This is a genomic window from Paenibacillus xylanexedens, from assembly GCF_007676705.1.
GTDB lineage: Bacteria > Bacillota > Bacilli > Paenibacillales > Paenibacillaceae > Paenibacillus > Paenibacillus xylanexedens_C.
The window spans coordinates 980,414-1,095,756 of sequence record NZ_VEBF01000002.1; the positions used below are offsets into that span (position 1 = coordinate 980,414).

The 115,343-nt window shown below is 45.1% G+C and carries 119 protein-coding genes, 1 tRNA gene and 2 pseudogenes (2 of these 122 running past the window's edge); 33 read left to right on the top strand and 89 right to left on the bottom strand.

The window, feature by feature from the left end; all coding sequences use genetic code 11:
* The 13 genes from rlmN to FS628_RS14305 form a co-directional block, all read right to left on the bottom strand.
* Positions 1-465 carry the 5' portion of a 23S rRNA (adenine(2503)-C(2))-methyltransferase RlmN gene (gene rlmN / locus FS628_RS14245; RefSeq protein WP_062836114.1) on the bottom strand. Its footprint begins 576 nt before the window's first position, so 465 of the gene's 1,041 nt are visible here — the first part of the coding sequence; the start codon lies at positions 463-465; its stop codon lies off the left edge, out of view.
* Between the two features lie 253 nt (positions 466-718).
* A complete protein-coding gene (gene rsmB / locus FS628_RS14250; protein WP_145322832.1) occupies positions 719-2,176 on the bottom strand; it encodes a 16S rRNA (cytosine(967)-C(5))-methyltransferase RsmB in 1,458 nt (485 codons plus the stop codon).
* The gene (fmt, locus tag FS628_RS14255) at positions 2,173-3,126 is read right to left on the bottom strand and encodes a methionyl-tRNA formyltransferase (RefSeq protein WP_145322834.1); all 954 of its coding nucleotides are present in this window, start codon (positions 3,124-3,126) and stop codon (positions 2,173-2,175) included. Before fmt ends, rsmB begins: the two co-directional genes overlap by 4 nt.
* A 12-nt stretch (positions 3,127-3,138) precedes the next feature.
* Positions 3,139-3,627 (bottom strand): peptide deformylase, encoded by a 489-nt coding sequence (gene def / locus FS628_RS14260; RefSeq protein ID WP_145322836.1) that lies wholly within the window; start codon positions 3,625-3,627, stop codon positions 3,139-3,141.
* Between the two features lie 116 nt (positions 3,628-3,743).
* Positions 3,744-6,293 (bottom strand): primosomal protein N', encoded by a 2,550-nt coding sequence (gene priA, locus FS628_RS14265; RefSeq protein ID WP_145322838.1) that lies wholly within the window; start codon positions 6,291-6,293, stop codon positions 3,744-3,746.
* A 3-nt stretch (positions 6,294-6,296) separates the two neighbouring features.
* Complete coding sequence (gene coaBC / locus FS628_RS14270; protein WP_145322840.1) at positions 6,297-7,532, bottom strand: bifunctional phosphopantothenoylcysteine decarboxylase/phosphopantothenate--cysteine ligase CoaBC; 1,236 nt, start codon at positions 7,530-7,532, stop codon at positions 6,297-6,299.
* A gap of 138 nt (positions 7,533-7,670) precedes the next feature.
* On the bottom strand, positions 7,671-7,883 hold the full coding sequence (gene rpoZ / locus FS628_RS14275; RefSeq protein ID WP_036614619.1) for a DNA-directed RNA polymerase subunit omega: 213 nt from the start codon (positions 7,881-7,883) through the stop codon (positions 7,671-7,673).
* Between the two features lie 157 nt (positions 7,884-8,040).
* Positions 8,041-8,613 carry a guanylate kinase gene (gene gmk, locus FS628_RS14280; RefSeq protein WP_017687445.1) on the bottom strand — a complete coding sequence of 191 codons (573 nt, stop codon included), beginning with the start codon at positions 8,611-8,613 and terminating at the stop codon, positions 8,041-8,043.
* Positions 8,614-8,626: 13 nt separating this feature from the next.
* Positions 8,627-8,887, bottom strand: coding sequence for an extracellular matrix/biofilm regulator RemA (remA, locus tag FS628_RS14285; RefSeq protein ID WP_006209218.1), 261 nt, complete (start codon positions 8,885-8,887; stop codon positions 8,627-8,629).
* 51 nt (positions 8,888-8,938) lie between these two features.
* On the bottom strand, positions 8,939-9,838 hold the full coding sequence (locus FS628_RS14290) for a YicC/YloC family endoribonuclease (RefSeq protein ID WP_145322842.1): 900 nt from the start codon (positions 9,836-9,838) through the stop codon (positions 8,939-8,941).
* Positions 9,839-9,857: 19 nt separating this feature from the next.
* Positions 9,858-11,747 (bottom strand): bifunctional homocysteine S-methyltransferase/methylenetetrahydrofolate reductase, encoded by a 1,890-nt coding sequence (locus FS628_RS14295; protein WP_145322843.1) that lies wholly within the window; start codon positions 11,745-11,747, stop codon positions 9,858-9,860.
* Between the two features lie 138 nt (positions 11,748-11,885).
* Positions 11,886-12,719: a diaminopimelate epimerase gene (gene dapF / locus FS628_RS14300; RefSeq protein WP_145322844.1), complete on the bottom strand. Its 834-nt coding sequence runs from the start codon at positions 12,717-12,719 to the stop codon at positions 11,886-11,888.
* A gap of 183 nt (positions 12,720-12,902) precedes the next feature.
* Positions 12,903-15,758, bottom strand: a complete 2,856-nt coding sequence (locus FS628_RS14305) for a cation-translocating P-type ATPase (RefSeq protein WP_145322846.1) — start codon at positions 15,756-15,758, stop codon at positions 12,903-12,905.
* 356 nt (positions 15,759-16,114) lie between these two features.
* Here FS628_RS14305 and FS628_RS14310 point away from each other — a divergent pair, with 356 nt between their 5' ends.
* Both FS628_RS14310 and FS628_RS14315 read left to right on the top strand, forming a co-directional pair.
* Positions 16,115-17,887, top strand: coding sequence for an Rqc2 family fibronectin-binding protein (locus FS628_RS14310; protein ID WP_145322848.1), 1,773 nt, complete (start codon positions 16,115-16,117; stop codon positions 17,885-17,887).
* A gap of 207 nt (positions 17,888-18,094) precedes the next feature.
* Positions 18,095-18,541 (top strand): GNAT family N-acetyltransferase, encoded by a 447-nt coding sequence (locus tag FS628_RS14315; protein ID WP_145322850.1) that lies wholly within the window; start codon positions 18,095-18,097, stop codon positions 18,539-18,541.
* A 143-nt stretch (positions 18,542-18,684) separates the two neighbouring features.
* Here the strand turns inward: FS628_RS14315 and FS628_RS14320 are convergent, their stop codons facing one another.
* From FS628_RS14320 to FS628_RS14355, 8 genes are all read right to left on the bottom strand, one after another.
* On the bottom strand, positions 18,685-19,548 hold the full coding sequence (locus tag FS628_RS14320) for a PHP domain-containing protein (protein WP_145322852.1): 864 nt from the start codon (positions 19,546-19,548) through the stop codon (positions 18,685-18,687).
* Between the two features lie 69 nt (positions 19,549-19,617).
* Positions 19,618-20,541: a selenium metabolism-associated LysR family transcriptional regulator gene (locus FS628_RS14325; protein ID WP_145322854.1), complete on the bottom strand. Its 924-nt coding sequence runs from the start codon at positions 20,539-20,541 to the stop codon at positions 19,618-19,620.
* A gap of 131 nt (positions 20,542-20,672) precedes the next feature.
* Positions 20,673-21,110: a hypothetical protein gene (locus FS628_RS14330; RefSeq protein ID WP_145322856.1), complete on the bottom strand. Its 438-nt coding sequence runs from the start codon at positions 21,108-21,110 to the stop codon at positions 20,673-20,675.
* 165 nt (positions 21,111-21,275) lie between these two features.
* On the bottom strand, positions 21,276-21,539 hold the full coding sequence (locus FS628_RS14335) for a YlbG family protein (protein ID WP_095290540.1): 264 nt from the start codon (positions 21,537-21,539) through the stop codon (positions 21,276-21,278).
* Positions 21,540-21,673: 134 nt separating this feature from the next.
* Positions 21,674-22,111, bottom strand: coding sequence for a YlbF family regulator (locus tag FS628_RS14340; RefSeq protein WP_145322858.1), 438 nt, complete (start codon positions 22,109-22,111; stop codon positions 21,674-21,676).
* 151 nt (positions 22,112-22,262) lie between these two features.
* Positions 22,263-23,981 (bottom strand): helicase-associated domain-containing protein, encoded by a 1,719-nt coding sequence (locus tag FS628_RS14345; RefSeq protein ID WP_145322859.1) that lies wholly within the window; start codon positions 23,979-23,981, stop codon positions 22,263-22,265.
* A gap of 36 nt (positions 23,982-24,017) precedes the next feature.
* Positions 24,018-25,712 carry a DNA repair helicase XPB gene (locus FS628_RS14350; protein ID WP_145322861.1) on the bottom strand — a complete coding sequence of 565 codons (1,695 nt, stop codon included), beginning with the start codon at positions 25,710-25,712 and terminating at the stop codon, positions 24,018-24,020.
* A 128-nt stretch (positions 25,713-25,840) separates the two neighbouring features.
* Complete coding sequence (locus FS628_RS14355) at positions 25,841-27,010, bottom strand: M20 family metallopeptidase (protein ID WP_145322863.1); 1,170 nt, start codon at positions 27,008-27,010, stop codon at positions 25,841-25,843.
* 210 nt (positions 27,011-27,220) lie between these two features.
* On the opposite strand from FS628_RS14355, the gene FS628_RS14360 reads away from it, so the two are divergent.
* The gene (locus FS628_RS14360; protein WP_145322865.1) at positions 27,221-27,568 is read left to right on the top strand and encodes a YugN family protein; all 348 of its coding nucleotides are present in this window, start codon (positions 27,221-27,223) and stop codon (positions 27,566-27,568) included.
* Between the two features lie 13 nt (positions 27,569-27,581).
* The gene (gene ftsW / locus FS628_RS14365; RefSeq protein WP_145322867.1) at positions 27,582-28,871 is read left to right on the top strand and encodes a putative lipid II flippase FtsW; all 1,290 of its coding nucleotides are present in this window, start codon (positions 27,582-27,584) and stop codon (positions 28,869-28,871) included.
* A 174-nt stretch (positions 28,872-29,045) separates the two neighbouring features.
* On the opposite strand, the gene FS628_RS14370 is transcribed toward ftsW, so the two are convergent.
* The gene (locus tag FS628_RS14370; RefSeq protein WP_017687428.1) at positions 29,046-29,408 is read right to left on the bottom strand and encodes an Asp23/Gls24 family envelope stress response protein; all 363 of its coding nucleotides are present in this window, start codon (positions 29,406-29,408) and stop codon (positions 29,046-29,048) included.
* 182 nt (positions 29,409-29,590) lie between these two features.
* On the opposite strand from FS628_RS14370, the gene cax reads away from it, so the two are divergent.
* A complete protein-coding gene (gene cax, locus FS628_RS14375) occupies positions 29,591-30,661 on the top strand; it encodes a calcium/proton exchanger (protein WP_074095776.1) in 1,071 nt (356 codons plus the stop codon).
* A gap of 195 nt (positions 30,662-30,856) precedes the next feature.
* Here cax and FS628_RS14380 read toward each other — a convergent pair whose 3' ends face one another.
* From FS628_RS14380 to FS628_RS14400, 5 genes are all read right to left on the bottom strand, one after another.
* Positions 30,857-31,150 (bottom strand): YlaN family protein, encoded by a 294-nt coding sequence (locus tag FS628_RS14380; protein ID WP_017687426.1) that lies wholly within the window; start codon positions 31,148-31,150, stop codon positions 30,857-30,859.
* A gap of 224 nt (positions 31,151-31,374) precedes the next feature.
* A complete protein-coding gene (locus tag FS628_RS14385; protein ID WP_145322869.1) occupies positions 31,375-31,620 on the bottom strand; it encodes an HPr family phosphocarrier protein in 246 nt (81 codons plus the stop codon).
* Between the two features lie 95 nt (positions 31,621-31,715).
* The gene (locus FS628_RS14390; RefSeq protein WP_076328038.1) at positions 31,716-32,831 is read right to left on the bottom strand and encodes an aminopeptidase; all 1,116 of its coding nucleotides are present in this window, start codon (positions 32,829-32,831) and stop codon (positions 31,716-31,718) included.
* Between the two features lie 110 nt (positions 32,832-32,941).
* Complete coding sequence (locus FS628_RS14395; RefSeq protein ID WP_145322871.1) at positions 32,942-33,838, bottom strand: hypothetical protein; 897 nt, start codon at positions 33,836-33,838, stop codon at positions 32,942-32,944.
* A 102-nt stretch (positions 33,839-33,940) separates the two neighbouring features.
* Complete coding sequence (locus tag FS628_RS14400) at positions 33,941-35,932, bottom strand: sensor domain-containing diguanylate cyclase (protein WP_145322873.1); 1,992 nt, start codon at positions 35,930-35,932, stop codon at positions 33,941-33,943.
* 465 nt (positions 35,933-36,397) lie between these two features.
* Here FS628_RS14400 and rpsD point away from each other — a divergent pair, with 465 nt between their 5' ends.
* From rpsD to FS628_RS14415, 3 genes are all read left to right on the top strand, one after another.
* Positions 36,398-36,997, top strand: coding sequence for a 30S ribosomal protein S4 (gene rpsD / locus FS628_RS14405; RefSeq protein ID WP_062835377.1), 600 nt, complete (start codon positions 36,398-36,400; stop codon positions 36,995-36,997).
* A gap of 187 nt (positions 36,998-37,184) precedes the next feature.
* A complete protein-coding gene (locus FS628_RS14410; RefSeq protein ID WP_145322875.1) occupies positions 37,185-39,290 on the top strand; it encodes a methyl-accepting chemotaxis protein in 2,106 nt (701 codons plus the stop codon).
* Between the two features lie 230 nt (positions 39,291-39,520).
* Entirely contained in the window at positions 39,521-42,619 is a 3,099-nt protein-coding gene (locus FS628_RS14415) for a transglycosylase domain-containing protein (protein ID WP_145322877.1), read from the top strand.
* Positions 42,620-42,862: 243 nt separating this feature from the next.
* On the opposite strand, the gene acsA is transcribed toward FS628_RS14415, so the two are convergent.
* Positions 42,863-44,587, bottom strand: coding sequence for an acetate--CoA ligase (acsA, locus tag FS628_RS14420; protein WP_145322879.1), 1,725 nt, complete (start codon positions 44,585-44,587; stop codon positions 42,863-42,865).
* Positions 44,588-45,081: 494 nt separating this feature from the next.
* Between acsA and FS628_RS14425 the strand changes: the two genes are divergently transcribed.
* Positions 45,082-45,714, top strand: coding sequence for a GNAT family N-acetyltransferase (locus tag FS628_RS14425; protein WP_145322881.1), 633 nt, complete (start codon positions 45,082-45,084; stop codon positions 45,712-45,714).
* Positions 45,715-45,847: 133 nt separating this feature from the next.
* Here the strand turns inward: FS628_RS14425 and FS628_RS14430 are convergent, their stop codons facing one another.
* The 4 genes from FS628_RS14430 to FS628_RS14445 form a co-directional block, all read right to left on the bottom strand.
* On the bottom strand, positions 45,848-46,543 hold the full coding sequence (locus tag FS628_RS14430; protein ID WP_145322883.1) for a 5'-methylthioadenosine/adenosylhomocysteine nucleosidase: 696 nt from the start codon (positions 46,541-46,543) through the stop codon (positions 45,848-45,850).
* Between the two features lie 121 nt (positions 46,544-46,664).
* Positions 46,665-47,678, bottom strand: a complete 1,014-nt coding sequence (gene ccpA / locus FS628_RS14435) for a catabolite control protein A (RefSeq protein ID WP_062835383.1) — start codon at positions 47,676-47,678, stop codon at positions 46,665-46,667.
* Positions 47,679-47,770: 92 nt separating this feature from the next.
* On the bottom strand, positions 47,771-48,118 hold the full coding sequence (ytxJ, locus tag FS628_RS14440) for a bacillithiol system redox-active protein YtxJ (protein ID WP_145322885.1): 348 nt from the start codon (positions 48,116-48,118) through the stop codon (positions 47,771-47,773).
* Between the two features lie 122 nt (positions 48,119-48,240).
* Positions 48,241-48,654: a hypothetical protein gene (locus FS628_RS14445; RefSeq protein WP_145322887.1), complete on the bottom strand. Its 414-nt coding sequence runs from the start codon at positions 48,652-48,654 to the stop codon at positions 48,241-48,243.
* Between the two features lie 276 nt (positions 48,655-48,930).
* Here FS628_RS14445 and FS628_RS14450 point away from each other — a divergent pair, with 276 nt between their 5' ends.
* Complete coding sequence (locus FS628_RS14450; RefSeq protein ID WP_145322888.1) at positions 48,931-49,455, top strand: type 1 glutamine amidotransferase domain-containing protein; 525 nt, start codon at positions 48,931-48,933, stop codon at positions 49,453-49,455.
* A gap of 124 nt (positions 49,456-49,579) precedes the next feature.
* On the opposite strand, the gene ptsP is transcribed toward FS628_RS14450, so the two are convergent.
* From ptsP to aroA, 4 genes are all read right to left on the bottom strand, one after another.
* Positions 49,580-51,340, bottom strand: coding sequence for a phosphoenolpyruvate--protein phosphotransferase (gene ptsP, locus FS628_RS14455; protein ID WP_145322890.1), 1,761 nt, complete (start codon positions 51,338-51,340; stop codon positions 49,580-49,582).
* Entirely contained in the window at positions 51,337-53,217 is a 1,881-nt protein-coding gene (locus tag FS628_RS14460; RefSeq protein ID WP_145322892.1) for a glucose PTS transporter subunit IIA, read from the bottom strand. The genes ptsP and FS628_RS14460 overlap by 4 nt, the downstream gene beginning before the upstream one ends.
* A gap of 196 nt (positions 53,218-53,413) precedes the next feature.
* Positions 53,414-53,848 (bottom strand): CoA-binding protein, encoded by a 435-nt coding sequence (locus tag FS628_RS14465; RefSeq protein ID WP_145322894.1) that lies wholly within the window; start codon positions 53,846-53,848, stop codon positions 53,414-53,416.
* Between the two features lie 60 nt (positions 53,849-53,908).
* The gene (gene aroA, locus FS628_RS14470) at positions 53,909-55,204 is read right to left on the bottom strand and encodes a 3-phosphoshikimate 1-carboxyvinyltransferase (protein ID WP_145322896.1); all 1,296 of its coding nucleotides are present in this window, start codon (positions 55,202-55,204) and stop codon (positions 53,909-53,911) included.
* A 106-nt stretch (positions 55,205-55,310) separates the two neighbouring features.
* Between aroA and FS628_RS14475 the strand changes: the two genes are divergently transcribed.
* Positions 55,311-55,616, top strand: a complete 306-nt coding sequence (locus FS628_RS14475) for a rhodanese-like domain-containing protein (protein WP_145322898.1) — start codon at positions 55,311-55,313, stop codon at positions 55,614-55,616.
* Between the two features lie 128 nt (positions 55,617-55,744).
* Here the strand turns inward: FS628_RS14475 and FS628_RS14480 are convergent, their stop codons facing one another.
* From FS628_RS14480 to FS628_RS14490, 4 genes are all read right to left on the bottom strand, one after another.
* The gene (locus tag FS628_RS14480) at positions 55,745-56,254 is read right to left on the bottom strand and encodes a shikimate kinase (RefSeq protein WP_260871033.1); all 510 of its coding nucleotides are present in this window, start codon (positions 56,252-56,254) and stop codon (positions 55,745-55,747) included.
* A 93-nt stretch (positions 56,255-56,347) separates the two neighbouring features.
* A complete protein-coding gene (locus FS628_RS31385; protein WP_186327822.1) occupies positions 56,348-56,518 on the bottom strand; it encodes a hypothetical protein in 171 nt (56 codons plus the stop codon).
* Between the two features lie 61 nt (positions 56,519-56,579).
* Positions 56,580-57,989 carry an NADP-dependent phosphogluconate dehydrogenase gene (gene gndA, locus FS628_RS14485; protein WP_145322900.1) on the bottom strand — a complete coding sequence of 470 codons (1,410 nt, stop codon included), beginning with the start codon at positions 57,987-57,989 and terminating at the stop codon, positions 56,580-56,582.
* Between the two features lie 173 nt (positions 57,990-58,162).
* Positions 58,163-58,762, bottom strand: coding sequence for a hypothetical protein (locus tag FS628_RS14490; RefSeq protein WP_145322902.1), 600 nt, complete (start codon positions 58,760-58,762; stop codon positions 58,163-58,165).
* Positions 58,763-58,979: 217 nt separating this feature from the next.
* Between FS628_RS14490 and FS628_RS14495 the strand changes: the two genes are divergently transcribed.
* Complete coding sequence (locus FS628_RS14495) at positions 58,980-59,606, top strand: YktB family protein (protein WP_145322904.1); 627 nt, start codon at positions 58,980-58,982, stop codon at positions 59,604-59,606.
* A gap of 123 nt (positions 59,607-59,729) precedes the next feature.
* On the opposite strand, the gene FS628_RS14500 is transcribed toward FS628_RS14495, so the two are convergent.
* A complete protein-coding gene (locus FS628_RS14500) occupies positions 59,730-61,022 on the bottom strand; it encodes an MFS transporter (RefSeq protein ID WP_145322906.1) in 1,293 nt (430 codons plus the stop codon).
* A 176-nt stretch (positions 61,023-61,198) separates the two neighbouring features.
* Between FS628_RS14500 and FS628_RS14505 the strand changes: the two genes are divergently transcribed.
* Complete coding sequence (locus tag FS628_RS14505; RefSeq protein ID WP_047844430.1) at positions 61,199-62,674, top strand: aminotransferase class I/II-fold pyridoxal phosphate-dependent enzyme; 1,476 nt, start codon at positions 61,199-61,201, stop codon at positions 62,672-62,674.
* A gap of 198 nt (positions 62,675-62,872) precedes the next feature.
* Here FS628_RS14505 and FS628_RS14510 read toward each other — a convergent pair whose 3' ends face one another.
* Both FS628_RS14510 and FS628_RS14515 read right to left on the bottom strand, forming a co-directional pair.
* Entirely contained in the window at positions 62,873-63,190 is a 318-nt protein-coding gene (locus tag FS628_RS14510; protein ID WP_036614722.1) for a DUF1292 domain-containing protein, read from the bottom strand.
* A 98-nt stretch (positions 63,191-63,288) separates the two neighbouring features.
* Entirely contained in the window at positions 63,289-63,843 is a 555-nt protein-coding gene (locus tag FS628_RS14515) for a copper amine oxidase (RefSeq protein WP_145322909.1), read from the bottom strand.
* A gap of 191 nt (positions 63,844-64,034) precedes the next feature.
* Here FS628_RS14515 and FS628_RS33020 point away from each other — a divergent pair, with 191 nt between their 5' ends.
* Entirely contained in the window at positions 64,035-64,334 is a 300-nt protein-coding gene (locus tag FS628_RS33020) for a hypothetical protein (RefSeq protein ID WP_222125235.1), read from the top strand.
* Here the strand turns inward: FS628_RS33020 and FS628_RS14525 are convergent.
* The 8 genes from FS628_RS14525 to FS628_RS32645 all read right to left on the bottom strand — a co-directional run bounded on the left by FS628_RS14525 (position 64,318) and on the right by FS628_RS32645 (position 70,205).
* A complete protein-coding gene (locus FS628_RS14525) occupies positions 64,318-64,497 on the bottom strand; it encodes a hypothetical protein (RefSeq protein WP_145322913.1) in 180 nt (59 codons plus the stop codon). The genes FS628_RS33020 and FS628_RS14525 overlap by 17 nt on opposite strands.
* 145 nt (positions 64,498-64,642) lie before the next feature.
* A complete protein-coding gene (locus tag FS628_RS14530) occupies positions 64,643-65,062 on the bottom strand; it encodes an organic hydroperoxide resistance protein (RefSeq protein WP_145322915.1) in 420 nt (139 codons plus the stop codon).
* 205 nt (positions 65,063-65,267) lie between these two features.
* Positions 65,268-65,672: a GNAT family N-acetyltransferase gene (locus tag FS628_RS14535; protein ID WP_145322917.1), complete on the bottom strand. Its 405-nt coding sequence runs from the start codon at positions 65,670-65,672 to the stop codon at positions 65,268-65,270.
* Between the two features lie 31 nt (positions 65,673-65,703).
* Positions 65,704-66,390, bottom strand: coding sequence for a hypothetical protein (locus tag FS628_RS14540; RefSeq protein ID WP_145322919.1), 687 nt, complete (start codon positions 66,388-66,390; stop codon positions 65,704-65,706).
* A gap of 2 nt (positions 66,391-66,392) precedes the next feature.
* Positions 66,393-67,391, bottom strand: coding sequence for a hypothetical protein (locus FS628_RS14545; protein ID WP_145322921.1), 999 nt, complete (start codon positions 67,389-67,391; stop codon positions 66,393-66,395).
* Between the two features lies 1 nt (position 67,392).
* The gene (locus tag FS628_RS14550; protein ID WP_145322923.1) at positions 67,393-67,650 is read right to left on the bottom strand and encodes a hypothetical protein; all 258 of its coding nucleotides are present in this window, start codon (positions 67,648-67,650) and stop codon (positions 67,393-67,395) included.
* Positions 67,651-67,990: 340 nt separating this feature from the next.
* Positions 67,991-69,847, bottom strand: coding sequence for a M1 family metallopeptidase (locus tag FS628_RS14555; RefSeq protein ID WP_260871034.1), 1,857 nt, complete (start codon positions 69,845-69,847; stop codon positions 67,991-67,993).
* The gene (locus tag FS628_RS32645) at positions 69,768-70,205 is read right to left on the bottom strand and encodes a hypothetical protein (RefSeq protein WP_260871035.1); all 438 of its coding nucleotides are present in this window, start codon (positions 70,203-70,205) and stop codon (positions 69,768-69,770) included. The genes FS628_RS14555 and FS628_RS32645 overlap by 80 nt, the downstream gene beginning before the upstream one ends.
* A gap of 936 nt (positions 70,206-71,141) precedes the next feature.
* On the opposite strand from FS628_RS32645, the gene FS628_RS14560 reads away from it, so the two are divergent.
* From FS628_RS14560 to FS628_RS14570, 3 genes and pseudogenes are all read left to right on the top strand, one after another.
* Entirely contained in the window at positions 71,142-71,996 is an 855-nt protein-coding gene (locus FS628_RS14560; protein WP_145322925.1) for a hypothetical protein, read from the top strand.
* 85 nt (positions 71,997-72,081) lie between these two features.
* A complete protein-coding gene (locus tag FS628_RS14565; RefSeq protein WP_145322927.1) occupies positions 72,082-72,684 on the top strand; it encodes a hypothetical protein in 603 nt (200 codons plus the stop codon).
* 431 nt (positions 72,685-73,115) lie between these two features.
* Positions 73,116-74,577 (top strand): annotated as a pseudogene (locus FS628_RS14570) (IS1182 family transposase).
* A gap of 161 nt (positions 74,578-74,738) precedes the next feature.
* Here the strand turns inward: FS628_RS14570 and FS628_RS14575 are convergent.
* The 3 genes from FS628_RS14575 to FS628_RS14585 form a co-directional block, all read right to left on the bottom strand.
* Positions 74,739-75,494 carry a recombinase zinc beta ribbon domain-containing protein gene (locus tag FS628_RS14575; protein WP_145322929.1) on the bottom strand — a complete coding sequence of 252 codons (756 nt, stop codon included), beginning with the start codon at positions 75,492-75,494 and terminating at the stop codon, positions 74,739-74,741.
* Positions 75,427-76,146, bottom strand: a complete 720-nt coding sequence (locus FS628_RS14580; protein WP_145322930.1) for a recombinase family protein — start codon at positions 76,144-76,146, stop codon at positions 75,427-75,429. Before FS628_RS14580 ends, FS628_RS14575 begins: the two co-directional genes overlap by 68 nt.
* Positions 76,147-76,375: 229 nt before the next feature.
* Positions 76,376-76,447, bottom strand: a tRNA-Val gene (locus FS628_RS14585).
* Positions 76,448-76,652: 205 nt separating this feature from the next.
* Between FS628_RS14585 and FS628_RS14590 the strand changes: the two genes are divergently transcribed.
* From FS628_RS14590 to FS628_RS14600, 3 genes are all read left to right on the top strand, one after another.
* A complete protein-coding gene (locus FS628_RS14590) occupies positions 76,653-76,904 on the top strand; it encodes a hypothetical protein (protein WP_145322932.1) in 252 nt (83 codons plus the stop codon).
* Positions 76,905-77,145: 241 nt separating this feature from the next.
* Positions 77,146-77,589, top strand: coding sequence for a GNAT family N-acetyltransferase (locus FS628_RS14595; RefSeq protein WP_145324160.1), 444 nt, complete (start codon positions 77,146-77,148; stop codon positions 77,587-77,589).
* A 112-nt stretch (positions 77,590-77,701) separates the two neighbouring features.
* Positions 77,702-77,938 (top strand): DUF3892 domain-containing protein, encoded by a 237-nt coding sequence (locus FS628_RS14600; RefSeq protein WP_076211448.1) that lies wholly within the window; start codon positions 77,702-77,704, stop codon positions 77,936-77,938.
* A 248-nt stretch (positions 77,939-78,186) separates the two neighbouring features.
* Here the strand turns inward: FS628_RS14600 and FS628_RS14605 are convergent, their stop codons facing one another.
* The 4 genes from FS628_RS14605 to FS628_RS14620 all read right to left on the bottom strand — a co-directional run bounded on the left by FS628_RS14605 (position 78,187) and on the right by FS628_RS14620 (position 79,555).
* Entirely contained in the window at positions 78,187-78,468 is a 282-nt protein-coding gene (locus tag FS628_RS14605; protein WP_145322934.1) for a hypothetical protein, read from the bottom strand.
* Positions 78,452-78,673 (bottom strand): hypothetical protein, encoded by a 222-nt coding sequence (locus tag FS628_RS14610; RefSeq protein ID WP_145322936.1) that lies wholly within the window; start codon positions 78,671-78,673, stop codon positions 78,452-78,454. Before FS628_RS14610 ends, FS628_RS14605 begins: the two co-directional genes overlap by 17 nt.
* 196 nt (positions 78,674-78,869) lie before the next feature.
* Positions 78,870-79,190 (bottom strand): DUF3889 domain-containing protein, encoded by a 321-nt coding sequence (locus FS628_RS14615; RefSeq protein WP_145322938.1) that lies wholly within the window; start codon positions 79,188-79,190, stop codon positions 78,870-78,872.
* Between the two features lie 56 nt (positions 79,191-79,246).
* Positions 79,247-79,555, bottom strand: a complete 309-nt coding sequence (locus FS628_RS14620) for a hypothetical protein (protein ID WP_145322940.1) — start codon at positions 79,553-79,555, stop codon at positions 79,247-79,249.
* A 259-nt stretch (positions 79,556-79,814) separates the two neighbouring features.
* Between FS628_RS14620 and FS628_RS14625 the strand changes: the two genes are divergently transcribed.
* A complete protein-coding gene (locus FS628_RS14625; protein WP_145322942.1) occupies positions 79,815-80,717 on the top strand; it encodes a manganese catalase family protein in 903 nt (300 codons plus the stop codon).
* Positions 80,718-80,941: 224 nt separating this feature from the next.
* Here the strand turns inward: FS628_RS14625 and FS628_RS14630 are convergent, their stop codons facing one another.
* The 10 genes from FS628_RS14630 to FS628_RS14675 all read right to left on the bottom strand — a co-directional run bounded on the left by FS628_RS14630 (position 80,942) and on the right by FS628_RS14675 (position 89,242).
* A complete protein-coding gene (locus tag FS628_RS14630) occupies positions 80,942-81,235 on the bottom strand; it encodes a DUF6809 family protein (RefSeq protein ID WP_047843715.1) in 294 nt (97 codons plus the stop codon).
* Positions 81,236-81,374: 139 nt separating this feature from the next.
* The gene (locus FS628_RS14635; RefSeq protein ID WP_017687382.1) at positions 81,375-81,554 is read right to left on the bottom strand and encodes a ribbon-helix-helix domain-containing protein; all 180 of its coding nucleotides are present in this window, start codon (positions 81,552-81,554) and stop codon (positions 81,375-81,377) included.
* Positions 81,555-81,854: 300 nt separating this feature from the next.
* Complete coding sequence (locus FS628_RS14640) at positions 81,855-82,973, bottom strand: DUF3626 domain-containing protein (protein WP_145322944.1); 1,119 nt, start codon at positions 82,971-82,973, stop codon at positions 81,855-81,857.
* A gap of 143 nt (positions 82,974-83,116) precedes the next feature.
* Positions 83,117-83,344 carry a hypothetical protein gene (locus FS628_RS14645; RefSeq protein WP_222125236.1) on the bottom strand — a complete coding sequence of 76 codons (228 nt, stop codon included), beginning with the start codon at positions 83,342-83,344 and terminating at the stop codon, positions 83,117-83,119.
* A gap of 14 nt (positions 83,345-83,358) precedes the next feature.
* Complete coding sequence (locus FS628_RS14650; protein ID WP_145322948.1) at positions 83,359-83,703, bottom strand: DUF3221 domain-containing protein; 345 nt, start codon at positions 83,701-83,703, stop codon at positions 83,359-83,361.
* 125 nt (positions 83,704-83,828) lie between these two features.
* Positions 83,829-84,158 (bottom strand): hypothetical protein, encoded by a 330-nt coding sequence (locus FS628_RS14655; RefSeq protein ID WP_145322950.1) that lies wholly within the window; start codon positions 84,156-84,158, stop codon positions 83,829-83,831.
* A 234-nt stretch (positions 84,159-84,392) separates the two neighbouring features.
* Positions 84,393-86,108, bottom strand: a complete 1,716-nt coding sequence (locus FS628_RS14660; protein ID WP_145322952.1) for an ABC transporter ATP-binding protein — start codon at positions 86,106-86,108, stop codon at positions 84,393-84,395.
* Between the two features lie 44 nt (positions 86,109-86,152).
* Positions 86,153-87,184: a FecCD family ABC transporter permease gene (locus FS628_RS14665; protein ID WP_145322954.1), complete on the bottom strand. Its 1,032-nt coding sequence runs from the start codon at positions 87,182-87,184 to the stop codon at positions 86,153-86,155.
* A gap of 2 nt (positions 87,185-87,186) precedes the next feature.
* Positions 87,187-88,242 carry a FecCD family ABC transporter permease gene (locus FS628_RS14670; protein WP_145322955.1) on the bottom strand — a complete coding sequence of 352 codons (1,056 nt, stop codon included), beginning with the start codon at positions 88,240-88,242 and terminating at the stop codon, positions 87,187-87,189.
* Between the two features lie 262 nt (positions 88,243-88,504).
* Positions 88,505-89,242 carry a glycerophosphodiester phosphodiesterase gene (locus FS628_RS14675; RefSeq protein WP_145322957.1) on the bottom strand — a complete coding sequence of 246 codons (738 nt, stop codon included), beginning with the start codon at positions 89,240-89,242 and terminating at the stop codon, positions 88,505-88,507.
* 231 nt (positions 89,243-89,473) lie between these two features.
* Here FS628_RS14675 and FS628_RS14680 point away from each other — a divergent pair, with 231 nt between their 5' ends.
* Positions 89,474-89,740: a hypothetical protein gene (locus FS628_RS14680; RefSeq protein WP_145322959.1), complete on the top strand. Its 267-nt coding sequence runs from the start codon at positions 89,474-89,476 to the stop codon at positions 89,738-89,740.
* 221 nt (positions 89,741-89,961) lie between these two features.
* On the opposite strand, the gene FS628_RS32000 is transcribed toward FS628_RS14680, so the two are convergent.
* The 5 genes from FS628_RS32000 to FS628_RS14700 all read right to left on the bottom strand — a co-directional run bounded on the left by FS628_RS32000 (position 89,962) and on the right by FS628_RS14700 (position 93,747).
* Complete coding sequence (locus tag FS628_RS32000; protein ID WP_222125237.1) at positions 89,962-90,090, bottom strand: sporulation protein YjcZ; 129 nt, start codon at positions 90,088-90,090, stop codon at positions 89,962-89,964.
* A gap of 120 nt (positions 90,091-90,210) precedes the next feature.
* Positions 90,211-90,795, bottom strand: a complete 585-nt coding sequence (locus tag FS628_RS14685) for a TIGR00730 family Rossman fold protein (protein ID WP_145322961.1) — start codon at positions 90,793-90,795, stop codon at positions 90,211-90,213.
* A gap of 464 nt (positions 90,796-91,259) precedes the next feature.
* On the bottom strand, positions 91,260-91,679 hold the full coding sequence (locus FS628_RS14690) for a hypothetical protein (protein ID WP_145322963.1): 420 nt from the start codon (positions 91,677-91,679) through the stop codon (positions 91,260-91,262).
* A 19-nt stretch (positions 91,680-91,698) separates the two neighbouring features.
* Positions 91,699-92,367, bottom strand: a complete 669-nt coding sequence (gene ung / locus FS628_RS14695; protein ID WP_145322965.1) for a uracil-DNA glycosylase — start codon at positions 92,365-92,367, stop codon at positions 91,699-91,701.
* Positions 92,368-92,526: 159 nt separating this feature from the next.
* Positions 92,527-93,747 carry a MalY/PatB family protein gene (locus tag FS628_RS14700; protein WP_145322967.1) on the bottom strand — a complete coding sequence of 407 codons (1,221 nt, stop codon included), beginning with the start codon at positions 93,745-93,747 and terminating at the stop codon, positions 92,527-92,529.
* Positions 93,748-93,997: 250 nt separating this feature from the next.
* Between FS628_RS14700 and FS628_RS14705 the strand changes: the two genes are divergently transcribed.
* Positions 93,998-94,705 carry a helix-turn-helix domain-containing protein gene (locus tag FS628_RS14705; RefSeq protein ID WP_145322969.1) on the top strand — a complete coding sequence of 236 codons (708 nt, stop codon included), beginning with the start codon at positions 93,998-94,000 and terminating at the stop codon, positions 94,703-94,705.
* Positions 94,706-94,859: 154 nt separating this feature from the next.
* Here FS628_RS14705 and FS628_RS14710 read toward each other — a convergent pair whose 3' ends face one another.
* The 3 genes from FS628_RS14710 to FS628_RS14715 form a co-directional block, all read right to left on the bottom strand.
* Positions 94,860-97,781, bottom strand: a complete 2,922-nt coding sequence (locus FS628_RS14710; RefSeq protein WP_145322971.1) for an insulinase family protein — start codon at positions 97,779-97,781, stop codon at positions 94,860-94,862.
* Positions 97,782-98,360: 579 nt separating this feature from the next.
* Positions 98,361-98,513, bottom strand: a complete 153-nt coding sequence (locus tag FS628_RS32005) for a hypothetical protein (RefSeq protein ID WP_177185759.1) — start codon at positions 98,511-98,513, stop codon at positions 98,361-98,363.
* A gap of 658 nt (positions 98,514-99,171) precedes the next feature.
* On the bottom strand, positions 99,172-99,507 hold the full coding sequence (locus FS628_RS14715; protein WP_145322973.1) for a YolD-like family protein: 336 nt from the start codon (positions 99,505-99,507) through the stop codon (positions 99,172-99,174).
* A gap of 617 nt (positions 99,508-100,124) precedes the next feature.
* Here FS628_RS14715 and FS628_RS14725 point away from each other — a divergent pair.
* From FS628_RS14725 to FS628_RS32010, 8 genes are all read left to right on the top strand, one after another.
* Positions 100,125-100,880, top strand: coding sequence for a class I SAM-dependent methyltransferase (locus tag FS628_RS14725; RefSeq protein ID WP_145322975.1), 756 nt, complete (start codon positions 100,125-100,127; stop codon positions 100,878-100,880).
* 123 nt (positions 100,881-101,003) lie between these two features.
* Entirely contained in the window at positions 101,004-101,480 is a 477-nt protein-coding gene (locus FS628_RS14730) for an NUDIX hydrolase (RefSeq protein WP_145322977.1), read from the top strand.
* A 17-nt stretch (positions 101,481-101,497) separates the two neighbouring features.
* On the top strand, positions 101,498-102,118 hold the full coding sequence (locus tag FS628_RS14735; RefSeq protein WP_313958609.1) for an NUDIX hydrolase: 621 nt from the start codon (positions 101,498-101,500) through the stop codon (positions 102,116-102,118).
* Between the two features lie 457 nt (positions 102,119-102,575).
* Positions 102,576-103,433 (top strand): ATP-dependent DNA ligase, encoded by an 858-nt coding sequence (locus FS628_RS14740; protein WP_145322979.1) that lies wholly within the window; start codon positions 102,576-102,578, stop codon positions 103,431-103,433.
* Positions 103,434-103,469: 36 nt separating this feature from the next.
* Positions 103,470-104,138 (top strand): SOS response-associated peptidase, encoded by a 669-nt coding sequence (locus FS628_RS14745; protein WP_145322981.1) that lies wholly within the window; start codon positions 103,470-103,472, stop codon positions 104,136-104,138.
* 155 nt (positions 104,139-104,293) lie between these two features.
* Positions 104,294-104,497 carry a hypothetical protein gene (locus FS628_RS14750; protein WP_145322983.1) on the top strand — a complete coding sequence of 68 codons (204 nt, stop codon included), beginning with the start codon at positions 104,294-104,296 and terminating at the stop codon, positions 104,495-104,497.
* A 305-nt stretch (positions 104,498-104,802) separates the two neighbouring features.
* A complete protein-coding gene (locus FS628_RS14755; RefSeq protein ID WP_260871036.1) occupies positions 104,803-105,381 on the top strand; it encodes an Ltp family lipoprotein in 579 nt (192 codons plus the stop codon).
* Between the two features lie 26 nt (positions 105,382-105,407).
* Positions 105,408-105,602, top strand: coding sequence for a hypothetical protein (locus FS628_RS32010; protein ID WP_222125238.1), 195 nt, complete (start codon positions 105,408-105,410; stop codon positions 105,600-105,602).
* Positions 105,603-105,657: 55 nt separating this feature from the next.
* Here FS628_RS32010 and FS628_RS14765 read toward each other — a convergent pair whose 3' ends face one another.
* From FS628_RS14765 to FS628_RS14795, 7 genes are all read right to left on the bottom strand, one after another.
* The gene (locus FS628_RS14765; protein ID WP_145322985.1) at positions 105,658-105,882 is read right to left on the bottom strand and encodes a hypothetical protein; all 225 of its coding nucleotides are present in this window, start codon (positions 105,880-105,882) and stop codon (positions 105,658-105,660) included.
* A 63-nt stretch (positions 105,883-105,945) separates the two neighbouring features.
* Positions 105,946-106,260, bottom strand: a complete 315-nt coding sequence (locus tag FS628_RS14770; protein WP_145322988.1) for a hypothetical protein — start codon at positions 106,258-106,260, stop codon at positions 105,946-105,948.
* Entirely contained in the window at positions 106,251-106,931 is a 681-nt protein-coding gene (locus FS628_RS14775) for a hypothetical protein (RefSeq protein ID WP_145322990.1), read from the bottom strand. Before FS628_RS14775 ends, FS628_RS14770 begins: the two co-directional genes overlap by 10 nt.
* Entirely contained in the window at positions 106,928-107,356 is a 429-nt protein-coding gene (locus tag FS628_RS14780) for a DUF6941 family protein (protein ID WP_145322992.1), read from the bottom strand. Before FS628_RS14780 ends, FS628_RS14775 begins: the two co-directional genes overlap by 4 nt.
* A gap of 411 nt (positions 107,357-107,767) precedes the next feature.
* Complete coding sequence (locus tag FS628_RS14785) at positions 107,768-108,643, bottom strand: peptidoglycan recognition protein family protein (protein ID WP_145322994.1); 876 nt, start codon at positions 108,641-108,643, stop codon at positions 107,768-107,770.
* Entirely contained in the window at positions 108,640-109,101 is a 462-nt protein-coding gene (locus FS628_RS14790; protein WP_145322996.1) for a phage holin family protein, read from the bottom strand. Before FS628_RS14790 ends, FS628_RS14785 begins: the two co-directional genes overlap by 4 nt.
* 39 nt (positions 109,102-109,140) lie before the next feature.
* Complete coding sequence (locus FS628_RS14795; RefSeq protein ID WP_260871093.1) at positions 109,141-109,335, bottom strand: hypothetical protein; 195 nt, start codon at positions 109,333-109,335, stop codon at positions 109,141-109,143.
* 234 nt (positions 109,336-109,569) lie between these two features.
* Here FS628_RS14795 and tnpA point away from each other — a divergent pair, with 234 nt between their 5' ends.
* Both tnpA and FS628_RS33470 read left to right on the top strand, forming a co-directional pair.
* Positions 109,570-109,752, top strand: a complete 183-nt coding sequence (tnpA, locus tag FS628_RS33465) for an IS66 family insertion sequence element accessory protein TnpA (RefSeq protein ID WP_440131279.1) — start codon at positions 109,570-109,572, stop codon at positions 109,750-109,752.
* A 74-nt stretch (positions 109,753-109,826) separates the two neighbouring features.
* Positions 109,827-110,174, top strand: a pseudogene (locus FS628_RS33470) (IS66 family transposase); the annotation flags it as partial.
* Between the two features lie 146 nt (positions 110,175-110,320).
* Here the strand turns inward: FS628_RS33470 and FS628_RS14805 are convergent.
* The 6 genes from FS628_RS14805 to FS628_RS14825 all read right to left on the bottom strand — a co-directional run.
* Positions 110,321-110,866: a hypothetical protein gene (locus tag FS628_RS14805; RefSeq protein ID WP_145322999.1), complete on the bottom strand. Its 546-nt coding sequence runs from the start codon at positions 110,864-110,866 to the stop codon at positions 110,321-110,323.
* Positions 110,867-110,897: 31 nt separating this feature from the next.
* On the bottom strand, positions 110,898-111,404 hold the full coding sequence (locus FS628_RS14810) for a hypothetical protein (protein ID WP_145323001.1): 507 nt from the start codon (positions 111,402-111,404) through the stop codon (positions 110,898-110,900).
* A gap of 186 nt (positions 111,405-111,590) precedes the next feature.
* Entirely contained in the window at positions 111,591-111,725 is a 135-nt protein-coding gene (locus FS628_RS32655) for a hypothetical protein (protein WP_260871038.1), read from the bottom strand.
* A gap of 133 nt (positions 111,726-111,858) precedes the next feature.
* Positions 111,859-112,581, bottom strand: a complete 723-nt coding sequence (locus FS628_RS14815) for a hypothetical protein (RefSeq protein ID WP_145323003.1) — start codon at positions 112,579-112,581, stop codon at positions 111,859-111,861.
* 11 nt (positions 112,582-112,592) lie between these two features.
* A complete protein-coding gene (locus FS628_RS14820; protein WP_145323005.1) occupies positions 112,593-113,159 on the bottom strand; it encodes a copper amine oxidase in 567 nt (188 codons plus the stop codon).
* Positions 113,160-113,202: 43 nt separating this feature from the next.
* Positions 113,203-115,343 carry the 3' portion of a phage tail protein gene (locus FS628_RS14825; protein ID WP_145323008.1) on the bottom strand. It continues 82 nt past the right edge of the window, so only the last 2,141 of its 2,223 coding nucleotides appear in the window; the start codon falls outside the window, past its right edge; the stop codon is at positions 113,203-113,205.

Genomic DNA, 115,343 nt, shown 5'->3' on the forward strand with positions numbered 1-115,343 from the left:
GATGCTGCTGACACGCTCACCGCGTTCATCCAAAATTTTCTGAGCCTGTACAACCTGTGCAACAATCTCACCAGCCGTAAGGTTACGCTTGAGTCCACCCAACGTGGACGCACAGAACGTACAACCAATACGACATCCAACCTGTGTGGTTACACAGATACTGTTTCCGTAGTTGTGCTTCATAATTACTGTCTCAATGGCATGATCATCATGAAGACCAAAGAGGAATTTAACCGTTCCATCCTTGGATTCAAACTTGGTAATTTCCTTAAGCGTTACAAATTCAAATTGCTCTGTCAGCTTTTCACGCAATGGCTTGGACAGATTGGTCATTTCACTGAAATCATTCACGCGTTTTACATAAATCCAGTCAAAGATTTGGCCACCGCGAAACGCCGGCTCCCCATTCTCCACAGCCCATTGCTGCAGTTCTTCCAGAGAATAATCATATATAAAAGGTTTCATTTTGTTGTCAACACCTATTCCTTCTTTTCTTTTCGTTTGGCTTCTACTTTACGTTCCATTCGTCCTATTCTATCACAAAGACCACTTTACATCCATGTATACCCTTGATGTCTGTACTTCATGCATTATAACACCTCAATGCCACCATCGCACCCTGTCATCCCTTTTGTCTGACCAAAATCTCGATGTCCCATCACAAAGAAATCCGCCGAAGTTCCCCTCGGCGGTCATCCTTCCGTGCTCTATTAAACTGTTATTCCACTGTTTTTGTCAACCGTGCGATGAAAAATCCGTCGCTGTGAGCGTATTGTGGCAAAATCTGAACGCCACCGTTGACGACCTTCAAGTTCTCTGTCTCCGCTTCGGACCAGACAGACGTTTCCACAGGACTATATTCCGGATGTCGCTTCAAGAAGTCTGCAACCATATCCTCATTCTCAGCAGGCTCAATCGTACACGTGCTATAAACCAGAATACCGCCTGGTTTTAACAACGGGGCAACCCGATCAAGCAGTTCACGCTGCAGGCCTGCGATATCTTCGATATCTTCTACGGATTTGGTCCATTTCACGTCTGGCTTGCGACGAATAACACCGAGACCGGAACATGGTGCATCCAGCAAAATACGGTCAAACGACGCTTCCGGGTACCGCTCATTCAGATCAAGAGCATCCCCTGTTACAGCATCGATGCAACTTAGACCGAGACGCTCCGCCTGTTCCAGGATCAGCTGGCGCTTGTGAGCATGTACATCGTTAGCGACAATACGACCGCGATCGTGCATTTTCTCCGCCATGTGAGCTGTTTTACCCCCTGGCGCTGCGCAGCAATCCAATACGAGCTGGTCTTCTTCAGGCGCAACCGCTTCAGCGACGAGCATGGAACTTTCGTCCTGTACAGAGAACAATCCGTCCCGATACCAGGACGTTAGAGCCATGTTTCCGCCACTACGTACAAGAATACCATCGGAACTCAGCCGAGAAGCTTCAACAACTGCACCTGTGCTGCTCATCTCATGCATCAGTTTCTCCCGTGTGGTCATCGTAGTGTTGACCCGAACACTCACCGCTGGCGGCTCGTTATTCGCACGACAGATCGCTTCCGCCGTCTCCTCGCCGTACTGGGCAATCCAGCGTTCTACCATCCATAACGGGTGGGAATGCTCAAGTGAAATACGCTCGGCAGCGGGCAGATGTTCTGGAATACGAAGTTGATCCCGATTGCGGATCATATTGCGGAGCACTCCATTCACCATGCCCGAGATTCCCTGATGACCCAGTTTCTTGGCCAGATTGACCGCTTCGCTCACCACGGCATGCTCCGGAATACGATCCAGGTATATCATCTGATATACACTAATCCGTAGCAGGCTGCGGACCCAAGGTTGCAGTTTGGATACCCCTTTGGCAACGTAACGTTCCAAGAAGTAATCAAGTGTATTCAATCTAGCAATTGTTCCGTACACCAATTCGGTAGCTAGTCCGGCATCTGCGGGGCTTAAATCCGCCTCTTTCAAACGACGGTTCAACTCCAGATTACTATATGCTCCATCTTGCTCAACTGCACTGAGCACCTTCACTGCCAAGGCACGAGCAGATGTTTTGGGTTTCTGGGAGCGAGATGCACCATTAGCGGAAGCATTTCCTGCGCCACCCACTTTACCTGAATTCGGACGACGGTTTCCTTCACGCCCCGATGTATTACCGCTCATCGCAGCACCATTCCAGGTTTCAGTGTACCACCGCGAGCAAAGTCAGCGGCTTGCATCACCTTTTTGCCTGCAGGCTGCACCTCAGTTAACCAAAGCGAGCCATTACCTGTACGAACTTCAATCCCTGCTTTGTTCAATTGCAACACCGTTCCCGGCTCTGCTTGTCCAGCATCCGAAGAAGTTGCCAGATCCACCTGATCGGGGTTAGCCGCAGCCCAGATCTTGAAGACCTGATCATCCCACATCGTAAATGCACCCGAAAATGGCACAAGGCCGCGGATCTGATTGAACAATTCACGTGAAGTACGACTCCAGTCCATTTTCTCGTCTTCTCGAGTCAGATTACGAGCATACGAAGCTTCGGCATCATCCTGAGGGACAGCCGTTGTCTCGCCCGCAATCAAACGTGGCATTTCTGCCTGAAGCAGTTTGGAACCAGCCTCACTTAATTTATCAAACATCGACCCTGATGTATCTTCATCCGTAATCGGCAGTTCCACACGCGAGATCATATCTCCGGTATCCAGGCCTTCAGCCATATACATCAATGTGACTCCTGTCACGGATTCTCCGTTAATAATGGAACGTTGGATCGGGGCTCCTCCACGATATTTCGGTAAAAGAGAGCCATGCACGTTCACACAACCGCGAACAGGCATATCCAGCACGGCTTTGGGCAGAATCTGTCCAAAGGCCGCGGTCACGATCAGATCCGGCTTCCATTCAGCCAAGCGTGCTACGGCTTCCGGATCACGCAATTTAACAGGTTGAAACACCGGCAGACCGTGGCGTTCTGCCGCGGCCTTAACCGGTGTTGGCGTAAGTACTTTTTTGCGCCCCTGTGGTTTATCAGGCTGAGTCACCACACCAACCACATTGTATCCCTCTGCAATCAACATATCGAGAGAAGGAACTGCAAATTCAGGTGTTCCCATAAAAACAATATTCAAATCGATCACTCCTTAATTACGACGCGGTCCCGTTTGATCTGCTGCAATTTCGTACACTTTCTCGGCGATATCCGTAAAGAGTACGCCATCCAGATGATCAATTTCATGCTGGAATGCGCGGGACAGCAGGCCACTACCCGTAATAATCAACTCTTTACCTTCACGATCCAGACCTTTGACTGTCACAGTCTCAAAACGGCGAACGTCACCATTAATTCCAGGGATACTCAGACAACCTTCCGGTCCGAATTGCTCTCCCTCACTTGCAATAATCTCCGGGTTAATCATCTTGATCAGCCCTTGCTCATCACCTGCGTCAATTACGATCAGACGTTTCAAAATGCCGACCTGTGGTGCCGCAAGACCCACACCTTCCGCATCGTACATGGTGTCAGCCATATCATCCAGCAATTTTTGTACGTTTGGTGTAATTTTGGTTACTTCTTTGGCTCTCTTGTGGAGCACCTCATCTGGTTCTTGAACGATAATGCGAATCGACATGTTGTAAGCACCTTCCTAATCCTCATCATAATTTCAGGACGATATCTGTATTTTTGGGTATTCATTTTTAATCTATGTTTATACCGCTTGTTTACATCCGCATTGCTGCAAAATGCTTACATTAACATTTGCGGGTCTACATCCAGACTAATCAGCAATTTCTGCGCCTGAACATCATCGTCCATACGCCGGGCTGTTGCCAGAGCAAGTCCTATGGCGTCTACATCCCCCCGCCATTTTATCATACATTGGAATCTGTATCTATTCTTGATCCGTGGAATCGGGGACGCTACCGGCCCCAGCACATCAAAAGCATCATTGCTGAAACGATCCAGACTGCCGAGCCATCCGGCCGCATTAGCCTTCTCTTTCAGTATCCGCGTATAGTTCTCGGCAAGACGAATCAATACCGGAAGCTGCTCATGCGAAAAGGTCACCAGAATCAGGCGACAGTAAGGCGGATATTGCAAATTGCGGCGGTGCAATAGTTCCTCACGTACAAACGATACATAGTCATGCTGACTTGCATGCCCAATAGAGTAGTGCTCCGGCGTGTAGGACTGGACAAACACCTCACCAGGCAATTGGTGCCGACCGGCTCGGCCAGCTACCTGTGTTAGCAACTGAAACGTTTTTTCGGCAGCACGAAAATCAGGTAAATTCAGTGCTGAATCCGCTGTTATCACGCCAACCAGGGTTACATCCGGGAAATCAAGTCCCTTCGCAACCATCTGGGTGCCCAGTAATACATCTGCCTTTTTCTCACGAAACTGTTTCAACAGCTTCTCGTGCGCCCCTTTTTCTGTTGTCGTATCCACATCCATTCGAATGACCCGAATACCTGGAAAGAGCTTCGCGAGCTCTTCCTCGACACGCTGCGTACCTGTACCAAAATATCGAATATGCTCACTTCCACAGTCCGGGCACACTTCAGGAGCCGCTTCCGCATACCCGCAGTAATGACAACGGAGATTATTGGAGCGCTGATGGTACGTTAATGAAATATCACATTCGGGACAGCCCGCCACATATCCACAACTTCGGCACATGACAAAGGTCGAATATCCACGGCGATTCAGCAGAAGCACCGTCTGTTCACCACGTTCCAAACGCTCCTCCAGCCCTTTATGCAAAGCCCTGCTGAACATGGAGCGGTTGCCATCCTTCAACTCTTCACGCATGTCAACGATCCGCACTTCAGGCAGCTTGTTCCCTAGTGCCCGAGTTGGCATCTCCAACAAGAGTGGTGCAAAATCGTCATTACTCTGCGACCGTGCAGCGTAATAACTTTCCAGCGAAGGTGTCGCTGAACCTAGAACGACCACGGCCTGATGCTGCTGTGCTCTTTTTACCGCTACATCACGGGCATGATATTTCGGAGTTTCCTCCTGTTTGTAGGAAGTCTCGTGTTCTTCATCCATAATGATCAGTCCAAGCCGATTGAACGGAGCAAATACCGCTGAACGTGCCCCAATCGCAACCTTCACCTGACCCTCACGAATCTTGCGCCATTCATCATAACGTTCACCGCCAGACAGACGACTGTGCATGACAGCAACCTGGTCGCCGAAGCGCCCTTTGAAACGCTCTACCATCTGTGGTGTCAATGCAATCTCGGGCACCAGTACGATGGCCTGCCGATCCTGCTCGATGCATTGTTGAATGGTTTGAAGATAGACTTCTGTCTTGCCACTACCCGTGACACCATGCAGCAAAAATACCCCATGGCGCTGTTCCTGCAATCGGCCATTGATATTGTCATAAACATGTTTTTGCTCATCGGTCAGTACCAGTGGTTCAGTCGCTTTGAACTTCCTACCCTGATAAGGGTCACGAAAGACCTCGACGTCCTCGGTTACAATCAGTCCCTTTTCCTCCAGACCCTTGATCGTTGCTGCCGATACCTGCAATGTAGATAACACTTCTTTCATCGGCATGGGCAGAAGCTCTTTCATTTCCAGCAAAAAAGCCAGAATCTCCTTCTGCCGCTGTGCTTTCGCCGGGAACGAAGCAAGTGCTTCCTGAGCAGCAGCAATATCTACGGCCAGATCAACAGACTTCATTGTTTTCTTATTCAGCTTATCCTTGATGGCCTGACTTTCCAGCAGTACACCACCAAGCAATAATTTCTTGATTAGTGCAGCATGGTTCGGATATTTCCGACTGAGCTGTTGCAGCGGTACCTGACCCCGACTTTTGACAAAACGGATGATATCCTGCTGCACCTTCTCGGTCGTAGACTCTTGTCCCCAAACAAATAACACCTCATCATCCGGTTGTGTACTGGCGACCTCTCCGTCCAGTGCATCTCCCAATGAGATGTATCGTTCTGCTTTCCCTTTCAATGCCGTCGGTACCATCACCTGCAACGACAAAATCCGATTACTGGCATAACGTCCACTCATCCATTCGGCCAGTTCAACCAAATCTTTTGACAATGGGGGAACAATGTCCAGCAACTCCTGAATTTGCTTCAGCTTGAATGATTCCTCCCCGGTACGTGGTACAAGATCAATCACGAATCCCTGCACCGTCCGATGGCCAAAAGGTACACCCACTCGGCTGCCGATCTCGATCCATTCCCTCATCGATTCAGGTACCAAGTAATCAAACGGCCGGTCTGTTTCCTTTACAGGAACATCGACAATGACCTTGGCAATCTCCATATCCTAATTCCTCCCGGCAATGCGCTCCGCCGCAATCCGGAGCAACCGATGAGCCACATCGTGCTTGGCCATCACTTGAAGCTCCTCCACCAAACCCTCCCGGTCATAGATATGTACCGCGTTGGTGTCTGTTCCAAATCCTGCACCCGTTCGGGTTACGTCATTGGCTACGATCAGATCACAGTTTTTCCGTTCCAGTTTCTCACGTGCATACATCTCAACCGACTGAGTTTCCGCAGCAAAACCAATCAAAAACTGATGGGTCTTCTGTTTGCCCAGCGTTTCAAGAATATCTATATTTTTAACAAGTTCGAGCGACAGCGTGTCGCCTTTCTTCTTGATCTTCTCAGTGTAAACTTCCTTTAGACGATAATCGGCAACTGCCGCCGCCTTAACCACGATATCTGCATCATCCCACTCGCGGGTAACTGCTTCATACATATCCTGTGCAGACTGTACAGGAATCAACTCAACGTTCTCCGGTGGCTTCGCTTGGGTATTGCCCATAACCAATTTCACATCTGCCCCCAGATCACGCGCAGCTGCGGCTATCGCAAATCCCATTTTGCCGGACGAATCGTTCGTAATGTATCGTACTGGGTCAATACGCTCAATCGTACCTCCAGCCGTAACGACAACCTTCTTGCCTTGTAACAGTAAATCTTGTCCCTTCTGAACTCGAGCTGTAGACTCACGCTGTTCAAAGAAACGCTCTACCACATCAACAATGGTCTCCGGTTCTTCCAGACGGCCCTTGCCCACATAACCACACGCAAGCTGTCCTTCACCCGGCTCAATCATCAAGGTTCCCCGTTCAACAAGTAGGTTCATATTATGCTTTACAGCTGGATGATCATACATATGTACATTCATCGCTGGAGCAATCATGACAGGAGCAGTCGTGGCAAGAAGCGTTGTTGAGAGCATATCGTCTGCCATACCATGCGCCATCTTGGCAATCACATTCGCAGTAGCCGGGGCAACCAGAACAAGATCAGCCAGATCAGCCAGATGAATATGAGATACAACGGCTGGTTCACGCTCATCAAATGTATCGGTATATACGGTATTTCGGGTCAACGTTTGCAGCGTTAATTCGGTAATAAACTGTGTAGCGGAAGCTGTCATAATTACATGAACATCCGCTCCCTTTTGCACCAGTCTGCTGCATAATGTTGCCGCTTTGTAAGCGGCTATGCCGCCTGTCACACCAAGCACGATTTTTTTACCGTTCAACATGTTAATTTCCCCCGATATTTATACGACGTCGAATGAAGATTCCGTTAAAATATGCTTATTCGTAAAAAAATAACAACCTCGCGGTTGTCAATTAATCCGGCTTACGCCGTATGCAGTTGAAGAGCAGCCGCAGGCGGCTTACTCTTCTTCTTCGTCCTGTCCTTTGATGACAACGAGCAGGTCTCCATAGATTTCTTCCAGTGCAACGCCAACTTGTTTATGGGATCTCGCACCTCTTAAATCCGTTTTTTCACCTTCACGTAGCTGTCTAGCCCGGCGGGAAGCAGCAACAACAAGGGAATACTTGCTGTCGACTTTGTTCATCATTTCATCAATAGAAGGATACAGCATATTAACAAACACCTCTTCGCATTAGTATAATCGCAAGTTGCCGCCTGACAGAACTTATGTGGCATCTCTTCATATTTGGACAGTCCAAGATGGACTGCTCCAATACATGATATGACAACTGCCCCACTTATATCGCATTCTGCAGCGGCAAAAGGGATTATTTATTGATCTTACAATGTTCGGCGATTATGATGCTTTCTATTCTCTTGCACGCCAAATCAATTTCATCATTAACAACAGCGTAATCATACTGCTCCAGCAGACTGATCTCATCGACCGCCACAGACATCCGGTGATCAATGGTCGCTTGGCTTTCGGTACCACGGCCCTGAATGCGATCTTTCAGCTCGTCCAGTGAAGGAGGAAGCAGGAAAACAAAGATCCCTTCCGGGAATTTCTCTTTCACTTTTAACGCGCCTTGAACCTCAATCTCCAGAATGATGTCGCGGCCTTCGTTAATCGTTTTCTCTACAAAATCACGCGGTGTTCCGTAATAATTACCGACATACTCCGCATGTTCCAACAATTGATCTTCAGCAATCATGTTCTGGAACTCCTCATGACTTCTGAAGAAATAGTTCACACCATGTTCTTCACCCAGACGAGGCTGACGGGTTGTCGCCGATACGGAATAGATCAATTCCGGCACCCGTTTGCGCAATGCGCTGCATACAGTACCCTTCCCGACCCCTGATGGGCCGGACAACACTACCAGTAATCCCTTAGACATATTACACTCCATTTTATTCGTCGTTGTCATCATCTTTCGAAGAAAGACGATGGGCGACCGTCTCAGGCTGAACTGCAGACAGAATGACATGATCGCTATCCGTAATAATTACGGCACGAGTACGTCTTCCGTACGTTGCATCAATCAGCATGTGACGATCTCTTGCCTCTTGTATGATTCTCTTGATCGGCGCCGATTCCGGACTCACGATGGATATAATCCGGTTCGCCGATACGATGTTACCGAATCCAATGTTAATGAGTTTGATTGCCATAATCAGGTTCTTCCCCCTATACATGCGACTCTTATGCCGAAATATGGCTGTTCATTCGATATTCGCCGCTTGCTCACGAATCTTCTCCAGCTCCGCCTTCATCTCGACAACACGATTCACCAGAGCCAAATGGTTGGCTTTTGATCCAATCGTATTGACTTCCCGATTCATCTCTTGAATTAGAAAGTCCAACTTACGCCCTACCGGCTCATCACTCTTCAGCAGTTCCCTGCTCTGTCCAAAGTGACTGAGTAGACGTGTAAGCTCCTCTTCTATGTTAGAACGATCGGCAAACATTGCAATTTCCATACCCAATTTATGCTCATCAAAAGGGAAAGAGCCTTCTTCCTGCAATTCCGTAAGCCGTTGCCTTAACTTGTTACGGTAATCACTTACCACAGTCGGAGCAAGATCAAGCATCTCGGTATGCAGCGACTCCAGACGGGTAATCCGCCGTTCCAGATCACTGGCCAGATGAAGACCCTCGCGAGCGCGCATCTGCTCAAGGCTGGACAAAGCCTCTTTCAATCCTTCCTGCAGCACTCGCTCCCATTCGTCCTTCTGCTCTTCCGGAATGGAACTTGTCCCATCCGAATGAACCATGACGTCTGGCAGCCCAAGCATATCCACAATACTTGGTTTGCCCTGCATTCCATACTGAGTCTCCAGTTGCTCTGCAGCCTGCAGATAGGCCCTGACCGTCTGTTCATTCAGAACAGCGGGAAGAGCCTGGTCTTCCTCTTTTTCTTTCATTACATAAACATCAATCCGACCACGTTTCAAACGGCCCTGTACGATCTTCCTCAAACCGTCTTCATAATACGTCCACTCTCTTGGCAGACGCATCATCACTTCGCAATAACGATGATTAACAGATTTGATCTCTAATTGTACCTTATAGCCGCCAAAATGAAAGGCGGATTGACCGTATCCGGTCATACTGAATGACATCGGCATCACATCCGTTTTACTATTGTAATTGATTATTAGGGTTGAAACAAGTAGGACATTGATGCTCCGACTTCTCCCATACGTATTGAGTCAGTTCGGCCGTCATGCCGTAGAACATAAACGGTGTCATAAGATAGATCCCTTTGAAATGCGCTGTTGCTACGTCCAGCAATTCCTTGGCAATTTTTACCCCCATCGCACGGCCTTCTTCGCCTTCCAGACCGGCCATACGGGAACGAACTTCATCCGAGAGCTGAATCCCCGGAACCTCGTTGTGCAGATACTCTGCATTCCGTCCACTCGCCAGCGGCATTACACCTACAAAAATGGGCACATCCAGATGTTTGGTGGCTTCGTGCATTGCTACAATCAACTCAGGATCATAGATCGGTTGTGTCATGATGTAATCTGCGCCAGAGGCAATTTTCTTCTCCAGACGTTGTACAGCTTTCTCCAAATATTTCACATTGGGATTAAATGCCGCTCCGATGACAAAACCAGCCTTCTGCTTCAGCGGTTTACCTGAGAAAGCCACTCCATCGTTCAACTGTTTGATCATGCGTATGATTTCAAAAGAAGTCAGATCGTATACCGAGCTTGAACCCGGCAGATCTCCAAACCTTGCAGGATCTCCTGTTACAGCCAGTACATGATTAATCCCCAAAGCATCAAAACCCATCATGTGTGACTGTGTTCCAATCAGATTCCGGTCACGGCAGGCAATGTGCACAAGTGGACGTAGGCCCGTGCGATCCTGAACGAGGTGACCCAACGCCATGTTGCTCATCCGTGTAACCGCTAGTGAATTATCCGCCAGGGTCAGGGCATCTGCTCCTGCCGCTTTCAGTGTCTCGGCACCCTTCATGAACTTGGCAATGTCCAAGTCACGTGGCGGGTCAAGTTCAACAATGACCGTGTGACGCTGCTTGACCAGATCAACGATTGTAGGCTGTCCTCCACGTCCGGAACGCTCATCCACATGTTCATGCAACACGATACGAGCTTTGGATTCGGACGGGTCGGGCTCCAAAATAGGCGAAGGTACATATTCGGCGAGCGCCTCTTTCATTGCGGTAATATGATCAGGTGTAGTCCCGCAGCATCCGCCGATAATACGAGCGCCCAGTTCGGCAAACTGCACTGCCGTCTGACCAAAGTACTCCGGAGTTGCACCATAACGGAACTGACCATCTACATAATCCGCGGCACCCGCGTTCGGATAGACGGACATCGGAACGCCGATACGTCCAGAGACGGTTTCCATGGCACGCATAATCCCGTTTGGACCGGAGCGACAGTTAAAACCGATCACATCCGCGCCCTGCTCCCGCATGATCCGGAATGCTTCAGGCATCGTATATCCGTCCAGTGTATGCCCTACATCCTCTACAGCGAACTGTCCAATTACAGGCAGATCACTCAGCTTGCGCGCTTGCAAAAGGGCAATATCCATCTCTTCAATATCATAAAAGGTCTCAAGCAGAATGCCATCTACACCTTCATCGAGCAGAGCAGAGATCTGTTGTTGATAGAAGCGTTTTAGTTCACTTGTGGACACGTTCGTCCGCTTGCCGCCGCGAATAGAGCCTACTGCACCAAGTACGTAACCGTCAGCTCCAGCCACCTCTTTGGCAATGCGCACGCCGGCACGGTTCACATCTTCTACCTTGGACTCCAGACCGAACTTGGACAACTTGTCGTAATTGGCAGAATACGTATTCGTTTCAAATATTTCTGTACCCGCATCCCGATAACGGCGATGTACATCCGCCACCACTTCAGGTGAAATCAAGTTCAATTCTTCATATGAAATCCCTACCGGGAACCCCATTTGGTACAGAAATGTTCCCATGGCCCCATCTCCAACGAGAACCCGTTCCTGCATAACTTTGCGCAAATCCGCCTTCATCCCTTTTCCCCCCGCCTAGCTGTGATCATTTTCATACTAATGTAACACAAAAAACGCTAAAAAACGAAGAAAAACACAGGTTTTTGATGCAGATTAAAAAAGAGGCCCGCAGGCCCCTTTGGTTAAACCTTCCACTTTTTATGAAGTGATTCCCTTAAAAACAACTTCAGCAGGTCCCGTCATGTACACATGATTGTCAGCTTCGTTCCACTCAATGTGAAGATCCCCACCCTTGAGGCTGATAATTGCCGTACGATCTGTATGACCATTCAGGACAGAAGATACCAGTGTTGCACATGCCCCGGTTCCACAAGCAAGTGTTGGACCAGCTCCACGTTCCCATACACGCATGTCCACATATCCACGGTCACGAACTGTTGCGAATTCCACATTGATTTTTTTTGGGAACATCGGATGCACTTCAAGAAGTGGCCCCCAAGTCGTGAGGTCAAAATTCACAGCGTCATCTACATAGATGACCGCATGCGGGTTACCCATGGATACGGCAGTGAATTTGAACGCATGTCCATTGGCTTCAATGTAATGATCGACCACGGGATTCGCATCCACCGTTGTAGGTACCTGTAGGCCATTCAGGATAGGCTCACCCATATCCACACGAACCGTTTCCACTTTACCATCACGAATGTTGAGACTTACCGGTTGTACGCCTGCACCAATCGTTTCAATGGTGATCTGCTCCTGGCTAACGTGACCATGATCGTATACATATTTGGACACACAGCGAATGGCATTACCGCACTGCTCTGCTTCGGAACCGTCCGAATTCATGATGCGCATCTGAAAGTCCGCCTTCTCCGAAGGCAGTATATAAACCAGGCCATCCGCACCGATGCCGAAGAAACGGTTACACCATTTCACAGCCAATTCTGCAGCATCTGCCGGAAGCTCCTTTTCCCCAAATACAACGATAAAATCGTTACCAAGTCCATGCATTTTCGTAAATTCCATAACCTTGCCCACTCCTTTTGGCAGTTTGCTGCCAAAGCTATATTCTTGCTCTTCTACAGGATCACCATAGAAATTCATATTCAACAGTTACACCAAAAAAGCTATCCTGCAAAATGCCAAAGCCGCCGCTTCGGATCATTTTGAGGATAGCATAACGAAATGGGTAAGGAAAAGGTATTGATTTTATGCCGAAAACTTTGTACTTTTCGGTACGAAGCGGCCAGAACCCCCCATGCGACGGCGGTTACGACGACCACCCCACACGCTGCCTGCGCCCATAAGGAACGTTGGAATGCCTGCAGCAACAATACAGATCGCCCATTCACGCAAACCTAGAGGTACGGTTTTGAAGATCGGTTGCAGCGGCTCAACGTACATGACAATTAACATCAGTACAACCGATGAAATAACGGCAAGAACCAGATATTTGTTCTGTAGTGGATTCCGGTGGAAGATGGATCGTGAACTACGGCAATCAAAGACATGAATAAGCTGCGCCAAAACGAGTGTAGCGAAAGCCACAGACTGTGCTTTGATCAGTTGACCCGGGTTATCCGGTGCAGCCTGAAGAGTGAGCCAGAACGCGCCGAGTGTACATAATCCAATCAATACACCCCGACTGACGATTTTCCAACCCAGTCTCCGCGCAAAAATATTCTCCTTGGCTCCACGGGGTTTGTGTTCCATCAAATCTTTCTCAGGCTGATCTACCCCCAGCGCCATTGCAGGCAACCCATCTGTCACCAAGTTAACCCACAGAATCTGAATAGGCACGAGGGGTAGCGGCAGGCCCATCATCATCGCAAAGAACATAGTCAAAATCTCGCCCACGTTCGATGCCAGCAAATAACGGATAAACTTGCGAATGTTCTCATAAATATTACGGCCTTCTTCAATGGCAGCCACAATGGTCGAGAAGTTATCATCACTCAGAATGAGCGCAGAAGCTTCCTTCGTCACATCTGTGCCTGTAATGCCCATCGCTATGCCGATATCTGCTGCTTTGATCGCCGGAGCATCATTTACCCCATCCCCCGTCATCGCGACGACATGCCCTTTGCGCTGCAACGATTTTACGATGCGAAGCTTATGTTCAGGAGACACTCTGGAGAACACATAGATGCCTTCTACCTGTTTATCCAGTTGATCGTCTGTCATGCCTGCCAGTTGCTGACCACTTAACGAAGCGCCTCCTCGTGGAAGAATACCCAGCTGATGCGCAATGGCTTCTGCCGTTGTTCCATGATCACCTGTGATCATGACGGTACGAATACCCGCTTTGCGGCATGTGGCAATCGCATCTCTCACTTCACGACGCGGTGGATCAATCATACCTGCAAGTCCTACGAAGACAAGTTGACTTTCGGCAGCGTGTTCGTCAGCCACTTTTTCTTCCGGCCGTACTTCACGATAGGCCATTCCGAGGACACGCAGTGCCGCTCCAGCCATGCTCTCGTTGGCTGCCATGACTTTCTGTCGCAGTGTTCCAGTGAAAGGCACGACCTTTCCTTCCCACAAAATATAACTGCAGTGTCCGATTAACACATCCGGTGCACCTTTGGTGTAGATCATTCGGCCTCCCTGGTGATGAATCAGGACCGACATGCGTTTTCGCTCCGAATCAAACGGGAATTCCTGTTGACGGGCATACAACTCTTTGAGTCCGGCAGGAGTAAGCCCCATTTTGGAGGCAAGTGTGACGAGTGCCCCTTCCGTCGGATCGCCTTTCAGCTCCCAGAATACATTGTCTCGTTGAACTGTTTCTTCTTTGAAATCATCTTTTTTCGTTTTTTTGCCGTCCTTTTTGTTATCCTTGCCCTTTTTCTTGCTCCCCACCTCGCTAGCAACGCTCTCGACAATACTGGCATTGTTGCAAAGCGCGCTGATCTGGAGCATTCTGCGCAGGGACTGGTCACTCTTCAGTTCCACCGTTCGACCGTTCTCCAGCATCTGTCCTTCAGGTGCATACCCATCCCCGGTAACCTTGATGTTACGTCCCTCCAGCCACACATCCGTTACCGTCATCTTGTTCTGGGTGAGTGTGCCTGTTTTATCCGAGCAGATTACGGACGCGCAGCCCAGAGTTTCGACAGAAGGCAGCTTACGTACAATAGCTTTACGCTTGATCATCCGCTGCACGCCAAGGGCAAGTGCAATGGTTACAATGGCCGGCAGACCCTCAGGTATGGCAGCCACCGCGAGGCTAACCCCAGCCAGAAACATGCCGACAGCTGGTTGTCCGTGCAATATACCTGCAACGACGACCATGACGGTTAATCCCAACGCGACAAAAATCAGAATTTTGCCCAGTTGTTCCAGCCTGTGCTGTAGCGGTGTTTCTTGCTCCTCCGTATTCTGGATCAGATCGGCAATCTTGCCCATCTCGGTCTCCATTCCCGTACGGATAACCACACCTTTGGCTGTGCCACGAGTAACCATGGTCCCCATAAAACCAATATTCTTCTGATCGCCAAGCGGAACATCCTCGTCGGCAATCGGAAGGCAATGTTTGCTTACGGGGACAGATTCCCCGGTAAGTGCCGACTCCTCGACATCCAGACTGTTCGTTTCCAGCCAGCGTACATCAGCAGGTATTCGGTCACCACTCTCCACCATGACAATATCCCCGGGTACGAGTTGTTTGGCGGCAAGATGTACTTCCTGGCCCGATCGAAGCACTTTGGCGAGAGGTGCGGACAACTGTTTCAATGCACGAAGAGATCGTTCTGCCCGGAATTCCTGCACAAACCCCAGAATGGCATTCAGCACAATAATGGCCACGATCGTTACTGCATCCAGATACTCACCCAGCAATCCGGATACCAACGTTGCTCCCATCAATACCAGCACCATAAAATCTTTGAACTGATTCAAGAGCAACGTAATTGGAGAAATACTTTTCCCCTCGCTCAGCTCATTCGAACCGATAGCTTTCCTCTTCTCTGCTGCAGCTTCATCCGTCAATCCTTCCTGCGGGCTGACGCCAAGAGTGTTACGAAGCTCTTCATCACTTAGTTGATGCCACTTGGTATGTTCCATGCTTCAAGGTTCCCTCCCAGTCTGTATTTCATCTGCAAAATAAGCTCACATGACTCACCGGCGCGCTGGTCGACAGGCTGTACACTATGCCGGACAAACTACCTGCTCTATATGTATTCGGACAGGTCTGTGATTAGCACCCGCAAGGTGAATCCTTTCCCTGATGGACAGAATAAGCTAAAATAAAAGTCTGCGATGTTCTGCGCAGTGCTGATTCCAGCGTTTAACAGGCAAGCAACGAAGAATCTGCAGCCAGTCCTCTTTTTTTACATACCTGGTTGCACGTTTCAGTTATATAGATGAAGCATTTGGCATGATAAAATGCAGATGCTCGATAGAGAGAGGAAGTGGAAAAAATGGCATTGGACGGCATTGTAACACGGGCCATTGTTCATGAATTGCAAGGCTGCATTGGTGGACGTATCAGCAAAATCCATCAGCCGAATGGCCATGATGTAGTTCTCACCCTGCGTGCTCAGCGCGGAAATAGTAAATTGCTTGTTTCGGCAAGCCCGACATATCCCCGTGTGCATTTTACGGAAAAGACATTCCTTAATCCGACTGAAGCACCCATGTTCTGCATGCTGCTCCGCAAGCACTGTGAAGGTGCAATCATTGAGGAGATCCGTCAGATTGGCATGGAACGTATTATCCACATCAATGTGCGTCAGCGCGACGAACTGGGGGACGTTTCGGTTAAACGCATCATCATTGAATTAATGGGTCGTCACAGTAACATTATTTTGCTTGATCCTGTAACTGGAACGATTCTGGATGGCATTCATCATGTGACTCCGTCCATCAGCAGCTACCGGGTAATCATGCCTGGATTCTCGTATACCGCTCCACCCGAACAACATAAAAGTAATCCGCTCGAAGTGAGCCGTGCAGCATTCGAGGAGAGCTATCATGCCGCTGAAGAAGAGGCATCACGCTGGCTTGTGAATTCATTTAGCGGTCTTAGTCCGCTGATTGCAGGAGAGATTGCTACCCGTGGGATTGCTGCTGAAGGCACAGTGAACACTCAGGCTGTGGTTGAGGGTGAGAGCCGAGTTGAGGCTGGTGCACTCTGGAACGCTTTTGAAGCCGTGATGGGACCTGTCAGAGATCATCTCTACACGCCTGTAACCGGAATGAACGCCAAAGGCAAAATGATTTTCTCGGCCGTTCATCTTCAGAGCATTCAAGATTTGGAGAAAACCTATGACACGATGAGCAAGTGCATGGAAGATTATTACGGAGACAAGGCCGAACGGGACACGGTTAAACAGAGAGTAAGTGATCTGCTCCGTTTTCTGCAGAACGAGCGAAGCAAGAACATCAAAAAGCTGGATAACCTGAACAAGGATCTGCTGGAAGCCGACGATGCGGACAAGTTCAGACTATGGGGTGAGTTGCTGTTCGCCTCCCTGCATCAGGTCCACAAAGGGGACAAGAGCGTGGAGCTTGTGAACTTCTATGATGAAGACCAAGCCAACATTACCATTCAGCTTGATCCGCTGCTTACACCGTCTGACAACGCACAACGTTATTTCAAACGTTATAACAAATACAAGAACAGTCTGGCTGTCATTCATGAGCAGCTTGGCAAAACTAAAGACGAGATTGACTATCTCGATAACCTGTTGCAGCAGCTGTCCATTGCATCGATGAACGATATTGAGGAAATACGGGATGAGCTTGTGCAACAGGGATACCTTCGTGACCGTAACAAAAAGGGTAAAAAGAAGAAGAAAAGCGACCGTCCGACCGTACACCAATTCACCTCCTCCGAGGGGATTGATATTCTTGTGGGCAAAAACAACCTGCAAAATGAGTATGTGACCAACCGCCTCGCTTCTTCCAACGACACTTGGCTGCATACCAAAGACATTCCAGGTTCACATGTGGTCATTCGCAGTACTGACTTTGGTGAAGCTACATTGGAAGAAGCGGCACAGCTTGCTGCCTATTTCAGCCAAGCCAAGGAATCAAGCAGTGTGCCTGTGGATTACACGTTTATCCGTCATGTACGCAAACCAAGTGGTGCGAAGCCGGGTTTTGTCATCTATGATCATCAAAAGACCTTGTTTGTCACGCCAAATGATGAATTGATCAAGAGTCTGCCATCCACCATTAAAAATGGATAGAACCACTATTTCCTAAGGTGAGATGTAACAGTAACGATACAAAAATTCCCTGACCATTAAATGGTTCAGGGGATTTTTGTATTTGCATTACTTGTTTGAATCATATGTGAAGCTCAGCTTATTTATCATTCGTATTGAATATTAATTCATTTATACGTATAATAATTCAATTGCAATAAATAAAAACTAATGTTAAGGACGTGTACCATGACTATACATATTAGAGAGACGCAACCTGATGATCTGAAACCACTGACTGCCTTGATGCATGACTATGTGGTGGGATTCTACAACAACCCATGGCCTGGAGATCAATCCATCCACCTTTTGATTAACAACCTGCTTAATCAGCAAATCGGTGCTCAATTCGTGGCAGTAGAGGACGGGAAGCTTATCGGATTCTCCACCTTGTTCTTCACCTACAGCACGATGAAAGCAGAGCGTGTAGCCATTATGAATGACCTTTTTGTTACGGAAGCATTCAGAGAAGGTGAAGCGGAAGCCCAACTATTTGCACACTGCCAGCAATATACGCGTGAACATGGATGTGCTTATATGTCCTGGATCACTGCAGTGACCAATGAGCGTGCACAGCAATTATTCGAACGTCTAGGGGCTACACGTGGCGATTGGGTAAACTATTCGATCACATAGACTCTTTTTAACAAAAAAAGGACATGAATTCATGTAGGTTTAGCCTACTATGTTTCCATGTCCTATGCTCTTCCGGCCTTAGGATGTGTCTCTATAAACAAAAAACTCATAACCCGATAAAGTGTTAACCTGTCTAGATTAGACTACTTATTGCTGTGTGCAGCCGCCTGCAGTCTTTTCAACACATCAACCGCTACTGTCTTGCTACCGAGATCCCCGTGGAAAACAACACCTTGTCGTTCCCCATGGTAATCCGATCCACCTGTTTCAATAAGATCATATTCCCTAGCCATCTCCGCATACCTGTGTTCCTCTTCCGGGCCATGGTCCGAATGAAATACTTCGATACCGTCCGGACGGGAGTCTGCGATAATTCGACGCACCAATTCATCATCATTATAGAGACCCGGATGGGCAATAACAGCAGCTCCCCCTGCGGCTCTGATCCACTCGCACGCATCCTTCGGCGCAACTCGGGGGACAGATACGAAGCCAGGCTTGCCTTCAGCAAGATATCGATCGAATGCATCCCGCATGTCGACAGCATATCCCTTCTTCACCAACACATCAGCCATATGTGGTCTGCCGATACTCTCATCGGGCTCTAGCGGGCGTCCAAGTTCATCCAGTACCTCCTGCCAGCTTATATCAAGTCCAAGTTCCTGGAGCTTGCCAATAATCAGATGATTGCGCTCATCTCGCGCTTCTCTTAATCCACGCAACCGTTGCAGGAACTGCTCATCCTCCGTATTCACGTAATAACCCAGCACATGAATATCTTTGCCGCCAGCCCGAGTGCTGATCTCAACACCTGCTACGACATCAATATCATACTCTTTCCCCGCTCGCTGCGCTTCTGCTATACCGGCTACTGTATCATGGTCCGTTAGGGCAACCGCAGATAGTCCTTTTTGCTTGGCAAGCTTCACATTATCAGCCGGTGGCTGCATTCCATCGGAGGCCTGACTATGGGTATGAAGATCACAGCGTCCTAGGCTTTGGTTCATGCACAACAGCTCCTTTCTTTCAATAGTGGATTGTGATTAAATCTTATCTATTATTGACAGTGCCTGCTATTATGCCTTACCTGTTTGGTGCTTGGGCTTATGTTGCTCCTGTTGACGCAGATAGTTCAGGAAGGCGACAGCTGACAGGGGCAACAAGGACGATTTTAGATGGATGGCATAGAATTGCCGTTTGAATTCAAGTCCACGGATATCCACAATATGAACAAGTCCCAGGGCCAGCTCATGCTGCACGGAAGAGGGAGATAACATCGTAATGCCTACTCCTGCCTCAACAGCCGATTTTACCGCACCTGTACTGCCAAGTTCCATCACAACATTCATATCCTGTGGATCAATCTTTTTCTTTTGCAATTGATCTTCCATCACCTGACGTGTACCCGAACCCTTCTCACGCAGCACAAAGGGATAATTCATTACATCTTCAAGATTCACTTTGCTGCGCTTAGCCAGATCATGCCCGGCAGGTACAATCAGTTTCAGCTCGTCTTGCATGACAGGCTCTACAATCATGTCCGGATGGTGCACCGGCGCTTCAATCAGACCAAAATTAAGCTGGTGCTTCAATATATCATCCATAATTTGCGTTGTATTCATCACTTTCATGACAATGGAAATATCGGGATATTGAAGCGCAAACGGTCCAAGCATGCGCGGGAGTACATATTCTCCGATCGTTAAACTGGCTCCAAGCTGGAGTCGGCCTTGTAACATCTGGGTAAACGCAGACATCGCCTCATCCGTCTGTCTGACCAGCTCCACACTCCGTTTCGCATGAGGCAATAACGTCCGGCCAGCCTCGGATAATTCTATTTTTTTGGTGGAACGATGTAATAGTTTGGTTCCAAAATAATCTTCCAGTGATTGAATCTGCATTGTTACTGCAGGTTGAGTCATATGTAATGCTTGTGCAGCAGCCGAGAAACTGCCTTTCTCTGCTACCGTATAAAAAATATGCAATTGGTGAAAATTCATATCTTCGCCCCTCTTCGATTACACTCTCTACATTGTAGCCGATTTCCCGCTTGGCAACAAAAAAAGCATGCAGCTTGTCTGCATGCGATGATACTTGAATCTATGATTTCAACATATTAAATCTACTCAACTTACTTATGCTTGCGACTATTTTTGACCAGCGTCATTCTTCTTGAATGTCTTAACCATGAGTAATAAGATTTCAGGTCCCTCAACTCAATGGTCTCCGACATACGTCCCAGAAACGTAACTACAATCATTTTGTGCAGCGGGTTGCCTGCAATATCATATTCTCCTTCAAGTTCTGAAAATTCGGCGACCACGACCAGATCCTCATCAATCAGGTAGACGTCCTGTTCATTACGGTAGTATGGTGTTATACGGTCCTGCTTCAGACACTCCCATAACCACGCTGCAATATGGTCATCATCACTATGTGCAGGCTCAATACGGTCTGCATACCGCATCTTGGCATGATGGGTAATGACGATGTCGGCCACTTTCTTGTCTCCAAGAGCCACGAAAAACGGCTCGTAGGTGCTCCAACGTTGCATCACCTTATCACGCATGGGAATCACTCTCCACCAGATAGGACTTTCTATCTATTTATTACCAAATATATTACAACATAAGTCCCGTAACCTCAAGGCGTAAGTTTAACTTTTTTTCATAAAAGTCCGTTTGTGCATAATTCAAGAAAAGAGCGACCCCACAGGGTCCCTCCAGTATCTCGTCTATATTCCGTAAAAGCTCGTTTTATCCATGGTTTTGCTGGCATACTCGGTTTTGATCTCGTTTCGATACGAACGTTCGATCTTGCGCACATAGGAAAGTCGTTTCACATTTTTCATCGTATCTTCTGCCCGTTCTGCATTAACATACATGACCACATAATGCATACGGCGGGAGATATAATGCACGGTGCCATATTTTTCGAGATTACGGGCAGCCTTCAAATCACTGACCCAAATAATGAATCCTGTCCTTTCCGCAAACATCATCGTTCCCCGCCCTTCTATAATGGAGACCGGCGCCTGGGATGATTGTTGATCGGTTACTTGAACCGAACAAGCATTCATCCCTAAAGGTCCGGTCTGTCATGAGTCTGAATTAATTACTATATCCTGATTGCTTAACTGCAACCACACTTGCCGCCACTACCGCAGCCGCCCTTCGGATTCGGGTCATTGCTTGGTACCTTGATGGTCGTTGACACTGCGAATGCAATAGTCTCTGACATCTGGAATAACATATCATCCAGGGACTTCTCTGCCTGTTTGAAGCGGGCTACCGCCTCGAAATTTTCTAATTCCTGTTCCAGAGCCTTCACCTGGTCTTTCGCTGCATGGTAATCCGGGTGAAAATGACCAAAACGCTGTGTTTCTTCAAACAATTCCTTCTTGGCATTCAGCTTCCGAATCCCCATCTGAATCTCAGGGGTAGTCTCGACTTGCTGCTTCCAATATAAATAATCCGATACTTCGGCAGATTGGTTAATCATGTCGCCCAGTTCATATGCGCCCGTTAACACTTGGGCCATATCGACCGTGTTCATTTCCGCTACGCTCATGAATATTCATCCTATCTATATATAAAGTTCTACTTAACGTAGACTACCTCATCATAGCATATCCATGAATAGTTAAGAAGAGTTTTTCCTGCAATTAGAAATAAGGGAAACTTGGAAATTCGTCTTTTAACCTGATACTCACTTCAAATAATCAGGTTATGACATCATCTGGCAGGATAAGACGCATTGTATCCCAATCCGACGGGGAGAATGTACGCCATTCTGTCTCTGATGAGCTTTCACTTGAATCCAGAATACACCATCCGCTTAATGTCCATTTTTCATGCCCCTCTACCTGATGTGGAATGAGGTATTGCGTACAATGATTCTGTTGGATCCCCAACTTGGTCTGCCACTCAATGGCTTTGGCAGCAATCTGTCTTGCTGTTGAACTGTGATATCGACGCCACTCCCTGTACCAGGTCTCAGGTATCTCCTCAACCCCTAACAGAGAGAACGCCTTGTCGATTACAGTATGATCACGCTCCATCCCATGCAAAAATGCAGGGACAATAACCAGACCTTGATTATCGGGTGTGCGGAAAGAATATACACCACCGGTCAAGACATCTTTTTCTAATGTCTTCTGATCCTCTGTGGAGCCTGTACTTGCCTCTCTTACCTCCATGTAATGATCCACAGTCAATGGTGTAATATCCGTCTCCTTCCCCCAATCCGCTAAGGCAGAACTTACATTCTCCGGCACGCCTGTCAGAGCATATTGATTCAGAAACCCCATTAATTCGTGTAATGCATGTCCTTTGGCAATGGCCGAAATGACTCGCTCTTTCGTCATTCGATAAATGGTCATCCGATCACGCGTAACCCGTTCGGCACATTGCTCCAGCAACCAGATCACACCAGGCCCTGCTTCCGGTGGTACCAACATTTCGAAATCAGGCTGCACGTAAAATCCACACGGCTCCATCTCACTTACCGTCTCATGCCCTCGATATAGCAAGCTCTGCGGGTCAATCTGCCAGCGGAATGCCAGCTCTCCTGACGGATCTTCTCCAACTTCACCATAACCCCAGCCAGCCAATGCGTTTAGCCAGTCCCTAATCTTTGGTTCCAACTTCGAATTTACTATACGGCACCATACGTTCTTCTCCGGAGCAAGCACTGCCAATTGATAACGAAAGTGCTGCAATGCAGGTTCAGCAGGCCCGTATCTTTCTACACAAGCTTGATATATTTCCCGATACATCTGTTGCCACGAGAGCTTCAACCACTCTTGTAATTGACGATCTATAATCCGAATCCCACCCTCTGCCTTCTGAACCAGATTCAGACTGAGCAATAGGTCGAGAAGGATTGCAACGTGAACCGGGTATAGATCTGAATATTCATATCGAATGCCCAGACCTTCAAAGTCTGCAGCGGATAGTACTGTTATTGCACATAATTTTTGAACCGTTTTCTTATGTATCGTCCCTTTACCTGTCAAGGGAAGCCCTTCTCTCCCGATCCAGGCGATCAGATGAATCAGCTCTGCAGCGATATCCGGCTTTCCCTCCTGTACTACATAAGCACGCATCGTCATTTGTTCAACGGCTCGGCCCACTCTTTGCACACAAGCAATCGTCAATGTCTCCATTCGGGAAGCAGGAATATAGAATAAACGTTCTCCCCAACTCTTATGAACAGATTCAATCCATCCTTGCTGCCTGAGGCTGGCAAATGAAGTCTTGGCCTCTGCACCACTTAATCCTTCGATGGCCCACTGTTCTCTCGGGGGGAGAGAGGTAAAAGGCTGCCCAGCATGTTTGTGAAAAATTGCACCCAGTACTTTTTGCTCCATTGAAGTGAGCTTTGACCAAGAATCAAAATTCACTACCTCAGGTTCATCTAATGGTTCAAATGAAGACATTTCCTTTTCCCTCCTCTTTTCTCGAGTATAACTGACCTATTCCGTTTCATGAACGATGTCATACTCATATCCCTGCTCTACCAAGAACATCTGACGGTTTAATGCAAAATCCTGTTCCTTACTATCTTCTGAAACTAGCGCATAGAAGTAAGCTTTGTTTTCTCCTGTTTTCGGTCTCAGGATTCGTCCCAACCGCTGTGCTTCTTCCTGCCTTGAACCGAAGCTACCGGATATTTCAAGCGCAACAGCAGCATCTGGCAGATCCACGGCAAAATTGGCCACCTTGGACACAACAATCGTTTTAATCTCTCCACACCGAAATGCTTCAAACCATTTGATTCGCTCTTGCTGTGACATTGTGCCAGAGATCAGAGGTGCTTCAATTTCCCGGGCAATCAACTCTAGTTGGTCCAGATATTGTCCAATCACTAGCGCAGGCAAATCTCGATGACGTTCCAGCAAACGCTTGACTACACGTACCTTTGCCGGATTCTCGGCAGCCAATCGAAATTGGTGCTTCACCTCGGCTTGAAGATAATTCGATCTTAGTTCCGAGGAGAACGGGATGCGTATCTCCTGACATTGTACATTGGCAATCCACCCTTGCTGCTCCAGTTTTTTCCACGGCATATCATAGAGCTTCGGACCAATCAGCGAAAATACATCCTCTTCACAGCCATCCTCTCGAACCAACGTTGCCGTTAATCCCAGCCTTCGAGTAGCTTGAATATCTGCAGTTGCACGAAACACCGGCGCTGGCAGTAAATGCACTTCATCATAAATGATTAGCCCCCATTGTCTCTCGCTGAGCAATTTGATATGGGTAAAATCAGCATCCTTTGATTTCCGGTGTGTAAGAATCTGATATGTAGCTACAGTCACAGGTTTCACTTGTTTCTTCTGACCTGAATACTCACCAATCTGTTCACTGGTAATCGTTGTTTTGTCTTGAATCTCCTGAATCCATTGTCGCACAGACGTCGTATTGGACGTCAAAATAAGGCATTCACATTGAAGCCGTTCCAGAACGGCCATGCCAATGACCGTTTTGCCTGCCCCGCAGGGTAGCACAAGCAAGCCACTTCCTCCCATGCCTTCACTGCCTTCAAATGCATCCACGGCCTCTTTTTGATAGGAACGCAACGCGAAGTGCTCTGAGTTGTCCTCTGAATCATTGGTTCGCCATCCAAATGTAAGCTTGGTGCCCTCCCGATAACCCACGTAATCTAGCACCGGGTAACCCAGTCTGGTTAATTCCCTTTTTAATAATCCTCGCTGTTCCCCAGAAAGCATAAGCTCATGTGCGTCCGTGCGTTCCATGCGAAAGGCAGCTATCGTTTTCAATCCACTTAACTCATCCAGCAGCCGTTCATCCTCACTGTAAAGGCGCATTCTGGCGTGGTCTGCTTGGGAATGCAGCTTTAATTTGCCGTACTGATCCATAATCCTGCAGACATCCTGTATGAGTGCAGCAGGCACGTTCCAACGGGATACCAACTCCAGACTTGCGATGACCTGATCTGCATTCCATCCCAGTGCAGCCGCATTCCAGAGCGATAACGGAGTGATTCGATAGGTATGAAATGCTGCCGGTGTCTTGACCAGTTCTGAATACTTCCCAAGCTGCTCTCTCGCTCTGTCGAATCCGGGGTGGCCGACTTCCAGCAAAACCGTAAAATCCCGTTGAACGATACACGCATCCGTTCTTTCCGTATGTTCTGTTCCTCCCATTCAAGCCTTCCTCCTATCAAAAAAAGTCCAGTTCCGGCAGCTTCCGAAAATGAACCGCTATAAAAATCCACAAAAAAAGCATCCTGCCCATACCTTGGTATGAACAGGATGCCCAACTGGCTATAAAGTCATTCGGCTGTGTAACCCTTGGCCATGGCGATAAACAATCTCACGGCTGTCTGCATCGCGTCTTCATCAAAATCAAACATCGGATGATGATGCGGATAGATCGCATTTTTATCCGGGTTGCCTGCACCAACAAACATAAAGCACCCTGGAACCTTCTGAAGGTAATATGCGAAATCTTCCGCTGGCATCAGCATCGGGGACGCTTGAACACGTTCTGCTCCAAATACTTCGGTTGCTTCCCTGAAGAAACGCGCTGTTTCCTCTTCATCATTCACCACAGGCGGGTATCCCATAATATATTTCACTTGAGTCTCCGCACCATACGCTGCCCCTGTCTGGGCTACCATGGTAAGTACTCGCTCTTTCATTGCATTTCGTGTCTCTTCATCGAACGTTCGCACTGTGCCGCTCATTTTGCACTGCTCTGCAATCACGTTTTGAGCGGAGCCAGCCTGCATTGTACCAATAGTCAGCACTGCTGGTTGCAATGGATCAACCGAACGGCTGACAACCGTCTGAAGCTGCATCACAAGCGCAGAACCCGCGATAAGACTGTCGATGGTGGATTGCGGCATCCCGCCATGTCCGCCTTTGCCTTTGATCTCAATGTAAAAGTCGTCTGCAGCCGCCATCATCGGCCCTGCTTTACTGGCAACAACACCTACAGGCAGCGGGGTCCACAGATGAATGCCGTATATGACATCCACACCTTCAAGCGCCCCATCCGCAATGACCTGGACTGCACCGCCCGGAAGCAGTTCTTCTGCCGGCTGGAACAAAAACCGAATTTCGCCTCGGATCTCCTGCTTGTGACGGCTGAAATACAATGCCGTACCCAGCAAGATCGAGATATGACCATCGTGGCCGCATGCATGCATCGCTCCTGCTTGTTGTGACGCATATTCTATATCCTTTTCATCCTGAATCGGCAGTGCATCCATATCGGCCCGCAGCATGACGACAGGCCCCGGCTTGTCCCCACGAATTGTACCGATGACCCCGTGACCGCCAACATGACGCCTCACTTCAACGCCAAAGCTCTCCAACATATCCGCTACAAAAGAGGATGTCTTCTCCTCATGAAAGGAAATCTCAGGATTGCGATGAAGGTGACGCCGCCATTCCACCATGTGGATCTGCAGATCTTCCCACCATATATTATTAGTCATATCTCTCCACCCTTTCAATCTTGAACGGGACTTGAATCAAGCCCGAACCTTCCTCTTCAAACCTATTGCTGTATATTGTAGCAGAATTGGAAGAAAACCGATACGAAACACCCCTGGAAAGCTTGCACGGGAAGGGGAAACATACTATCATGAACTAGAGAAATGCACGAGAAATTACACTCGGAAGCTTATGAGGAGGATCAAACGCTTATGATTTTTGAGAATACAGGCTTGGATGGCTTGAAGAGCGACTTGGCATACCTGGATGAGAGCGCCGAGAAAGTCGGATTTGTCCGGTGGCAATGGGAATATTACCGTGCTACATATGACTACAAAATTGAAGATGAACAAACCAAATCAGAATACTTTGTACGCATCAATACCCGCGCAGTGGAAGGCAAATTGGAAAAACCGGATACCATTCTTGCTGTTGAAGCCGTTTATCTTGGCAAAGCCACCTTCCCTCACGGTCTGGATTATGACTCTTCCGTTCCGCAGCCAGTCGTGAAGCTGGCAGCCGAAAAATTACAGCAGCTTAAAGAACTGCTGGAAGCATAGGCTGGGCCAAACGATGAAACAACAAACGGCCCAAACGAAAACGAAGAGAGGCACGCCGGATTTTCAACTGCTAATCCTCACTTTATTGTTGGTGGGCTTCGGACTGGTGATGGTATTCAGCTCCAGTTCCAGCATTGCAATCGCAAACGAAAGATTTAACAATGATGCCCTTTACTTCACGAAAAAACAACTTATGTGGGCGATTATCGGTCTATTTGGCATGTTTTTCGCCATGAATATCCGCTTCAATAAGTACAAAAAGCTCTATGCACCATTTTTTCTGTTCACTACGGTACTGCTTCTCATTGTGTTGGTTGCAGGCAAGAAGGTAAACGGTGCCCGAAGCTGGATTGAAATTGTCGGTTTCAGTCTCCAACCTGCAGAGTTCGCCAAAATTGCGATCATTCTCTATCTCTCTGCGCTTATCACCAAAAAAGGCGAGAAATTCAGAGTTTTCAAGACAGGGTATTTCCCCGTCTTGTTCATCGTTGGTTTCATCGCAGGACTGATCATGCTGCAACCAGACTTCGGTACTACCTTCATCCTGGTGTCCACCTGTGGTCTCTTGATCTATGCCGGTGGCGCCAGTATGAAACATATCCTGGGTTCGATTCTCCTGGTCGTACTCGGCGGAGCACTGGCTTTCGGAGCAAACTCCCTGTTTTCTTCCATGTCTCCTTCAGACACGACGACCGCTGCAACAGCAGTCACTGCGGAGCAGAACTACAAGATTGGACGTATTCAGGCTTTCCTGGATCCATTATCCGACATTAATGGCGGAAGTCTTAACCTCTACCGTTCCCTTGTTGCCATTGGAGATGGCGGCATGACAGGTTCCGGGATTGGACAAGGTACGATGAAGCTGCACTATTTGCCAAATGCGTACAATGACTTTATCTTCTCTGTGATCGGGGAAGAACTCGGATTCCTCGGAAGTACCTTATTCCTTCTGGTTTATCTGTACTTTATCTGGCGAGGAATCATTGTTTCTCTCCGCTGTCCGGATCCATTCGGAACATTGGTCGGCATCGGAATTATGGGACTCATCGCAATACAGGCATTCATTAATATCGGCGGCGTAACTCAGACCATTCCGGTAACGGGGGTCACACTTCCGTTTATCAGTTATGGGGGTACCTCACTCTTTGTGATGATGGTTGCCATGGGCATTCTGCTCAGTATCTCTCGCACCAATAATCTGGACGTGATCAAGGAAGAGAAAACCAAGTCCGTGACTGTACAGACACAGACTCGCACCTCTCCTGCTCTTCGTTCACGGGAGTCCATCCGACGGATTCGATAAACGGGACTGTTCCTACAGAAACGGAGCTCAAGCCCATTCAATTGAAAAGCAAAACAAAAAGGCTGTGCACCTGATTGGATGCACAGCCTTTTTGCGTGTACTGGGTATACTCTGTCTATCAAGATGAAGAACAAAGCCAGTCTGCCTCTGTACTCCATTGCGGATTGCGAAATTTTACAGATCGTCGCCTTTGAAAGATACGCCTTCTACCTTAACATTGACTTCAACCACGCGTAATCCGGTCATGGTCTCTACCGCTTCTCTTACATTCTGCTGAAGCATACGGGAAACTTCATGAATCGGGGTTTCGTACAGGACAATGATGCGCAGGTCAATGGCTGCTTCCAGCTGGCCGACCTCAACGCTCACGCCTTTCTGTACGTTTTTACCGCTGAGTCGCTTCGCCCAGCCCTCTGACAATCCTCCAGACATTGCGGCAATTCCGGGCGTTTCCATTGCAGCCATTCCGGCAATTTTCGCAACCACGTCATCGGCAATCCGGATGTTTCCGCTCTCCAGTTGAAGTTGTTCTGCCATGCCACATCCTCCTTCACTTCGTTACTCGTATTTTAAATCCTTTCCACCCCAAAAAGCAAATTAAACTCAAAAAGATGCGTTTACAACCTACCACCATTTGGTTATATTGAAATATGAAAATAATCTCATAAGGTTTTAGATTGCAATTCAAAACAAAATATTTTATAACCGAGGTGTTTGTTGTGAGAAACCGGATTTCATCCATTTTGCTGATTGCTTTCTTTGCACTCAGTGCCATCGCCCACTACATGAAATGGGATTCGATTCTACAGTTCGTGATATCAGCCATTTCGGTTATTTTTGTGGCCGGTTTTTTAGGTAAAGCCACCGAAAATGTGGCCCACTATGCCGGACAGCGGCTAGGTGGATTCTTGAATGCGACTTTCGGCAATGCAGCCGAATTGATCATCGCCATTTTCCTCGTCAAAGAGGGACTGTTCGACATGGTCAAAGCAAGTCTGACAGGCTCCATCATTGGAAACCTGCTGTTAGTGCTCGGGTTAAGTATTTTTGCCGGAGGACTCAAGTTCAAAATCCAGAATTATAATGTCTCACTTGCAGGTCTGAATGGTTCCCTGATGATTGTCGCCATCATTGCCCTGTTTATTCCGGCAGTCTTTCTCAATACACATTCCATTACACAGAAAGACACCAATACACTTAGTCTCATCGTGGCCGGGTTGCTCATTCTCGCGTATATCGCCTGGTTACTATTCTCCATGGTGACGCACAAGAACTACCTTGCGGACGTCACTGAGGATCGTGATGAAGAGCTACCGCATGAGCATGCTCCGGCATGGTCCAAGAAAAAATCAATTCTCTACCTGGTGCTCGCAACGGTCATGGTTGCCTTCGTCAGTGAATGGCTGGTCGGGACACTCGAAGTATTCACTTCGGAATTTGGACTTAGTGAGCTGTTTGTCGGTGCATTCCTTGTCGCCATCATCGGTAATGCAGCGGAACACAGTGCAGCCATCATGCTTGCCATGAAAAATAAAATCGGAGCAGCCGTCGAGATTGCCGTCGGAAGCAGCTTGCAGATTGCGCTCTTTGTTGCCCCTGTGCTGATTTTTGTCAGCTACTTCACAGGTAGAACCATGGATATCGTATTTACAACGATTGAGCTGGTCGCCATCGGCGTATCCGTATTTATTGCAAAGTCCATCACCCAAGATGGTTCAACGAATTGGTATGAAGGGCTACTCCTGCTCGTGGTATATATCATACTCGGTGTATCCTTCTTCCTGGTGTAACCCGTTCAAGTCATCACCAAGCCATCTTTTTTTAAAATAAACAAGCTACAAGAGGCAGCTCGAATATCTATGTCGAGCTGTTTCTTTGCTTATATACGTCTTCTGGGTGACTTACTTCACAGTCCCGTTCGGACGTACAAAAAAAGCATGCATAAACGCCTGCATGCCTTCTATTCTGACCCGCGCAATTGCAGGCTATTGCTCATTCTTTTTGTTCAAGGCTTCATATAAAATTGCCAAATTCCGCTCAAGCGCGCTAACCAGCTGCTTACCTGCACCTTCTGGAAGGAGCCCTGCACGAACAGCAAAGTCAACTTCCTTGGAGAACCCATACATCTGTGTATCCAATACTTCCTCATAGAGAGGGCAGTAGCGGGTAGCCAGATTCTCCATCTGTACTTCAATAAGCTTCTGTATTTTATCTGCATCTTCTTGAAGAAGACTGATCGCTTTCAAATTCAGCTGGTCCTGCAGATCAGATGAAGTCATGCATTTTTCCCCCCTATGTCCCAAAAATCGCGTAAAGACGTTCTACCTCTAATATTAGACGAAATGAAGAGCTAATACAAGAACCTGACCAAAATAAGCCCACAAAGTGAAGCCTTCTATTTCAGCTTATTCCCGCTGTTCCAGGGATGTCCAGAACAGTATTCAAGTCATGCAATGCCAAAAAACACCCCTGCCAAAAACGCAGAGGTGCTTCTTGAGAGCTATTACTCAGATGCCATGCTTACATTCAGTCCATGCTTAGCAAACACTTCTGACATGGCTGCTTTCGCTTCAACTGCATCTGGACCATGAACATGCAGTTCATAGCTGTGCGTGCTGATCAGCGTTGTAAACAATCCGAGAATGCTTTTCACATCGATATACTTGTTCTCCGAATGAAGCACGATTGAAGAAGTAAACTTGCCTGCTGTTTGAGCAATTTCTACTACAGCCGCGTTATTACTCGACATAGGAATCCCTCCGTCTTTTTACTTTGGTATCATCTATTAATTACCACTACATGATACCGTGAATCCGCTTTCCTAGCAACAGCAAAATCCTGCTCTTACTTCAAACGGTCCGGATTGAGGCATTCCAGCTCAGGAATAACAAAGATACCGTCTTTACGAATCAACACATCATCAAAATAAATCTCTCCGCCACCATAATCCGGACGCTGGATCAACACCAGATCCCAGTGGATGGACGAGCGATTGCCATTGTCCGTTTCTTCATAAGCCTGACCCGGCGTAAAGTGCAGGCTGCCTGCGATTTTCTCATCAAACAGAATGTCCTTCATGGGGTGCAGGATATGCGGGTTGAATCCAATCGCGAACTCACCGATATGACGGGCACCCTCATCCGAATTCAGGATTTCATTCAAGCGCTCTGTATCGTTGCTTGTCGCTTCGACGATTTTGCCATCCTTGAATGTGAACTTGATATTTTCAAAAGTAACTCCATTGTACAGGGTTGGCGAGTTATAACTAATCGTTCCGTTCACGGAGTTACGTACAGGGGCACTGTACACTTCGCCATCCGGAATATTCTTTTGGCCAGAGCATTTCTCTGCACCGATATCTTTAATGGAGAAACTCAGTTCTGTTCCTGGTCCCGTGATGCGAACTTTGTCCGTCCGTTTCATCAGGTTAGCCAGTGAGTCCTGTGCTTTGTCCATTTTGGCATAGTCCAGGTTACATACGTCGAAGTAGAAATCTTCAAACGCTTCTGTACTTGTATTCGCGAGTTGCGCCATACTTGCGTTAGGGTAACGAAGTACAACCCATTTCGTATGTTTGACACGCTGTTCACTATGTACCGGGTGGGAGTACAAGGAATTGTACATTTTCATTTTTTCTTCCGGCACATCGGACAGATCATTCACATTTTCTCCCGCACGAATGCCGATATAACAATCCATCTGTTTCATACGGTTCAGATCAATTTCTGCCCACGTTTTCATCATTTCTTCTGTCGCATTTTTCAGCATAGCGCGCTGTACGGTCTTATCCGTCAACTGTACAAAGACGTTACCGCCTTTTTTGCCTACTTCTTCAATGATCGCGTTAATCAGATCACGTTCCGATCCAATCATCTCAACCAATACATTTTCACCAGGCTGTACATCTACAGAATAGCCTACCAGGTTTGCTGCAAGCTTTTGAATTCTAGGGTCTTTCATCTTGGTAAAATCCTCCTGTCATCTGCCATACTTGAATTGAACAACGGTAAATTACGATACTATTGTAGCACGCGAACAGTCATCCCGTCAGCAGGCAGTCCTTCACTTCATTATTGATATGACTTGAAGTTTACATCCGTGACAAGGGCTTCTTTATTGTTTTTATGGTTATTGTCCGTGTAACTTACCTGGCTTTCAGAGGATAAGCGAAGAGGCAGACTGCTCTTCCGATCAACTGTGAGGTGATATACCGTCTGCACGCTGGCTTGTTTCATCATCTGTTGCATCGTTGTTTCACCCTGTTCCCATACTTTCTCCAGATCCTTCTCAAGCTTCTCCTTACGCGCTCCTTTCACCGTAGCTGCCTTATGCATATATTCTGACCGGATGGCGTTCATCTCGTCGTTTAGCTGGGCTACAGCCCATGCTTTGGCGTCTTCCGGTGCAAGTTCAATCCGTAATGTTCTGGTTCGACGACCGGACCCATACTCGGATTGAATCGTTTTGTGCATCCCATCAATCTTCTCCAATTGAGCAATTGGATTAAAGCGGGACAGAGAACCACGCAGCGGCTCATGCTGCGCTGACAATGCCATCCATTGCCCTTGTTTCCGTTCAAAAGAGGCACTAAAACCACGAGGCTGTCCGTTATTGTTTACAGCAGTCGTATGAATGCCCGTGCCCACAGCGGTTACCTCTCCAGGCAATCGGGTCTGCAGGGTAAGACGATCATGATTCTCCAGCTTCCCTTCAAATTTGAACTGATTCTCGAACAGTCCACTGTTCTCCCGTCGCAGTCCAGCTTCTCCTTCAAAACTTAACGTTTCTTTACCAGCTATCCCGGATAAAGCCAGGGAAAAAACTTCTTCAGGCGTTTGATCACGCTGGATTAATCCACAACCCGGAACGCCAGTAATCACGATAATCACGAGTAACCATAAAGTACGTACCGACCGGCGGTTAAGCATGTTCATATCCATCTTCACCTTTCCGTCAACTTTCTCCATAGATTGCCCTGCCCGTATTTGCTTATACTTCCTTCTATAAACGACTTGATCTCCAATACATAAAAAAAGAGAGAACGACTCCGCAATCGGAATAGTCCTCTCTTAACGTGTTACTTCCTGTTCTTCTACAACGATTCTGTTCCGACCGCCATTCTTGGCGCTGTACAAAGCCATGTCAGCCCGATAAAACAAGGACTCCACACTAACCTTCTCATCCATCCAATTCCACTCGGCGATGCCACTGGATACCGTGACAAGAGGTCTGGTTTCCTCCGCGACTCTCCTTCGAATCACTTCCGCGTACTCTAACGCCTGATGGACACTTACCTGCGGCATATAGATGGCCAGTTCTTCTCCACCCCATCTGGCGCAGATGTCTTCAGGGCGAACAGAACTGGTAACTATTTCACTTACTTGCTTCAGCACTTGATCGCCCGTCTGGTGTCCGAATGTATCATTGACCTGCTTGAACTGATCAATATCCACCACAATGAGCGAGCCACAGAATTCGTGAGCCTGACGCTCGTGAATTACACTATCCAGGTAATGCCTGACGTACAACCCTGTCAGCATATCCAGATTAGCCAAACGCCGAACCTCGGCATGTAGCGTGGCATTCGACAGGGCAAGTCCGATATGAATGGACAGCATCTGCAAGAGCCGATAATTATCATATGAAAAATATTGCTCTCTACTGTGTCCCAACAAAATGGCACCCTTCACTTCACCATTGACTCTGATCGGTGATGCAATCAATGACATGGAGCCGGTATCTTCCATGAAAAAGGACGACACTTTATCATATTGCGCATAATTGGATATAATAAGTGGTTCCTCTGTTCGATACAGCAAGCCTGCGATACCGTAGTCTACAGAAAATGATTGGTGAAAAACATCTTTTACATTAGACGACATGACTTCAAAGTCATTCGTACTATCATTGAGTTGAAGAATGCAACACGTTTCAGCCTGAAATATTTCCTTTAACTCTTGCTCGCATAATTGATAGATCTCCGAAAGATGCAGGCTTTTGTTCAAGCGCTGGGTAAGATCATTAATCAAACGAAGCTCCTGAATCAACATATTGGATTGTTCGTGCAACTTGGCGTTTTCAAAAGCCGTGCCTGCGGTGTCTACCATCATCGTAATCAATTGTAGATCTGATTCTTCCATGATCTCCTCATTCATTTCGATATGGAACACACCGTATATGCCTTGTTTTCCTTTCAGAGGAAGACCCACTTCTATGATGCGATTCTCTCCAACATCTGAGCGAGAAATGATCCGTTTGCCTTCCATAAATGAACGCACACATATATCTTCCCCACGTTCGTGTACCAGCAACGGTTTAATCCGAGGATTAAAGTTGCTCTGATCCTGAGACATATAGAGTTTGATATACGTAGCTGGGTACAAATAGTCCATACTGTCAAATACTTCATCCAATATGGCGTCGACATCCATTTTGTCATGCATTCGCTGAACAATCTGAAAGAGGATAGACCTCCGGTGTTCTTCACGCGCTGTTTGTTCATGAGCATGTAACAGGTCCGTCATAAATATGTATTCAAATCTTCGGTAAAAGCAGGTGCGGTAATGCAATGCCTCAGATCGAACCACAGCTTCAGACGTTTCATATCGATTGGATTCATAGATTACAGCAGTGAATACGGCAAACATATCCTTGTTTGTTCTAGAGAACAAAGGATGTGTTATTAGAAGATATTCTCCGCGTTCGCTTGTTCCTCTGAAGGACAGGACCTGTCTTTTATCGATACATTCCAATACAAGACTTCGTATATCCACGCCCGAATCAACTTCGTGATTGCTGTCGTACCCTATGCAATTACCATCCGTGTTCCATACGCTGTACAATGTTGATGTTCTGGTCAGCCCTGAATCTACTTTGGAGTTCCAGTCACGGTAAGCCTGCTCGAGCAAGCTGCCCAAATATGAAAAATCAAAAGGTGTGATATCCATTTTTTGCATCCACAACACATGCTCTTCATGAGGATGAGGAGCGGCAAAAGATGCGGAATCGCCCGAACTTCGTGAATTCAAGCTGGCAGGTAAACTTCTTAGATGTTCTAACATGTCAGGCGCTCCTTTGCACCGTTTTTGCATCCATCCGGATGCATTAATCTGCACACGTTATCGCAAACCTGCAAATTCGTTGCGATAACCTTGTTACATAAAGATGATTTAAAGTTAAGATACAATCTATTTTACTCTGTTTAAAGCTTTTTTGCATCCATATTTCAGAAAATTGTCCCATTATTTTAGGCCCAATGACCTATCGACAAATTTAGACGTTTTTTTGCTTTTATTCTACGCTTGACTTTGCTTCTCTTAAACTGTAATATAAATTGTTGATGAAGACTACTAATGGGTCTTTAAATTTGGGCATTACCGGTTGTGTCACCCTCATTCTTTTTGTTGCTTTCAGGACAGCGGCTGAACTTTCCTGATCGTTCTATGCGAGGCCAAGCCCGCATCAACAAATTGGAGCGCAAACAGAGCCCTATTATGAACTTTAACTAAAAAGGAGCTACTTTAAACATGGCACGTTACACTGGTCCTAAATTTAAATTGAGCCGTCGCCTCGGCATTTCCCTGAGCGGAACAGGCAAAGAATTGAAACGTCCTTTCCCTCCAGGTCAGCACGGAGCTAACCAACGCAGAAAAATGAGCAACTACGGTATGCAATTGCAAGAAAAACAAAAATTGCGCCACATGTACGGTTTGGGCGAGAAGCAATTCCGCACACTGTTCTCTAAAGCTCAAAAAATGCAAGGTATCGCCGGCGAAAACTTCATGTTCTTGCTTGAGTGCCGCCTTGACAACCTCGTTTACCGCCTTGGGTTTGCTAACTCCCGCGCTGGAGCGCGTCAGTTGGTAGCACACGGTCACGTAACTGTAAACGGCAAAAAAGTCGATATCGCTTCTTACCAAGTAAGCACTGGCGATGTAATCGGCTTGCGTGAGAAGAGCCGCGCTCTTTCTTCCGTTAAGGAAGCTTTGGAAGGCCGTTCGCATCTTCCAGCATACGTTGAATACAACGAAGCAGCTGTAGAAGGTAAATTCATCCGCTTGCCTGAGCGTGCTGAATTGTCCCAAGACATCGATGAAAAACAAATCGTCGAGTTCTACAACCGTTAATCGTTGCAATCACATTAAAGTTTCAATCCAAACAGCTGTCGAGATTTTCTCGGCAGCTGTTTTTCTATGCATTTTTCTATTTATCTTCATTATAAGACCTTAAATAACGATATAAAGTATAGACTCCCTTTTGGAGAAGCACACATCATTATAGTCATCACAAGAGTGACATCGAGGGGGATTAAACATGCATTTTTTTCGCAATCGCAAGCTTGCTGTTAAGCTTGGACTTTTACTCGGAATCGTGCTACTTTGCTGTATTGGAGCCCTGATTGCATTTAACACAAAATCCATTTACGACAAAAGCCTGCAGTATGGTGAAACCGTTGCTGGACAAGCGGCAAACCAGGCTACGAATGAATTCATGACTGACATTAATCAAGTCAAAAACACATTGGACACCATGAGTACCACTTTATTGGATGCCGCTCAGAACGGGTCTCTCAACCGCGAAGAAATCGTTAGACTCCTTGAACAATATCTGAAAAAGGATGAGAAAGTTTTTGGCTTTTATACGGGCTGGGAACCGAATGCCTTTGATGGAAACGATGCGGATCATGTGAATAAAAATGAATATGATGATGCTACGGGCCGATTCGTTCCATACGTTATACGTGATGGCAACTCCCTGCATTTTGAGCCGATGCCTACTTATGAGGGAAACGATGAAACCAGTACATATTATCAGCAGCCGAAGAAAACCAAATCCATCTATTGGTCCGAGCCAGTTACCTATACGGTTGGCGGAAAAGAAACACTGCTCGTTTCGATTGTCCTCCCTCTATTAGATGAAAACAAAACTTTCTTAGGCATTGTCGGAGCCGACTTTACCATTGATCGTTTTCAGCAAAATATAGCTTCGCTAAATCCGGATCAGGGTTATGCCATGCTGATTACTAGCGAAGGGCAGATTGCTGCACATGGCTCCAAACCGGAACTAGCCAATGAAGGTGCCGTAATTCCATCTGAGATGAAGACGGTCATTCAACGTATCCAGTCTGGCGAATCCCAGTTTTACGCTACGGACCCTGAAGTAAGTGAAGAACTATTTATTGCCGAGCCCGCCAGGTTACAAGGAACGGATTCGAACTGGTACCTTGTCTCCGCTCTGCCAAAAAGCCATATCCTTCAACCCTTCTATGACAGCCTGAACTGGTCCATACTGATAGCCGCGCTGGCTGTGCTTCTGCTTGCAGGCGTAGTCACCTACACCATCATCTCCATTGTGAAACAGTTGAATCAAGTCAATATCGTCGCTGGACAGCTGGCTGGCGGAGATTTGACACAAAAGTTACCCGTACGATCCAAAGATGAATTCGGTGTCATGGCCGGTCATATGAATCAGATGATGGATACATTGCGTCATACGATATCCGTTATATCCGAACATGCCTTATCCGTGGGCTCTACCTCTCAACAATTAACCGCCGGAGCCGAAGAAACAGGTAAAGCCGCAGAACTGATAGCATTAACAGGAGTCGAAGTTGCAGAAAAAGCAGGTAGACAGGTGCAGGAACTCCAAGAGTCCTCCCGTTCCATGAATGAAATATCTGTAGGGATCGGAAGAATTGCAAAGGCTGCCTCCGATGTATCCGATTCATCACGAGCTGTGGCTGAACGAACAACCGTTGGAACCGATAAGATTCAATCGGCCATGCGTATGGTCGATAGCGCGACTTCTTCTGTGCAGACGTCCATGACCGCACTGGAGAATTTCCGGCAACGTTCTGTAGAGATTGGTCATATTACAGGCATGATCACAGAAGTTAGCCGTCAAACCAATCTGCTTGCGCTTAATGCTTCCATTGAAGCATCACGAGCGGGTGAGCACGGGCGAGGGTTTGGTGTTGTTGCAACCGAGATTCGTAATCTGGCTGAACAATCCAGAATATCAGCAGCGCAGATTGCAGAGTTAATTCATAGCGTTCAGCAAGAGGTTCTTTCTCTCGTTGAAAATATGGAACATGGGAATTCCGAAGTTAGTCATATTGCGGAAGTGATTAATGAAAGTGGTGAACTCTTCCTCTCCATCTCATCACAGATTTCAGAGGTCAATGAGCAGATTGAGCATGTCTCAGCTATTGCGCAGCAGATGTCAGCAGGATCACAGCAGGTTGATGCCACCTTGGTGCAACTCAAAACCATTGGTCATGAGACAGCAGATCACGCAACTCGTGTTGCATCTGCCTCTGAGGAACAACTCGCATCTATGGAAGAGATTACAGCAGCATCTGCATCGCTGGCTAATCTAACCCAAGAACTTTTAGAACTGATTCAACGCTTCAGAACCTGATGTAGAAAAACTCTAATGCGACACATCATTCAGGCCACCCTATGCACCTCAGCATGGAGGTGGCCTGCTTATTTTTGGCTTACAACTCATGAAATGTGCTTCAATATCGCATGATATATAGCATAATCCATGGCAGAATGGCAAATTTCGACCATTACTTGTATTTCTCAGGCATGCAAACCCGCCTTTTTATGCTATAATAAGTGCTGTTAAAAGGAGGAAGACACTGAATGGTTGATGTTAATAAGAAAAAGCCCGATGAACAGCCTGCACGCAAGCGCAGCTTTGCCCGCAGACTGGGAAGTTTCGTCAAATGGATGGTTGTCCTTGGATTTATGGGGGCACTATTTGCAGGCGGTGCTTTGATGGGATACGTCAGTTCCATTGTGAAAGACGAGCCTGTCCGTTCAAGGGCCCTGATTGAACAAAAAGTCAGCGAAAACTCCATCACAGGCTTTGCTTACTTTGCCGACGGCAGTCCGATCGGTCAATTACGTACGGAAGAAGACAGGCGTCCGGTCACTACGGACCAGATCCCACAAAAGGTTATTGATGCTGTCATTTCGATTGAAGACAATCATTTTTACGAACATAAAGGTGTAGACATGAGCGGAACGCTCCGTGCCGTGAAACAAAAAGTGCTGAAAGAATCAGTACAAACCGGCGGTAGTACACTGACTCAGCAATTAGCGCGTCGTGTATTTCTAAATCTGGATCGTACGGAAGATCGGAAAGTGAAAGAAATCTTGCTTTCACTCCGACTTGAACGTTTCCTGACCAAAGACGAGATCATGACAGCCTATTTGAACAAGGTTCCTTTTGGTAATGGTTCCAGCGGATACAACGTTTACGGAATTAAGGCGGCTGCCAAAGGACTGTTCAACATTAATGATCTTGAAAAAGTCAATATTGCTCAGGCTGCCTATCTTGCTGGATTGCCACAACTACCCTCCTCTTACTCTGCCTTTAACGGTAAAGGCGATTTTGTAGAGGAAAATTTTGACCGCGCAATCAATCGTCAACATCTGGTATTACGCCGTATGCTTGAGCTGGGCAAAATCAATCAATCCCAGTACGATGAAGCACTTGCATTTGATATCAAAAGTTCACTCGCTCCGAAGACCATCAAGGCTTACAATACTTATCCATATCTTATGATGGAAACGGAACGACAAGCTGCACAGATTTTGATGAAACAATTGAATTCAGACACAGCTGAATCCGGCAGTGAAGCTACAGATGAAGAAACACCTCAAAAGGAAAGCAGTGAACTATTGGAAGAAGCCCAGACGCAATTGCGTACAGGCGGATATCGCATCTATACAACCATCAACAAAAGCATATACAAAACGATGCGTACTATTGCCGAAGATGACAGCAATTTCTCAGCAGATGATCCTGTCAAAGGAAAAGAACAAACTGCTGCCATGCTGATTAATCACAAAACCGGTGCTATTCTAGGTATGATTGAGGGTCGGGATTTCCAGGACGAACAGATGAATTATGCAACACAGATGGTGCGTCAGCCAGGTTCAACGATGAAACCTATTGCAGCCTATCTGCCAGCTCTGGATGCAGGTCTTGTCCAACCCGCTTCTATTATTGATGACTCACCGATCATCCTCAAAAATGGTCCGAGCGGCTACCACATTGCCAAGAATGCCAACAACCGCTATCAGGGACTGGTCACTGCCCGCAGAGCACTGAATTATTCTCTGAATATACCGGCTCTGAAGTTGTTTAATGAAGAAGTAGGGATCGAGAAGGCTTGGACCTTCGCCAAGAAACTGGGGATTACCACCATTCAGAAGCAAGACTATCAGGCTCAGACAGGTGTTCTCGGAGGTCTCCAATACGGTGTAACCGTTGAAGAACTGACCAGTGCCTATGGTGCCATCGCCAATAATGGTGTGTATAACGATTCTTACATGATTAGCAAAATTGTAGATTCCAAAGGAAACATCGTCTATAAACACGATACTGAACCTGTGCAAGCCTTCTCGGAGCAGACAGCATACCTGATGACCGATATGCTGCGGACCGTTATTACGGAAGGTACGGCAGATAAAGTACGGGAGAATTACAAATATTCCAAGAGTGTGCCGATCGTAGGTAAAACGGGTTCCACTCAAAACTATGCGGATGTTTGGTTTGAAGGCTACACACCAGATGTCACACTTGGCGTGTGGGTTGGATACAAACAGCCAGTGAATACACTGGAAAGCAAATCACAGAGAAAACGTGCGCAGCAACTGTGGTCGAAAATCCTGAATGAAGTGATCGATACGCAAAAAGATCTGTTCGTCACGGATTCGTTCAAAAAACCATCTGGTATTGAAACGCGGACGGTATCGGCCTACAGTGGCAAATTACCAACATCACTGACTGACAAATTTGTTACGGATATCTTCAACAGCAAATTCGTTCCTAAGGATAGCGATGACGGTGTTGCCAAAGCCAAGTACATTACTTTCAATGGTGTAAACTATATTCCGCGTGATGGAACACCTTCGGACATGTTGAAAGAAAAAACGGTAATCAAGCGTAAAAAACCAATCTCGGATCTCATCAAAGAATTGCAAAATGCATTCTCACGTATGAGTCGACATGAATCACTGGCTTATTACCTCCCTGAAGATGCAGATGCAGACATGCCAACACAGATTGATCCAAGAACAGATAACGGCAAAGCTCCTGATGCACCAGGTAACGTAAGAATCTCGACCTCGGGCGACCGAGCTGTAATTACATTCAATGCCACACCTGAAAATGATGTCGTGGGGTATCGTCTGTACCGGTCTGTAAACGGTGGAGGATTCCAGAACCAGGGTCAGGTTGTCCTGACGGGTGAATCCAGATCATTCTCGGCATATGCCGCGCAAGGTGGCAGCTTCGCCTTCTATGTGACCGCAGTGGATGTTGCAGGCAGAGAGTCTGCTCCAAGCGCTACAGTCAATAGCACGGGAAGTGTAGTCCCTCCTGTGGAAGAAGAGATCAATGAGCCGATTGAAGTTCCGGGTACAGTCATCACTCCGGGAGAAACGCAGAACGATAATGCCACAACGACAGCCCCAGGCACACCTGGTCAAGTCAGCGTATCTGCTCTCACTCAAGGACTGCGCATTCAATGGGCGTCCAATCCGAACACGGATAGTTATTCTGTATATTACAGTGAAACAGGCTCAGCTCCTTATACCAAAATTGGAACAACGTCGGGAACTACCATGGATTATGGAGTGCCTGCGTCTACCAGTGGATGGTTCAAGGTATCTGCCAGCAACAGCGCGGGTGAATCCGAGCCTTCTGCAGCCGTACATTTTCAACCCTGATTCAACTTAGCGATCCACAAAAAGCCGCATCCTCAGACCTTATCTGATGGTGCGGCTTTTTCATTTGCTTGTGCAGCAAAAAGCCCACTTCATGCCGTGGGCATAAAGCAGGCTTCTACAACCGATTTTAATATAGAGTATCGCCGTGTTGGGATTCGTTTAGTAATGACTTCTTCCCTGGATCATAAGAGTCCAAATCGACATCGCCTTCAACACTTATGATCCAATTTTGGCACTGGTTCGTTAGTCTTCAATGGTAGATAGATCTCCTGCTGGCAGATCAAGCTCCCAGGCCTTCAGTACACGGCGCATGATCTTGCCGGAACGAGTCTTAGGCAGTTTATCCTTGAACTCAATCTCACGCGGAGCAGCGTGGGCAGACAGGCCCTCTTTGACAAAACGATAAATCTCTTCTTTTAGCTCCGGGGTCGCCTCATATCCTTCACGAAGCGCTACAAAGGCCTTGATGATCTCCCCACGTGTCACATCCGGCTTGCCGATTACACCCGCCTCCGCTACCGCAGGATGCTCCACGAGCTTGCTCTCCACCTCAAAGGGCCCGATTCGTTCTCCTGACGAATTAATCACATCATCAATCCGTCCCTGGAACCAGAAATACCCTTCTTCATCCATATAAGCAGAGTCCCCGGATACATACCAGCCCGTAAGCCTGAAATACTCCTCGTATTTTGCAGGGTTATTCCAGATCTTCGCCATCATGGATGGCCAAGGTGTGCGTATGGCCAGATTGCCCATACTGTACGGCGGCAATTCCTGCCCCCGATCATCAATAATGGCTGCCTCAATTCCAGGCAATGGACGTCCCATGGAGCCAGGCTTGATCGGCATTCCGGGATAGTTACAGATCAGCTGTGCACCTGTTTCGGTCATCCACCATGTATCATGAATTCGCTGACCATAGGCTTTCCATCCCCAACGAACGACCTCCGGATTGAGCGGTTCACCAACAGACATTACGTGACGCAGACTGCTCAGATCATGCTGGGCAATGGTCTCTTCCCCCGCTCCCATCAGCATACGGAAGGCCGTTGGTGCACTATACCAGATGGTGACTTTGTTCTTCTGGATGGTATTGTACCAATCTTGAGGACTGAAACGACCCCCACGTATCACATTGGTCACTCCATTGAGCCACGGAGCAAAGATCCCATAAGAGGTACCTGTCACCCAACCAGGGTCAGCTGTGCACCAGTACACGTCATCCTCACGTAAATCCAGCACAACCTTACCTGTATAATAGTGTTGAATCATGGCATTCTGAACATGGTACACCCCTTTGGGTTTACCCGTGGAGCCTGAGGTATAGTGAATAAGCAAACCATCCTCACGATTCAGCCATTCCACTTCCATCTCGTCCGAAGCGGCAGACATCTCTGCATCAAAATCAATGAGTCCTTCTTCCGTCTGTGCGCCGCCACCCACAATAAATATATGTTTGAGTTCGGGTAATTCGGAACGTTTGATTCGCCCCAATAATTCCGGGGTCGTGACGAGTGCTACAGCTCCGCTATCCTCCAACCGATCCTTCACTGCCGTTTCCATAAACGCTTCAAACAAAGGCCCCACGATGGCTCCAGCCTTCAATATACCCAGAAGACTAAAATACAGCTCCGGACTGCGCGGCATAAAAATAAACACACGCTCCCCTTTGGCTATGCCATATTTGCGGAGAACATTCCCGAACCGACTCGACTGTTCACTTAGATCAGCAAAAGTATAGGCCTCTTCGCGCGAAGCATCACTATACAATAAAGCGGTTGTTCCGCCCCTTCCTTCCAGGACATGACGGTCAATCGCTTCATGCGCCATATTCACTTTTCCGCTGGCGTGCCACGTAAAGTGCCTTTCCACCGATTCCCAATCGAACCGGCTTCTCGCCTCCGTGTAATCGCCCAGGTTAGATTCGGACACAACCGTTTGCAGCATCTCACCATGTGCTTGACTCATGCTTGCCAGCCTCCTTCAACTCGACATTTCGATTCCCGTTGTGGGTTAATTCTCATTGCCTTTGTGTTGACTGAACTTCCAGTTAGCGCTTACATTAGTAGAGAGAACATCTCATCATGTACTTGCTCGGCCAAACAGATGTTATCCATACTGTGTTGAATTGTGAACATTTTTTGTCTAAGCAATTATAGCAAATCTTTTCAATCGTCGTCTATGGCTTTTCAATTTTTTGGATTTTTGCTATAAATACGTGTTCAAAAGGATCGGTTTTCAGTATCAAGAAGATGGGATGAAGCTAGAAATGGAGTAGCGGAGCGTAGGGAAAACTACGTGAGCAACTAAAATGTTTCCTTTGGAAACATACTTCGTAAGCCTCCCGCTTATTTCGGCTGAATGACATATTCGTTGCTGATGATGCCACTAGGCATCCTTCGTAATCAAAAACGTTCTTTTTGAACAACCTCAATAAGTAGGGGGAGAGAGGAGCATGAACCATGGAACATATCAAGGAACATCACATGCGTTCCATCTTCAAGTCCGGCCATCGAATTACGATTGAAGGCCCCGTGCAGGCCAAGGAGATCACCAATCTTGCCTTTCATTCCGATCTGGATGCCTTTCGGCGCCCAGCTGAGCAGCAGGAAGCATTGGCCGAGATTGCAGCATTGCCAGAAGGACGAATCATCATCGCACACGAAAATGAAACGATTATCGGCTATGTAACTTTTCACTATGCGGATGAATGCGAACGCTGGTCCGAGGGCAACATGACTGATCTGATTGAACTTGGGGCAATCGAGGTTGCGGACGACTACCGCTCGCTTGGCGTTGGCCGTGAAATGTTGCTCACAGCTTTGGATGATAAACACATGGAGAACTATATTATTTTCACCACCGAATATTATTGGCATTGGGATCTGAAGGGTAGCGGACTAAACGTATGGGATTATCGCAAAATGATGGAGAGACTGATGCAGACGATCGATATGACCTGGTATGCAACGGATGATCCCGAAATCTGTTCACATCCAGCGAACTGTTTGATGGTGCGAATCGGAAGTCAGGTGCCCATAACATCGGAAGAACAGTTTGATCGTGTACGCTTCCGCCATCGCTTCATGTATTGATTGAAGGAACCTTTTGAAGACCGATATACATAAAAAACCGCTTCTCGCAGCGTTGCTCCATACTTCCTGGAACAGCTGATCGATGGGCGGTTTTCGTTCATAACGGATTGCCTCACAGTCCAAGCCTATGCCGTTACATATTCTCGAGCATGTGCTCCACAATGCGGTGTGAACGCTGCGAAGATTCCACGGTGAATTCAGCAAAGTTAACATGTGCCGAACCATCCGCTTTATCTGACATGCCACGCAGGACAACAAATGGTACACGATTCATGTAACAGACCTGAGCAACTGCAGCCCCTTCCATCTCCGCACATGCACCGTCCATTTCAGTATATAACATGTTAACTGTATCTTTATTCGCGATAAATTGGTCTCCCGATAACACCTTACCGATCAGATAATTGGCTCCCTGCGCTTTACACGCTTCTTCAGCCAGTGCAATAAGCGAAGCCTCAGCCGGGAAAGCAGATGTCTCCTGGTAAGGAATAACCCCGCGCTCAAACCCCAGTGGCGTTACATCCATGTCGTGCTGTACACATACGGACGAAATAACCATATCCCCAATGTTCAGCTCCGGGTTAACCGCACCCGCAACACCGGTGAAGATAATACGATCAACCTGAAACCGATCAATCAAGATCTGCGTTGTAACTGCTGCGTTTACTTTACCTACACCGGATTTACACACGACAATTTGCTTGCCAAGCCACTCGCCTGCAACGTAAGTAATCCCGGTTTGTTTGACCGTCTCAAGCTGTTTCATACCTGCCAGCAAAAGTTCTACTTCCTCGTCCATTGCTCCGATAATACCGATCGTTTCACGCATCTTCGGATACCCCCTGTTTCATTTTAATCTCATTCAGCACAAAAGCTCCGTCTCCGGAGCTTTCGCATATCCATTATGTAGAGAGAATAGCTTCTCCCTTTCTTTCTATATAACATTCCGATTAAACTACATCTGCGTGACTTACTGACAGACGAAGAATCGTTTCATGCGGCAAAATAACCCGTGGGTTCTCTACATTTTCCTTCTTCATCAGCTTCGTCAGCAAACGCATCGCTACTGCGCCAAGGTCGTACATCGGCTGAGCCACTGTCGTCAACTGAGGACGCACCATGGAAGCCATACGAATGTTATCCACACTAATAATGGAGAAATCATCCGGTACTTTCAGGCCTTCATCCTGAATACTGTGAATGGCACCAATCGCCATTTCATCTGTTGCAGCAAAGATTGCCGAAGGCTTTTTCTTCAATCCGAGGAAATATTTCATTGCTTCCACACCGGATTCATAACGATAGTTACCGATCCGAACCAGGTCCTCCTGGTATTCCATGCCTGCTGCTTCCAGTGCTTTCTTGTAACCTTGGAAACGCGCATAACCATTCGCAGGATCTTGCAGTGTACCACTGATCATCGCGATTTCCTTGTGTCCATGACGAATCAAGGTGTTTACTGCGTCAAACGCAGCCGCCTCATGGTCAATATCCACAGAAGGGAATGTTCCCTTCTCATCACTCGTTGCACAAAGTACGATCGGCACAGCCGCAGACTGGAATGCCTGAATGTGTTCGTCCGTTACTGTTCCGCCCATGAAGAGCAGTCCATCTACTTGTTTTTCGAGCAAGGTATTAATAACACGAATTTCTTTTTCTTTCTTCTTATCCGCATTACACAAAATAATATTGTAGTGATACATATTCGCAATATCTTCAATTCCGCGGGCAATCTCCGCGAAGGTTGAGTTCGAAATATCCGGAATAACGACCCCGACCGTGGTTGTCTTCTTGCTTGCCAGACCTCTGGCTACCGCATTCGGACGATATCCCAACCGTTCGATGGCTTCATATACTTTTTTCCGCGTTTGCGGTTTGACATTAGGGTTATTATTAACTACCCGTGATACCGTTGCCATAGACACTCCAGCTTCACGTGCCACATCATAAATGGTTACCGTCACAGTACTTCTCTCCATTACCAGTAAATTTTCATACCATTTTCATTAAGATTTATATTACGACAAATTTTTGCATTAATCAATTAAAATAGGCTTTAGGACTCACTCAAAACATTCGTAAGAGTAGTGCTAGTAATATCTGAATGGGAAGTATGCCATACAGGAATCCCCTTTTTGATCAGTATCGCCTGTGGAGATTCGTGCTTAACACCCAGCTTTTCTGCTGCTTCATTGGATACCGGGCGATCTTCCACGACATAAATGATGCCATATTTCACTTGTTCATTGGGATTGTTATGCAAATAATCGTTCATCTCCTGATAAGCGTTCGAGCTGATCGGACAGCGTGTGCTGTGCTTAAACAGAAGCAAGGGTTGATCCTTGGTAGCCTCCACCGCGGAGTTTAGCTGTTCAATACTTGTCATTTTAGTCATGTCAGCCATTAGATATACATCCCCCTTTACCAGGAATACCGCTATGTTGAGCGTTTTCACTCTTCGATATCTTAACAAAAAGTGCGAGAAAAAGCCAATTTTCATGAAAACAAGCATTTTACACGTCATAATTAGACAGCATTCGAGAAATACTCCTGCCACACAAATCCGGATAATTGACTTAATCTGCGCTCCGTGGTCTCAATCCACGCTGCATCTCCAGACTTCGTTGCGTAACCCATAATGTCCAACAGCAGATTAACACGCTCCTCCACCGCTTGCTGCATGCGATATTCCATCTCCCGATCGGTCGCATCAGGCCATGCCAACAGTTGCTCATGAAACAAGTCTGCCAGTTCATTGCGTTCACCAAAAGATACGTCCTGCTTCACGGGTTGTTCGCCCAGTGTGCTTATGCATTCTGTCAAATCCGGCTTGACCGGCTGAAGCACTTCGTATGATACACAGTCTGTACACGCAAATACAGGTACGTTTCGAATTTCCACCTTTTTAGCGTATACTACTGTTCTTAATTCCAATTCCATAACATGTCCACATCTGCACGACTTGCGCACAACCATCACCTCATTCGTTCTATACTCTTATATAAGTACCATTCGACCTATTTCGGCTCAAATCCTGCTGTAATTGAGAGGTTGCACAAATTACCACTCACACCAGATCAAGGTTGTCGAATGCAGGCCGTCATTGACTTGTAATCGCTTCCTTAAAAGTGAATATGCACTTCCATGAAGTCCTGCGGAGAATCTGTTACAATTAAAGACGCGACATCCCTAATCACCGCAAAAGGAGAGATGAATATGAGATTAACCGGTAAGAAAGTCATCGCTCTGGTCGATGAAGAATTCGAGGATCTGGAATTGTGGTACCCTGTGCATCGTGTACGCGAAGAAGGTGCAGAGGTACATCTGGCTGGAGAGAAAAAAGGGAAAACCTATATTGGCAAATATGGCGTCCCGGCTGAAGCTGAATACAGCTTTGATGAACTCGACAGTTCACACTATGATGGAATTCTCGTACCAGGCGGCTGGGCACCGGACAAGCTGCGACGTTATCCCAAAGTACTCGAACTTGTAAAGGAAATGAATGCAGACCGGAAACCGATCGGACAGATCTGTCATGCAGGTTGGGTCCTGATCTCCGCCAAAATTCTGGACGGGGTTACGGTAACCTCTACACCAGGTATTCGGGATGACATGGAAAATGCAGGTGCCATCTGGAAAGATGAACCGGTTGTTGTCGATGGACATATCATCTCAGCGCGTCGTCCACCTGACCTTCCGCCTTACGGTAAGGCATTTTGCGATGCACTCGCTGACAAATAAAAATAACCCCATTGTGCTGATTTCATGCACAGTGGGGTTATTTTGCTAACACAAGTTTACCGATAAATAATTATCACAAATGTAAATATATTAACTTAAAGGTATTTATATCCAATTATCCATTTCACGATGCATTTGATCCACTCTGTTCGTCCGAATTCCCCGTAGAGTCATTAAAAACTTGCAGACGCTCCTCAATATCCCCGCTGGTCCGTAGGGCGAAGCACTTACGAGCTTCTTCCTTGGCTGCTGATGCCGTTGTGTTCAACACTCTGTGCTTCACACGCAACAGGGATTGTGGAGACATACTCAAATGGCGAATGCCAAGCTCCAGCCAAAGCGGAATGGCACGTTCGTCCCCCGCCATCTCCCCGCATACACTCACATCAATGCCGGCTGTGTGAGCCGCATCTGCTGTGGCACGAAGCATCCGCAGAACAGCCGGATGATAAGGATGATACATATGGGCAATCTGTTCGTTCATTCGATCTACTGCAAGTACATACTGAACCAGATCATTCGTACCGATGCTGAAGAAGTCCGCTTCCTCAGCCAGCAGATCAGCAATCATCACCGCTGCAGGAACTTCAATCATGATCCCGACCTGAATGTGAGGGTCATATGATAATCCCCGCTCGTCCAGATCGGCCATCGCCTCACGAAGAATCACATTGGCCTGCTGAAGCTCTTCCACCGAAGAGATCATGGGATACATGATTTTGACATTACCGGCGGCACTGGCACGCAGAATGGCTGTAAGCTGTGTTTTGAACAGATCCTTGCGGTCCAGACTAATCCGAATGGCACGGTATCCCAGAAACGGATTGTCTTCCTCTGGAAGCTCAAAATAATCAAGCTGCTTGTCACCACCAATATCCAGTGTACGAATGACAACGGATTGGCCTGCTGTTTTCTCTGCCACAAGGCGGTATACCTCATATTGTTCTTGCTCTCCCGGGAATGTAGCCCGGTCCATATACAGGAACTCTGTCCGGAACAAGCCTACACCCTTGGCTCCATGTTTCAAAGCCATGTCCAGTTCCTTCACGGAACTGATATTGGAAGCAAGATGTAATACAGCCCCGTCTTTGGTTACAGCATCCACCGTTGCAAGCACCTGTAGCTGTTCCTTTTTCTTCAACTGTTTGCTGCGAAGCATCGTATAGCGTTCTATCGTCTTGCGGTCCGGATCGGTAAATACCAAGCCATTGTCACCATCTACCACAAGCATATCACCTGTCTCTACCGGCATGCCAAGACTCGCTTCCAGACCGGAAACGAGAGGAATGCCAAGTGCACGAGCCATAATTGCTGAATGTGATGTTTTCCCGCCAATCAAGGTTACAATGCCAAGCACATGAGTAGGATTCAGATGTGCCAATTGAGAGGGCGACAGCTCTTTCGCGACGAGTACATAAGGCTGGGTATCCGAAGGAAGTGTAATCTCCGGTGCGCCGAGCAGATGCTTGAGCAGACGGTTACCCACATCCTTGATGTCGATTGCCCGCTCCTTCATATATTCGTCTTCCAGCAGGTCAAACATCGTAACAAAGTGGTCAATGGCTTCTTTCACCGCCACTTCTGCCGCCTTGTACTGACGCTCGATAATGCCGCGGATTTCGTTCATGAATACCGGATCTTCGAGGATGGCCAGATGTGCATCAAAAATACTGGACTCCTCGGGACCAACGACTTCCTTGAACTCATTCTTGATATATTCGATCTCATCCTTTGATGTCCGTATGCCCTCATACAGCCGTTCGAACTCCTGGGCGAGATCTACCGAATCCATCTTCTGATCCGGCAGATCCCATTCCCAACTGGGCAGGACAAATGCTTTGCCGATGGCTATGCCTGCAGCTCCGTTGATGCCTTGTATCTTCATTCTACCCCTCCAACGTTCCTGTCATAGAGCACCACGGACATAACGGATGCCTGACCTTTCTTAACTTGCTTAAATGGAGCAAAACTCCATGATTTTACACGATCCGGATTCGTAATTACCATAGGTGTTGTCAGTGACGCCGCTTGCTCGCGAAGTACCGCGAGATCAAACTTGATCAACAACTGCCCTGGCTCCACCGTATCGCCCTCCTGCACAAAAGCTTCAAAATGGCCTTTCAACTGAGATGTATCGATGCCGATATGCAGTAACACCTCAAGCCCTTCACGGGTGGAAATCCCCAGGGCATGCATGGTCGGGTACAGATGCATAATCGTTCCATACACAGGTGATACCAGCTCTCCGCGTTCCGGGACAAAGGCTACCCCATCCCCGACAAGCTTGGCTGCAAAGATCTGATCTGGAACCTCTTCAATCGGCAGCATCTTACCCTGAACGGGAGCACAGAACAGAACCTGTTGCAGATCTCTTTCGAGCAGCTTCGCGATTTCTTCCCGGATCAATTCCGAGTAGGTACCAAATACCACCTGCACGTTACCGCCGCCCAGCTTGATCAGTCCGGCGGACCCCATACTCTTCATGGCCCCCGTGTCGATCAGTCGGTCATCATGCACAGTCAGGCGAAGGCGTGTAATACAGGCCTCAACCTGTACAATATTTCCTTTTCCACCCAATGCTTCGAGAATCAAAGGGGCCTGATAAGGAATGTTCCCTACCCAATCTTCCAGCATCGATCCCTCTTCACGTCCTGGTGTTGGAATCTTGAATGTACGAATCGCCCATCGGAACAGGAAGTAGTAGACCAGCCCATATAGTATGCCAATCGGAATGAGCTTCCAAGCATTCTCCGATAGATGGAAATTGAGTATGTAATCAATAATACCTGCGGAGTACGAAAAGCCGTGCCGGATATCGAGCCAGTAGCTGATCCACATGGCAACACCGGACATGACTGCATGCACGATGAACAGATAAGGTGCAGCGAACAAAAAAGCAAACTCAATCTGCTCAGATACCCCCGTCAGAAAACAAACGAGTGCTGATGTAAGAAAAGTTTTCTTAATCTTCGGTTTGAGATCTTCCCTAGCTTCCTGAATAATAGCGAAGGCTATCGCCGGAATAGCAAACATCATGATGGGAAACAAACCCGCCATAAAGAATCCTGCAGTTGGATCACCTGCAAAAAATCGGGGCAAATCCCCTTGCACAATGTTACCATCAGGCGTCTCAAAGGTTCCCAACTGGAACCAAAACACATTGTTAAGCAGGTGATGAAGTCCGAAAGCGACCAGCACCCTGTATAACACTCCATAGATGAATAGTCCAAACCCACCGAGACTGTATTCCCACGTGGCAATGGCGTTCAATCCGTGTTGTAAAATCGGAGCGAGCCATAGCATAAAACAGGAGAACAGGGCCGAACAGAGTCCAACGATAAGCAAAACAAACCTTGAACCTCCGAAAAATTGTAAGATTTCGGGTAGTTTAATACTTTTGAACCGATTATGCATTCCCCCGGCAAGCGCGCCGAGTATGATTCCGATTAAGGAAGCGGGCTGAACGGTGCCGTCGCCGAAGTTGCGAGTCACCTGATCATATATCACGATACCAGCCAGCGCAGCGAGTCCCGCTTGCCCGGCCTGGTTGGAGAGTCCCAGGGCTACACCGACAGCGAACAGATACGGTAAAAAATAAAAAATACCGTGTCCGGCCACGGTAGACACTTCACCGACAACTTCCAATCCCCAGGCGTTCCAGGGCAGACTGCCCACACTGAGCAAAATTGCGGCGGCGGGCAGGACCATTGTAGGCAGCATTACCGCTCGTCCGAGCTGCTGCAAGGATCCGAGCCAATTCATGGCGACCTCTCCTTTCTATCCTAGATGGTAAGCTTTACGCAACGTTTTGTCAAAGCAAAACAGTAACCAATTGGTAATTAATACGGCAAAAATAGCACAGAAAAAATCCCGTCAACTTCAAGTTAACGGGATTCATCCTACACACATTCAATTGGGTGCGATCAGGAGATCATCCGATCACAGGTGAACGGGCTTCTCAGCCGCGTCCAGCGCCGCGCAGAACGATGGAATCCTCTACCTTGATACAACGATTCGTTACCGCTGTCATACCGTTCTCCGCAGCAATCTGGACCGCTTCATCGCTATGGATGCCAAGCTGCAGCCACAATACATTCGCTTTGATGGCAGCCGCATCACGAGCCACATCCGCACAAAACTCCTCGCGGCGAAACACGTTCACAATGTCTACCGGCTCTGGGATATCCGCAAGCGTGGCATATACCGTCTCTCCAAGGATCTCACCTTGAACCTGTGGATTAACCGGGATGATGCGATAGCCTCTGCTCTGCATGGCTTCTGCTACCATATAGGACGTGCGATCCGATTTGTCTGATAAGCCGACGACTGCGATGTTGCCTGCATTGCGCAAAAGGTGTCCAATTTCTTCACGAGTAGGGTTGTTAAATTCCATGTTCAAGCACCATCCTTTTCTGATTAAAGTGCGTGTTCAAAAGACAAGTTTTCAGTTATTTCACTCTTTTACCCATTGAACCGAGGCGCCAAGCGCTTGCAAATGATCGAAATATTGCGGATAAGACTTGGCTACATGGTGTGCATCCCGAATACGAAGCGGTTCTTTGGAACGCAGACCAACGACAGTCAGGGCCATAATTACGCGATGATCGTAATGAGCGTTAATCTCAACGCCGCCTTCAACGCCTTCCGGACGTCCCTGTACGATAATCTCAGCCTGACGCTCTTCGACGTTCGCTCCTGCCTTCCGCAGTTCGTTCAAATAATCGGTGATTCGGTCACATTCCTTGTAACGCAGGTTCTCTACATTATAGAACCGTGACGTGCCTTCCGCAAACACAGCTGCGGCTACCATAGCCAAAACGGCGTCCGTCGCGGCATCCCCGTCGAATTCGATCGCTTTCAGTCTGCCATTGCCTTGAACGTGTACCACATCGTTCTCATGTGTCAACGGCACTTCCATCATGCGTAGAACGTCAACGATGGCACGTTCACCCTGTTTGCTCTGCTCCATCAGGCGCAGAATTTTCACATCAGACTGTGTAACCGCAGCTGCGGCAAGAACCGCTGCTGAGCCCGGGTAGTCTCCTTGAACCGTGTAGGTCGTCGGCTGGTAAGCCTGTCCACCTGGTACACGGAAAGACATGTAATCATCACTTGCATGGATAACGATGCCTGCCTGCTCCAGCACTTCCAAGGTCTGCCCGATCACGACTTTGGATTTCAGGTCATTCAGGACTTCAATGGTGCTGTCTTCTGCAAGCAAAGGCGTAACAAATAACAGTGCGCTCAGATATTGGGAGCTGACGGAGCCGGATACACGAATGTGCCCACCCTTGGCGTTACCGCCTTTAATTGTAATCGGCAGGCGTCCTTGTTCGTGTTGTACTTCTACACCCAGTTGACCCAGTGCATCGATCAGATCATCATGTGGCCGTTTGCCGAGCGAATCCGGGTACATATTCACAAAGGTAACTTCAGGACAGAGCGCCGTAACTCCCATCAGAAAACGAAGTACAGCACCCGCATTCCCTACATTCAATTCACGCACATCACGCGGATGGCTGCCAAAACCCTGGATCACAATCTTGCTGTCGTCCTCTTCAAGCACTGCCCCAAGATCGCGAATACATCTGCGCATGGCGTCACTGTCTTCACTGTGTGCCGGGAAATGAATGGTACTTGTGCCTTCTGCCAACGCAGCAGCCAGCAAATAGCGGGTAGTGTAATTTTTGGAGGACAGAGCTCCGATTTCCCCGTTCAGAGTGGGGGTTGGTTTAACAATAACGTCCATGGATGAAATTCTCCTTCATTGATTATATTGTGGCCAAATTGACATTCCGTGCATCGCTTGGGTATCATTATAGGCGTTAAGTCCATACAGAAAAGAGGACCTGAATATGACACAAATAGCTGAAATTGAAACGTCTGAGCTGCGCCGCCGTTTACAGGCGGGAGAGAAGCTGCAGATGATAGACGTCCGCGAGGACGATGAAGTCGCACAAGGCATGATCGAAGGAGCCAAGCATATTCCGCTTGGACAGATTCCAGACCGACTGTCTGAGATTGATAAGTCAGGCGAGATTATCATCATCTGTCGTAGCGGTTACCGCAGTGAACGTGCTTGTGAATATCTGCAGCAACTCGGATATGAAGGCTGTACGAACATGGTCGGCGGCATGCTTCAATGGCAACAGGAAGACTAGAAAGAATCGGAGCTAAGACACTATAAATTCGTGACTCTACTCTACTCCACTCCTGCAAACGGGCCAATATGGCCCGTTTTCTATATCTGCCACTCTTTATCAAGCAACAAACTTCGATGATAACAAGCTTAGACGCGGTAATGCGCTAAAATTAAACGAGTCACTTCACCAGCGGATAACTCGGTTGTATCCACCGTATAATGCGCGAACCGATATGCATCTTTTCGTTCTTCCATAATCGTCTGAATGCGTTCCTCTGCATTGCCTGCGAGAAGCGGACGATTGTCACAACCGCTAACACGCTCTACAATCACTGCCGGATCAGCAGTCAGGGCAACGACCCAACCATTCTTCGACATCACGTCACAATTATCCGAACGCAGCACTACACCACCGCCGGTCGCTATCACCTGTGACTTTTTCTCCAGTACCGAGCACAACATGCGACTCTCAGCATCACGGAAATACGTCTCGCCCTTGCCAGTGAACAGTTCTGGAATCGTACAGCCTTCCTCTTTCTCCACCGCGGCGTCCACATCAATCAATCGGTAACCAAGCTCGCGTGCAAGCATGTCAGCGACGGTTGATTTGCCGGTTCCCATCATGCCGATGAGAATAATATTGTTAGACTTGCTCAAGGTGTACACTCCTTTAATCCAAGCAATTCGTGAGCACTTTTGTCCTATCATAACACAGCCCTGCGGACTGGGAAAGACCATCGCCTTACGACTTCATTTCGAACATCCATGAATACTTCCAATGCAGATCAAGTAGCTTCCGCATCTTAAGGATGCCAGATCATACTGAAGTACTTTCACAAATAACACCGCTGTATAAAACGAAAAGAGACCTGGCGTTAACCGGAAATAACCGGAACGCCAAGCCTCTTTCGAGTCTCTCAACAGGCCAAAGCTCCTGCGTAAGGGCCCTTTAGCCAAATCTCATCGACTCATATATGTGGTACTACTCCATCCAATTGTGGTGGAAGCTGCCTTCTTTGTCCACACGTTTGAACGTGTGAGCACCGAAGTAGTCACGTTGAGCTTGGAGCAAGTTTGCTGGCAGACGCTCTGTACGGTAGCTGTCGTAGTAAGACAGTGCGCTGGAGAAGCCAGGTACTGGAACACCTTGTTTTACAGCCGCAGCTACAACTTCACGCCAAGCGCCTTGATAAGACTCAACGATGTTTTGGAAGTAAGGATCCAAGAGCAGGTTTTTCAGTGCTGCGTCTTTATCATAAGCTTCCTTGATGTTTTGCAGGAACTGTGAACGGATGATGCAACCACCACGGAAGATCATGGCAATGTTACCGTATTTCAGATCCCAGCCATACTCATCGGAAGCTGCACGCATTTGTGCAAATCCTTGTGCGTAGGATACGATTTTACTTGCAAAGAGGGCTTTACGCACGCTCTCGATGAATGCCTTTTTGTCGCCAGAGAAGGCTTCCGTCGCTGGTCCACTCAGGATTTTGCTAGCTGCTACACGCTCGTCCTTCATCGCAGACAAGAACCGGGAGAATACAGATTCTGTAATCATGGACAATGGTACGCCGAGATCCAGCGCGCTTTGGCTTGTCCATTTACCTGTTCCTTTTTGTCCAGCAGCGTCCAGAATAACGTCAACCATTGGTTTGCCAGTTTCAGGATCGTATTTGGAGAAGATATCTGCCGTGATTTCGATCAGGTAGCTATCCAGCTCCCCTTGGTTCCATTCCGTAAAGATTGCATGAAGCTCTTCAACGGAAACGTTCAATACGGATTTGAGCAAGTGGTACGCTTCACCAATCAACTGCATGTCTCCGTACTCGATACCGTTATGTACCATTTTCACATAGTGTCCGGCACCATCAGGTCCAATATATGTACAACATGGATCGTCACCGACTTTGGCCGAGATCGCCGTCAGGATCGGTTCAACCAGTTTATAAGCACTTTCCTGTCCACCCGGCATAATGGAAGGGCCTTTCAATGCGCCTTCTTCACCACCGGATACACCTGTACCGATGAAGCGAATTCCTTTGTCTTCCAACTCTTTGCTGCGACGTTGCGTGTCAGGGAAGTATGCGTTCCCTCCATCAATGATGATGTCGCCTTCGTCCAGGTGAGGAAGCAGTTGTTCAATAGTAGCGTCGGTCGCTTTGCCGGCTTGTACCATGATCAAAATTTTGCGTGGGGATTCCAGGGATGCTACGAACTCTTCAATGGAGAATGAGCCTGTCAGGTTTTTACCTTCAGCTTCTTTCAGAAGATCATTGGTTTTCTCCGGGGAACGGTTATATACCGATACCGAGAAACCTCTGCTTTCAATGTTAAGGGCCAAATTTTTGCCCATGACAGCCAGGCCAATTACGCCAATTTGTTGTTTTGTCATCTGGTCCTCCATCCTTTGCTCCAATTAATTTTATTGAAATAAATTCTCAACAATACTCCCATTTTAACGGTTTTATGTATAGAAGTGAACCCCGTGGCACAGTTACGCAACGAGAAAACACCCCAATCTGCTGAGGTGTTCATCGTATTTTCATAAATACGGCCTTCTCTTGATCAGCCTTCCAGCATTAGCAGATGTCCAGACAGCTGTTTTAAGACTTCACGACAAGCATTTGCTTTTTCGATATTATCCATCTGCATGGCCGTGTACAGGCGCTCCAGCTCATCGTCCACTTCCATGCGCAACAACATCAGTCGCTCCTCGCCTTCGCGCGAGAGGAACATTTCTTCCATCTCTTCCGCCGTTGGCGCAGGTTCCTTTTGAAAAATGACACGCTGTTTGAATCCGGACACTTCAACGAGACGAATGACTTCACCGAACAAAATGTTCTCCACGGTCATCTGCTGATCCTTGAACCTCTTCACAACCGCATGCCCGCGTGTATCTCCAATCAGCTTCTCCAGCCACTCTGCCAGCTTGGCGTCCTTGATAATATAATCGCCTGTCATCTTATAGTTCCCACTGCGTGTCTGTTGAAAACGGAGCTTTACCAGCTTGCGGCCGGTACGGACAGACAGGATAAAAAAGGATTCGTCCTCGCTCCAATATAGTGAATACCCCTCACGAATAAGGTCTTTGATCAAATTTTGGATATGCCGACGGTTGAACCGCAGCTCCAGATTGCAATATTCAACTTCATAACTCTTATTCACGGCACTCCCTCCATCTGTACCGGATTTGCTCCGGCCCTCGTCTTCAATCGCTTCTACTCAATCGGCTTACCCTATTTTATACTTCATTTTATGTAAGGGTACTTGGTTATTTGACTATTTTTCACCGAAAGGACCTCTGGATCGCAGCTTTCCGCAGGAGCACAGGGGCAAGCCCCCGATTTTCATGATATAATGGACGCGAAATGGAGGAGTACAGATGACTTTCTTGGGTTTTAACAGCAAGGATTTTGATGTATTTCAGGTTCCCGGTCTGGAGCCGCGCATGGAAGTGCTGATTGAACGCGTTCGGCCAAAGCTGGAAGTGTTGGGTACTGAACTTGCGCCCTACCTGACTGAATTATGCGGGGAAGAGATGTATGTGCATGTAGCCAAGCATGCGCGGCGTACCGTCAATCCTCCGAAGGATACGTGGGTATCCTGGGCATCTTCCAAAAGAGGTTACAAAGCTCTGCCTCACTTTGAAGTGGGCATGTTCGATACACATATATTTGTTATCTTTGCGATTATCTATGAAAGTCCAAACAAATCCACGTTCGCCGAAGGGCTTGAACGCCAATTGGACGAGGTGCGCAGCACTCTGCCTGGGGAGTACTATTGGTCCATGGACCATATGGCACCACACGGCACACTGCAAAAAGACATGCAGGATGAGGATTATGAAACAATCATTACCAAGCTGAAGACAGTGAAAAAAGCCGAGGTGATGTGTGGACTGCGTATTGATCGGGATGATCCGCTTGTCGCGGATGGGGACAAGTTCCTGGAAACGGCCCGTTCAACGTTCCTAACCTTGCTGCCGCTTTATAAAATGTCTTTGTCTTAAGCTAAGTAGTTATATATGTGCAAAGGATATTTGCACTGAATGACGTGGCGCGAACAACAACCCGCCACGCTAAAAGGGAGTTCCAGTAACCACGACGGTTGACGGAACTCCCTTTACTTTTACTTATTTGGCCGGAGCGGTACGAAACGGATTCCGGGATAATACAAAGTGCACTACGGCAAGTCCTGCCATGACAATGGCACTCCCGATGAATGGAGCCGGATGGCTAACGTGGTCCCACAGCAGACCGGATACAATGGGGCCTACAACCATGCCTGATCCCTGCAATGTAAGGAAGAATCCCCAGATCGCTCCCCGCTCCCCTTTGGGAATCAGCGTAGCTACAAAAGCATTCCAGGCTGGCAAAATCATGGCATAACTGATCCCCACCAGCATGACAACGCCAAACACCACTGGAATGGACGTTATGGAGGAAAATGCGAACAGACTCGCTGCCGCCATCAAAAAACCAACATTCAGGAACGGTTTCGTGCCGAACCTGTCTACCATTTTACCTACAGGCAGTAAGGCTATAACGGTTATTCCACCACCCGCAATCAACAACAAACTGTAAAGGTTCGGTGAGATGTGCAGGTCTGTGCGTGTATATAGCGTGATTACTGGACTGAGCAGCCCGATGACAAACGACTGCATGAACAAGGCAGGATACACGAGCGGATTAACATTAAGCGTGCTGCGTACCCGTTGCAGTGTGCCCTTTACACTCTTTTGCAGCCGTATGAACGGCGTGAGCAGATTGGGTTTGGCTGGATATTTCACATCACTATTCTTCGCTGCTTGCACGGCATGCTCTCCTTCAACAATGACACGTCCAGGAAGAATCATCGCTACTAGGATAACCAGTATGGCACATCCCATCAGCACGAGGAATATGGTTCGATAATCATGATGCGTGCGCTCCAGCAGCCAGTTCATGCCTATAGGTCCAAGCCCCGTTCCGCCGAGAGCAGCCATCTCCAGCGCCCCCATTGCTGTACCATTCTTGTTCTGTGGGCCTGACATCGCAGTCACCCCTGTCATGGCGCAAGGCCAGAGTGGTGACGTACCAATTCCAAGAATGAGACAGGCCATGGCCAGTCCAAAGGCACTTTTGAGAAAAAGGATCATAATAACAGCGATTAAGGTACAGATTAATGCTGTAACCATCGTTGCGCGGAACCCGATCCGTTCTGCTGCCCAGCCGGAAGGCGCCCGGAACAGATTATCACCCAGATATTGAAGAGCAAATGCCACACCAATGACGCCTGCAGACAGACCCAGTATATTGTCCATATACACGGGCAGAACAGCTACCAACAGGGCCCCTTTGATAATTTCAACTAGAAAAAGTGTCAGCCACATCGCGATAAAAAATGGTGATCGCAAAATTTTGGCTGGTTTTGTATCGGTTTGCATTCTTTTTCCCCTTTCGGTGTTCATTTGCCTATTCCCTATCCTTAGTGTAACCGTGGGGAATGTGCCCAAATCTCGGCAATTTAAAAAATTGTCGATTATACTGTTGCATTCGGTTCTTAATTTGCTATACTCATCTTTGTTTACCAATTTTATTAGGAAGGGTTGTGACAGCACTGATGAATCACCACCGTACGCCGCTGTTTACCGCTTTAAAAAATCATGCGGCACTCAATCCGGTACAGTTTCATATTCCGGGCCATAAAAAAGGATTGGGAGCGGATACCGAATTCCGTGAATTTATTGGCGATAATGCCTTCTCCATAGATTTGATTAACATCGCACCGTTGGATGACCTGCATCAGCCAACCGGTGTCATTCAGGAAGCACAGATTTTGGCAGCAGATGCCTTCGGAGCCGATTATACCTATTTTAGTGTACAAGGCACAAGCAGTGCCATTATGACCATGATTCTGTCTGTATGTTCACCGGGTGACAAAATTATTGTGCCCCGTAATGTGCATAAATCGGTTCTGTCCGCCATTATTTTCTCAGGCGCCAAACCCGTATTTGTTTCTCCTTCACAAGATGCCAATCTAGGCATTGACCACGGAGTGACTACACAGTCTATCCGTCGCGCACTTGAGCGTCATCCAGATGCCAAGGCATTGCTGGTGATTAACCCGACCTATTACGGCGTGGTTACCGATCTAAAAGAGATTGTTGAGCTTGCACACAGCTATCAAGTCCCTGTCCTCGTTGATGAAGCACACGGTGTACTCATTCATTTCCATGAGGATCTGCCGTTGTCTGCGATGGCAGCAGGTGCCGATATGGCTGCAACCAGTGTTCACAAGCTTGGTGGCTCCATGACACAGAGTTCCGTACTCAACCTGAACACGAAGAATGGGTTCGTGAATCCACAGCGTGTACAGACGATCCTGAGTCTGCTCACCTCAACATCAACTTCATATATTTTGCTAGCTTCACTCGATACATCCAGACGTAACCTGGCACTCCACGGTCGTGAGATTGCACAGAAGGCGATTGAACTAGCTGAGTTTGCCAGACGTTCGATTAACGATATGGATGGCCTGTATTGCTTCGGTAGAGAGCTGCTGGGTACAGAAGCGACCTTCAACTATGATCCAACCAAAGTAACGATCCATGTCCGCCATCTGGGCATCACAGGATATGAGACAGAGAACTGGCTGCGCGAACATTACAACATTGAGGTCGAACTTAGTGATATGTACAATATTCTGTGTCTCATCACGCCAGGAGATACGGATGACAGCGTGGATATCTTGCTGAACGCTTTGCAGGATCTCTCCCGTACCTATTATCAAGTCAACCCGGCCCATGAACTGGTAGTAAAAGTTCCGGATATTCCACAGTTGATGCTGACTCCACGTGATGCATTCTACGGTGATACCGAAGTGATTCCATTCAAGGAATCCGCAGGACGTATTATCTCGGAATTCATCTATGTCTATCCGCCAGGAATTCCAATCCTGTTACCGGGTGAGGTTATCACCCAGGAAAACATCGACTACATCATCGATCATGTCGAAGTTGGATTACCCGTCAAAGGACCCGAAGATCGCAGCGTAACCAACGTTAAAGTGATCGTGGAAGCCGATGCCATTTTCTAAAACAACTCCATCACTGGAATGAACTTGAAGGACCAAGCCTTAAGCTTGGTCCTTTTTTATTTTATGAGACAAGAAATTTTGCATTTTTCCGTCTATTTTTCTTACAATACAGTCTTGATAATGCTCGCATAACTCTTGAAAACAAACAAAAGGCCCCTTGAAATCAAGGAGCCTTCATGCTATGTTCCAAAAGATTGACTACTCTTGTGATGCAACGAGTTCGTTGTAAGCCGCTTCAACGCGGTTCCACTCTTCTTCGTCTTCAATATTGTAGAGCACCATTTCCTCGTCTTCTTCTTCCATACGCAGGATGATGCCGTCAGCTTCAGGATTGTTACGTTCCAGCAGGAGCGCATAAACATGCTTCTCCACGTCAAACGTCTCCACCAAAACCATTTCCACGTCTTGGCCGTTCTCGTCTGTTAATGTGAGAAGGACTTCTTCATGCTCGTGGTCGTGGTCGTGGTCTTGCCCGCATCCGCAGCCATCGCCGTGTTCATGTGTGTGATCGCTCATTGAAATACCTCGCTTTATAAATAGAAATTGTGTAACCTTGCATATCGTAACATGTTCATTGAGCCAGGTCAATTTAAAAGGGCAGCGTTACATTCGCTTCAATCGTTCAGCGCTGTAATGATTTTCTCCGCTACCAGGACGTAGTTGCTGTTTGCATTTTCTTTAATATGAAAACCGACTTGGTACTTGCCAGCACGACTGAAATCGTACGTAAAATCATACGTGCGGAACCAGAAGTTATCCTTCTGTGTTGTAAGCTCCTGTGACTGGATATCCTTCACCTGACCGCTTGGATTGGTGATTGTTACTTTCACGGCAGCTACATCTGCTGTTAAACTGTCCACTTGTGAAAATACATTGAATTTCAGTTTGCCCACGTTAACGTTACCAAATACAGTGTCTCCCTTGAAGAGAAAAATATGTACATTCGGTTTGATCACCGTTACTCTCTTGTTACTGCTATCCCATTTGACGACGCCTCCGGCTTCCCTTACAGGTACATAGGTCGTTCCATCAATGAGATAACCTCCGTCAGCTGCTTCCTTGCCGTTAATGAGAACTCGAATCTTCTCGTTCACTGAATCCGCAAACAATAAAGACCCGCCGAGCAAGGAGAATACCATGACACAAAGCAATATTCGTTTCCATTTCATCCCGTCAATATTCCCTCCCCTGCTGCTAGCTGTTGTACATTTATACTGCAGATTCATCCACAAAGTTGCGCTGTTTTTCATCATTTTTCATTTTTTATCCAACATTTTTTCCACCCCTTGGAATACGCAAAAAGAGGCAATCCTCATTAAAGGATGCCCCTATCCTATTATTGTTATATATACGGAATTACATGAAGAGTTACGAAGAAGTATGGCGGGTCAGTATACAGGGGACACCTTTGCCTACTGCCCCTTCAATTCTCATTCGTGCAGCGTACTCCATTCCTCGTGAACAGGGTGTTTTACATCTCTCGCATACATCCGAAGTGACCAACTTCATGGACACACGAATTTTGTCGCTCTTCAACGCGGGAGCTTTCTTTCCTTTTGCCTTTGCCATCCCGGATTCCCCATTTCCCCAAGTGCTTACTGATGTAATGCATCATATGGGGATTCGCCCGGTTGTGTGTCTATTTAGAATACGTATTTAAATAATAAGAAAATGACCAAGAGGATGCCTCCGAGAATGAGCCAATTGCTAATCTCATACCAGATGCTCTTTCCTCCGGACAGGTATTTCTGTTCATCTTCCTGATGACGTTGACGGTGGGTATCAGTCTCAGAGCCATGGGGTGGTTTGCTAAAATCCATCATGAGTACATTCCCCTTTCAGCAGCTTTGTTTAGTCCTCATACCATTATAACCCATATTAAAGGGAGAATTTGATTCTTCTGTATAAAACACCAAAAAACCTCCGATTTCTCGGAGGTTTCTACTCAACTATACATAGTATCAATGATTACGCCAGTTCCACGTTAACATTCACGTTCCCTTTGATTCCTTTGGAATATGGGCAGTAGTCATGGGCAAGTTTCACAAATTTATTAGCCGTTTCCTCATCCAGACCGAGAATTTTAACTTCCAAATCTACTTGAAGCTTCACGCCGTTATCCTCAGAGTCCGTCACCAACATTACGGTTGCAGCTACGGTACTTCTTTCAATTTCAACTTTGTGTTTCTTCAATTGGAACTCCAGCGCGGAGTTAAAACAAGCACTATATCCTGCTGCAAACAGTTGCTCCGGATTCGTAGCCGTCGTTACTTTGCCTCCAAGTTCAGGGGGTGCAGCGACATCTAACATAAACACGTTATCTGGGGATTGTACGATTCCTTGACGTCCGCCTGTATTAATTACTGTAGTTTCATATAATGTTTTCATGTGAAAGACTCCTCTTCGAATTTAATTTTATTGGTTCAAACATGATTACTCGTTTTTGTTTTGTTAACAATTTGATTGTACACAATTTAATTGTGTTTGTAAATGATTATTTATAACAAAAAAAAGAAGCCGCTTATATTGCGACTTCTAAAAATACGTTTTATCGTTAGGACAGATCATACATGTTTATCCTCACGAACAGCTTTTATCGCTTTATTCTCTTCGTCATTCCAATGCTAAATCTCTCAAATCCGAGTTTTTCGTAGTAGGTTGCCAAACCTTCGGTGCACATCAATTGTGGAATCACCTTATTTTTCTCACAATGTTCAATGATTCGTGTTAACAACTCCTTACCGATTCCTCGGGATTGGTAGTCAGGCAGAACACCTACTCCACATATGATGCCTGTGATGACCCCATCGGATATTACACGCCCCATACCGACCAAGCGCTGTTGGTCATACGCATATAATGCATACCAGCTCTGTCTGCACATACGCTCCAACTCATCAAGGGTTAGGTTCAGCGAGTTCCATCCCAAAGCTTCATATAAAGTTAGTAACTGCTCCACATTTTCAAGTGATTCTGCTGAATAATGTATCGTGTTCATCGTCAAATGCCTCCCCAACCTGTCTAACCAATCAGTTGCTCCAGAGATCGACCTTCACCTGTGCACATTTGAAATACTTCGCCTCTGCCGGGCTTGTTGTCAATTTTAACAGACATTGCAGGTTTCCATGTTGGAACAGTCCACCGCTGAGATCAGCAGCAACACCGCCATACTGGTCATCTGCACCAAGCCATACAGACGGTCTCTCGAACCCAGCTGAGAACTGTAATCCAGTACAGAGCAGCACAGTGAGATTTTTACGGTTCTGTGCCTCATCTCCTGCTATGCCATGTGTGGTGAAGAACACCATGTTTTGCTTGAAATCGGTGTACGTTCCGTCTGCTTTATAGGCACGAACCATACCATACTTCTGATTGACGTTCTGAAAAAAGGTGATTCCTGCTTTGCTATCCTTTGATTTAATGCCGACCTGAACCGAGATACCAATATTCCCGTTCAATTGTAACGCTTCCAATGTGAACGCAATAGCGGTTACTTTCGAGCTATCAATCAGATGCTTCATTTTCAACTCTGCGGATGCTCCTGCCGTTGCCGCTGTTGTGACTGTAATGGTTCCTCTATCAGGCAAAGGCTCAAACGTTGGTGTACCCACCACCTCAAGCCAGTCCGGTAACGTTCCGTGAAGAAAATCGGCCACAAGCTGTTTGTGGACCTTGCCGAAGGGGACGATCTGACCCGCTGCATCACGTATAACCATCTCTACACCCCCACCGAATAGGCTACACCGATATTATGATCGGTATTGTAATACACGTACACTACACCGTCCATAACAGACACCATCATGGATTGCATGTTCGTCGTTTCCCAGGTCAATGCCGGAAAATGTATATCTGAAGGTTTATCCAGCAGCTGTCGAAAGTCTGCGCTGATCCTGGCGATCGCAGGCCGGGCTACGGTCGCAGCCCCACCTGAAGCATAAGCTGACAACATGCCTAGCCACCACATGCTTCCTTTATACATAAATACACCAGCATTGGATCTCGAAATGTTCTCTGCCGCAGTTAAAGTGGCATCATTACCACCCAATAATGGTCTGGGATCAGCTAACCAGCAGCGCCCGTCATGAGAATGCCAGATACATTTACGGCCAAAGTCACCCCCGCCCATCACCGAGAAACCGATCCATTTGCCGCCATTTCTGAAGCATGAGAAGTATCCCGTATGCCCATCACCCGGAAAACCGGGAGGTTTATCCAAAATCAAACCCACTCTTGTCCAATTGATCATGTCCACAGATGTCGCAAGTGCGGTTGATTGATTAATCCCCAGCCCGTTTTGTTGATAATACATGAAGAATAATTGTTCAACATCGTTCCAGATTACAAATGGAGTTTCCGTCGAATTCCCAACCACAGTATCCAGATATACCTGTCCGTGTTTCGTCCATGGTCCTGTCGGGCTGTTTGAGTAGGCTAGTCCAATTCCTCCGATGTGATTATGATTGGTAGAATACGTGGCATAATAATCCGCCATGGCATCGGGGATAAGCCCCTTTACCTTGATCGCCCGAAACCAATAGATCGATTGAAGACCCGCCATTACAGCGGTATACATAGGATTGTCCATTTTTTTATCAAATTGAGGCGTGTACATCCGTCGGGATTCTGCATCGCAATAATCATAAGGCGAAGTGAAACTGTTGGCTGTGACATTAGCAGTCTGTTCTGCCTGGATATTTTTTTCAACCATTGACATGTTACACAACCTCCTTAACGTGCAGGGTGACAATGTCCAATGGAGAGAAGAATACTAATTCCGATGTGACTTTTAGTAGATTTGAGAGATCAACAACATTACCCATATTCGCAGCCGGCCCCTGAATAACACGAATGATAGAGCGAATGCCTGTATTATATGAATACGCTTTCATTTTGTTAATTCCTTTGCTTTCCTTACCGTTGTGATCAGTGACTGTCTCTTTCCATGGCATGCCCGGATAATGTTGATCCTTCATATTAATCCCTCCTATTGTTTTCTCACGATAAGTATATTCATGAAGTTACCTTTCTGTTAAAGCATCATACCCATTTTATGGCCCTAATATTCCAAGACTGGTTTGCAAAACAACATAAAATTTTATCCCCTTTTAGACTTTTTGAAGGTTATATCTTTCCTTTGAAGGGGAGTGAGTTATGCAACCATCGGTTTGCTTTTGTTAAAATGACTAAACAGGCTAACCAATAACAATTGGCTAACCTGATTAGAGGAAGAAACTGCAATATAGATGTTCTCTTAAACAAGTCTTTTCGTCGTGTCACAAGGGATGCTTTCTTCACGTTTCTAAAGCCAATGACTTATTGCTCCGCAAACAATGAAGATATGGGATTCGCTATTTTTTTATTGGATTTCTCCTTGCCTTGGTTGTCCAATAGATTGTATTGGTAAAAATCGTTAGTGAATCCGATAGACTCCTGTATTTTCAGCTTAAAAGGTTCATATGCTGCATCACTCAGATGATCCTCATTCCAGAAATAGTGAAGCATCAATCGATTCTGGTTATAGGGATGTTTGATCACATATGCACCAGCAGCGAGAGGTTCATTCATAGTATTCTTCCAAGGAAAACCTGTCTGTTTCGCCCGATCGATCATGCTGGATTTTAAAGCCTGCACCAGACCGTTTGACTTCGCGTTGCCAATTACAATAAGGTTGCTGTTGCCGATCTCTTTTTTCATCTTTTGCTTCAGTTCCTTGCGATCCCGTATAACGTCGTATTTCACACCGCTCATATCAAGGAATCCGGTCAACTGATGAACCATATTTTCCTGCTGTTTAGCTGCAAGCTTACTCACCTGATCGCTGAGCACAATGGTTAATTTCTCGCCCTGAAGTATTTTTTCCATCAATCGATTCATCACTTCATAAGGCAGATCAGGGATCATACTCATGACAGTCTGATACTGTAGTTGTAAGATGTCATGCACATAGGCGGCGGTCTCTTCTTGTGATAATTGATATTCCTGCTTTAAGACAAAGTTAGGCTGATATAGGGCCATCTGCATTTCTGAACGTACTTCTTTACCGAGCACATCTTCAATGGTATGAAGTAGCCCCTCTACCGTTGCATTTTGGTACACGTAGCGTTTGAAATATGTCTTCATCAACTCATCAAATTTCTCTTCACCGACGGAACGGTAAAGCTGATAGATCGCTTGTCTTCCCTTCTGATAATAGACCAGACCGGCCAAATCTCCTGCCTCATCGTTTGTTGACGCAATGGTCATATCTATGGGTGCAGTATCAAACTGTATGGATCTGAAACCATTTAGCTTGTCTCCCTGTTTCTCAGCAAAATACACCATGGAGAAATCAGCAAAGCCTTCATCCAGAAAAGATTCTATCTCCGAATTATTACCGATCAACGCATGGAACCACTGATGTGCTATTTCATGAACAAATGTTGTATCTTCTTCTGGAACAGCACCGCTTGGAATCTGCCCCATCTGAATTAGCCTCGCATACTCCACAGCGACGCCCTGTACATACGTCTCGACAATGCGGAACTCGGGATAGGGATACTTGCCATATTTCTCACTATAAAAATCAATAACCTTGAATGCCTGATTAATGTATCGGTCAACCAGCTCTTTCTTGGAAGGATCATCGTTGGAATAATAATATTCCACCGTCAGACCTTTACGAGTAACGCTCTCCACTTGAAGGTTTGGACTGGCAAAGAAAACAAACTCCCTTGTATTCTTGGCTACAGCAGAAACAACTTTACGCCCCTGTTCTGTACTGTCTCGAGTGGTGATCATACCCGGCATGGCTACCTGATACTTATCAGGAATATTTAATTGAACATCGAAGTCTGATGAGGTGTAATAATCGCTCTCAAAGGTTCGACTATACGGTGCCTTGTTCCACTGATGCTTAACTTCGTCGTAGACAGACATCACCGGAAACCAGTGTGCACCATTAATCATATCCTTGTAGTAGGAAATTCGCTGCGACCCGTATGGAATGTTCAGCTGGAATTCCAGTTGGATCGCTACAGATTCGCCTGGTTGAACGGGCTCTTTCAACTGTACGGTCAACGCTTGGTTTTCCTTGTGGAAATCCAGCGATTGACTATCTGCTGTTACAGCCTGAATATCGATGCCACCCAGAAAGTCCTCCGCTGTCTTCTCCGGGTGATCTAATCTTTTCATTATGCTGTTGGTACATGCTCGCCTGTGTAGACTTGGAGAGGTTTGCATCAGCATATGTATGAAGGACCAGCTGCTGGATTGTATCCTTGCTTGTGTTGTGATACGTTACCTTCTCGCTCCCCTGGATTGTCATGTCCTTCTCATTTAATCGAGCCTGGATCTGGTATTGAATCGGGGTCTGCTCTAGGGTATCTTTCCGTGTGTTATGTACAGCAGATTCTACAGTTCCAGATGTGGGCGCTGCCTGAGCCGCAGTATAATTCATGTTCACAAGTGGACTTGTTGCCAGCAATAAGGCCAGTGTACCCGCGATCCCTACTCTGGCTATCTTTGATGTAAATGGACTTGAATAATTCATAAGTTCTCTCCTCGTCGTATTCTATGTTGATCTCAAAACCAAGTATAGAAGACGAACCTTACGTTGAATTTATGTTCTATTTAAATTTTGTTTAAAAAAGAGGAGAAGCCTTACATCGTAAAGCTTCTCCTGTATGATCTGTAGTGGGCTCGAACCACTGACCTTATTCTCTCAGAAATTGAGTTCTTCGTTTCCATACTCTCTCTGAATAGATGACCGGAGTAGTTCTTTTAATCTACCCTTGATTTCAACCAATATTTTATCTTTACTAATATAGACCACTTCTAGCAATATACTTAACATCATTTTCTTCTTTTCTGTAGAAGCTGTTTTAAATACATCCTGCCAAACGTATTGCACAGGGGTCATCCTTTTTAGGTTCCACTGTTATCTGCAATGGTGTAGTAGTTTATATAGGCTTTCACCTCTCGTTTAACCTCTTCTAGGGTAGTGCAGTTTTTCGGAGAAATTCACCCCCTTAAAATGGCCAAAGAACGACTCCTGCATGAGATAAAAGGTTACGATTAATTACATAACTATTAAAATGAGCTCTGTAAATATGCAAATTTTTATATTCACTTTGTTAAGATCATGGTCAAATATAACAGTAGTAGAGACAAGGTTATAAACAAGGTTTAAGTGCAAGTTCGTCTTAGGCCAAGAGCAACGGGGGGGGGGGGGGGGGGGGTTAGAGTTGGTGTCTTATTCGACTCCTTAGTTCGTTTGCCAGTTAGACTAGTTTGATAATGGATAAATATGTAATAATTTTATATATAAATTTTTTTATGTTTTAAATTCCATAACATGAAATAAATTATATTTATTGTTGATAAATACTATTTTTTAGTATATATTTACAATATATGAGAAAAAGGAGGTTAGCTTAGTTTTTAGTTTTTTCAAAACACACTATAAAAAAGGGAGATATCCAATACAATGTTACTTAAAAGAAATTTTGTAAAATTCTTGGCAACATTCCTTGTATTTGTTCTTGTTAGTGTAGGTGTGATTACTCCATCTAATGTTAAAGCTCAGAATAACAACATCACAACGGAGTTAGATGGTGTTGAGGTTGTGGTTAATAATGAGCAAGAGATTAGATTGAAAACTGAGATTGATGGTGTTGTTGGTATATTAGTTCAAGATAAGGAGACATTGGAGACTACTCTTACTACATATGAAGAATCAAAACTTACGCCTGTTTCCTTAATGTCTGTTGAATCTATTGATAATAATCTTGTAGAACAATATGCTTTAACAATCGATGATTATTCAACAAGGTTTGGTGCAACTATAACATATGAGGATGAGGAAACAGGACAGAAGTCAACTATCAGTAATAATGATTCAGTTATTCAACCAATGATGGTAATTTTAGCTCCTCTTGTGCAAATAGTGGGCGCTAAGCTAATAGAATCACTTCTTCTTATTGCTGCTGTCATTATTATCAATCATATTGAATTTGCAAGAACAGATGAAATTGCAATGAACTTGAGAAATAAAAGAGAGTACGACCATTACTACGCTAAAATAATGCAAGGTGATGTATGGATTGGACCTTCTATCTCCTTAAGTAATGCGGCTTTGAGATTAAAATCATTTAATGGAGATTCTACAATTACTGGTAATGATGTATGGTCAACAACTTTATCGGGAGCAGCTAAGGTTGCTGAGCGAGCTGGTGGAGGTAAAGAGGCAGTTGGCCCTGAAATTCATGGTGGAGGTCTTGGGTTTGGTTACTATTACCATTTCCATACATGGAACAGAGTTGGTGGTCACTCGTTCTTCTAATATTATAGAAATAAGTAGAAGCAGTGTTCAAACACTGCTTCTATGGTTTTTTCTGATTAAATTTATTCTAGAGGTGGTAACGCGAATGAAAGACTTTAAACAGCTAAACTCTAAATTAACAAAGTATTTAGATGAATTCACTTTATCTTGTAGTGACGATGATCTAGTCGATTTAAAGTCTGATCTCATTAATTATAGAGATAACAAGGATCAAGCGACAAAAAGTAAAATTCAAAGTAAGATGGATTTAATAGGTAAACCGTACTCAAAACTGGCTACTCTTTTTACCACAGCGAGTAATCAATACGTGCATAACTTAATGCCGGAGCTATCATCAATAGGTGACATTAGGCACTGTTTAATAATAGATGATAAATATTCGAATATTCTCAACAAGCTATGTCAAACTGTGGTTAGCTCCTTATCCAAAAATTTCAAGTCAAAAATTTTGATCGATGAAAAGTTATCATTAGTCGTTTTTATTGAGATTTTAAATTCAATCCTAATTGTAATAGACAATATAGTGAGAAATGTTGAATCTATTCCTACAACTTATGAAATCGAGAATTATATAACAAATCTAGTACAAGAGGAAAGAAAGCATTTAATATACAACGTGAAGGATTCCGAAAAATTATTTGATAAATACTTGAAGTTATTGGATGAGTTAGACACTCATACACTTTGAATTTAATACTTTGATGATAAGAGAACGCATTCGATATATAATAGCAATGATTATAAACTAAGCCGTTCATGTATTTGAAATAAGGCCATGATTGCTTGTATAAATTTCTCCCAATTTTGTTGTCTAGTAGCTCTATAATTGACATTTTATTGAGGAGGACAAACTTATTAAGCTAGAATAAATAAAGAATTTTTTATGATTAACACAGAATTAGTCATTAAACTAAACGGGAAACGTTAGTTCAATAAAAAACTCACCCGGATAAAAATCGGTAAAAGGGCATCTACACTGCTTCTAGAAGATGATCTCTGTATTGCAGGAGGCCACTGAAAAAGTCCAACATCTATAAACAGATATCCCTCCTCATTTTTTTGAGGAGGGATATCTGTTCTCCTGTATAATTAAATGATTAATTTCAGGTGGTGTCTCGGATGATTTCAAACCAACAATCTCTTAACCTTAGTCCATTTATGGCCATATACGATATCGTCGTACCTAAAGATAATATGCTTCGTCAAATAAATGATCTCGTAGATTTTTCATTTGTTCATGTAGAATTGCAGCATAAATACTGCCTCGACAATGGTCGCAATGCAGTGCCTCCCATTCGAATGTTCAAATACCTATTGTTGAAATCCATTTTCGATGTATCCGATGTGGATGTTGTGGAACGTTCTAAATATGACATGTCCTTTAAGTACTTTTTAGATATGGCACCTGAAGACGAAGTCATTAATCCTAGTTCACTAACAAAGTTTCGCAGGCTTCGCTTGAAAGATGTGAACCTGCTCGACATACTTATTCAAAAGACCGTGGAGATCGCGTTGGAAAAAGAAATTATCAAAAGCAGCGCAATTATTGTGGATGCCACCCATACGAAAGCACGATTTAATCAGCTATCACCCAAAGAAATATTAATGCAAAAGTCTAAGTTGTTGAGAAAATCCGTTTACAAGATCGATGAAAAAATGAAGGATAAATTCCCACCGAAAACAACGACGAACGAATTGTCTGATGAACTGGACTATTGCCAAAAAGTTATAGATGCAGTAGAAAAAGAAGAATCCCTCCGTGAATACCCAAAGGTGAAAGAAAAGCTGAACTACTTAAAAGAAATCGTAGCTGATCACCATGAGCACTTTCAACTCAGCAATGATCCAGATGCACGCATAAGTCACAAAACGGCAGACTCCTCGTTCTTCGGCTACAAAACACATCTTGCTATGAATGAAGAACGAATTATTACAGCTGCGGTGGTTACGACTGGTGAGAAAAGTGATGGAAAACAACTTCAAACTCTCATTGAAAAAAGTCGTGACACAGGTATGAAGATCGATACCGTCATTGGAGATACTGCCTATTCTGAAAAAGATAATATTCAATATGCCAATCACAACGAATTACAATTAATATCAAAATTAAACCCTAATATCACACAAGGAACTCGTAAAAAAGAAGATGAATTTGAGTTTAATAAAGATGCAGGTATGTACGTTTGTAAAGCTAGACATTTGGCGATTCAAAGAGCGCGTACAGGTAAGAAAGGTATGAATAATAACCAAAAGAATACCTACATGTTTGACATTGAAAAATGCAAAGTATGCCCAATGAAAGACGGGTGCTATAAAGAAGGTGCGAAAAGTAAAACCTATTCTGTAACCATCAAATCGAACCGAACATAAGGAACATGAGGCATTTCAAAATAGCGATGGTTTCAAAGAAAAATCGAAAGAACGTTATAAAATTGAAGCAAAAAATAGTGAACTCAAGCATAGACACGGGTATGATGTTGCATCGTCCTCGGGTCTTGTTGGCATGCAAATGCAAGGTGCCATGGCCATATTTACTGTTAATCTCAAGCGAATCATTACACTCATAAAAGCCTCAAAGTAAAAGGATAAAGAGAAAGGCTATATTCCGTTCCAATATGAACGAAATATAGCCTTTTTGATTTAAAATAAATCTTAACAAATTAAAAACGCAAGTTTTTCAGTGGCCTCCCAAACTGGGAGGTAATCTTTTAGAGTCTCCATCTCTGATAACTCCACTTTTTTTTAAGATAATAGTTTCTCTATTCCCTTGATATCTTCAGAAGTTTCCTGAATTTCGTTATCTTTTTTCTTAATAAGATTATTAAACATTTCTGGATTGAAAGCGCTCTTACCCATGATAGCTTTTGGAACTTCAGCGTTTAATGCCGCAAGCTCATCATAGTGCCCTTCCAGTATACTTTGCAGTTTTTTAATTTTCTCCTCTTCTTCATTAGAAACATTCTGTTTTATTGATTCAATTTGTGATTGAAAATCTATGGTGCTAAGTTGACTTAAGTATATATCCACTCTCTCCAAGACTTGCCTCTCTACTTTCTTTGAAGAAAAGGTTGCCTGTCCATTACAATCCGTTTTCCCTTGCAATTTCCCACTACAACGATAACTTTTATTCTGATTGTATTTAATAATTTCTCCACTAGCTGCTTTGTATTTATTTACAAATGTAGTCGATGTCAATCTAGAGTTACAACAACCACATCTGGCTATCCCAGTTAAAAGCAAACTCCCTTTAGTGCTCATCGGAATGGATGCTTCGTTTGTTTTGTAATTCTTAGGATTCTTTTTCTCTCTTATTTCCTGTACAGTCTTCCATTCCTCTTCTGAGACTATTATTAATTCAGGGATCTGTTTTGAGAATATCTCGTCTCCCTTTTCTGTTCTGTATCTCATCACTCCTTTGTAAATTGGATTCTTAAGTATGACATTTACAGTTGGAGCCCCCCCATTGCTTTGCTTTTCTTGTCGGGACATTTTCTTCATTTAGAAGTTTAGATATTCTTAATTGTCCGTATCCTTCTTCGAGAACTAAACGGAATATTTTATGTACGATCTTTGACTCTTCTTCGTGCTTGTCTAGTTTATGCAGTGCTTTCCCTTTCTTATTTATATTACCTAAATCAACACTTTTATAACCGTAAGGGATACCACCTCCCCTGAAAACACCATCTTCGGCCATCTGCATATGTTTTTCGTTGACGCGGTCAGAGATCTTTCTACTTTCATCGCTTGACTGCCAAAACCATAAATAATTGATCATCCGATCTGTGTGTGCTTCAATTTTTTGCTGACCTTCTATTACTGACCACATTTCAACCCCTTTGTTTACAAACCATTCAAGCACAAAGGGAGTTTCATCCTCTTTTCTCCCAAGCCTATCAAACATAAAGACTAACAATACATCAAACAAGCCATTTTCTGCGTCCTCTTTAGCCTGTTGGATCACGTCACGATTAGAAGCGGATACTTTGAAGCCGGATACACCTTTTTCAGTATATTCTTTTACCAGTTTCCAACCATCCTTCTTTTCAATCATTCCTCTACATGATCGTTGTTGCATTGGTATATCATTTCCATCTAGCTGCCCTTTTGTAGATACACGATACAGAGTTGCTACCCGTTTAATTTGCACCATTTTTCCACCACCATATCTTTTTTTCTGTGCTATGTTTTTCAGTATCCATTACTACTTTCACCATATAAACAACATCCAAATTGTACCATTAACCCTATTTTTCAGCAACAAAACTACCTACACATAGTCATGCAGGTAGCCATAAAATTTATTATTATTTTTGAAATGAAAGAAACCGAGAGCAACTCTCTTGAGATATCTCAAAAGGAATTGCTTTCGGTTTTTCGAATAGGACGAGTGGGGATCGAACCCACGACCCTTACCCTGTCAAGATAATGCTCTCCCGCTGAGCTATCGCCCTGTAATAATTAAAATGTATCAATCACGGTCATACTACCACATTCAGCTGAGCTAACAGATCATGATATATAATTTGTTTCCCAATCAAGTAACAGTATCATATCAAGTAACCGTGTTCATTGTCAATAATTTATTTGGTTATAATTCACCTGAAATGGAGCACAATAAAGGAAAGATTACCATTTCAGCAACGAGGTGAATTCCCCATGAGAAACAAAACAAAACGCCGGGACCACGATAAATTCACAAAATGCTTTCTCCCCTTCGTTGGGCTTATCGTTCTGATTACATCCGTTACCGGTTGCAGCTTGGAGAAGGATGAACATACGGTACAATTCCAACAATTACAACAGCCCAATGAACATAGTGAATCTCTGCCTGTCTGGCTGGACGTATACTCCAAATCTGTGATTCAGGATGTATATTCTCCTGGAGGAAGCAGCGAAGTCTTGCCATGAAGAGTAAACAGAGGAGTTACTCATCTTCATCCCACTTGCGTGAGTATGCTTTCTTGGTCACGTAATACAACAGAGTAATCATTCCCGCCGACATTAACAAAGTAATTACCATGATGCCTGCCATGCCCATCACCAGCCCCCCTCTCCCAATATGTTCCAAGCTTAACTATACAGGAAAAGCATTTTTTTGTATAATTCAGTCTGATATGTCGCGCAAGAGCAGAAAGAAGGAATGGTGGAATTGGCAGCTGAGATTAGTTATGTAACGACAGAAGAACAACTGGAGCAGGCCTTGGGGATTCGACATCACGTTTTTGTGATTGAGCAACAGGTGCCTGCGGAGATTGAGATTGATCAATACGATGTCATCAGTCCGGATGTGCATCATGTATTGTTAAGTACAGATGGACAGGCTGTGGCCACGGGACGTCTGATCTATTACAGTAAGGATACTGCCAAAATGCAACGGATCGCGGTGCTCGAGTCTCATCGTTCATTTGGTTATGGACGTGTGCTTCTGCTGGCAATGGAGGAACGGGCACGTGAACTCGGCTTATCCTATTCCGTACTTGATGCTCAATGTCAGGCACAGAAATTCTATGAGAAACTGGGTTATGAAGTGATTTCGGAAGAACCTTTTTATGATGCAGATATATTGCATGTTCGTATGAAAAAGAGTCTGTAAAACCTCTTCGCAGGCAGGTCTTATCAGCACATGGTGCATACTTCCGAGGAATTCGGATAGGCTAATCAGGTAAACAGATTCCTATCTCGTCATATAAGGAGAGTGTGACATCATGGATCAAACGACACGCGAGAGTTTCACAGCAGTACAGAAAAATGGCGACGGTGACCTGACAGCTTTTCAGACTTCAGCAGGACGTGTTCTGGATTATCAACAGGCACTTGCAGAAGTACAAGCTGGGGCTATTGCCGGCGTGAATGTGTTTAAAGGCAAGGATGGAGAAATGTACATTCGCGGCGATGCCGACGGCGACCCAACCAACAACCTGGACCAACTTCCCCATTTCTAAAATAGATACACACGTCATACGTGTGACACAGTAAGCGCCGATCCGGTTATCCGGGTTGGCGTTTTCTTATTTCACTGTATTGCGTGTTCAAAAAGTCTGATTTTCAGTGCCGAGAAGATGGAATGAAGCTAGAAATGGAGTAGCGGAGCGTAGGGAAACTACGTGAGCAACGGAGATTTCGGCTGAATTCCATATTCGATGCTGATGATGCCGTCAGGCATGGATTCGTAATCAAAATTGAACAACATCTAGTAGTCCGTAAAATATTTTACGGAGTCCCCGGAAGGCTGGCTTTTGCGAATTGGCTGTTGTGCCTGTTCCCATGCCTGCAAGATCTGTATCCCTTCAAGATTCGAATGGTTATCCCATGCGATATGCCCAGTGCGTTCAAGCTCCAGCAATGACTCATGAATGAATGCTTTGCTCCGTCCGGTCTTGTTCTCCAGTTCATCCATACGCGGCAGCCTGCGCCGCTGTCCTGCATAGTTCACCATAATTCGCAAAATTTTGCGTTCAAAGTCGTTCAGCATACTTTACCTCCCCATTCATATCCGTAACAGGACGCCATGCCAGAATACCTTGCTCCAAGAATGTTCGAGGCGAGCCTTCTTTTCCTGCTGATGCCCTAATCATCCCGCCACGTACACTATTTATGCGAATCTGTCGCTGCGTAATCTGTCCAGCACGATCCATGTAGACAAGCTCCACCATCTGGCCAATATATTTCCCTAGCATAATCATCCCTCCGATAAGAACGTTTGTTTGTATTTCTTATTATATGCGAACATAAGTTCTTTATTCAATAGTAAAAAAAGGGTTTTATGATAAATAAAAAAACCAGACTGTCACCTTAGGAATGAAGGCAGTCTGGTCCCACTAATGGTATAGCTACTATAAAAACATTCTTGTAATCACCAAGTTCAGATATGGATCAGTGTCGATCCGATTCCGAAAATTGTACTTTTTTCAATTGCTGCGTGGACGGATTAAAGTCAACACTGACATAGACTGCGAATTGCCTACCATCCTTAGCACGGACCCACAGCTTAAACTGTTCTCGTGATTCATCTGCTGTGAGAGATGTCCGACCGATATGCTTGTAGTCCAATATATCCACATTGTACTTGGTTTGTGTTTCTTTGACTGCAATAATTCCCCATTTCGCATAATCCGGGATGGCGGCACCTGTTCCTGACGTGATTCCGGCTAAACTCAGGACTACCGTCATGACGGTAACGATGAGCATTCTCATTTCACTCACTCCTTGGGACAATATGTTTCTGTTATATTGCCCGTCCAAGTTTTATTTTACCCGAATAAACGAAAGATCCAGGCCAGTGGCCTTAAGGAAAAGGAAACGACATGCACAAGTCGGTCAAACGAATTAGGAGGCCCCGTCTGGAAGCTAATACCCCAATCACCTGAAAATAAGTGTTGTTGTGTCTGTCTCTCCTCAGGACGTTCCAACCCGTATTTTTTCTCAAGTAACTTCCTCGTTTGTTCGTCTACCTGAGCCTCGTTCGTAGCGACATATGCCGTGACAGGCCCGCTGCTTATGTACATCAGAATCATTAGAAACATCGAAATCCGCGCTATTTTTATGTACCTTTTTTCCATCTTTCTCTCCTTCACCAATATAGGGTATCTATTGTACTTCTAAGACTCATTTAAAAATTAGATTATACATAACATTCAACATATTGGAAATAGAAAATGGAAAACGAGATGAGGCATCTGACATGTAATACTTAAGTCCCATTTGGTTAATTTTATGTTTAAAAAAGGCAATAGCCGTGTAATGAGCCATGACAGAATGACTTCACGATCTGAATCCCTACATGATCTGTAACACCACATTCGAGGAGGTTATCCCTATATGTTCAAACGCTTGGATGAAATCCTGATTGAAATTCCTAATGTCGAAAAGCCAGATCCGAATGCAGCAGCAGCCATACAAGAATTGCTCGGTGGCAAATTCGGAGAAATGTCAACGTTGAACAACTACCTCTATCAATCGTTTAATTTTCGCTCCAAAGAAAAGTTGAAGCCCTTCTATGACCTCGTCATGAGTATTACGGCCGAAGAATTAGGTCATGTTGAGCTGGTGTCTCATGGTATTAACAAATGCCTTAGAGGATCAACCGAATACAAAGAACCCGACAATACCCCCCTCGGTTCCGTGAAGGATGCTCGTCTGTCCTATCACTTCCTGGCAGGAGCACAAGGAGCAATGCCTTTCGACTCCATGGGTAATCCGTGGACCGGTGCGAATGTCTTCAATAGCGGTAATCTCGTCGAGGATTTGCTTCATAACTTCTTCCTCGAATGTGGTGCGCGTACGCATAAAATGAAAGTATATGAAATGACAGATCACCCGGCAGCCCGCGAAGTCGTCGGTTTTCTGCTTGTACGTGGCGGCGTGCACGTGGTTGCCTATGCAAAAGCAATCGAAATTGCAACCGGCGTAAATGTGACCAAACTGATTCCGATTCCTTCACTGGATAATAAGGCTTTCAATGAAGCTCGTAAATATGAGGAAAAAGGGGTACACACCAAGCTGTATACCTATAGTGATAAAGACTTTAATGCCATCGATCAGATCTGGAAAGGAACGCACCCCGAAGATGGACAACCTTTGGAGGTTATCCAAGGCATACCTCAGGGATTCCCGATTCCGGAAGCTCCGGCAGTGGAGGAAGAATTCGCACCAGGCATCTCACAAGAAGACTTTAAGGAAATTGCACGTCGTCTGAAAATGGCTGGGAATATTGCGGATTAAGGAACAATTTGTTTAACAGGTTCTTTCCCTATATATAGATTTTTTAACTCTATGTTTAAGTAAAGCCCTCCAACCCTGCTGCTGAATGCAGAGAGGGTTGGAGGGCTTTGTTATACTAAATTTATGATACAATTTTATGGTGCAAAATGAGTATGTTGTATGCACGTCATTTCCTGAGAATTTAGCTGTAAAAGTAAACCGGATCTCTGTTCACATCGTTAAACTTAGTTAAACTCCAACACCGATTCCTCCCGCTGACTCATGACTTCAATTAGCATGTTGGCACCCAGACGAAAACCTTGTGCAAACGCTGCTTCCGTATGCATGCCCTCGCATCTGCCACACAAGTCAAATAACTGTTCAAGCTCAAGAAATTCATTCTCGCTCAAACGATTCTTCCATTGCTCTGTCAGAGCTGCAATCTGCCGCCCTAACGCTTGGTATTCAGGATGTGTCGGCATCATCATCTCATCCGGTCGAAGTCGTCCATTATATAATGCTTCTAATATCGAATTCATGTGCATCCTCCTGTATATCAATTCGCACCTCACTTGAATGAACGTTCTACACATGGTAGGATATTTATGCAGTCGCTCATTCAAGTGATTGCGGTATAGGAAGCAGCGTGTTCTTCGTGGGACTAGCGCTGCTTCCTTTTTATTTTTGGAGCTCGTCGTAAATCTTCTCAATCCCTTTGCGAACGATGTCTGATCGATTCGTATTCAGCTTCTCAGCCGAAATATCGAGCTTGTTCATAATTTCCTCATCAACACGTATTTCAATCGTTCTGCTTTTGGGTTTGTCAGATTTAGGCCGCCCCATCTTTTTGGCGGACATTGCTTCACCTCTTTTTTTGTCCTGACAATAATATATTATTGTCAGGACAAAAAGTCAATTTATTTGTAAAACATACGTTCGTTTTTGTCACAACAGATTCATAGATAAATCTATAGTCAGTAATCCGTTCCGTTTGAATGATAAAAAAACCTTGAACGGCTAGGCACTCAAGGTCGTTAGAATACTATTATTGAGTAACAATTTAAAATTCAGGAGATACGCAAACAAGTAGGAAAAAGAATTTGGTATTTTAGCATTTTTATCACTACATATTCAATATTTTTAATTTCGAAAATGTTTTCACTCTTCCATTGGCTTTCCATATCTCACTAAGACATGCCAGAGTAATTTTAACTCTTGTAGAACTTCTTTGTAGGTTCCTCTATCGCTCCAATGGCTTGGGTTTCGTTTCAAGTCCATAGCTGCAGAACCAATGATATTTGCATCAATCAAATCACTTTTTGCAATTCTCTTGGCTAGTGAAGGCATCGAAGGACCTCGAAAATCCATAGGAACGTCATCAACCAATAGTGTAAAGCCCATGTGCCAGTGGAGATCAATTGAATACTTTAAACATATCTGCTCTAAGATTCTTCCTGTATGAGTGCCTTTAAATGATGGGTCGGCAACAAGCATCTTGACATCTTTTTCAAGGGAAATATCACCATGAACCTGAGCTTCGATATAATGATCCAGATTTCGGTTTTGCTCTTGGTTTGATGGATTTTGGAATGGTTTCTCAAGATTGACGTGCATATGGTCAATTAACTTTTGAACCGTTAGATTTCTTTCACCAATGGCAAAATTACTATAGAATACATCCCTCATGAGAGCAGCCAAAATGAGGTCAAATTCCTCATACGTTCCCTTTTCCTCAGGTTCTTGATGAGAATCCAAATATGTATACGTGCAACGCTGAGAGACCTCAGTGGATAAAAGGAAATAACATGATCCAAAACGCGGAGCAGGTCCATCGGGATGTAACATAACATTGAGTGCCCCATACTTGGGCCGTTCACTATTGGTTGAGCCATTTATTTGGTACGCTCCGCCAAACATTTTATTCTCCCAAACGTCACGTTCACCGCCTAAAAATGCGGATACACTTCCATTCGATAAAAAAGTTTCAAATTGACTTTTATAAACTCCCTGCTCAAGTAGTGCTTCAGCCACGCTTTTCATATTCGGATCTAATCGATCTGGGTGAAAGTGTAACGCGATACTTACATGAGATTTTAGTTTAGTGATAGCATCTTCAAATGTATTAAGCTCGATGTTGGACATACGAAGAATTTCCCTAATGGTTTGCTCCGCCTCATTTTTTCGGCTTCTTGCATAATTGGTTACATGCTCTTGAGCTAATTGCTGAGACCTTGATATTCCATGACAGAAGAGTCCTTTCCCTTTTTTTAAAATCATGATACATGATGGACAGTGAGGGAACTTACAGGCGGTTCAAAAATCATGATATTGTGCAATGAATCAATCCGTGTCACTTCTTTCAATTTGAATCATATCTTGTGCAACGCGCGCTTCTCCACCATCATAAAGCTATGACCCCCTTATTCTTCGCCTTGTATCTTAACTTGCTTCTCGTCCTTCACGGTCACATGAACTACTTGCCCTTCATTCGCTGTCTTCGCATCTCGCATCTGAATGGTCCATGTCCCTGTATCTGCATCAAACCGTGTGTCCTCTATGACGGGAATATGCATGTTCTCTGTATCAAGTGAACGCAGTCCGCTACGAATCGCATCCGCATCCGTCATGTGCGCACCATCCCGTGCCACTGGACAAGATACCTCTATCGTTTCTGCTCTGCTCTGCCCTGCCCAGGGTAGGGTTGATTTTCCGGGCCTCCATCCGTCCAGACTTCAACATAGGAGCCGATCTGCGGATCAGGCGCATTGGAGAACCATTTTGCCGGATAATACCGACTGTTTCCTCCATTGGAACTGTAATCTTGAAACGCGGGATCAACAACAAGAATGGAATCGTCTTTGCGTTCAACCACATAACCAGTGAATCCATCTTCACTTGGTGCATTCGCTTGAGTCTGCAAGGAGTTGCACTCGATATGTCCTGAACATCCCGTAAGGCATACGATCAGGATTGAGAGCAATATGAGGACTCGACGAAGATTGGACATATGTAAATCCCCCTTTAATAACACCTCTTTCTAAATTTAACGTTACATGTCAGGTTATTGTTGCAAATATAGCCTTTAGCTCACCCTTAACTCCCTGACGGGCTCAGCACGATCAAACCAAATATTCACTTCTTTATATCCCTTTTGTACACGTACCTTCCCCATACCACCAACGCCGCACACAACAAGATCACACAATAAGCCCATACAAAAAACATGGCAAGCCCCAACCCGATGTTGGCATCCAGGCGCTTATCAAAGATCTCCGTGTATAGCGCAAAACCGAGTGGCACGGCGCCCACAATGAAAAGTCCAATGGACCATCCACCCCAGCGTCGGAAACCGGACCCCGCACGAGTACTGGAAAGTTTGCGAATCCCTTGAGTCAGAAGCCACCACATCAGAATAAATAATAAACAGGTTATAAGAATTTTCAGCATATCGTTCACCTGCATATTGTTCGCCTCCTACGTCATGCAGAATAATGAACATATCATACACATTAAGCGTTCTCTTTACTATATTACCCGTTTCCATATCCATGACCACAGGCAGGCAACAGTGCAGCACTCTCGACCCATAACTATATTCATAAAACAGAAAATAACGCCACCATTCATGACTCCTTCCAAGTCATGAACGATGGCGTCATTTCTTATAACCACGTTATTATATCCACATCGGATACGTTACGCACCAAACTGTGCATAGTGAAGGCGGCTGTACACCCCACCTGCTGCGAGTAATTCTTCATGGCGCCCCTGCTCGGTAATACCTTGTTCAGCAACGACAATAATGCGGTCTGCATTTTTGATCGTAGCCAATCGGTGAGCAATGACCAGTGTCGTCCGGCCCTCGGATAGCTCAGCAAGGGATTGCTGAATCGCCGCTTCCGTTTCTGTATCCAGAGCGGATGTGGCTTCATCCAGGATTAGAATCGGTGGGTTTTTCAGGAACATACGGGCAATGGACAAACGCTGTTTCTGTCCGCCGGACAGTTTCACACCACGTTCACCAATTAACGTATCTAGCCCTTCCGGCATCGATTGAATCAAGGGTTCCATCTGTGCACGTCTGGCGGCCATCCAGATTTCTTCTTCGGATGCATCCAGCTTGCCGTAGGCAATATTCTCCCGAATGGTTCCATCGAAGAGGAATACATCCTGTTGTACAATACCGATATGACTGCGTAAGGAGTCCAGCGTCATGTTCTGTATCTCCTGGCCATCGATCGTGATGCGACCTTCCAGCACATCATAGAATCGTGGCAGCAGACTGCACAACGTTGTTTTCCCTGCACCCGATGGACCGACAAGGGCCACCGTTTCACCTGCATGCACGTTTAGATCGATACCCTTGAGAACAGGCTCCTGATCCGAATAACCGAAGGTCACTTGTTCATAACGAATATCCCCACGCAAGTGTGATACCTTAACAGCTCCTGGACGATCCTCCACATCCGGTTCCATATCGAGAAGCTCCGTATACCGTTTGAAACCCGCAATCCCTTTGGGATACGTCTCGATAACCGAGTTAATCTTCTGGATCGGTGTCAGGAACACATTGGACAACATAATAAATGCAATGAACTGACCGTAAGTCATACTGCCGTTAATGACGAACCAAGTTCCACATACCAGGACAAAGAGGGATACCAGCTTCATCAGCATATAACTGACAGAGGAGTTCCAGGCCATGATTTTGTATGCGATTAGTTTGGTCTGACGGAAACGACCGTTGTTCACAGCGAATTGTGCTTTTTCATGCTCTTCATTAGCAAAAGCCTGAACAACACGAATACCTGTAATATTGTTCTCAACACGAGCGTTGAAGTCCGCTATATCCCCGAACATTCGGCTGAATGCCTTGGACATTTTGCTGCCAAAGTAGAGCGACAGATAAATAATCAGCGGAACGATGATAAAAGTTAACACGGCCAGATTGCCATTAATGCTCATCATGATGCTGAATGCACCAATCAGTGTCATCACCGCGATAAAAACATCCTCTGGACCATGATGGGCAATCTCACCGATATCCATTAGATCATTAGTCATGCGTGACACGAGGTGTCCTGTTTTCGTATTATCGAAGAAACGGAACGATAGCTTCTGTACATGATTAAACAGACTTTTACGCATATCCGTCTCAATGTTAATGCCCAGCTTGTGTCCCCAATAGGTAACCACGAAGTTCAGAAATGAATTCAATAAGTAGATGCCCAGCAATGCAAGACACGCCCATAGAATCCAATCCCAGCGGCCGCCTGGCAGCAGATCATCGACTACCCGGTTGACTGCCAGTGGAAAAGCCAGCTCCAGCAGTGCGACCAGAATCGCACAGCTAAAGTCAAGAATGAAGAGCTTTTTGTAAGGCCTGTAATAGGCAAAGAAACGGCGAAGCATGGACTAATGTCCTCCTTATGCAACCACACCATGATGATTACGTTCTATTTCGTCTTGCTTAAGAGGTACAGGAAGTATGGCGCACCAATAATGGCAACCAGGATACCCGCAGGTATCTCCGAAGGCTGTAGTATGACACGACCCAGCGTATCTGCAACCAGCACGAGCAATGAACCGATTAGCGCAGATGCGGGTAACAGGAACTGATGTTTTGGACCCACCAGACGACGTGCCAAATGCGGTCCGATCAGACCGACAAAACCGATCCCCCCACTCACAGATACACATGAGCCCGCAAGCCCTACGGCAGCCGCAAGCAGAATCAACCGCTCTCGCTCAACCGGAGTCCCGAGTCCACTTGCAGTCTGGTCACCCAGATTCAACACGTTCAGTACACGCGCCTTATACAGGACAATCGGTACAAGAATGATCAGAAACGGCAGTAATGCCGTTACAAATTTCCAGTTCGATCCCCAGATGCTGCCAGCCATCCAGGTAGCTACGAATTGATACTTTTCCGGGCTAAGCCGCAATGTAAGCACGATCATGGCAGAACTAATTCCCGCCGCTACCCCGATCCCCGTAAGCAACATACGCGTAGGCAGAATGCCCTCTCCTTTTTTGTAAGAGAGTACGTAGATCAGAAATGCAGCAAAACCCGAACCGATTAGTGCCAGAATTGGCAACAGAAATACCGGCGCTGCTGTCGTTGTCGGGAAGAAGGAAACGAAAAGCATGACAACCAGTCCAGCACCTGCATTGATCCCGAGGATACCCGGATCTGCCAGCGCATTACGGGATACCCCCTGCAAAATACAACCAGATAATGCGAGTCCGGCACCGACCATTACCGATATCACAATACGCGGGAGACGGAATTCAAACAGGATTAATTCCTGTTTCGCCGTGCCTCCGCCAAACAGGGTACGCATCACCTCAAGCGGCGAGAGCTTGGTAAAACCTGTGTTCATACTCACCACAAAAGCCGTAATAATTAATAGGGCAAGCACAATGAGGACTATCGCACTCTTGGCTCTCTTTTTGCGCTCTGCTCCAACTATTGTTGAGGATTCCATCGTTACAGAGTCCTCCTTTCTTTACGCGCCAGATAGAGGAAGAATGGTACCCCAATGAGGGCAACCAATGCGCCAATTGGCGTCTCGTACGGCGGGTTAATCATACGTGCAGCCAGATCCGCAAATACAAGCAACAGACTGCCCATTACTGCGGAACATGGAATAATCCAGCGATAATCGACCCCAACCAGCTTCCGAGTGAGATGGGGAATAATGAGTCCAACAAAACCGACCGCACCCACCACGGACACAGCCGTACCCGCGAGAATCAGTACAACAATCAGGCCTATGAGCTTGATCAGCCCAGTACGTTGCCCCAAGCCCACCGCAATATCTTCTCCGAGACTAAGCAGAGTAATGGAACGGGAGATGAGAAGACCTGCGATCAGTGCCGCGAGTACCCATGGGAACATGACCTCCAATTGAGACCACTTCGTTCCGGCTACACCACCGGCTGTCCAGAAAGCCAGATCTTGTCCAATTCTGAAATACAATGCAATCCCTTCACTGAGTGCAGACAACATGGCTGATACAGCCGCACCTGCAAGGACAAGGCGTAGAGGTGTTAGACCCGATTTGGAAGCTGCGCCAAAACCATACACCAACAGGACCCCAAGCCCTGCTCCAATGAAGGAATACATAATGATGTACATAAATGGCAAGCCCGGGAAAAAGGCAAAACAGATCGCAAGTGCAAATCCAGCACCTGCATTCAGCCCAAGCAGACCGGAATCGGCCAGCGGGTTGCGGGTCATGCCTTGCATGATCGCACCAGCTACAGCGAAGCAGGCACCTACCATTGCTCCGCCAAGAATACGCGGCAACCGAATCTCCCATATGATCTGATGCGGAGTCAACTCAGGATTGAAGTCGAAGATGGCCTTCCAGACGACCCCAAGCTTAATATCAGCAGCACCAAAAGAAATGGACAAGGCCATACCCAGAGCAAGTAATAAAATTCCCCCTGTAAGAATAAGTGTGGCTGCCCACGGACGAGTATGTATCTTCGCTGTGGGTGATTCCGGATTATGATTTGCTGGTGAAGCTTTTGAACTCATACGCGCCCACCCTCGTTATGAGTAGAGCTGCTCAAACCTATGTACATAACAATCACCTCTCTATAAATACCAAACTTTAATGATATTGATTCTCATTCCCATAGATCATTGTAAGTGAATCCACGGTCTCTGGCAATGGACAAATGGGACATGTTTATTGCATATATGAAGATTTGCACACAAATTTGCACGCAAAAAGGCTACGCGGAGCCAAAAAGCTCGAACGTAGCCTAGTCATTGCTTATGTAAAACACAGACTTGATTATCGGGCATGTACCGAGATTAAGGATGCCAGAACATCAGGAACATCGGTAATGATTCCTTGTACACCCATGTCAATCATCGCCTGCATCTCGGCGGGATCGTTCACTGTAAATGGATAGGTTACAACGCCATGTGCCAGTGCTGCAGCAATATCCTCGTGTGTAACTGCCAGCTTGTAGGGATGAAGACCAGAAGCTTCAAGTTTGGCGGCATAGTCATAGGGACGATACAACTTTTCCATATATAAAAGCGCTGTACGAATCTCCGGGGCAAGACGTTTACATCTCACCAGTGAAGCATGATTGAAACTGGACAGGACGACCTGTTGCTCCAGCTTCCAGTCCCGGATCGCCTGTATAATCTTCTCTTCCATTCCCTTGTAACTCACGATACCATTTTTTAATTCCAGATTCAGCAGGGTACCTTTCCCCTGTACCAGCTTGAATAATTCCTCCAGAGACGGAATACGTTCCCCGGCAAAATCGGCATGAAACCAGGAACCGGCATCCCGTGTGCGCAATTCATCATAAGTTGTATCCTTAACCCAACCTTCCGCACCCGCAGTTCGGCTTAACGTCTCATCATGAATTAGCACCAATCTGCCATCACACGTCATCTGTACATCGGTTTCAATTCCAGTCGCTCCAAGCTCCAGACTTCGCTCAAAAGCACTCATCGTATTCTCAGGGCATACGGCAGATGCACCGCGATGGGCAATAATCTCCATGTTCCTCATTCCAGCGCCTCCTGCGTTCAACATTAACTCTATGATCCTCACTATAAACACCGTTTGTTAGACCTGTATTAACAGAGCGTTTAATTACATGACTACTCCGCCAATACAAGCTATATAGTTGAACATCCAACGGGCTGGGGATTCACTCATTTTTGCGAACTCAATCCGGAAATCGACATAACATAGTATGAACGATGGAAGCACTGCACTCCGTTATAAGGAGGTTGACTATTGAACTCCTCAAAGAAAAAATCGACACCTACGCGCACTCGCACATCCCAATTACAGTCGGCTTCCAGGCATTCCAGAGCAACTGTCCATATCAAAAACAAATCCGGCAAGACGGCTAATCAGCGTTCCTTTAACTCCAGTTCACCCAACACACTGGATCAGCTGGCTATTGTTGCAGCTATACTATCCTTAATTGCAGCCGCCATCGGGCTATATATCGCCTGGAAATCGTTAAGTAATCCGGATCAAACTGCTGTTGTGGTGTAAGCTGCTTGATAAGCAGCGATTGACTCAGGAGGCTCTCTCCTGCTTCTGACGTTATTATTCAGGGGCAGGTTTTTGCTTTTTCATTCGCTTAACGTATGCTGCAAACGTCAAAAAACCGTTCCCCTGAAACGCCGACATATACCGGCGTCTCTTTGGAAAGGTCATTTTTTATTCGGAGGCTGCCCCTGCAGCGCTATTCCCGTCCCGGGATATTGACCGAATTACAGAACGAATGTGCGGGAGATGATAACCAACAGAATGAACAATACCAGAATTGCACCTGTCGATGTCCATGCTCCACCACTGAAGCCTCCGCCGTATCCGTAACCTGTGCCTTTGAGTTCGCTCATGAGTGACACTCCCCTCTTCACTAAAGTACACTATAGACTATGTCCGATAGCGCGACTTGCTTGGGCAGATCGGAAATTCCCCTCAGAAGCGATTGGTTACAGGTCCTTATTTTCGTACACTCACTGCCCGTTCAGCTGTGACCACTTCTGGGTCAACTCTGCCGGAATATAGGATGACATCTGGTTGAGCAGTTCAGCTGGATCGGATTCCAGAGTCCACAGACTAAGATGTGACGTGTTGGAGAACCCTTCCTGTACGCTATGTTCTACCATCTTCATCAGCGGGCCATAATAACCGTTGACATTCAATAAGCCCACTGGCTTGCGATGAATGCCGATCTGTGCCCAGCACAGTACCTCGAATAGTTCTTCAAATGTACCCATACCTCCGGGAAGTGCAATGAATCCATCGGATAATTCCGCCATTGTAGCCTTCCGTTCATGCATGGTTCCCACTTCAATCAGCTGTGTAAGGCCTCCATGGACAACCTCCCCCCGGAACAATCCGGTAGGCATGACACCAATCACTTCTCCACCTTGCTTCAAAGCCGCATCAGCCACTGCGCCCATCAAACCCATGCAAGAACCACCATAGACCAGTGCATAACCACTATCAGCAATCTGTTTGCCCAGTTGAACAGCCTTCTCTGTATAATCGGGGTGATTTCCCGGATTGGAGCCTGCAAAAACAGCTATACGTTTCATTGGGTTTCACTCCTTCTCATGATCTTTTTAGATTGAACTAAAGAATATTTACACTTGCCACTTCGATGACAGAACAACCTTCCGATCGCTGTTATCCCAGATTTTTTGATTCAATTTTACAATGGTGAAAATCTGAGGATAAAGGCGCAGCGTATGCTCCCGAAGTAGCTTTCTTACAGAAAGCTTTTAGCTCCGCTTCTCCAGCTTTTTTCTGTCCTCTACGTTCTCGTGTAAATGTTTAGTTCAATTTATCTATTTTAATAATATATATCATGAATGTTATGGGTATGTACAACAACAGCTTAACAGACGAATGGACAAAAAAAATACCCAGCCGTTTGCAGCCGGCCGGGCTCCCATTTCAATACACATCAATTTAGAAGGGGTTGTTACTACCTAATATACAGACCGAACATTAAATCCGTATGATCTTTGCATGAAATGAATATTAAATCTTAGTATAACTAACGTATTCCACGGCGTGAACGAACGACAAACATATGCTTGTCTTTACGAAGAATCCGGCCATCTGCAAGTTCAACCTGATCCTCGTCATGACGCAGAATCGTCGTGGATAATGCTACAATTTTGGCCCGGCGCCAGATCATAACCTGTGATTTGAAATAGATGGCATTTTCGAACTGAATCGCCTTTTTCATCACATATCCAACCTTGTGCACTTCAGAACGTGCTTTCTTTAAGGGAAGACTCTCTTCGGGAAGAGGTCTGATCATTGCGATATTGTCAAACGATACCTTGATCCGTTTCGGTCCGATCCGTACACATTCCGCTTCTTCATCCCACTCGACCAGCGTTCCCTTCAATGGCTCCCGTATGCCTGTTGCACGATATACCGCTACTTTTCGTCCTATCCAATGTCGCAATGTTCTCACCTCCATCTGTCTAGTTTTCAGGTATCTTCCAATCGATCGGTTCAATACCTTTGGAGGTCAAGAAATCATTGGCTTTGGAAAAGGGTCGACTACCGAGGAATCCACGATGCGCAGCCAGTGGACTCGGATGTGTAGACTCCAGTACCAGGTGCTTGTCCCTGTTAATAAAAGCACCTTTCTTCTGGGCATGACTTCCCCATAACATAAATACCATTGGCTCTGAACGTTCATTCAATGCACGAATTACAGCATCTGTAAATGTCTGCCACCCTAGTGCCTGATGCGAGTTAGGCTGACCTTCACGGACCGTCAGAACGGCATTTAATAGCAGGACTCCCTGCTGTGCCCAATGGACCAAAGATCCATGATTCGGAATCGGCAGGTCCAGATCCGCCTGAAGTTCCTTATATATATTTTTCAGAGAGGGCGGTACGCGAACTCCCGGTCTAACCGAAAAGCTTAATCCATGAGCCTGCCCCGCTCCGTGATAAGGGTCCTGACCAATAATAACAGCCTTAACCTGATGATACGGAGTCAGCTTCAGTGCGGAGAACAGGTCTTCTTTCGGCGGAAAGACCGTCTGCGTTTTATACTCGGCGGCGAGGGTGTAACGAATCTTGTTGAAGTATTCGGCTTCCGTTTCTTCCTGAAGCACCTTGTCCCAGTCGTTTCCAAACATATGTATAGACTCCTTTCCCCTGATGAATGCAGATTCGTGCAGCCCAACTACGAGGCTCTTCATTCTGAGAGCCGCATGTCATGCGACTCATAGACTATCCACCATTTTAACATAACCGGGGACAGCAGGCCAGAATCACACATCAGGGGATTGGTGACTTTACACTTGAACGGGTACCTCTTCGGCTTCTTTCACAAGCACACTGCTAATTCTCCGTAACCCTTCCTGAAGGATAGAAAGAGGACAAGCCAGATTCAACCGAATACAACCCTCTCCATTCGCCACAAACATATGACCATCTTCGAGCAACACACCCGCTTGCTCAGCGAAGAATAGAGGTAGACTTACATGCTCGGGAGCATATGCCGAGATATCAATCCAGGCCAGATATGTGGCTTCCGGAATATGAAAGACGGCCAGTGGCAGATGTTGCTTCACATACTGTTCTACGTAAGCAAAATTGGCATCCAGGTAACATTTTAATTCTGTCAGCCATTCATCACCTGTTTCGTAAGCTGCCTGAGTGGCAGCGATGCTCAGCGGGTTTTTGAAACCATAATGGCGTGCCTGCCAGGTGGCTCGAAGTGCCTTATTCGGAATGATGACATTGGAGAACATCAGACCAGCCATGTTAAATGTTTTGCTCGGGGACATGCAAGTAATGATTCGATCCGTATCCGGGAACAGCTTCGCGAGTGGTGTATGTTTCTTGCCAGTCCGCAGCAGATCACAGTGAATTTCATCCGAAATGACCCATACGTTATTACTCAGGCAGATTTCACCCACACGTTGCAGCTCCTCCGTTGTCCAGACACGTCCAGATGGATTATGCGGGTTACAGAAAATACATACCCTTACCTTCTCATCCTTCGCCTTGGCTTCAAAATCCTCGAAATCAATCGAGTAACGTCCCTGCTCGTTGATCATATCCGAACACACCAGTTCAAGTTCATTATGCTCCGCAGCTGACTTGAAGAAACCATAAGAAGGGGTCACGATCAGTACTTTCTCATCCGATTGACAGATATATTCCACCAGTTCATATAAAGCGGGGATGATCCCATTCGAGGTCTCCAAATGCTCCTTCGGGAAGGACCAGTCATAGTATCTCTTCATCCAATTCGAAACAGCTTCATAGTATGCCGGATCAAATACCTGAGAGTAACCCATGATTCTACGATCCAGTCGCTGTTTGACTGCATCCAGAATCTCGGGAGGTGTGGCAAACTCCATATCGGCAATCCACATGCGAATGAATTCTTCGTCCTTGAATGGAAATGTCATATCTTCTGTCGCGTTAAAAATATATTGACGGAAACCATCCGTATTCATGGCATTTGTACCTGTGCGGTCTATAATCTCATCAAAGTTATACTTCATAGCTTCTGCTCCTCTGTCTGCTCTACTTTTTCATTGTCGGTTCATGTCGTATTGCATCTATTATTTCATGACGTAGAGATTGCATCAAATGCAAGAAAATCTATTCAGACGAAACAAATCAAGATTATTGTTTCTCCAAAATAGGTATTTCCGTGAAAAAGTGATATATTTCTCATATAGCATCATTTTTCTGAATGACTTTCATCTTTTTCACGTACTCTCAAGAAACATTGCATAAGGAGAACCGGCTATGAACAATATCAATCAGGAAGTCGGCAAGAAAATTCGAAACTTTCGGAAGTGGCGGGGACTAACCATTCAACAGCTTGCGGATCAGATCTTCAAGAGCAAGGGCACACTATCCAAATATGAGAGTGGAGATATTACACTCGATCTGGTCACGTTACATCATATTGCAGATGCGCTCAATATTCAGGTGGAGCAACTCTTGTACCAAGAGCCAAGGCATGCTTCTCCCTTGATGAATGCAGTCCCGTCAAGCTTTTTCAAGAACTCCACCCGATTCTATTCTTATTTCTATGATGGGCGTAACAACAGTCTCATTCGTTGTGTCATTGACATGATGGCTCAGTCGGATGCCAACCGTTATCGCACCGTGATGTATATGAATGTGAAGGACTTCGAGAACTATCAGGAGTGCGAGAATATGTATTGGGGCCACACCGAGCATTATGATACATTGACCACACTGATTTTGAAAAATCAGGCCACGCCACTGGAGAATCTATATATTAATATTTTGGCGTCTTTTCAGGAATCCGAGAAAAAGTGGGGACTGATGGCAGGTGTCTCCTTCCGACCTTTCATGCCTATCGCGCTCAAAATGCTATTCTCCAGAACTCCGCTGCCTGAGAATCAGGAGTTATATCATGAATTGAAAATCTCAAAGGAAGATCTGCGAACGCTGAAAATATACAACATGCTAGCGGTCACCTGAATAACAACGCGTTTCTTTCATTTTCTTATGGAATGGGAACGGCCCTTTTTATAGAAAAAAGGCACTTGTATAAGCTGTTCATACCAGCTCATACAAGTGCCTTTCAAATTTGATGCCTGTTGGATCGGGATCTGTGGATCGGTGAGACCAACGTTTAATTTTTAATTAAATCAAGCGTCTCGTCAAACATTTGCTTCTGTTCCTCAATTTTGTTCTCATTACCGATCACACAGCGCTGTTGCTGTTCAAGAATGGCCGATAAGAGCTCAGCAAAACCGATAATGTCGCTTTCCTTCGTGCTTAACACTTCGTCACGTTCCTGTTGCAGATCCGCTTCAGTCACATTGGACAGATAACACTCCAGAGAGAATGCTCCTTCGCCATAAGGTGTTCTCGGCGTATCGAGATCCTGAATCGCACCAATGATATAACGTGTCATCTCCCGCTCGTCTGCCCGGAAATCGGTCAAATATTGCGGTATCTCTTCATATACTTTGTACGTTTTATCGAGATTAGGATCACGATACGATGCAACGTAACTGTCTCCATTGCGTCTAAAGCCTGACATGCAACCATAGGCTCCGCCTTTGGCGCGGATATTGGTCCACAAGTAATCCAAAGATAGTATCCCCTGCAAAACCCGCAGTGAACCCGTGTATTGATATCCTTTGTCGATATAATTGCCCGTTTGCACGACATACTGCACCTCTGAAGGGGAACGGAATCCTTCCTTATGAGTTGCAGGTGTGAACGTAAACTCTTCCTTGGCAACTTCATGTGTGAACAGCTTCGCTTTCAGATCGGATACCTGTTGCTCCAGTCCCTCATATCCCTGTTCATCGGCCGTATAACTAACAAGCAAGTTCTCTGGTCTGAAAATATACCCTGTCAACTCTTGCAGGCTGGAAGATAACTCTTCTTTTCTGGCATCAAAGTTCTCCTGAAGATCCTCAAGCCACTGGTAAAAGGCAATGCCACTCATCGCTTCTCTGAAATCCGCAACCGCTGAATGTTTGGACGAAGACCGGCCAATTCCTGCTGAATGTCCGCTATTCATCAGATTACGTTGCAAATTGCCTTTCATTTGGGAGATGATCTCGTACAATCGCTTCGAATTATCAAATCGGGATGTGAACACAATTTCTTTGATCATATCAAAGGCAAATCCAAGCTTGTCATACAACACTTTCGCATTGAATTCATAGGTCGCCTTGAACTCGTTGTGCTGATGCGCGTTGGCATAAGATCCAATCCCGCTATGAATACCGCCTGAATGGATATGGATCTCATTGGACAATTCATTAAACGAGTAGTTTTGAGTGTCCACGTAGCCCAATACATTTTTCAGCAATCCTGCATACGGCAACAGATGACGTGGTACTTCTTTGATATCAAACAGCAGTCTCAGATAACCAATTCCGTTGGTGTAAAGGTTATGATGCAGAATGGTTGTGCCATCCACCTGGTTTACCGTTTGATGCAACGCAGAGGCCTTCGGTTCAATATCTTCAATCGATAACGTCGGAATGACCTGCTGCTGCTCCTTGGTTGAAGGTGTATTCTGATACTCGGCGAGTGCTTCCGTTTTCTGAATCAATGTCTGAACTTCTTCCTCGCTAAGACCAGCCTGAATGGTTTTCAGACGTGCTTTCAGCGCTTCGTCTTTGCGTGAATTCAACCCTTTGTCCGGTGTCAGGGCTACAAAGGAAGTATGTGTGTTTTGCAATATATATTTCTCAATGAGTTGCTCGAAGTAACCTTCGTTCATTTTTGTCCGCAGCTCAGCAAATACGTCATTCGCCTCCAAATGGGTGAAAGGCGCATCTTCATCGTACAACCAGCTTTGCAGAGAGGAGAATCCGTAGATCAGTCCCTTCGGCATTCTGCCATAGTCTGCTTCTCTATGATTGAACTCATAAGAGTTAATGCCTGCAAGCAGCGCTTTAGGATCAAAACCTTCTTTCACCACACGCTCAAGCACTTCTTTTACCGTTCCCAGGAAATCCTCTTTGCTCGCCAGGTTGCTCTTCTTCAGTCCAACCGTGAACACAGGTTGATACAGACTGTCATCATACGAACCGTATACATCCTTAGCAATGCCCTTATCCAGCAACGCCTGCCTCAATACCGCTCCTGGAGCGTTCAGCAGTGCATATAGCAAAATTTGAAACGAAATGTTCAGTTCCTTATCCAGACTTGTGCCGATCACCGCATTGTAGGTCAAGAAGCTGTTGTCCACTTCCGATTCCGTACTTCCCGCAGAGTAGGTCTTGACCGTATCCACCCGCTCTGCAAAAGCAGGCTGAAGTTGAATTGCAGAATCAATCTCGATTCGATCATATGCACTCAGATAGTTCTCATCCAGCCATTGCAGCTTCTCTTCCATATCCATATCGCCGTACAGATAGATGTAACTGTTGGACGGATGATAGTATCTCGTGTGGAAATCCAGCAGCCCCTGATAGGTCAGATCCAGGATAGCTTCCGGGAACCCGCCAGACTCGGAGGAGTATGTTGTATCCGGGAAAAGAGAGTTCAGCACTTCTCTGCGCACCATTCGTTCCGGTGATGAAAAAGCACCCTTCATCTCGTTATATACAACTCCGTTATAGGTTAACTCATCATCTGCAGAGGTCAGATTGTAATTCCAACCTTCCTGCAAAAATATCTTTTCATTCTCATAAATATTTGTATTCAATACCGCATCCAGATATATATCCATCAGATTGTGGAAGTCATGATCATTACGACTCGCGATCGGATAGATCGTCTTATCCGGATACGTCATGGCGTTAAGGAATGTATTCAATGAACCTTTCAGCAACTCAACAAAAGAATCCTTGGCCGGAAATTTCTTGGACCCACAGAGCACGGAGTGTTCGAGAATATGGGCTACCCCTGTATTATCTTCGGGAGGTGTGCGGAAACCAATACTGAATACTTTGTTGTCGTCCTGATTGGACAAAAGTACAATTTTGGCTCCGGATTTCTGGTGTTCCAGCAGATACGCATCTGATTTCAGTTCTTCGATTCTGCGCTCCTGTAACACCTTGTATGGCTTAAGCTGTTTCAACATAAACTTGAGTCCTCCGTCCATAAGATTGTTTTATTGGTTTTGTGACTTTACATAAGTTCAAATATACTTATTTACACGGGCACTCCGATGACAGAACAACATCTGTCCTCCCCGTTATCGTGTAAATGTGTAGTTGAACCTATATCGTTCAGCAAGGTAAAGGTAATATATGCCTACGGATAGTATACACCATTGTCCCGTCTCTTCATAAAAAGACCGTCGAATCCACTTTCTGATATGTATTAGGCAGCGTTTGTGTTTATGAACTGCATGGTGAAGTAGTGGGTCATGACATGACATTCATATTAAAGAACATAAAAAAAGATCGCATGCAGCTTGGTTAACAAGCGTCATGCGATCTTTCTTTTTTAAGATGCCGAGGACCGGGATCGAACCGGTACGGTAGTCACCTACCGCAGGATTTTAAGACATGAGTTTTGATTGGTCTGAAATGGAACGACAGGCTAAAATACAGTAATAACAAGGCTTCAAGCTGTTCGTGTGTTGTTCTCATTTGGACTGGTTTCTATGGGTAGACCTACAGTCTGCCCCCAATTCGTCCCCAGCCCGTCCCCTGATTTATTCAAGCAAAACTGTGTGATCTAAAGACGGCGAGACCACTTTTACTAGAACAGGAGTTTTTATCCCTTGCGCAGAAACTAAAACCTGCGCAAGGGTTTTAGCTGCTTCTTGAGTAAGCGTCTGATGAACATCAATTTGGTGTGATCGCATGGTGAACGCCCCTTAGTTTCAGTTTACCCCCAGAGCTTTCCAGTGTTATAATCGTGGGAATACTGGCTACTGGAGGTCAATAAGTGGAAATCTCTCGAGGGAGATGTAGGCTTCTTGAACTCATTAACGCAAAGGGTTTAACTCAGACCGAGTATGCTAATCGATCTGGACGATCCCAGCGAATGATATCCCATTTTTGTAACAATACCCGTGTGATGCTGCCTGAAGATATGTATACTGCCGTGCTGTTATTGGGTTGTAAATGGGAAGATCTATATGAGTACAAAGTAAAGCGTGCATGAGGCGGTGTTACCGCACTCCCCCGGAAAATTTAGAACAATTTGTTCTAAAATAGATATGTAAATAATACCTTTTCCCTATGACATATGGTGTCGCAATGTGTCGAACGTCCTAAAGGTAAAACTTTACATATTTCTATTTCGTTAAACTATGAATTGACTTTGTATTATAGATAAATCTTACAGCGTACACAGAACACATATTCTTGTTAATAATCTACTTAATTGTCGAATACAAGTCTGATTTTAATACATACAGTAGGCATTGGAGGTAGTTTGTAGAGTTGTTTTTGGGATGATTTATGGATAATAAAAAATCCGACAGGTGCTTTCCTGACGGATTTTAATTATTCTAAATCTTATATTGATGCTGAAATTATCTCTTCTATCCTCGGCCAACTGTAATCCTCATCACCGCGTACAAGTTTGATTCTTCTGTTTGGCTTATCGATCGATGTCACAACGCCTCGCATGATTTCATCATCAAATGGGTTAAATACCGTCAACGTAACAGAGCGGCATTCTTTGTAAGATTCCAGAATCGCTTCTTCAATGAGCTGCATTTCTTGTTCGTCCAAGGCTGGCTTCCCGCGTCGCCTTTGTAACGCTTCTTGAGCCAGGTATGCTTCACGATGTTCAGGTAAAATGATACGAGATCCCTCGTATACACCGTTCGCCGTCAATTTGCTTGCCATAATAAACGCCTCCTTAATATTGGGTCCAGTAACTTAAATCATTCTGCTGTACCAATGGCGGTGCCTTGGGTAGCTTAGGCTTTTCCGCTTCACGTTCCCAGCCTTCCAGTATCACTATGTGGGTAGTGTCAGACTTGTCTTCCCAATGTATGTATTGCGCGGTTATAAGTGCGTCCAGAGCAGCCGTAACGTCTGGCTTATGCTTCCCTGTTTTAACCGTCAATTCGTGGATTGTGGGAAACCGCCGCCTCCCTCCTTTGTAGTTGTATAAGATCCGCAGGACCTTACGTTGATAGTCCGTTAACATGTTAATCACCTCGTGATTATTATATGCGAACATACGTTCTTTTATCAACAGAAAAAATACCCAGTCAAGCGACTAGGTACTTTCTGCATTTATTCAACGTTGGTCATTAAGCTAACGGGCAGGTTAGTTTCATTTCATTTTGTTGGGCGTAAATCTGTTTTAATTCATAAATCGGGATAAGATAATAGTGCGGTGAGTAATTTTTATGAAATCGAACAAAAATAGGAAATTAAATCTGAAAAACTTCTCTTTTTTTAAATGGAATTCATCTGTATCATTTGATTAAAATCAGATGGGAGAGTGATGATAGATGAACAGTAAAGAAAAGTTTTCGAACCGGGTCGATTCGTATTTGAAGTACCGCCCGAGCTATCCGAAAGAGGCTATTGATTATTTGTACGACTTCGTCGGTTTGCGTTCGAACAGTAAAATATTAGATATCGGTTCAGGTACTGGGATCATTTCGAAGCTACTCCTGGAACGCGGAAGCTACCTGATCGCGGTCGAGCCGAATCAGGCAATGCGTGAAGCAGCAGAACAAATGTTAGAAAGCAATCCAAATTTTCAGAGTATACCAGGATCTGCAGAATCTACTGGATTACCTAATCAGTCGGTTGAGTTTATTGTCTGCGCACAGGCGTTTCACTGGTTTGATCGCTCAGCAGCACAAACTGAGTTCCGTAGAATTCTACAGCCGGGTGGGAGAGTAATACTAATCTGGAATTCCCGTCTTACAAACGGTACTTCATTTCGTGAAGAGTACGATCAACTGCTAAATACATACGGAACGGACTACGAAAAAGTCAATCATAAAAATATTTCTCAGACGATGCTTCTTTCTTTTTTCAAGGAGGGTTCAATGCATGAAGTGCGATTCAGAATGCATCAGGAGTTTGATTTCGAGGGCTTGAGAGGCAGGTTGCTATCATCTTCTTACAGCCCTGTACCAGGGCATCCAAATTACAATCCGATGATGACGGAACTGCGAAATCTATTTGATAGGAATAATCAAAATGGTATTGTTCCATTCGATTATGAAACAGAGATTTTTTGGGGAGAAGTATAGATCCAGCTTCAATTAAAGAATTGGGTTGTTTATCATTTGTTTATATTCTTTGACGAACTTTGTTTATGACTAATTTTATTAACACCAAGTTTCATAAAATTAAATTAGAAAGAGTTGTAAACTATGAGCAGAGTACATTATGAAGTTCCATTAAGATGTATTGGTGTAGCAGTAGTATTACTTAAAAACACACCTTGTGGTTACAAAGTCTTGTTATTAGAACGGGCTACTTCTGTATTAAGAGGCATTTGGTGTTATATTGGCGGTGCTATTGAAGAAGGGGAAAAGGCCTGGGAAGCTGCGTTAAGAGAAATCCGTGAAGAAACGAGTATTACAAATGTTACCCTGTTCACTTCAAATAAGTTTGATCAATTCTATTCAGCCGAAGAAAATTATATTTATATTGCGCCTGTATTTGTGGGATATGTGGATGAGGATCAAAATGTAATTTTAAATCATGAACATAGTAAATACGAATGGTTATCATTTAATGATGCGATCGAAAGAGTTAGGTTGCCAGGAAATGATGAAGTTCTCGAATTTATCAAGAAGCATTTCGCAAGCAATGATCCTTTAGAGTGGTTACGAGTAGGGATGTAATTAAAGGAGGCCTGTCAATGATGGAAAATGAAATGTTGAAGATTTTTGATGATAACCGCAATCAGATTGGTATTGCAACTCGCGAAGAAGTTCATAGGTTAGGGCATTGGCATGAAGCATTCCACTGTTGGTTTGTTAGTAAAGAAGATAAAAGATATATTTATCTCCAACTTCGTAGTTCGATGAAAAAAGATTATCCGAGTCTATATGACATAACTGCAGCTGGACATTTATTGGCTCACGAGACTGTGTTGGATGGAGTAAGGGAGATTAAAGAGGAGATTGGCATAGATGTTTCTATTAACGATCTAATATCACTAGGAGTGATCGATTATCACGTGAATAAAACAGGCTTTATTGATAAGGAACTTGCTAACGTTTATTTATATATTGTTGATAACTTTATTAATGAAGTGACCCCTCAAAAAGAAGAAGTATCGGGTATTGTAAGAACTGAATTTGAATCCTTCTGTAACCTGTGGTTAGGGGAATTAGATTATATTAGAATAGAAGGAATCGAAGTGATTGAGGAGAGTAAAATCTTAATAGACAAAATGATAGGCAAAGATCATTTTGTGCCTCACGAAATATCTTATTATGAAAACATTATAAAATTGATCGATGAGAAATTGAAATGACTACACATGAGCGAAAAGAGAAGGAGCTTATGACAGACGACTCATTATATTCAGCTAACGGGCAGATTAGCGCAACTTTGTATAGATAAATACGTATAGGAAGTAAATGAGGTTAGGACGTGCGATAATATGTTCATAATATTCCTAATTGGGTTTATCATGGTCACAACGATGCTCTTAATGATTTTCTATAAGTTGATTGGGAAATTGATGAAATTTCGAAAACTATATAATTGGATTCTTTCAGGTGCGATTGTAACTGTTATTGTGTATATTTGGATGATTAGCACGTTGAAGAATTTACTAACTCCTATGCCATGAGACTCCAAATAAATCAACTAACGGGAAACGATAGCTCAATAATACCAAAAAAGAAGAACAATACGATCTGCTTCTCTAAAACTTACCACCTCTACTCTATATGGCAAAACGCTATAATTGAGTTGAGGTGTTTTTTATGTTTATCAGTCCAATGTTATTAGAAACAGCAACCGGTCCCTTCTCTCATTCGAATTTCATTTTTGAACCGAAAGTAGATGGACATCGGTTAATATATTCACAACAGTCCGGCACAGTCCGGTTATTTACACGTCACAACAACGACTGCACCCAGCAGTATCCTGAATTGCTGCTACCCTTTGACTCTGACATCATCCTGGATGGCGAGGTCGCTTGCACCGATCCAGCAACCGGTTTAAACGATTTTGAGGCCGTAATGAGTCGTTTCAGCACACGTCAGCATTCAAAGGTTCAACAGCTCACCAAGACTCTACCTGCAACGTTCGCCATATTTGATATCCTGCAGTACAAAGGTAAGGACTTGCGTAAACTACCTCTCATGGAGCGCAAAGCGATCCTTCACAGCCTACCTCTTCCCTCTTCAAGCTTTGGAGTGGTTCCACACATAGAAGGAGCCGGAGAAGAATTATACGCTCAAATTGAAGCCATGGGTATGGAAGGTGTAGTCGGCAAGCGTAAGGACAGCCAGTACGTCAGCAGGAGGTCCAAAGAGTGGCAGAAGGTCATCAACTGGTCATATGCTGATGTATTCATTACAGGATACAAAAAGTCCGAATTCGGGTGGCTTGCTGCTGTTCCTGATCCAACTGGAAGTATGCGCCCGGTAGGGATCATCGAGCATGGCCCAAGTCCAAAACATAAGCAAGCATTCCGTGGTGTATGCCAGCAGCTTGTGACTGGAGAGGACAAGAACAACGTTTACCTTGAACCTCGAATTCAGGCCAGAGTTAAAATGCGCAACTGGACCAAATCAGGCTTGCTGCGTACCCCTGTGTTTGATCAATTTATCGTGTGATTATATATTGTAAAGACAATACAGGAGGTGCTTTGTATGTGTGGTAGATTTACAATCACTGACCCCATAGACGCGATAATGGACAGGTACTATGCATCTATAGCTGATGGCTTTGAGTACAAACCAAATTACAACGCAGCACCCATGCAGTTCATTCCAACCATAATTGGCAGCAAAGACGGAAATAGATTGGGTGAGCTCCGATGGGGCCTTGTGCCTTCCTGGGCAAAGGATGACAAGATCGGCAATAAGATGATCAATGCCCGGGCCGAGACACTGGCAGAGAAGCCAGCCTTTAAACGCCTGATCAGTTCCAAACGTTGCATTATCCCTACAAACGGATTTTATGAGTGGAAGAAAGAAGGAAATACCAAGCAGCCTATGCGTATCTTGATGAAGGATGATAGAATATTTTCGCTTGCTGGTTTGTATGATACCTGGACAGATTCGGACGGAAACAAGCTGAGCACTTGCACAATTATTACGACGGAGCCTAACAGTCTTATGGCAAACATTCACAATCGTATGCCGGTCATCCTAAGACCTGAGGATGAAGCGGAATGGCTTGGAAGAGATAATGATATTCAGTCGCTACTTGGCTTGCTTAAGCCATATCAAGCTTCTGAGATGAGAGCATATGAGGTGCCGAAGGAAGTCGGCAATGTGAGAAACAACAATGAAGATTTAATTAAAGAAGTGGGTTAAAAAGCAAGGAGCAGCGAGGTCATGCCTCCTGCTCTTTCTTCATATCAAGTGTTTGAGGGGCTGCTGATGTCATTCTGCATCTTATTTAATCTCTACTCCTGACCTATATAACCAAATGCTATACTGTAAATAAATAATTGAAATGGAGGGAAAGTATGATTAAGGATTTGCTTTTAGCTGAGGCCAAGCAGTATGAAGTTTGTTTAGTTTTTGAGGATAATTCGAAGTACATAGGAATGATTGAAATGTCATCAGATAAAAAAAGAGTGAAAGTCAAACACCAGGATGGTGTTGAATGGGTACCTTTAGATGAAATAAAACATTGCTCTTTGTCCGTGCCAATTAAAAATAGAGAATAATAATAACTATAAAGTTCAATCTTATAAATACTATCAAGCGGTCCGGATCGTCAAACGTTTACTTGGTCGCATGGCTGCTGCTGAGCTTCAGACAAATAAGAGCCAGAGACGCTGCTTGATAAGAATATATGTAAACAAAAAAGGCACTGCCAGCGTTATGCCAGCAGTGCCTTTTTACCGATGCTTTCGGATCCTATGTCTATAGTAATGCAATTCGACAGTTTTGTAAATTGTTTTAATTTATTATAGAAACATTTTCCTAGGTCTGATAGACTAACTTTATCTAATACATAGGAGGAAATACCTTGGAAAAGAAACCGATTTTTAAGAAGTGGTGGTTTTGGCTTGGAATCATAGTCGTTATCGGATTAATTGGTAATATGGGCGATAAGGAAGCCAAACCTAATGCGACAGCATCTGAAGTAGCAGCACAGCCTAAAGCAGAAACCGTATCTACAGAACAAACGGCGGCTGAAAAAGAGAAAGCCGAAGCCGACAAAAAAGCAGCTGAGGAACAGAAAGCAAGAGATGAAGCTGCGGCAGCAGAATTGGCTAAAAAGGAAGCTGAAGCAAATAGCGTACCAAGAGAGCACAAGGCTGCACTAGAAAAAGCAATTACTTATGCGGAAGTTATGAACATGTCCAAAGCCGGTGTTTACGATCAATTGACATCTGAATATGGCGAAAACTTTCCAAAGGAAGCTGCTCAATATGCCATTGATAACATTGAGTTTGATTGGAAACAAGCAGCTTTAAAGAAAGCTCAAACTTACGCTGAATCAATGAGTATGTCTGATTCCGCCATTTACGATCAACTAACATCTGACTACGGTGAGAAGTTCACAAAGGAAGAAGCCAAATACGCAGTAGCTAATTTAAAATAACAGATCGGCGGCGCGTTGAATGAAGTTTGGATTCCGGAAGACAGCCTAAAAAACGGATAGCCGTTAGAACCAGTATTAAACGACAGATCGTACATCGTGCCGGATTGAAAATGCCCCGTGGATATGGATGGTTACGTAATCCGAAACGGGCAGCGTATAACAAAGTGTACAACAAGACGACATTCGATATTTTTAAGGTTATAAGTAAGTTGTTCAAGTAAATTCTATTGAGTTGATAATCTAAAAATATACGAAATAAAACAAAGAGCAGTGAGGTTATCCCTCCTGCTCTATTTTTGTACTCTGAATTACATAATGCTGTCGGAAGTATCTGCCACCCATAATCTTGACGAAAGACTCGCTATATCCTTCTACTGATCCGCCATAGTCAATTAGTTGTTGACGATCCGATTGGGTATGCCAGACGGATACACGTACTTGGGTTAAGGCTGCTGTAAGGAAGTCCTTATCTGTGGATAGTACTTTGTATGTATAGTTCATGATAAATTCTCCTAATAAACGTAATAAAAGACGCCACAGTAATTCGAAGCGTCTTTTATTATTTCAAACTGAGACATCGTTCTGATTTGTTTCTTGTATAGCAGGAGTACTTCTTTTTCTTTTTTTCTTAGGCGCTCCTTTTATAGCTTTCATTGACTCTAACCACAATATGGCACCAGCAAGAGGAGTGAATGCTAAAAAAGTTATTAACCAGATCCACAAAGCAATATCAACATTGAAAGTTGTACTAATTGTTGGAATATTAAATATATAGCGGCCTGTTGCAAAGAAGATAATCAATATGAACACCATAATCGGTGTTAAAACCTTCATAAGAAGTTGAGATAATATTTTACTATATTCTGCATTTAATTCCATGCTGCAAACCTCCTAAATAGGAGTTTCACACCACCTAAAATAATTACAGGAAAAAGTGTCATTATAAATCCAAAAAAACCAATCTCCATCGGAATAAACTTCGTTATTGAAAGAATTAGAAAGGACATTGAAATAAAACCGAATAATACAAAACCGATTTTGTAGAGACGTCCACTTAACAAATCAAAAAAATGATTTTCCATAGACAATTCCTCCGTTTTACTTTTTCCTAATGTGTCAATAATAATATTGCTGTATGCTGGTTGACAATCAAACGTAACACTGTTGTTAAAAAAAAGATTTGTTCCTGTACGGTTTTCTTTAGATTGTACAGGACTGGACGTACCAGCGAAGGATAAGTCCATATTTAGTAATTCTCCAAATGTTCCCTCTTTCCTTCTACTAACCAAACTATCGTTGAATCTTAGTGCCCTGGATCGACCACTGGAATCATTAATTTGGGCAGAAGAAGAAACAACCCCTGTTTTTACAATATTACCTTGAGGGGAATAGTTCCCGGTTACATTAAAAGCACTTACACTTAAAAAAAGACTCGAAACAACCAATACTGTAGGAAGTGTCTTGTTTGAAGAATCGCTAATATCTTTCTCCGATGGTACTGGATTGCTAAAAACAGTTAGATTATTGTTCTCAGCTGGTTGGAGAGTCATACGGTCTCACGACCATGAACCATAATAGGGTAACTGGCAACCAATATACCATCCATGTATATGTCCGATATGTATTCGCCATTCTTCCTAAAAACAGTATTTTTAAAATCCATACTCAATACTACTCCTTGATGATCGACAGGTACTGACTGCAAAGTCGGCTCCTGATTTACATTAAACTGGACCTCGCCTGTGTTAATCAACGGTTCAACTGAGTTGTCAGAAGACCTGAAAATATATTGTAACTTGTGCTCTTCTCCAGGGCCAATACCAGCTATTCCAATACACACGCTAAAGGAAAAGCTTCCAGGCACAAATGCAGGAAGTAACGAGGCGAATGGGTTTGAAATACTTAACCTTGGTCCAGTTGGACTTTGTTCAGGCTTGGAGTCCTCGCAGTATGTAAAACTAGTAATTCTTAACATTTCAAAAACCTCCATAATTATGATTCTAATTACCTAAAACATACTAGATAATATTGAACCAAAATGGAATATTTATCAATACTTTTTTAGAAATTGTTCCATTCTCTACCACACTCCTTCTCTCCATATTTACTATCTCTTATTAATTTAACAGCTTATCACCTAAAGCGAAGTGGTTCTTTTGCGAAATAACGGCTTTTTTTTGTATGTTTCTTGTATGGTTTTTGTATTTATTTTAAAAGAAAAACCCTTCTGAAAATTTGAGTCAGAAGGGCCTTTATGCCTATGTCACCTCTGCACAACTTTATCAAACTCAGTCTTAACCGATTCAGTAACAAAGGATTCACTTACTCCATTGTCTGCTCGTTACTTTGGACTTCCTGTATCCACGGCGATTACATTTCACTTTTATTATTGGGGTTGGACTTTAATACCAACTTCTTTGCGATAATTGATGACTAATTGCCGCCAGAAGTCATAACTTCCTTTGTTGTCAGCGATGTAAGGATTGTAAAACTCATAAGCTGGTACTGCCCATTTAGGACATTTCATGTTCTCCTTAGCCTTCTGAGCCGCGATCCACTTGGCCTGAGATTCAACAGTAGCCTTCAGTTCCTCCATTTGTTTCTTTTCTTCTGATGTCATTGGATCTACATCCCCTTCCTTAATCCGCTTGAGTTCTGTTTTGATAGCGGGAATAAACCCACGCTCAGCACCAGCTCGTGTATTCCCGTCACCAAAGAAATTAGTTCCCGGACAAGTCTTGCTGGACTCACCTCGTTCATAGTCACCTAACCATGCTCCAGATGACGTATACCAGGCGTGATACACGATATGTGATGTATCGATAGGTATGTTTAGCTTAAGCGCGAGACAGGCGTATAGGTGGATTACAGAGTGTTTCTGTGCAGTACTCATCGTATCTCCGCCTTGATCAAAGTTGCCTATGATCTCTATGCACAAAGCACCTGTATTGGCCCCTTTGATTCCAGCAGGCGTTTTATTGAGATCCCGATCTAAACTGATAGCGATACGTCCATCTTCAAGAACAGTTATGTTTTGCCCTGTACCGGACCATCCCTGTGATAAATGGTACGACCTCATGCCTTCAAGACACTTCCATACATCTTGTTTAGCTATTCCGTTGACCATCTGACGTGTAGAGTAGTTAGGTGATGCTGTATGGTGTACCTGAAGCTTGTCTATTTTTCTGGTGATGTTCTGCTTGTCTAGCCACACTTTAAATTCGGATGGCTCCATCAATAAAAAATTTCCCTTGGTGATCACGGCTGATCAGCTCCTTTGCGAGACTCGGCCCGTTCCATCTTTTTATCCAACTCCGACTTAACCCAATTGATAATCCAGTTAAAGACCGGTAACGGAATCCATTGCCCCCATCCTGCTCTAATGGAGTTAGCTACCATACTTTGAATGACGTGATAAAGCGTACCAAGTGATAAGGCTCCAAAGATAAGACCAGGCATTTTAAACACCACATCTAATAAATGACCCCCAGCAGGGAGCAACAGTATAAAAAATGTACGCCAGATCCCTTCCAGTCCATAACGGCTCCCGTATGAATTATCTTGCTTGGCTGCACTAATCCCTGACATCCAATCCAGAACCACAAAAAATAAAACAGCCGTCATAAAACCAATTACAGCCTCATCTCTACCGTATAAGTATTCAAACATAGGCACTATCACCGCCCCTAATGAAGCAAAGAATGCTTTCCATTTATCCAATGTGTTCTCCTCATTTCTGCTAAGGAAAATTATCCTGAGCTATTTACTTGTTTCAGTAGTTTCTTTTTGTACTTGAATCTCAATTGCTGCCAGTGCATTCCCGATCTCCAAATCCAAAGCTGTCAGGATTTCTTTTTGATTAAGTGGATGCGAGCTAAGAACCGCAGAGATTATCTGGGTCAATTCTTCAACCGGTTTATTCAAATCCAGTTCAACTTGGAGTGTATGTGTCATCTTTGCCAAGACCTTTCCTCCTCTCTATACGAAAATAAGCCCCTTCCAATTAAGGAATAGGCTTTATGAATTTATTATCTTTTATCTTCGTTACGGAATAGCTACGGATTTACAAGTTATATACCAGTTAAAATAAAAAGAGTCCGCATATACGTAAGCGTCCAACTCTCCACACCTTCAACTACTAACCTAGCTATTAGATCATGAGGTTAACCTGAATACGGAGGGTAACTCATGAATGCCAAAGAACAACGCAGACAAGATTGGCACACACGTATCGCAACCTATCGGGCAAGTGGCCTCACCGTGAAAGCTTGGTGCTCCGCAAATCATTGTTCTGTCGAACAATTGAAATATTGGCTGTACAAAATAAAGCGTGTATCATCCTCAGCTACTCCAGATCCAAAGCCACTGTAGATCCACCTGGCAGCGTTTCTCCTACTCCTTCTCTAATCCTTCATATCGGTGAAGCCAGTATCAGCTTCATTCGGGCACATGCGCGGCGTAAATACGATGAAGCGTTGAAAACAGCCCCTCCAGCGACGAGAAGTAACAAGGATTCGGTAGCTAGTCAAAGACTGGCTTACTGCAATGCTCTCTTCGCCATTGAGCTCGAGCTGAAGGATGCTTCGCCAGAAGAACGACATGCCGAGCGAAAGAAGCGAAGCCTTCCGATCCTAGAGGCTTATTCGGTATGGCTCAAGCAACAGCGCTCTCAAACACTGCCGAAGAGTCTGGTTGGAAAAGCGATTGCTTACAGCCTGAATCAGCGGGAGAAATGGACTGCCTTCCTGAAGGATGGTTGGCTCGAGATCGATAATAATCGCAGTGAGCGCTCGAGCTTTATTTGCCATGGTCATCTATGCTTCCAATTACTTGTCGCGTTATGGGATAGGTATCGTAAAACTTTTAGTCTTAGACGAGATGGAGCTAGTTGTACGTGATGGGACGCTACGAAAAAAGCACCCAAAAGGGTGCTATTGTCTTATTCAAGGTTAAGGTTTCCGGCTAGATTTCTCCACCCAGAAACTACACCGTCTTTAAAATAGACCAATGACCCTTCATAAAACCACGTCTCTTCTCCTGGGATTATGGAAGATACCTGGTCAGCGGTCCCCATACTTGCTTCAACTTCTTCCATAGTAGATCCTTTTTTGAACTTCTTAATCTCAGCCTGCTGAAGTTCCTCTTGTTCTATTTGGGAAACGGCAGCTTGAGTAGCTTCATCTTTTAACGCTTGAATGTCGTCACTGATACTCTCCAAAACTTTGTCACGCACTTCATCAGAGAGAGAGTCGATCCGTATCATAATTTCGTCTTTGTATGCTTGCATTTCTTTTGCAGCAGATTCGTACTGACCGCTTTTTACCCATCCTTCGGAGGTAAGTATCTTTGTCTCACCAGTCAATCTATTAATCATTACTGGTTCCTTTTGGTTAAGCTTGTCGTATTTGTACAGCGTGGGATATACGAATAACCCAAAAAGAACTATTGATACAGGAATCAAAAAATAAAGTATATATTTCTTCATAAATATCCCCTCGGCTCTCCATAGTTATATTTTACCGCTTCAAAGATTCTAAACTCTCACTAGTTGTTCGAGCGCGTTTGATCTTTTTCATTCTTCTTCTCATGATCACACAAACGTAAACTATGTATATCAACATACTTTTTATAAACAAATGGTCGTCTATGTCATACTGATCAAACTGTTGTTGATAAAATACTATAACTACCCAAAAGGCCACGATTGATATTACTATACGCGTAGCTATGTGATGAAAGAAGGATACCGCTTTGCTGCTCTGTTTACCTTTTTGCAAATCCACCATTAGGTAAATTAGTAATACTGGAATAACTGCTAAAGACCCTCTGATTACTACATCCCATTCTCCAGACTGCGTAATAAAAATAAGATAAGCGGTTGAGAGTAAAGCAAATGTAATCCATGAACGAACTGTGCTTCCGCATTCGAAAAAACCAAGTAACCACTGCACCAAAACTTTAGCTGGATAAAATATTATGCTTCCTACAATAATGCTTACAATAATTTCTAAAATAATCTCCATAGCCTGATACCTCCTAAACTCATGTGTGTAGACCTATTGTGAATTATTACCTTGGAATTACCTAGGGAATTTTATCGCCAAATTTCACACAAATTCGTGCTATATTTAACTTGCAAAGTTAACTTTGCCGCGTTGTTGTACGTGAATGAGTGTACTTTTGCTCCGGTCGGAGTGACATAATGTCACTCATTTGCTGCTGACTTCGATACGTTCATAGAGTTCCTCCATATGACAGCCGTTAGCCGCGGCAATGGTCATGGCTGTTCCATAAGACATCATGGTTCTGTTCGTCGCATAGTCGGAAAGTTGAGATTTACTCATACCGAATTTGTCACATAACCATTGACGAGGATAGACGCATAGTCAGCAGGCAACGACCAGGTTTACACCCATACATATAACGGACTCTCAGAGATTTATTCTATTTAGCAGTAAGTAATGCTTCATCAATAAGCTAATTAATGAATTTCTTGAAGTCTAATTCATATACTGCGTAGTCGTTTTCTACGCTATATTGAACGATAACCTCCAATGGTAATGTAAAATCAATTTGTTTTGGATCGGCTGGAAATGATGCATTGTATTCTTCAACATCGTATTCAATTCCATCTTCACTAACTTCTGTGCTATAAGACGGTGGATATTGTGTTTGGAATTGTACAATTTTTCCGCCTTGCCGTATTCTGATATTTCCATTTGTATTCAGCTTGTCTTTGGGTAGCAACCACTTTACATGCAGATTGAGTATTGACCTTTTTAATACAGGAAAGCGATCTACTAACGACAATTTCTGATCGGTGTATACAAAGGCAGATCCTCTTGTGCGATTATCCCAGTATAGCTTTTCGATTATCTCGTACTCTGTAGTTTTAAAAGTAACTATCGGGGGATTGTCATGCATCTCGAATAAGTGATTCTCAATTAAAGGAAGCGTGTTTTCTTCCTCCAATTTTCTTATTTCATCTTCATTCATTGTTAAAGCTGATGCAATCATTTCCCCTACTTCCCTGTCACTGGGCCTAAAGAGATTTGAAAATATCTTATCTGATGGGTTTTGGAGTATCATGGAAACATTTTTTGAGAGACCATTTGAAAAATCTATAGCTAAGTTCCCTGCTATGAATAAAAGGACGGTGAGTATTATCCCTGGGAAAATCCAATTTCTTTTTCGGAACATGTGAAAACCTGCTACTTTGATTTCAGCAGTGCTTCATCAATCAATTTTAATTCCGCTTCGTATTTAGCGATTTCTGCGTCATATTCGGACAACTTTTTCTCAGCTTGTTCGATAATAGCAGGATCATCTGTCTTCTTAGCTTCTTCCAAACCTTTCGCTACTTGCTCTCTCCCCGCTTTAGTAGGAGTAAGGATTTTGTCTATTGTATTATTTTTCAATTCCAACAAACTCGACTTTGATCCTCCGATATATTTATTTGTTGACGACGTAGGCGTGCCAGCCGTAACGCCAGAGTTATCTACATTTGAATTCTCTACTTCAGAAGTAATTGTTATTGTTCTTCCCTCCACTTTAACATCAGCCCCCAATGCTTCGGACAAAGCCCGAGCTGGTACATTTGCCTTGCTATCAATCACGGCTCCCTTGTCCGATAGTGTTTTTCCATTTACAACAACCGAATATTCACCGGTCACCTTTTTCCCAACCACGCTCTTTACTGCGTCAGCAAACGCACCTGCTGTTGTCGAAAAGACGATTCCTATTACGATACCACCTGCAATGTATGCTGCTTTTTTCATAACAAAACCTCCATAATGGTTCATTTTTCCTATTATGATAGCATTAAGGGGTTGTGGTTGTGAAGGTTCCCCCACCAGTGTTTGGTAGATTCGCAGAATTGCCATGATTATGATGTGCTGTGGTAACGTTGTGTCTATGGTTGTTATAGTTGTATAGAAGTGTCTCCAATTGAGTTTGAATAGAATTCAACATAGATTGCAGGCCAGATATATCAGTGATGTTAAGCCCATATACTGAACCACTCCGTAGGTAGGTTGCTCCACCAAAAGTAACAGCTCCCTGAAGCCGAATAGGATTCGCTGTATTATTTGATCCGAGCCAAAGATCATTACTGAAGATGGTTAACTGGCCTGAGTTCTGATATGAATTGATCTCCCCAGCAAATGCTCCTCCTGATCCAAAGAAAGACATAGCTGCTATACCATTATCAGAATCAGTGTTAATTCGAATTCGGTTGTTATTGTTGGAATCATAGGTTCGGAATCCGTTATTATCAAGTTCTACCCTACGACCTGTTGCTGCCGTACGTATTAATGACCCCGTAATCGTTCCACCAGTTATACTTGTTCCTGAAATTGCAGAGGCGGTTATTGATCCCGAGAAGTTTGCTCCTACAGCCGACATGATCCCTCTGGAAGTCACGGTAAACATCCCGTTCCCCACATTAATGGATGAACCTACAATTGCTCCATTTTTAAAGTTGGAATATTCAATGTTTGCGTAATTCGCTGTTAAACTATTCGCAATCAAATCGCCCTTCATGTTTAGTCTGAAAGGCGCACTATTAAACGATGATGCTCCCGCTGCAATACCGTTTGTATTGATCTGGACAATATCCTCACCATTACCGATCAACATGGAGACAAAGTTACCAAGTTGGCCTATTACTTGCTCAGCAACAACACCTCGTGCCGTTATAGCAGCACGTATTGACTGCCAACCATCTGTAGATATCCCAACCCCTTTTGATGTCAGCCTGACTTGCTCCAGTGGATTCGTTTTTTCTTGAGCCAGTATTCCACCTTCTGGTGGATAGATCAGTTCAGTCTTGCTGTTGTTGATGTCAATGACCGCTTGCTTGGCAAATGATTCAAAGACATCCGTCCGGATCTTCCCGTTTGAAAACAGGTTGTTGGTAATATTCTTATTTCGCTCCAGGTCACTGATAATATCATCGTAATCTCTCAAATTAAGATTGGAGATCGTTGGTTCAGCATGCTTGTCCATACTATATGGATACTCAGTGAGTTCGGTGATACGAGCTTTCAATCGGTTCATGCCCATGTCCGGGTCGATACACATGACATCATCACCTAAATGAGGTTTAGGTTCAGTGTGATCGATTTTGAATAAGTCTGCCGTGGATATGGTCGCTTCCATAGAAACGACTTCTTGCTCAAGCAGCGCCTTACGTGTAGCCTTCAGTAAGTCCTCTGCTTCTTCAATATCCTGCTCGATGATCTCTCCATCGTAAAACGGAACAGAGTCACTCGCCCAATACTGAGCAAAAGGAGATATAAGATAGTTGACCGCGAGTTTACCATTCACAATTGTTCCTGGTATGCTCGACAATAAGCTTCTTTCCAGATCCGTCAGCAAAGACGCATCCATACCGATGAATGTCCGACCATCCTTCATTTGAGAGTGCATCCTAGTAACAAGAGATTCGCCTTTGTCCTTGAAGGAACTGGATACGATATTCTTTTTAAGCCGGTACTGTAAGCCGTGGTCTGATCCAATTCTCTTTTTGAGGTTAATCACAAAATTGTCGGGTTCTACCTCGCATTCATACATATCGACGATCTTATTCAGAGCTTCAAGACATGTTCCCCGCCCAAAATCTTTAACGTCATGTAGATCAAACGTATCGTGGATAACGAATGTAAATCTCCCGCCCGTAGCTTTTGTAATTAACTCCGTCAGTTCATTGAGATGTACTCCATAAGCTTCGTCGATGTATGAAGTATACGGAAACTTGAAATCATTCAGTTTGAACATAATGTGGTTGCAATAGATTGATGCCATGAGCTTACGACCTTCACGGGATCGGCTTCTAGATTGGATAACATAAAATTGACCACGCTCATCTTGAACGTGGCCTTTGATCGCTATTTTTTCGCGGTAATCATCTGAGGTCATTGGGACCATAAATGTTACCTCGTAGTCACTGTTAATACGTCTTC

Bases quoted from the DNA above. Each gene is read 5' to 3' on its own strand.
- FS628_RS14710 (WP_145322971.1), bottom strand. From the start codon at position 97,781: ATGTTGAAACAGCTTAAGCCATACAAGGTGTTACAGGAGCGCAGAATC.
- FS628_RS14385 (WP_145322869.1), bottom strand. From the start codon at position 31,620: ATGTCGAGTAATAACGCGGCTGTAGTAGAAATTGCTCAAACAGCAGGC.
- FS628_RS14540 (WP_145322919.1), bottom strand. From the start codon at position 66,390: ATGGTTATACGTGATGCAGCGGGTCAGATCGTCCCCTTCGGCAAGGTC.
- FS628_RS14605 (WP_145322934.1), bottom strand. From the start codon at position 78,468: ATGCTGAACGACTTTGAACGCAAAATTTTGCGAATTATGGTGAACTAT.
- FS628_RS14515 (WP_145322909.1), bottom strand. From the start codon at position 63,843: ATGAAATGGAAACGAATATTGCTTTGTGTCATGGTATTCTCCTTGCTC.
- FS628_RS14350 (WP_145322861.1), bottom strand. From the start codon at position 25,712: ATGGGAGGAACAGAACATACGGAAAGAACGGATGCGTGTATCGTTCAA.
- FS628_RS14610 (WP_145322936.1), bottom strand. From the start codon at position 78,673: ATGCTAGGGAAATATATTGGCCAGATGGTGGAGCTTGTCTACATGGAT.
- gndA (WP_145322900.1), bottom strand. From the start codon at position 57,989: ATGACAAAACAACAAATTGGCGTAATTGGCCTGGCTGTCATGGGCAAA.
- FS628_RS14725 (WP_145322975.1), top strand. From the start codon at position 100,125: ATGAACAGTAAAGAAAAGTTTTCGAACCGGGTCGATTCGTATTTGAAG.
- FS628_RS14805 (WP_145322999.1), bottom strand. From the start codon at position 110,866: ATGAAGAAATATATACTTTATTTTTTGATTCCTGTATCAATAGTTCTT.
- FS628_RS14700 (WP_145322967.1), bottom strand. From the start codon at position 93,747: ATGAAGTATAACTTTGATGAGATTATAGACCGCACAGGTACAAATGCC.
- FS628_RS14705 (WP_145322969.1), top strand. From the start codon at position 93,998: ATGAACAATATCAATCAGGAAGTCGGCAAGAAAATTCGAAACTTTCGG.
- gmk (WP_017687445.1), bottom strand. From the start codon at position 8,613: ATGTCTAAGGGATTACTGGTAGTGTTGTCCGGCCCATCAGGGGTCGGG.
- FS628_RS14510 (WP_036614722.1), bottom strand. From the start codon at position 63,190: ATGAGCGATCACACACATGAACACGGCGATGGCTGCGGATGCGGGCAA.
- FS628_RS14635 (WP_017687382.1), bottom strand. From the start codon at position 81,554: ATGTCCGCCAAAAAGATGGGGCGGCCTAAATCTGACAAACCCAAAAGC.
- FS628_RS14770 (WP_145322988.1), bottom strand. From the start codon at position 106,260: ATGGAATTAAATGCAGAATATAGTAAAATATTATCTCAACTTCTTATG.
- FS628_RS14565 (WP_145322927.1), top strand. From the start codon at position 72,082: ATGAAAGACTTTAAACAGCTAAACTCTAAATTAACAAAGTATTTAGAT.
- FS628_RS14650 (WP_145322948.1), bottom strand. From the start codon at position 83,703: ATGTCCAATCTTCGTCGAGTCCTCATATTGCTCTCAATCCTGATCGTA.
- FS628_RS32005 (WP_177185759.1), bottom strand. From the start codon at position 98,513: ATGCGATCACACCAAATTGATGTTCATCAGACGCTTACTCAAGAAGCA.
- FS628_RS14530 (WP_145322915.1), bottom strand. From the start codon at position 65,062: ATGAAAACATTATATGAAACTACAGTAATTAATACAGGCGGACGTCAA.
- FS628_RS14765 (WP_145322985.1), bottom strand. From the start codon at position 105,882: ATGAACTATACATACAAAGTACTATCCACAGATAAGGACTTCCTTACA.
- FS628_RS14360 (WP_145322865.1), top strand. From the start codon at position 27,221: ATGATTTTTGAGAATACAGGCTTGGATGGCTTGAAGAGCGACTTGGCA.
- FS628_RS14315 (WP_145322850.1), top strand. From the start codon at position 18,095: ATGACTATACATATTAGAGAGACGCAACCTGATGATCTGAAACCACTG.
- FS628_RS14615 (WP_145322938.1), bottom strand. From the start codon at position 79,190: ATGAGAATGCTCATCGTTACCGTCATGACGGTAGTCCTGAGTTTAGCC.
- FS628_RS14670 (WP_145322955.1), bottom strand. From the start codon at position 88,242: ATGAGTTCAAAAGCTTCACCAGCAAATCATAATCCGGAATCACCCACA.
- priA (WP_145322838.1), bottom strand. From the start codon at position 6,293: ATGGAGATTGCCAAGGTCATTGTCGATGTTCCTGTAAAGGAAACAGAC.
- FS628_RS14655 (WP_145322950.1), bottom strand. From the start codon at position 84,158: ATGCAGGTGAACGATATGCTGAAAATTCTTATAACCTGTTTATTATTT.
- FS628_RS14665 (WP_145322954.1), bottom strand. From the start codon at position 87,184: ATGGAATCCTCAACAATAGTTGGAGCAGAGCGCAAAAAGAGAGCCAAG.
- FS628_RS14685 (WP_145322961.1), bottom strand. From the start codon at position 90,795: ATGAAACGTATAGCTGTTTTTGCAGGCTCCAATCCGGGAAATCACCCC.
- FS628_RS14735 (WP_313958609.1), top strand. From the start codon at position 101,498: ATGATGGAAAATGAAATGTTGAAGATTTTTGATGATAACCGCAATCAG.
- FS628_RS14305 (WP_145322846.1), bottom strand. From the start codon at position 15,758: ATGGAACATACCAAGTGGCATCAACTAAGTGATGAAGAGCTTCGTAAC.
- FS628_RS14820 (WP_145323005.1), bottom strand. From the start codon at position 113,159: ATGAAAAAAGCAGCATACATTGCAGGTGGTATCGTAATAGGAATCGTC.
- rsmB (WP_145322832.1), bottom strand. From the start codon at position 2,176: ATGAGCGGTAATACATCGGGGCGTGAAGGAAACCGTCGTCCGAATTCA.
- FS628_RS14780 (WP_145322992.1), bottom strand. From the start codon at position 107,356: ATGTTAAGAATTACTAGTTTTACATACTGCGAGGACTCCAAGCCTGAA.
- FS628_RS14555 (WP_260871034.1), bottom strand. From the start codon at position 69,847: ATGAAAAGATTAGATCACCCGGAGAAGACAGCGGAGGACTTTCTGGGT.
- tnpA (WP_440131279.1), top strand. From the start codon at position 109,570: ATGAATGCCAAAGAACAACGCAGACAAGATTGGCACACACGTATCGCA.
- FS628_RS14450 (WP_145322888.1), top strand. From the start codon at position 48,931: ATGAGATTAACCGGTAAGAAAGTCATCGCTCTGGTCGATGAAGAATTC.
- FS628_RS14495 (WP_145322904.1), top strand. From the start codon at position 58,980: ATGACTTTCTTGGGTTTTAACAGCAAGGATTTTGATGTATTTCAGGTT.
- FS628_RS14475 (WP_145322898.1), top strand. From the start codon at position 55,311: ATGACACAAATAGCTGAAATTGAAACGTCTGAGCTGCGCCGCCGTTTA.
- FS628_RS14410 (WP_145322875.1), top strand. From the start codon at position 37,185: ATGCATTTTTTTCGCAATCGCAAGCTTGCTGTTAAGCTTGGACTTTTA.
- FS628_RS14740 (WP_145322979.1), top strand. From the start codon at position 102,576: ATGTTTATCAGTCCAATGTTATTAGAAACAGCAACCGGTCCCTTCTCT.
- FS628_RS14425 (WP_145322881.1), top strand. From the start codon at position 45,082: ATGGAACATATCAAGGAACATCACATGCGTTCCATCTTCAAGTCCGGC.
- FS628_RS14415 (WP_145322877.1), top strand. From the start codon at position 39,521: ATGGTTGATGTTAATAAGAAAAAGCCCGATGAACAGCCTGCACGCAAG.
- FS628_RS14775 (WP_145322990.1), bottom strand. From the start codon at position 106,931: ATGACTCTCCAACCAGCTGAGAACAATAATCTAACTGTTTTTAGCAAT.
- FS628_RS14400 (WP_145322873.1), bottom strand. From the start codon at position 35,932: ATGTTAGAACATCTAAGAAGTTTACCTGCCAGCTTGAATTCACGAAGT.
- FS628_RS14500 (WP_145322906.1), bottom strand. From the start codon at position 61,022: ATGCAAACCGATACAAAACCAGCCAAAATTTTGCGATCACCATTTTTT.
- FS628_RS14370 (WP_017687428.1), bottom strand. From the start codon at position 29,408: ATGGCAGAACAACTTCAACTGGAGAGCGGAAACATCCGGATTGCCGAT.
- FS628_RS14320 (WP_145322852.1), bottom strand. From the start codon at position 19,548: ATGAACCAAAGCCTAGGACGCTGTGATCTTCATACCCATAGTCAGGCC.
- FS628_RS14745 (WP_145322981.1), top strand. From the start codon at position 103,470: ATGTGTGGTAGATTTACAATCACTGACCCCATAGACGCGATAATGGAC.
- FS628_RS14550 (WP_145322923.1), bottom strand. From the start codon at position 67,650: ATGAAGGATCAACATTATCCGGGCATGCCATGGAAAGAGACAGTCACT.
- FS628_RS14310 (WP_145322848.1), top strand. From the start codon at position 16,115: ATGGCATTGGACGGCATTGTAACACGGGCCATTGTTCATGAATTGCAA.
- FS628_RS14295 (WP_145322843.1), bottom strand. From the start codon at position 11,747: ATGAAGGCGGATTTGCGCAAAGTTATGCAGGAACGGGTTCTCGTTGGA.
- FS628_RS32645 (WP_260871035.1), bottom strand. From the start codon at position 70,205: ATGAATTATTCAAGTCCATTTACATCAAAGATAGCCAGAGTAGGGATC.
- FS628_RS14325 (WP_145322854.1), bottom strand. From the start codon at position 20,541: ATGAATTTTCACCAATTGCATATTTTTTATACGGTAGCAGAGAAAGGC.
- aroA (WP_145322896.1), bottom strand. From the start codon at position 55,204: ATGGACGTTATTGTTAAACCAACCCCCACTCTGAACGGGGAAATCGGA.
- FS628_RS14395 (WP_145322871.1), bottom strand. From the start codon at position 33,838: ATGGAGAAAGTTGACGGAAAGGTGAAGATGGATATGAACATGCTTAAC.
- FS628_RS14465 (WP_145322894.1), bottom strand. From the start codon at position 53,848: ATGGAATTTAACAACCCTACTCGTGAAGAAATTGGACACCTTTTGCGC.
- FS628_RS14640 (WP_145322944.1), bottom strand. From the start codon at position 82,973: ATGATTTTAAAAAAAGGGAAAGGACTCTTCTGTCATGGAATATCAAGG.
- FS628_RS14380 (WP_017687426.1), bottom strand. From the start codon at position 31,150: ATGACTTCATCTGATCTGCAGGACCAGCTGAATTTGAAAGCGATCAGT.
- FS628_RS14815 (WP_145323003.1), bottom strand. From the start codon at position 112,581: ATGTTCCGAAAAAGAAATTGGATTTTCCCAGGGATAATACTCACCGTC.
- FS628_RS14575 (WP_145322929.1), bottom strand. From the start codon at position 75,494: ATGAAGAAAATGTCCCGACAAGAAAAGCAAAGCAATGGGGGGGCTCCA.
- FS628_RS14335 (WP_095290540.1), bottom strand. From the start codon at position 21,539: ATGTTTGCGGAAAGGACAGGATTCATTATTTGGGTCAGTGATTTGAAG.
- FS628_RS33020 (WP_222125235.1), top strand. From the start codon at position 64,035: ATGAAGAGTTACGAAGAAGTATGGCGGGTCAGTATACAGGGGACACCT.
- FS628_RS14795 (WP_260871093.1), bottom strand. From the start codon at position 109,335: ATGACACATACACTCCAAGTTGAACTGGATTTGAATAAACCGGTTGAA.
- FS628_RS14390 (WP_076328038.1), bottom strand. From the start codon at position 32,831: ATGAAAGACCCTAGAATTCAAAAGCTTGCAGCAAACCTGGTAGGCTAT.
- FS628_RS14750 (WP_145322983.1), top strand. From the start codon at position 104,294: ATGATTAAGGATTTGCTTTTAGCTGAGGCCAAGCAGTATGAAGTTTGT.
- coaBC (WP_145322840.1), bottom strand. From the start codon at position 7,532: ATGTTGAACGGTAAAAAAATCGTGCTTGGTGTGACAGGCGGCATAGCC.
- FS628_RS14590 (WP_145322932.1), top strand. From the start codon at position 76,653: ATGAGAAACAAAACAAAACGCCGGGACCACGATAAATTCACAAAATGC.
- FS628_RS14810 (WP_145323001.1), bottom strand. From the start codon at position 111,404: ATGGAGATTATTTTAGAAATTATTGTAAGCATTATTGTAGGAAGCATA.
- acsA (WP_145322879.1), bottom strand. From the start codon at position 44,587: ATGAGTCAAGCACATGGTGAGATGCTGCAAACGGTTGTGTCCGAATCT.
- FS628_RS14445 (WP_145322887.1), bottom strand. From the start codon at position 48,654: ATGGAATTGGAATTAAGAACAGTAGTATACGCTAAAAAGGTGGAAATT.
- FS628_RS14525 (WP_145322913.1), bottom strand. From the start codon at position 64,497: ATGATGGATTTTAGCAAACCACCCCATGGCTCTGAGACTGATACCCAC.
- FS628_RS14505 (WP_047844430.1), top strand. From the start codon at position 61,199: ATGAATCACCACCGTACGCCGCTGTTTACCGCTTTAAAAAATCATGCG.
- FS628_RS32000 (WP_222125237.1), bottom strand. From the start codon at position 90,090: ATGAGCGAACTCAAAGGCACAGGTTACGGATACGGCGGAGGCTTCAGT.
- rpsD (WP_062835377.1), top strand. From the start codon at position 36,398: ATGGCACGTTACACTGGTCCTAAATTTAAATTGAGCCGTCGCCTCGGC.
- ptsP (WP_145322890.1), bottom strand. From the start codon at position 51,340: ATGAAGATACAAGGCATCAACGGAGCTGCAGGCATAGCCATCGGCAAA.
- FS628_RS14620 (WP_145322940.1), bottom strand. From the start codon at position 79,555: ATGGAAAAAAGGTACATAAAAATAGCGCGGATTTCGATGTTTCTAATG.
- remA (WP_006209218.1), bottom strand. From the start codon at position 8,887: ATGGCAATCAAACTCATTAACATTGGATTCGGTAACATCGTATCGGCG.
- FS628_RS14355 (WP_145322863.1), bottom strand. From the start codon at position 27,010: ATGACTAATAATATATGGTGGGAAGATCTGCAGATCCACATGGTGGAA.
- FS628_RS14290 (WP_145322842.1), bottom strand. From the start codon at position 9,838: ATGTCATTCAGTATGACCGGATACGGTCAATCCGCCTTTCATTTTGGC.
- FS628_RS14600 (WP_076211448.1), top strand. From the start codon at position 77,702: ATGGATCAAACGACACGCGAGAGTTTCACAGCAGTACAGAAAAATGGC.
- FS628_RS14545 (WP_145322921.1), bottom strand. From the start codon at position 67,391: ATGTCAATGGTTGAAAAAAATATCCAGGCAGAACAGACTGCTAATGTC.
- FS628_RS14730 (WP_145322977.1), top strand. From the start codon at position 101,004: ATGAGCAGAGTACATTATGAAGTTCCATTAAGATGTATTGGTGTAGCA.
- FS628_RS14345 (WP_145322859.1), bottom strand. From the start codon at position 23,981: ATGTCTTCATTTGAACCATTAGATGAACCTGAGGTAGTGAATTTTGAT.
- FS628_RS14330 (WP_145322856.1), bottom strand. From the start codon at position 21,110: ATGCGTGATAAGGTGATGCAACGTTGGAGCACCTACGAGCCGTTTTTC.
- FS628_RS14715 (WP_145322973.1), bottom strand. From the start codon at position 99,507: ATGGCAAGCAAATTGACGGCGAACGGTGTATACGAGGGATCTCGTATC.
- FS628_RS14535 (WP_145322917.1), bottom strand. From the start codon at position 65,672: ATGAACACGATACATTATTCAGCAGAATCACTTGAAAATGTGGAGCAG.
- FS628_RS32655 (WP_260871038.1), bottom strand. From the start codon at position 111,725: ATGAGTAAATCTCAACTTTCCGACTATGCGACGAACAGAACCATGATG.
- ytxJ (WP_145322885.1), bottom strand. From the start codon at position 48,118: ATGGCTGACATGACTAAAATGACAAGTATTGAACAGCTAAACTCCGCG.
- dapF (WP_145322844.1), bottom strand. From the start codon at position 12,719: ATGGAATTTACGAAAATGCATGGACTTGGTAACGATTTTATCGTTGTA.
- rpoZ (WP_036614619.1), bottom strand. From the start codon at position 7,883: ATGCTGTATCCTTCTATTGATGAAATGATGAACAAAGTCGACAGCAAG.
- FS628_RS14625 (WP_145322942.1), top strand. From the start codon at position 79,815: ATGTTCAAACGCTTGGATGAAATCCTGATTGAAATTCCTAATGTCGAA.
- FS628_RS14340 (WP_145322858.1), bottom strand. From the start codon at position 22,111: ATGAGCGTAGCGGAAATGAACACGGTCGATATGGCCCAAGTGTTAACG.
- FS628_RS14580 (WP_145322930.1), bottom strand. From the start codon at position 76,146: ATGGTGCAAATTAAACGGGTAGCAACTCTGTATCGTGTATCTACAAAA.
- FS628_RS14660 (WP_145322952.1), bottom strand. From the start codon at position 86,108: ATGCTTCGCCGTTTCTTTGCCTATTACAGGCCTTACAAAAAGCTCTTC.
- ftsW (WP_145322867.1), top strand. From the start codon at position 27,582: ATGAAACAACAAACGGCCCAAACGAAAACGAAGAGAGGCACGCCGGAT.
- FS628_RS14630 (WP_047843715.1), bottom strand. From the start codon at position 81,235: ATGAATTCGATATTAGAAGCATTATATAATGGACGACTTCGACCGGAT.
- FS628_RS14430 (WP_145322883.1), bottom strand. From the start codon at position 46,543: ATGCGTGAAACGATCGGTATTATCGGAGCAATGGACGAGGAAGTAGAA.
- FS628_RS14560 (WP_145322925.1), top strand. From the start codon at position 71,142: ATGTTACTTAAAAGAAATTTTGTAAAATTCTTGGCAACATTCCTTGTA.
- FS628_RS14460 (WP_145322892.1), bottom strand. From the start codon at position 53,217: ATGAATTGGCTCGGATCCTTGCAGCAGCTCGGACGAGCGGTAATGCTG.
- def (WP_145322836.1), bottom strand. From the start codon at position 3,627: ATGTCGATTCGCATTATCGTTCAAGAACCAGATGAGGTGCTCCACAAG.
- ung (WP_145322965.1), bottom strand. From the start codon at position 92,367: ATGTTTGGAAACGACTGGGACAAGGTGCTTCAGGAAGAAACGGAAGCC.
- FS628_RS14675 (WP_145322957.1), bottom strand. From the start codon at position 89,242: ATGAGGAACATGGAGATTATTGCCCATCGCGGTGCATCTGCCGTATGC.